Origin of the sequence: Massilia timonae CCUG 45783 (genome assembly GCF_000315425.1) — a bacterium.
GTDB classification, from domain to species: Bacteria; Pseudomonadota; Gammaproteobacteria; order Burkholderiales; family Burkholderiaceae_D; genus Telluria; species Telluria timonae.
In genome coordinates, this window is sequence record NZ_JH992922.1 from 2140731 (window position 1) to 2254979 (window position 114249).

Here is a 114249-nt window from a genome sequence, read left to right on the forward strand (position 1 = left end):
CGGTAGTTGTCAACAAAGATGTCGCGTCAAGTCATGCGGCTTTTCTTAATTGCTCTGGCGGTTTCCGTTCCGGATTCAGCCAGACTTCATCGTTCAATTCCCAGTCCCGAGTAGCCCCACTCCAGCGCTCCGGATGGCGTTGCTTCGCAGCCTCGTAGATCTGCTTGCGGTGGTTCAGGATCGCCGCGTCCCTGCCGTCATGGCGCTGCGCAGGCGTCACGAATTTCAGGCCGCTGTGCTTGTGCTGATGGTTGTACCACTGCACAAATGACAGCGTCCATTGCCGCGCCTTTTCGATACTTTCAAACGGCTTGCTCGGATAGTTCGGCCGGTATTTGCAGGTCCGGAACAGTGACTCGGCGTAGGCATTGTCGTTACTCACACGAGGCCTGCTGAACGACGGCATGATCCCCAGCTTTTCTAACGTCGCCAACATTGTGGAGCCTTTCATCGAACTGCCATTGTCCGAGTGGAGCACCACCTCACGCCCGGCCAGTCCCTCGGCCAAGCTGGCCTTGTGCATCAGCAGCGATGCCATTTCAGCCGACTCGGCGACATTCACTTCGTGCCCGACGATCTTGCGGCTGTAGACGTCAAGTACCATGTACCAGTAAAAATACAAGCCCCGCACTCCGGTCGGCAACCACGTGATGTCCCACGCCCACAAGCGGTTCGGCTCGGTTGCGCAGTGGCTCGTGACGACCCTTGTGCTTGGCTTCTTTGCGCGGCCGCGGTGATGCTGCTGCTTCTCGTCTTTCAAGATCCGGTAGACAGTCGATTCTGATGCCAAATACTCGCCTCGATCAGCCAAGGTCGGCACGATCTGACTAGGCGGACTGCTGGCAAATTCAGGGCTGTTGGCAACCTCCAGAATTCGCTGGCGCTCGTCTTCGCTCAGCTTGTTGGCCGGCGCCACGCGGCGGCTGCCTTTTCGTCCGTCAACCTGGCCGTTATCGCCGTCACCGTCGCGCATCCAGCGCTGATAGGTGCGAAGGCTGATCTCCAAGGCGCTACAGGCCTGTGCACGCCGACACCCGCCGTCGACGGCTTCTTCAACCAGTGCAATCACCTGCTGGCGATCTGGAGTGCCGATCAATCGTCCTCGGGCTCCCCCCAGATCGCCTGGGCTTTTTTTCTGAGAATGATCAGCGCCGCTGCCTCTGCCAGTGCCTTCTCTTTGCGCTGCAAATCCTTCTTCAACTGCTTGATTTCTTTGCGGTCGCTTTTGCTTTGCTCGCGCAGCTCCCGGTTGCGCTCGGCCGGTGCTTCATTGGCCTGCTGACAGGCCTCGCGCCATTCGGCAACCTGCTCGACGAACAAGCCTTTGCCACGACAGTATTGAGCCAGTTCCGCCTCGTTCATGTGTGCCGTTTCCAGCACCACGCCAAACTTGTCGGCCGACGACCACACGACCGCATTCTTTCCATTTCCCGGCACCGGCACTCCCTGAGACTGTAGATTTCGTCGCCAAGTATAAAGTGTCTGTTCCGAGATGCCGCTCTCCTTCGCCAGGGCCGATACCGGCCTGTTCTCCGGTGGCATCATTTGCCGAAGAATGGCTTCCTTGCGTTCTGCTGGGTACTGATTCACTGCGCGTCTTTGCTCCGCCCCCGGATGGATTAAAGTGATTCAAGTGACGCGACATCTATCCTGACAGAGGGGGTAAATGCAGGCCAAAGTGTTCAATTGACTAGCGGGGAGACTATCTCACTGATGAGCGCCGGTAACGCGCAGTTTATCGGCGGAGGCATGGTTCATATCCATTCTCATCAATCCATCGGACTTTTGGCAGGCGCGATCAAGGCTGTCGATGGTGGCCTGGGACTACACCTTATGGCGTCCAAGGACGCAATCGATGTTCAGGCGCAGTCGGATGAAGTAAAGATTCAGTCTCGTGACGAAATCAATGTTGTAAGTGCTAATTCGCACATCGATTGGGCTGCGGCAAAAACTATCAGCTTATCCACATCCGGTGGGGCAAATATTTCCATCGATGGCGGAAATATAACGGTCGTGTGCCCGGGCTCACTTAAAGTTCATGCAGGGAAGAAAAGTCTTTGCGGCAGTGAAAATACGAAGCTTGATTTTCCCGTTATGCCAAGCAGCTTGAGTCAATATGATGAGCGGTTTGAGTTGTTGAATGAGGCAGGTGAACCCGTTCCAAATATGAGATATCGAATTGAAAGAAGTGATGGGGGGTATGTTGAGGGCGTGACTGATCAGCAGGGGCAACTCATTGTTCAGCAAGGTTTTTCGCCAGATAAAATATTGATAAAGTTACTCGGAAGATCTAAAAATGGGTGATATGAAAAATGGTGCCGATAAATCTGAAATGCTCAGATTTTCCGAACTCAGGCCTGAAAAAAACGGGAGATTGCAAGCATCGTGGACGCTAACTGAGTCTAAGCAGTCAGATATAGTGAAGCTGGTTATTCCTCCGACGCACGCTCTTCCGATAATATTTGTTCCAGGGATTATGGGATCCAATCTTTGCAATAACCAGAGTGTTCCAGTCTGGTTACTCAATTCCATTGCCGGTGTGCCGAAGAGTCTCGTAACAACTTGGGCAGGAAAAGATGCAGGGGTTAGGCAAAAGATTTTGCATCCAGATCGGACGCGAGTTTATAGGTTTGGCGCAGTGCCTGATAAAAGTATAAAACTGGGAATTGATAAGAAGGAATATATTGCGCGCGGGTGGGGTGAAGTATCGCAGGCTAGTTACCATGATTTTCTTTTGTGGCTAGAGGAAAAGATGAACTCTCAGAGGAATCCACTAGGCTGGTCGGATTTTACGAACTCTAAAGTCCCTGAATCCTCTGGTCTTAATGGTCGACTAGATGCCAAACTCCCTCCTGGCCTTGTAATGGAGATGTATGGAATTCCAGAATTGGCAGAAAATGGTTTTCCGGTGAGCCCTGTATCGTCTGATGAGCTCTTGAAGAGAGCAAATTTTTCCTATCCTATTTATGCTTTTGGATATAATTGGTTGCGCTCAAATGATGATGCGGCGAAAGCTTTAAAAAAAAGAATCGAAGAAGTAATCTTGGAAAATAATACGAATCACGTTAAATGTAAGCAAGTTATTGTTGTCACGCATTCAATGGGCGGGTTGGTTGCTCGTGCATGTGCAAAATTGCATGGCATGGCCGAAAGTATCGTGGGGGTCGTTCATGGAGTCATGCCAACGGTCGGGGCCGCTGTGGCTTACCGGAGGTGTAAAGTTGGAATGGCGGATGAGAGTTATGTTGCGGGCTTAGTCATCGGATCTACCGGGAAAGAGGTGTCTGCAGTTTTTGCACAAGCACCGGGTGCGCTTCAGTTATTACCCACAGCGGAATATGGAAAGGAATGGGTTGAAATTGAGGACCCTTCGACGGGGAAGTGCCGGATGTTTCCTCAATCTGATCCCTACGAAGAAATTTATTTAGAGAGAACAAAATGGTGGGGATTGATTAAAGAGGAATGGCTGGCACCTGCTGGTGGAATACCAATTAGTTGGGATAAGTATGCCGAAAACATCAAACTCGCGAAGGATTTTCATTGCACTATATCTGGATATTTTCATCCTAATACATTTGTGTTTTATGGGGGCGGAGCGCAGAAAAAGAGCTTCAATAAAATCAGATGGGACGTCAGAAAGGGAGTGTCTATTAGTGGTGTTTATTCTTCGCCATCTATGTTGCCCGATTTGTCTCACGGTGCCATGCGGACCGATGGCTCAAATAATTTGTATGCTGGTGAGGAGAGACTTACGCATGTAGCTTTACGCGGCAATTCCTCAGTCCCTGGCATGCAGGCAATGGATCACTGGAATATCCGGTGTGCACTTTATGACAGCGCGGGAGATGGCACTGTGCCGTCGCGATCTGGTGGATTTCCTAGAGGGAGAGGAGATAAGAGCATACTGCAACAATTTGAACTGCCGGACATTGAGCACGAGCCAGCTTATCGAGACTCGCCCTCCGTGCGACAAGTGGCATATTATTCGGTAACTAAATTAGCGGCATTGGCTAAAGTCACATGAAGAATCTGATCATATCGCTGGTTTGTGCTATTTTGTGTTCCGGTTGTTTCAATAAAAGGGAGGGCGCAATGAATTTTGAAGGCGAATTGGAGGTTGTTAAATATTGCGTTGGCCGAACATTTATTGAGGTTCCTAGGAATTTAAATGCGAGTTCTTCTAATTTGGGAATATTTAGAGAGGAGGGTTTAGGAAGTCAAGCGCCTACGATTGACGTCAATGTGTCCACTTCAGAGGTGTCGATGTCGAGTTATTTGGCGCAGATCAGAAGAAGGGAAGTTGAGTTGCGGGAGATGGAGGGTGCGAATATTAATATACTACGGCAGGTGCGGAAGATATCGGATACTATAACAATTTTTAGGGTGCAATCGATCGATGATGCTTACGTAAGTGAAGCAATTGCATTGGTTGAAGGCGCTTTAGTCAGTGTGAGGCTAGATTCGTTCCGTCATCAATTTGATCACGCAGAACAACGGCTAATCGATATTATACATCGCTTGAAACATCATAATTATTCGACGGTTGAAAGTATGTCCGGATTTTGTCTAGGACGATTGGTCCTTGTGGGAGAGTTTGACGTCGAAATTGGAAGCTACGCATTTTTTAGTAAGAATGGGGTACATCTAAGCGTTAACGTCGATACGTATGCGCCTAATGAGCATGTTAACTTGCTATCAAGGGTGTCGGGTCCCAAATCGTTACTTTCGATATTTAAAGTCGATCATACAGTCTTACGCGCTCGTGAATTCAGCATGGCTGGAGTGAAGGCGCAGGAGTGGCTTTCATGGGCTATTCTTCAGGACGATAGCGACGTTCGAACTCACACGTTTGAGTTACAGACGATCCGACCCATACCAAGTAAGGAAAAACCACTGATTTCAGTCACACTAAGGACGGCTCAAGCGCAAGAAGACGGAATGTACCCAGCGACTTCGACGCCAGATGAAGAGGTGATCAGAATATGGGACAGCATCGTTGAATCGATACAGCCTGTGGAAGCTTAATTTCCGACTACAGATGGCGTGCGGTCAATGTTTCGAGCTGCGCCAAAACAAAAAAGGCGTCACGATCACTCGCAACGCCTTCTTTGCTACAACATATTCTGGTAGGCCGTGCGTGGCTCGAACACGCGACCAACGGATTAAAAGTCCGCTGCTCTACCAACTGAGCTAACGACCCGAAGAAGACGAGATTATAGCGGCACTTAGCCGATTTACCAAGTGCTTCGAATCACTTTTGTTAGCGCAAAGTAGTAATGTCCCCTCTCCGCTAAGTAGAAATGTCCCCTAGGATGCCCTGAAGGGGGACGGGACAGTGCTCAAGATGACAGCCAAAGACGTGTTGCGTAGCCAGGTGATGGCACAGGTAGTTGAGGGTAAGCTGGATCAGGAAAGTGCTGCCAGGAGGCTGGGCATCAGCACGCGCCAGGTGAAACGTCTGAAGCGGCGTATGCTCGACGAGGGCAATGCAGGGCTACTGAGCAAGAGCCGGGGCAAACCGTCGAATCGACGCACGCCACAAGAGAAGCTGTCCAAGGCATTGGACCTGATCAGGGCGCACTATGCGGATTTCGGTCCGACGTTGGCATGCGAGAAGCTCGACGAACTGCATGAGATCCGCCTATCAGTGGAAACGGTGCGCAAGGCGATGATTGCGGCGCAACTGTGGAAACCGCGTCGTGGCGCAACAGCGCGGACACACGCAATGCGCGAGCGCAGGGCGCGGCGCGGAGAGCTGATCCAGATCGATGGATCGCCGCACGACTGGTTCGAGGGCCGCGCGCCCCGCTGCAGCCTGTTGGTGTTTATCGACGATGCCACGAGCGAGCTGATGGCATTGCGTTTCGTCGATGCCGAGACGACGCTTGGATACATGAGTTTGCTGGAGGAGCACATCAGAAATCATGGCCTGCCAGCGGCCCTGTACAGCGATCGTCATAGCATCTTCCGGATCAGCACGGGCGACAAGAGTGGCGTCGGTGAAGGGCAAACGCAGTTTGCACGCGCATTGGAACAACTCGGTATCGAGGGCATCCAGGCTAACAGCCCGCAGGCCAAGGGACGAGTCGAGCGAGCCAATCAGACCTTGCAGGACCGCTTGGTAAAGGAGATGCGGTTACAGGGCATCAGTAGCCAGCAGGCTGCCAATGCCTGGCTACCGCAGTTCATTCGCGCCTTCAACCGGCGCTTTGCCGTCACGGCCGTGCTGCCTGAAGACGCTCATGTGCCGTATGGCGGAACCGAAGCTGCTCTACGCCGAATCCTCTCGGTGCATATACCTCGCCGCCTGTCTAGCAACCTGAGCTGTCAGTTCAATGGCTTGCTGTATCAGATCCAAATTGCCGACCAGGGGCGAGCATTGCGTGGCGCCAGCGTTACTATCGTCACCCATCCGGAAAGTGCGACCGAGGTCGTCTGGCAAGGCCGGGTTTTGCAGCACACATGCAGCAGCAAGCCAATCAAGCAGCATGAGGCGATCGACGGCAAGGACATCAATGGCAAGGTCGAGCAGGCACTCGCCCGACGCCAACCGCCACAGCCTATCGGACACCCCTGGAAAAAACGCATGGAAACGCAACCGGGCACCGTCCCTGTACGTGCTGAGTTCGCCCATACGAAATCGCATCTGGCCCCTGTCACCAACCCGTGATCAAATTGGCAAGAGGGACATTTCTACTTTGCGCAACAGGGGACATTTCTATTTAGCGTTGACAGGGCTGTCCAACATTTTCGACACGAGCGACTTTCACGACAGCGCCGACGTCACCTTCAGCACCTCATCCGCCGTCGTCACTCCCTCGATCACCTTCATCGCCCCGGCAATGCGCAGCGGCTTCATCCCATCCTTCACGCTCTGCTCGCGCAAGGTGCGCATCTCGCCCGATTCGCGAATCAACCGCCCGAACCCCTCGCTCACTGTCAGCAATTCATAAATCCCGGTCCGCCCCCGATACCCGGTCTGCCGGCACTCCGGACACCCCACCGCCCGATACACGGTCGCAGGCTTCGCGATTTTCCACGCCCCGCCAATGCTCTCCCACACCTCATCGCTCAATTCGCCGCCCGGCGCCTTGCATACGGGGCAGAGCGTGCGCACCAGGCGCTGCGCCATCACGCCAATCAGGGTTGCCTCGAGCAGATAATCCGGCACGCCCAGTTCCAGCAGGCGCACCACGGCCGACGGCGCATCATTGGTGTGCAGTGTCGAAAACACCAGGTGCCCCGTCAGCGCCGCCTGGATCGCCATCTCGGCCGTTTCCAGGTCGCGGATCTCGCCCACCATGATGATGTCGGGGTCTTGCCGCATCAGCGAACGCACGCCATCGGCAAACGACAGGTCGATCCCTGGCTGCACCTGCATCTGGTTGAATGCCGGTTCCACCATCTCGATCGGATCCTCGACCGTGCACACATTCACTTCGCTGGTCGCCAGCGCCTTGAGCGTCGTGTACAGCGTCGTGGTCTTGCCCGATCCCGTCGGCCCGGTCACGAGAATGATGCCGTGCGGACGGCGAGTCAGCCCATCCCAGCGCTGCGCATCGTCAGGCGGAAAACCCAGTTCCGGCAGGGTCTTGACCACCACATCCGGATCGAAGATACGCATCACCAGTTTTTCGCCGAACGCGGTCGGCATCGTCGACAGCCGCAATTCGACTTCCTGGCCGCCGGCGGTGCGCGTCTTGATGCGGCCGTCCTGTGGCCGGCGCTTTTCGATCACGTCCATCCGCCCCAGCAGCTTGATGCGCGCGGTCATCGCGATCATCACCGCCGCCGGCACCTGATAGACCTGGTGCAGCACGCCATCGATACGAAAACGCACGGTCGCGAATTCGCGCTTGGGTTCGAGGTGGATATCCGAGGCGCGCTGTTCGAAGGCGTAACCCCACAGCCAGTCGACGATATTGACGATGTGCTGGTCGTTGGCGTCGAACTGCTTGTTCGATTTTCCCAGTTCGACCAGCTGTTCGAAGTTGTTCCGCATCGCGACGTCTTGCCCGCTGCTGCGGTTGGCGTCGCGGATCGACTTGGCCAGCGCGAAGAACTGGGAGATGTACTGGGCAATGTCGAGCGGATTGGCCAGCACCAGCTCGATGCGGCGGCGCGAAACCTTGGCGATCTCGGCTTCCCATTCGGTCAGCGCCGGATCGGCCGTCGCCACCACCAGCGTGGTCGCCGTCATTTCCACCGGCAGGATATTGAAGCGCGCCGCGTAGCTGGCCGACATCACGTCCGCCACCTTAGTGAAATCGATCTTGAGCGGGTCGATGCGAATGAAGGGCAGGCCGACCTTGGCCGCGCACCATTCGGTCAGCACATCCAGCGTCAGCAGCCGGTGCGGCGGCAGGCTGGAGACCAGCTTGCACTGCGCCACCGCCGTCAGCGGATGCATGATGCCCGGCGCATTCTTCAATATCCCCTGGGCCTGGGCGAAATCGGCTTTGACTTTCTCCTTGGTGACGATCCCGTCGGCCAGCAGCCACGAGAAAATCGATTGCAAGTCGAGCTTGCGCAGGCTGGCGGGTTTTTGCGGGATGGCGTTCACGGTGGCCCTGGCTGAATGGTCAATCGGTGGCGAGCAATCCCTTGACCCAGGATTTGGCAGGCAGCTTGGTCTGCGCCACGATCTGCGCGGCGCGCGCGGCGAGCGCTTCCTTGTCGAGCGTGGGGCGGGTCTTGAAGCATAGCGCCACCACATTCCCGTCGTGCACCTCGGGCAGGCAGATCACGTGGCCGAAGGCGAACTTCATCGCTTTCAGGTTCTTGGCGAAGCTCGGGTGGTCGCCGAACAGGTTGACGGTCATGATGCCGTCCTGTGTCAGGCAGGCGGCGCAGGCCTCGTAGAACTCGGGCGTGTCGAGCACCGGGCCGCGCGCGGTGGCGTCGTACAGGTCGCATTGCAGCACGTCATAGGCCTCGTGGTTGGCCGGATCCTCGACGAAGTCGAGCGCATCCATCTCCAGCACGCGCAGGCGCTCGTCCTCGGGTGGCAGCTTGAACATCGAGTTGCAGATCGCGATCACGGACTCGTTGAGTTCGACGGCGGTCACGTGCGCCTGCGGGAATTGGCGATAGCAGAACTTGGTCAGGGCGGCCGTCCCCAGGCCCAGCTGGGCAATGGCTTGCGGCGTCTCGATGAACAGCATCCACGCCATCATCTGCTGCGCGTATTCCAGCTCGGGCCAGTCGGGCTTGCGGATGCGCATGGCGCCTTGCACCCACTCGGTGCCGAAGTGGAGGTAACGGACACCGTCCTGTTCGGACAGCGTGACGGGTGCGAATTTCGGTTTGCGCGCGGGACGGCGCGAGGATTCGACTTGTTCGATGGATTTGCGTTTGATGAGCATAGAGGAGCCTGGTGGAATCGCCCTATTATCGGGGGATGGGTTCCCCCAGCGCAAGCTCGGGTCCGAATGAACAACGCGGCCTCATGGGCCGCGTTGCTCGATTTCTAACGATGCAAGATCAGTACTGGCTGTACGCCTGCTGGCCGGTGTAGCTGTCCAGCGGCTCGACCGAGACGCGCAGGCGCACACGGTTGCCCGGGTCGCGGTTCATCAGCGAGGTGTAGGTCTGGCCGCGGTATTCATAAGTCACGTTGTAGCCGGCGGTGCGCGATTCGATCGCTTCCACGGTGCGGCATTGCTGCACGGCTTGTTCTTGCACGGTGCTGCCTTGCGGGCGGCCATTGTTCTGGACACGGTCACCGACCATGGCGCCGGCGATCGCACCCGCGGCCGAGGCGGCCACCTTGCCGTTGCCGCTGCCGACCTGGCTGCCCAGCAAGGCACCGGCGATGCCGCCGATGATCGTACCGCCGGCGCCGCGTTCCTGCTGCACCGGCACTTGCACGTATTCGGTACGGCATTCCTGGCGCGGGGTACGGACTTGCTCGAGACGCGGCTCGACGCGCACCACGCGGCCGAAGTCTTCGAAGTCGGCGGCCTGGGCCAGCGGCAGGGTGGCGATGCCGAGGGCCGAGATGATCAGTTTGGCTTGCAAGTTCATGAGAGTACCTCGTTGAGTGGTGCGACTTGATTCGTCGATTCGTTACAGACTTCATGGTACGCCTATCGCAAAAAACCATCGAATCCGCGTGGCAACAAAATGTAACAGCGAATAAAGCGTGGAACAACTCGCGCCAGAATGAAACCGGCCCCGAATGCGGCGTTTTCGTGTCACAGATGGACCTACCGATTCTTACAAATAGGCATCTGAAACTCACATTTGGGTTGCTTCCAATACCACAAAACGTTACCCTTACACAAATCATGGACTTATTGGCGTATAGCAACGACAGCGAGGTAAGAAGCAGCAGCGCTACCCAGCGCCGCGAGGGGTGGCGCCATGGCGCGTTATTGACAGGTCGATTTGAGGAAAAAATGAGTTTGTTGATGAGAGTGGCGCCAAATCTTGTTCAAGCCATTCGCGCGTTTCGCGTTGGCGATTTGCAACAGGAGGCCGGGCGACTCGGACATCATTTCCTGTACGCCCACTGCGCCAATACGCTCACCAAGCAGCAGGTCTGCGCCCGCATCGGCGAGAATTTTTATTTCCCCAAGCCGTGCAGCAAGAATTTCGATGCGCTGCGCACCTGCCTGACCGAGACCATCCACGAAGCCGGCCCCCAGCCGGGCTTTATCGTGGTGCTCGAGCAGTTGCCGAGCGCTCAGAAGTTTGACAAGGAAGCGCGCGAAAACCTGCTCGACGTGTTCCGCGACGCGGCCGAATTCTGGGCCGAGAAAAAGGTGCCGTTCCGCGTGTTCTACTCGTTCGCGACGGTCCCGCCGACCGCCTGAGTCCGGGGAAACCCGCCCCGTAAGGGACCCCAAGGGCTGCGGTTGCCAGCCGGCGTTACGGTACAATGCCGGCTATGAAAAACATCGTGATCCTCATTTCCGGCCGCGGAAGCAATATGGAAGCGGTCGTGCGCGCGGCCGAGGCGGAAAGCTGGCCGGCCCGTATCGCAGCGGTGATCAGCAACAAGCCGGACGCCGGCGGCCTGGCTTTTGCCCAGTCGCGCGGCATTCCGACCGCCGTGGTGTCGAACAAGGAGTTCGCCACCCGCGCCGAATTCGACGCCAGACTCCAGGAAGTCATCGACACCTACCAGCCCGACCTGGTCGTGCTGGCCGGTTTCATGCGCATCCTGACCGCGCCATTCGTGGAGCACTATGCGGGCCGGATGTTGAACATCCACCCGTCGCTGCTGCCCCTGTTCCCGGGGCTGCACACGCACCAGCAGGCGCTCGACGCCGGCATGAGCGAACACGGCGCGACCGTGCACTTCGTCACCGCCGAACTCGATCATGGCCCGTCGGTGCTGCAGGCCAGGATTCCAGTCCTGCCAGGCGACACACCCGACCTGCTGGCTGCGCGCCTGCTGGCCGAGGAACACAAGATCTACCCACGCGCCGTACGCCTGTTCATTGAAGACCGCCTGGTCGTCGAAGACGGCGCGGTGCGCATCGTCGAGTCCACGGATCACTCCCAGGCCGACGCCATCAGTATTTAATCAAGGATTTACATGAGATTGCCTCCAGCGATCGTCGCCAAGACCGAAGAAGTCTTGCGCGAGATTCTCCGTTTTACTTCGCCCGCCGACGTCACCCTGTCGCGCTTCTTCAAGGACAACCCGCGCTTCGGCGGGCGCGAGCGCGGCGTCGTCGCCGAAGCCGTGTATGCCGTGCTGCGCAATAAATCGTTTTTCACCGACTTCGCCGGCCATGGCAACACGCCATCGATGCGCAAGCTGGCCCTGCTGGGCCTGGCCGAGACCGTCGGCATCGACAGCATCGGCGGCCTGACCGAAGACGAAACCGACTTCCTTACCCGCATCAAGGAAGTCGATCGCAACCTGCTGCCGGGCCCGATCCGCGCCAACCTGCCGCAGTGGCTGTTCGACAAGCTGGTGGCCCAGTTCGGCGAGCAGGAAGCCCTGGAGCTGGCCGCGGTGCTGAACACCCCGGCGCCGCTGGACCTGCGCGTCAATTCCGTCAAGGCCGAGCGCGACGACGTGATCGCCCAGTTGGCGCAAGCGCCGATCGTGGCCGAGCCGATGCCGTTCGCGCCGCTGGGCCTGCGCGTGCAAAAGAAGCCGGCGTTGCAGAACCTGCCGCTGTTCAAGGAAGGCGCGATCGAAGTGCAGGACGAGGGCAGCCAGGTGCTGGCCCAGATCGTCGGCGCGCGCCGCGGCGAGATGGTGGTCGACTTCTGCGCCGGCGCCGGCGGCAAGACGCTGGCCCTGGGTGCGCTGATGCGCAACACCGGCCGCCTGTACGCGTTCGACGTCTCGGAAAAACGCCTGACCAAGCTGAAACCGCGCATGGCGCGCAGCGGCCTGTCGAACGTGCATCCGGTGGTGATCGCGCACGAGCGCGACGCCAAGGTCAAACGCCTGGCCGGCAAGATCGACCGCGTGCTGGTCGACGCCCCATGCTCGGGCCTGGGCACGCTGCGCCGCAACCCGGACGTCAAGTGGCGCCAGCAGCCGGGCGCCGTCGCCGAGATGCAAGAGAAGCAGGCCTCGATCCTGGACGCGGCTTCGCGACTGGTCAAGAATGGCGGCCGCCTGGTGTACGCCACCTGCAGCCTGCTGAACGAAGAGAACGACGTCATCGTCGAAGGCTTCCTGGCCAACCATGCCGACTTCGAGCTGGTGCCGATGAGCCAGGTGCTGGCCGAGCAAAAGATCCCGCTCGAGATGGACGACTACCTGAAGCTGCTGCCGCACAAGCACCAGACCGACGGCTTCTTCGCTGCGGTCCTGCAGCGCAAGGCGCTGGCGAAGCCGGCCAAGCCGGCCGCGAGCGAAGACAGCGCCGGCGCCGCCGCAGCCGCGGACGGAGAGTAAGGAGTCCCGATGCCGCTGTCCGACCTGCTGAACGTCCTGCTGGACGATGCCCGTCGTCCCGCCATCGCCTGGCAGATCGTGGCCCTCGTCCTGTGCGTGGCGGTGGGCTGGGGCCTGGCGCGGCTGATCCACCGTTCGCTGCTGAAAGACCGGGTCCAGACGGGCGGCCTGATCAGTGTCGGCCTGGGCAGTTTCAGCCGCGTGCTGTGGCCGCTCCTGACCGTCGGGCTGCTGGCGCTGGCCAAGACGGTGCTGGAGCAATACCAGGGCGTGTCGCTGCTGCGCGTGGCGCTGCCGCTGTTCATGTCGCTGGCGGTGATCCGCACCTTCTTCTACCTGTTGCGGCGCGCCTTCGCACGGCGCGGCCAGCTGGGGGCGGCCTTGCAGACCTTCGAGAAGGTGTTCGCCTTCGTGGTCTGGATCGTCGTCGCCATGCACCTGACCGGCATCCTGCCGGACGTGATGAGGGCGCTCGAGAATACCGTCCTGCCGGTCGGCAAGAACAAGATTTCGATCGCCGACCTGCTGCAGGGCGCGATCTCGATCGTCGTGCTCATGATGCTGGCGTTGTGGGCCGGCGCCGCGCTCGAAGAACGCCTGATGGGTTTCGAGCGCATGCACAGCTCGCTCAGGGTGGCGATGGCGCGCGTGGGCCGCGCGGCCCTGATCCTGGTCGCGGTGCTGTTCAGCCTGTCGCTGGCCGGACTCGACCTGACCGTGCTGTCGGTGTTCGGCGGCGCGCTGGGCGTCGGCCTTGGTCTCGGCATGCAGCGCATCGCCAGTAACTACGTGTCCGGCTTCATCATCCTGTTCGAGCGCAGCCTGTCGATCGGCGATCCGATCACGCTGGATAAATATTCCGGCAAGGTAGCGCGCATCAATACGCGCTACACCGTGTTGCGCGGATCCGACGGCACGCAAACGCTGCTGCCGAACGAGATGCTGATCACGGGCGTGGTGCTGAACCAGTCGGGCACCAACCGCAACGTGCGTGCGGTCACCAAGCTGGTCGTGTCCTACGACAGCGACCTGTCCGTGGTGATGCCGCTGCTGGAAGCGCAGCCGCTGGGCGTGGCCCGCGTGCTCGAGACGCCGGCGCCGAACGTGCTGCTCAATGCCTTCGTGGCCGACGGCTACGAGCTCGAAGTCGGCTTCTGGCTGGGCGACCCCGAGAACGGGCAGGGCGGTCCGATTTCCGAAGTGAACCGCAAGATCTACGCACTTGTGCAATCCGGCGCGATCAAACTCGGACATCCGTCGATGGACACGCGCTTGCTCGACGCCCATATCACGAAGGTGATGGGGCGGACTCCCCAGGAAGAAGGCCGGGACAAGACCGGGACTGGCGCAAATTTGGGCAAGTAAAACTGCCGTGCGGCAGTAGAACCACGTAAAATGCCCGGGTTGTAGGTGTGCGGTCACAGTGGTTGCACATTGGATAAGCCCTTTGGAGACTGAATGAATTTCTTTGACGACGCCCTGCACGCCGTGCTGTCGTTCCTGTCCACCGGCCTGCTCGATTTCTCGGCATGGCAAGTCGTGATCTATACGCTGGTGGTCACCCATATCACGATCGCCGCCGTGACGATCTACCTGCATCGTCACCAGGCGCACCGTGCGCTCGACCTGCATCCGATTCCAAGCCACTTCTTCCGCTTCTGGCTGTGGCTGACCACCGGCCAGGTCACCAAGGAATGGGCGTCGATCCACCGCAAGCACCACGCCAAGTGCGACACCGAAGAAGACCCGCACAGCCCGCAGACGCGCGGCATCCGCAAGGTGCTGTTCGAAGGCGCCGAACTGTATCGCGCCGAAAGCAAGGTCAAGGAAACCATGGACAAGTATGGCCATGGCACGCCGGACGACTGGATCGAGCGCCATGTGTACACCGGCCGCAGCACGCTGGGCGTGGCGTCGCTGCTGGTGATCAACGTCGCCCTGTTCGGCGTGCTCGGCCTGACCGTGTGGGCGATCCAGATGATGTGGATTCCGATCACGGCAGCCGGCATCATCAATGGCCTGGGCCACTGGTGGGGTTACCGCAACTACGATTGCAACGATGCGGCGACCAACATCTTCCCGTGGGGCATCCTGATCGGCGGCGAAGAGCTGCACAACAACCACCACACCTATGCCACCTCGGCCAAGCTGTCGAGCAAGTGGTATGAATTCGACCTGGGCTGGGGCTATATCCGCATGCTCGAGATGGTCGGCCTGGCCAAGGTGAAGAAGGTGGCGCCGAAGCCGAAGCTGGCCAAGAACAAGGCGCAAGCCGACTTCGACACCCTGCAGTCGGTGATCGCCAACCGCTACGACGTGATGGCGAAATATGCCAAGTCGGTGCGTCACGCTTTCCACGAAGAATTCGAGCACCTCAAGCACAAGGCGCAGCTGGAATCGCGCTTCCTGAAAAGCTCGCGCAAGCTGATGCAGCGCGAGCCGGCCAAGCTGGAATCGTCGCAAAAGCAGCAACTGGTCGAGCTGTTTCAGCACAGCAAGGCGCTGGAGACCATGCACACTATGCGCGTCGAACTGGGCGCGATCTGGGAACGCTCGCACTCGACCCGCGACCAGCTGTTGCACCAGCTGCAGGATTGGTGCAACCGCGCCGAAGCCTCGGGCATCAAGGCGCTGCAGGAGTTTTCGATGCGCCTGCGCACCTATGCCTGATCGGCGGCGTCGCTAAGAAATGACACAACGGCTTCTTCGGAAGCCGTTGTCGTTTGGGCGTTACGCGCCACGCCGCATCGGCGGCCACGTCAGGTAAGTCAGCGCCCGCCACACCCATTCGAGCGGCCCGTACTGGAAACGCGCCAGCCACCAGTGGCTGAACACGATCTGCAGCGCGCACAGCAGCAGGGCGATGCCGACCTGCTCGGTCCTGCCGATGCCCCACCATCCGAGCCCGTGGGCATGGAACAGCAGGGAAAACACGAGCGACTGCATCAGGTAATTGCTCAGCGCCATACGTCCAAATGGCGCCAGGACGCGCACCCGGGCCAGCACGCCGTGGCTGTACAGCGCCAGCAGCACCGCCGCGACGTAGCCGAGCGAGGCGGGCAGGCTGCCCACCGTCATCAAGGCGTTCGCCAGGTCATAGCCGCCGTCGTCGACGCCGGCAGGACGTCCGGTGCTGATCAGGCTGCTGAGCAGGCCCAGCCCGACCCCGAAGCCGATCCCGCCCACGGCCAGGCGCCGCAACAGCGGCAGATGACGTCCGGCGTTGGCGATCACGCCGGAGCGCACGAACCAGACCCCGACCAGGAACACGCTCACGCCGACCACCACGAAGCCGGTTTCGTCGCGCATCCGCGCCGCCAGGTGGCCCAGGCGCATCGCGACCGCGTCCGCATAGCTGCCGTTGGTGAGCACCTCCTTCTCTTCGATGCTGCGCGCCGTGCGCTCGCGGTATTGCAACAGGGTGGCGGACGCGTTATCGGTCTCTGCGCTGGTGACGCTGGAGACTGGTCCCGACTGGGGCGCATAGTGGCGCATGGCGCCGTCGAGCGCGGTGAGGCCATAGGTGAGCACGAAGATCGCGACGCCGGCGCGCAGCGGCCGTGCTCTTTCTGGCTGGACAAAGCCCCAGGCCAGGAGGCCGAGCAGCACGAGGGCGCCGCCGATCGCCAGCAGCGCCCCCATGTCGCCCTTGCCGCCGACGATATTCAGGATGGCCGCCAGCAGCATCAGGCTGCCCGGGACGATCGCCACCAGTGGAAACAACGCACGCCGTTCGGCGCGCAGGTAGACGCCCACCAGGCCGGCGAACACGAGCGGCGTGACCAGCCAGCCGGCGAAGCCGAAGCCCGGCAACTGGGCCAGCACGAAACAGGCGGCCAGGACGCCGATCATTGGGCGCGCCCTGGCGAACAGCATCAGCATCAGGGCCAGCGCGCCGATCGCATAGCTGATCAGGATGTCGCCGCTCCACAGCAGCAGGTAGTGCAGCAGGCCGAACAGGCCGAGGACGGCGATCCGGCGGCCATAGGCGGGCAGGAAGGGACGCTCGGCCGTGCGCGCCCGTTCCAGCATCAGGGCGAAACCCATGCCGAACAGCAGCGAGAAAATGGTCCAGAACTTGCCGCTGACAACATAAGCGACGACAAAGGCGACCAGCCAGTCCAGGCCGTGCAGCCCGGCCGGGATGCCGTTGCCGGATTCGGCCACGGGGCGGTTGAAGAATTCGACGTTGGCGATGCAGATGCCGATCAGCGCGAAGCCGCGCAATACGTCGAGGGCATCGAGGCGGTCCTGGCTGGGGATGGGAACGAAGGGGAAGGCGGAAGGCGGACTGGTCATTCCCCGATGGTAGCGCGGATCGGCGGGACGACAAAAAAGCCGCCGGGCTTGCGCGCCGGCGGCTTCGTCAAGAAGACAAGATCGATTACTTGATCTTGGTTTCCTTGTAGATCACGTGCTTACGTGCTTTCGGGTCGAATTTGGTGATTTCCATCTTCGCCGGCATCGTGCGCTTGTTCTTGGTGGTGGTGTAGAAGTGACCGGTACCTGCGGTCGATTCCAGCTTGATTTTGTCGCGGCCAGTTTTTGCCATGATAGCTCCCTAATTAAACTTTTTCGCCACGGGCGCGCATGTCGGCCAGCACGGCGTCGATGCCGAGCTTGTCGATCACGCGCAGGCCGGCGTTCGACAGACGCAGCGAAACCCAGCGGTTTTCGGATTCGACGTAGATACGGCGGTTCTGCAGGTTAGGCAGGAAACGACGCTTCGTTTTGTTGTTAGCGTGGGAGACGTTGTTACCAACCATCACACCCTTGCCGGTTACTTGGCAAACACGTGCCATAGTGCACTCCTTAAATATGTTCCAGAATTGGAAAAACGAGAGTATAGCGTGAAAAGCAAAGCGGAATCAATCACTTACGAAAAACAATGGTGTCTTTTCTTGATGAAAAAATTTAACAATTCCAGATGGGTGTCGTAACTCGCTGTTTACGCTGTGTAATTTCAAGCAAACATGACAGCCCACGTAAGGACGCGGGCGCGGCACTGCCGAGGTTTATCGGTCACAACTGCCCATTCTCGGCAAAGGAATGCACCTGATTGCCCGCCACCACGAAGTGGTCCAGCACCCGGATATCGACCAGCGCCAGCGCCTGCACCAGTGCGCCCGTGAGCCGCAGGTCGGCTTCGCTCGGCTCGGCCACGCCGGACGGGTGGTTGTGGGCCAGGATCACCGCCGCGGCATTCCTGCGCAGCGCCGCCTTGACCACCTCTCTTGGATAGACGCTCGTGTGCGTGAGCGTGCCCCTGAACATTTCCTCGCAATTGATCAGGCGATTTTTCACGTCCAGGAACAGCACCATGAACGATTCATGGGTCTGCAGCGCGAACTGGCTGCGCAGGTACTGGCGCACCGCCTCGGGCGAGCACAGCGCCTCGCGCCGGAACTGCTCGGCCACCGCGCGCCGCGCCAGCTCGAGCGCCGCCTGCAACTGCGCGTACTTGGCCGGCCCCAGGCCGTGCAGCCGCCCGAACTCGCTCGATTCGGCATGCAGCAGCCGGTGCAGCGAGCCGAAGTGCGCCAGCGTGTCGCCCGCCAGCGTCACCGCGCTTTTTCCCGCCACGCCCACACGCAGGAAGATCGCCAGCAATTCGGTATCCGACAGCGCATGCGGTCCATCGCGCAGCAGGCGCTCGCGCGGACGGTCTTGTTCGGGCCAATCGCAAATTCCCATGTTTGATTCCTCGCCAAAAAAAGAGGCAGCCAAGGCGCAAGCGGCGCGCGTGGCTTACAATAGCGGTTTGCCTGATCAGGTATGCCCGTCACCACAAAGAACATGTCCAACGCTGCTCCCGTCGTCAACGAATCCTCTTACCTGACCCTGCATTACCGTCTGGCAGTTGCCGGTGGTTCGGATGTGGTCACGACCTTCAATGGCACGCCCGCCACCTTGCTGCTGGGCCAGGGCCAGCTGGCGCCGTTCCTCGAGGCGCGCCTGATCGGCCTGCCGGAAGGCACGCACCAGACCTTCGAGCTCAGCGCTGCACAAGCGTTCGGCGAGCGTAACCCGGAGCTGATCCAGTCGGTATCGAAAGCCACGCTGGAAGAAAACTCGGTGCCGGGCACGGAATACAACGTGGGCGAGGTGGTCGAGTTCAACGCGCCGAAGGGCGGTCGCTTCGCCGGCGTGCTGCTGGAATTGCGCGACGATGCGGCTTTGTTCGACTTCAACCACCCGATGGCCGGCCGCGCCCTGCAATTCGAAGTGAAACTGATTTCGGTTCTGTAAGGACGACAGGAACAATGATGGAAAACGAAATTCTGCTGGCCCAGCCGCGCGGCTTCTGCGCCGGCGTGGACCGCGCGATCGAGATCGTCGAGCGCGCCCTGAAACAGTTCGGCGCGCCGATCTATGTGCGCCACGAGATCGTGCACAACGCCTACGTGGTCGAAGACCTGCGCGCCAAGGGCGCGATCTTCATCGAGGAACTCGAAGACGTCCCGCCCGGCAACACGCTGGTGTTTTCGGCCCACGGCGTCTCGAAGGCCGTGCGCGCCGACGCCGAGGCGCGCGGGCTCACCATTTTTGATGCCACCTGCCCGCTGGTGACCAAGGTCCACGTCGAAGTCGCCAAGATGCGCAAGCAAGGCGCCGAGATCATCATGATCGGCCACGACGGCCACCCAGAAGTGGAAGGCACCATGGGCCAGGCCGAAGAAGGCATGCACCTGGTCGAGACCGTCGAGGACGTGCAGAAACTGCAGGTGCGTAATCCCGAGCTGCTGGCCTACGTGTCGCAGACCACCCTGTCGGTCGACGACACCCTGGACATCATCGCGGCGCTCAAGGCGCGCTTCCCGAACATCATCGAGCCGAAGAAGGGCGACATCTGCTACGCCACCACCAACCGCCAGGAAGCCGTGAAGTTCATGGCGCCGCAGGTCGAGGTCGTGGTCGTCGTGGGCAGTCCAAACAGCTCGAACTCGAACCGCCTGCGCGAAGTGGCCGAAAAAATGGGCACGCCGGCGTATATGGTCGACAACGCGAGCAAGATCGACCCCAGCTGGATCGCGGGCAAGAAGCGGATCGGCGTGACCGCCGGCGCCTCGGCGCCCGAGGTGCTGGTGCAGGCCGTGATCGACCGCCTGAAAGAACTCGGCGCGGCCAGCGTGCGCGCGCTCGAAGGGGTTGAAGAACACGTGACCTTCCCGCTGCCGAAAGGCCTGGACGGCGTACGTCCTGAGCCATCTTCGCCAGCAGCCTGAACTTTATTTCTCGTACAGACAGAAAACAAAATTTGCTACTGCACGGATTTACCGTGATAAGTTTTCCAACAGCCAAGTTATGATGGCGGCGCTCGGAAAATTGTCATGGTAGCCAACCATGAGCGGCACTTCGGGAGGGATCCCGCGGTGCCGTTTTTTTGCAAGGCAAAAATACACAGGCAGAACGATGGAAACCTTTATTCAACAGCTGCTGAACGGCCTGGTGCTGGGCAGCATGTACGCGCTGGTCGCGCTCGGCTACACGATGGTGTACGGCGTGCTCAACCTGATCAACTTCGCCCATGGCGACGTGCTGATGATCGGCGCCATGATCGGCCTGACGATCCTGCAATTGCTCGAGGCTTATATTCCCGGCTTGCCGGGCTATGTCCAGCTGGCGGCCGCCATCCTCGGCGCGATTCCCCTCACCATGCTGGTCAGCATCCTGATCGAGCGCGTCGCCTACCGCCGCCTGCGCCATGCGCCGCGCCTGGCGCCGCTGATCACGGCGATCGGCGTCTCGATCCTGCTGCAGACCTTCGCCATGATGATCTGGGGCCGCAGCCCGCTGCCGTTCCCGCAACTGCTGTCGTCCGAACCGATCATGATTGGCGGCGCCATGATCTCGCAGACGCAAGTGCTGCTGCTGGTGCTGGCGGCCGTCGCCATGGGCGCCCTGGTGCTGCTGGTCGAGCGCACCAGGATGGGCCGCGCGATGCGCGCCGTGGCCGAAAACCCGCGCGTGGCCGGCCTGATGGGCGTGGACGCGAACCGCGTGATCGTCGCCACCTTCGCCATCGGCGCCGCGCTGGCGGCCGTCGCCGGCGTGATGTGGGGCGCCAACTATGCCTCGATCACCTTCACCATGGGCGTGCTGCCGGGCCTGAAGGCCTTCTGCGCCGCGGTGCTGGGCGGGATCGGCAACATCTATGGCGCCATGATCGGCGGCCTGCTGCTGGGGATCATCGAGGCGCTCGGCGCCGGCTACATCGGCGACCTGACCGGCGGCTTCCTCGGCAGCCACTACCAGGACATCTTCGCCTTCGTGGTGCTGATCCTGGTCCTGACCCTGCGTCCGTCCGGCATCATGGGCGAACGCGTGGCCGACCGCGCCTGAGCACGAGGAGCACACCATGGCACTCCTGACCTTCGACACCCAGCACAAGCCGCGCCAGGCCGCCATCAGCATGGCGGCCGTCCTGATCCTGATGCTGATCTTCCCCTTCGTCGCCTCGCAATTCGGCAACTCGTGGGTGCGCATCATCGACATCGCGCTGCTGTACATCATGCTGGCGCTGGGCCTGAACATCGTGGTCGGCTTCGCGGGCCTCCTCGACCTGGGCTATATCGCCTTCTTCGCGGTCGGCGCCTACCTGGTCGGCCTGTTCTCGTCGCCGCAGTTCGCGGCGCTGCTGGAGTCGCTCATCTATTATTCGCCGGCGCTCGGCGAAGCGCTGGTGGCCTTCTTCGGGCCCGAGATCGCCGCCAACGGCATCCATCTGTCGCTGTGGGCCATCGTGCCGCTGGCGGCGCTGTGCGCCGCGCTGTGCGGCGCGCTGCTGGGCGCCCCCACCCTCAAGCTGCGCGGCGACTACCTCGCCATCGTGACGCTCGGCTTCGGCGAGATCATCCGCATCTTCATGAACAACCTGAACGACCCGATCAACTTCACCAACGGGCCGCAGGGGATCAATATGATCGACCCGATCCGCGTGTTCGGGGTGTCGCTGGCCGGCGAGCCGGGCTCCGGCGCCAACGTCATGATCGGCGACTACGCGATGCCGTCGGTGAACGCCTATTACTTCCTGTTCCTGGCCATGGTGATCGCGACGATCTTCATCACCGGCCGCCTGCAGCATTCGCGCCTGGGCCGGGCCTGGGTGGCGATCCGCGAAGACGAGATCGCGGCCAAGGCGATGGGCATCAATACCCGCAACGTCAAGCTGCTGGCCTTCGCCATGGGCGCGTCGTTCGGCGGCGTGGCCGGCGCGATGTTCGGCGCCTTCCAGGGTTTCGTGTCGCCCGAGTCGTTCTCGCTGACCGAATCGATCGCGGTGCTGGCGATGGTGGTCCTGGGCGGCATCGGCCACATCCCGGGCGTGGTGCTGGGCGGCGTGCTGCTGGCGGCCTTGCCCGAGGTGTTGCGCCACGTGGTCGATCCGCTTCAACAGGCCGTGTTCGGCAAGGTGATCATCGAAGCCGAGGTGCTGCGCCAGCTGCTGTACGGCCTGGCCCTGGTATTGATCATGCTGGTCCGCCCGGCCGGCCTGTGGCCGTCGCCGAACAGGGAAGAGCGTCCCAACGCCGCCCTGGCGCGCGAGGAAGAAGAAGCGTCCACCGCGTGATGAGTGTACAGACACATGAGCAGACCATGAGCGAACAAATCCTCCTGAATATCCAGGGTGTCAATAAACGCTTCGGCGGCCTGCAGGCGCTGACCGACGTCGGCATCCGGATCATGCAGGGCCAGATCTATGGCCTGATCGGCCCCAATGGCGCCGGCAAGACCACGTTCTTCAACGTGATCACGGGCCTGTATCAACCGGACAGCGGCACCTTCGAGCTGGCCGGCAAACCCTATTCGCCATCGGCGCCGCATGACGTGGCCAGGGCGGGCATCGCCCGCACCTTCCAGAACATCCGCCTGTTCGGCGAGATGAGCGCGCTCGAGAACGTGATGGTCGGGCGCCACGTGCGCACGAAGCAGGGCGTGCTGGGCGCGATCCTGCGCCACAAGGCGGCGCGCGACGAGGAAGCCGCGATCCGCCTGCGCGCGCAGGAACTGCTCGACTTCGTCGGCATCGGCCAATTCGGCAACCGCACCGCGAAATTCCTGTCCTATGGCGACCAGCGCCGCCTGGAAATCGCGCGCGCGCTCGCCACCGATCCGCAGCTCCTGGCGCTGGACGAACCGGCGGCCGGCATGAACGCCACCGAAAAGCTGGCGCTGCGCGAGCTGCTCGTGAAAATCAAGGCCGAGGGCCGGACCGTGCTGCTGATCGAGCACGACGTCAAGCTCATGATGGGCCTGTGCGACCGCATCACGGTGCTCGAATACGGCAAGCAGATCGCCGAAGGCTTGCCAAGCGAGATACAAAAGAACCAGGCCGTGATCGACGCCTACCTTGGAGGCGCCCACTGATGGCTGACATTGTTCTGAAAATCGCCGGCCTGAAGGTCGCCTACGGCGGCATCAAGGCGGTCAAGGGCGTCGACCTGGAGGTGGCGAAAGGCGAGCTGGTGACGCTGATCGGCGCCAACGGCGCCGGCAAGACCACGACCCTGAAGGCCATCACCGGCACGCTCCCGCCGTGCAAGGTCGAGGGGACGATCGAGTATCTCGGCCAGCCGCTCGGCGGCACGCAGTCGTTCCGGATGGTGCGCCAGAAGCTGGCCATGGTGCCGGAAGGGCGGGGCGTGTTCACCCGCATGTCGATCCACGAAAACCTGTTGATGGGCGCTTACACGCGCGACGACAAGGCCGCGATCGATGCCGACATCGAGAAGTGGTACACCGTCTTCCCGCGGCTGAAAGAGCGGTCCAGCCAGCTGGCCGGCACCCTGTCGGGCGGCGAGCAGCAGATGCTGGCGATGGCGCGCGCATTGATGTGCCATCCGACCCTGCTGCTGCTGGACGAGCCGTCGATGGGCCTGGCGCCGATCATGGTCGAGAAGATCTTCGAGGTGATCCGCGACGTGTCGCGGCAGGGCATCACGATCCTGCTGGTGGAGCAGAACGCCAAGCTGGCGCTGCAGGCCGCGCACCGCGGCTACGTGATGGAGTCGGGCGCGATCACCATGACCGGCAATGCGCGCGACATGCTCGACGATCCGAGGGTGCAGGCGGCATACCTGGGCGAGTGACGCCACCGGTCACATGAGCGGCACGCGAACGACAAAAAGCCGACAGACGCGATTGCGTCTGTCGGCTTTTTGTCTTGGGCTTGTTACTTCACCAGCCGCAGCTTAGGCCGCAGCGGCAGCCGTGGCAGCGCTGGCAGCATTGCCAGCTTTAGCAGCAGTCGCAGAAAATTGCGACACGGCGGCGTTCATATTGCTTTCGAGCGCTTCGACCGCCTGCTTGGAGGTCTTGCTGAATTGCTCGTAGCCGGCGTTGGCGTTGCTGATCGCGGTCTTGACGGCGGCGACGAAGCTTTCCGAGCCGGCCGGGGCGTTCTTGCTCACTTCGTCGACCAGCGAGATGACCTTGCGGTTGGCTTCGACGATCTGGCTTTCGGCGGCTTTCGAGAACTCGGCGCCGGTGCCGGTGGCGATCGAGGCCAGCTGGCGGCTGTACGACAGGGCTTTCTCGGCGTTCGGCTGCGCCTGCGAGGCGGTCAGCGAGAAGAATTCTTGTGGGTCCTTGGCGCCCAGCAGCTGGCGAGCGGCGGCCGACGAATCTTCCAGGGTCGAGCGCGCGGTGCTGATGTTCAGTTCAACCAGCTTTTCCACGCCTTCGAAGGTCTTCGAGGTCAGTGCCGAAAACAGGGCGAATTGCGAATCGAGGCTGGCCTTGGTAGCGTTCGAAAATTGTTCAGGGATTGCAAACATGTGGCTCTCCAAATATGTCGTTTCAAGAATGGACTATTGCTCTGTGAGACAGGTTCTTCATTAAAACGCAACGAAACTCTTTTTGTGCACCGCAACAGGGCAGATTTTCTGTCAGTTCGTTTGAAGCGTCAAGCGTTTTTGATGCGACGCACCATCCAAGATACATAATTTTCTAGAATGCATTTAATGCAATAAAAGTCAATTGATCTCGCGCAAACCCTGTGCATCTTTCAGCCGGTCAAAACTCCATGGTAGAGACATGCTAGACTCGATGCTTGCGATTTATTCAATGCCGTGCAGCGCGCATTGCCAGCATCATGTCGACCCACGCCACTTCCATGCCCGGCAGCTCCTGGCTGTCGCCCGTGCCGCTGTTCTTCGTCTTCCTCTGGAGCACGGGTTTCATCGTCGCCAAGCTCGGCCTGCCGTATGCGCCGCCGCTGACCTTCCTCATCGTGCGCTGCCTGGGCGTGCTGGCGGTGCTGCTGCCGTTGATGCTGCTCTGGCGCGCGCCATGGCCGCGCGGCCAGGTCCTGCATCTCGCCGTGGCCGGCGTGCTGCTGCAGGCGGGCTACCTGGGCGGCGTGTGGGCCGCCATCAAGCTCGGCATGCCGGCGGGACTGACCGCCCTGATCGTCGGCATGCAGCCGATCCTCACCGCCGCCTGTGCCCCGCTGATCGGCGAGCGGGTGCGGCCGATCCAGTGGCTGGGCCTGCTGCTCGGCCTGTCCGGCGTGGCGCTGGTGGTCTACGCCAAGCTGGGCCTGGCCGGCCTGTCGCCCGCCGCCCTCGGCCTGTGCGTGTTCGCGCTGCTCTGCATCACGGCCGGCACCATGTACCAGCGCCGCTTCTGCCCGCGTTTCGACCTGCGCAGCGGCACCGCGATCCAGTTCGGGGCCACGGTGCTGGTGCTGGCGCCGATCGCGGTGTGGCTGGAAGACCTCGACCCGGCGTTCTCGACGGTTACCTGGAGCGCCGACTTCGTCATCGCCTGGCTGTGGTCGGTGTTCGCGCTGTCGATCGGCGCCATCTTCCTGCTGTTCAAACTCATCGGGCGCAGCCAGGCCACCGAGGTGACCAGCCTGATGTACCTGACCCCGCCGACCACCGCCATCATGGCCTGGCTGCTGTTCGGCGAAGCCTTCAACGCGCTCGGCCTGGCGGGCATGGCGGTGGCCGTCACCGGCGTCGCCTTCGTCGTGCGCAAACCACCGGAGACCACATGACCATCGAGAACCCTGGCCAGGCGGCCGTCGACGCCGCCATCACCTCGCGCCGTTCGATCCGCGCCTTCCTGGACAAGCCGGTCGCGCGCGAAGACATCGCCCGCATCCTGGACGTCGCGGCGCGCGCGCCGTCCGGCACCAACACCCAGCCGTGGAAAGTCCATGTGCTGACCGGCGCCGCGCGAGAGCGCCTGTCAAGCGCGATCCTGGCGGCGTATGCCGACCCCGAGCAGGCCGCCCAGCACCAGGAGGAATATCCCTACTATCCGCGCGAATGGGTGTCGCCGTACATCGACCGGCGCCGCAAGGTCGGCTGGGATTTATATGGCCTGCTGGGCCTGACGCGCGACGACAAGGCCGGCATGGCGGCCCAGCATGGGCGCAACTTCACTTTCTTCGATGCGCCGGTCGGGATGATTTTCACCATCGACCGCATCATGGAGCAGGGCTCCTGGCTCGATTACGGGATGTTCTTGCAGAACATCATGGTAGCGGCGCGGGCGAGGGGACTCGACACCTGTCCGCAAGCCGCCTTTACGCAGTATCATCGGATCATCGCGGCCGAACTCGGGCTGCCGGCGAACGAGATGGTCGTGTGCGGCATGGCGCTGGGCTGGGCCGATCAGGCGCGGATCGAGAACACCCTGGAGACCGAGCGCGAACCCAGCCACGTGTTCGCCCGCTTCATGGAGTAAAGTAATAACCAACAATATCTCATTGATATCAAACGAAAGTTTGAATGCAGGGGAGGTGTTGGTTTTCGCAGATTATTTCCGCACGGAATGTTCTTTTCTCTTGCGATCGAGCGTCGTTCCGCTACACTTTCATCTGTATCTCATCGGTTTGGTCCAGGGGCGTTTCGATGTTTAAACTTGCTTTGGCTGCAGTTGCCGCCACGTTGTTCGCTATTGCACCAATGCAGGCATCCGGTGCCGGGGCGGGCGCAGGGGCGGGCGCGACCGAACAAGCGCAGAAGTCCAAGCCTGCCAAGGCTGCCAAGAAAAAGCCCAAGCGCAAAGCGAAGGCGAAAAAGACCGCCAGGAAGCGCAAGGAAGTCGCCAGCGCCGGCGACAACGGCCAGCGCATGGTGCGCCGGGTCCGCACCGTCAACGGCAAGCGCGTCGTCACCTACCACCCGGCCCGCGCCGCGGCGGGCGCCGTCGCCGTGGCGGCGGTGGCGACGGCCGGCGACAGGGCCGGCCTGAACAAGACCGACGATCCGCTGTCCCTGCGTTCCAGCGTCGCCTATGTGGTCGACCAGAACAGCGCCGAAGTGCTGTTCGAAAAGAACGCCAACGTCGCCCTGCCGATCGCCTCGATCACCAAGCTGATGACCGGCATGGTCGTCATGGAAGCCAAGCAAGACCTCGACGAAGTCCTGCGCGTCACCGACGCCGACGTCGACCGCCTGAAGTACAGCAGCTCGCGGCTGCCGGTCGGCGCGCGCATGACGCGGCGCGAACTGCTGCACATCACCCTCATGAGTTCCGAGAACCGCGCCGCCTCGGCGCTGGGCCGCAACTACCCGGGCGGCATCGAGGCCTTCGTCGCCGCGATGAACGCCAAGGCGCGCCAGCTCGGCATGATGGACACCCATTACGTCGATTCCAGCGGCCTGTCGAGCCGCAACGTCTCGAGCGCGCGCGACCTCGTCAAGCTGGTGATGGCGGCCCACGAAGACCCGCTGCTGCGCGAATTCTCCACCACGCCGAAATCGACCGTGAAGGCCAGCGGCCGCACCATGCATTACGCGAACACCAACTACCTGGTGTCGCTGCCCGACTGGAACATCGGCCTGCAAAAGACCGGCTTCATCAACGAAGCGGGACGCTGCCTGGTGATGCAGGCCATGATCCATGGCCGCAATGTGGTGATGGTGTTCCTGGATTCGAAAGGCAAGATGTCGCGCACGGCCGACGCCGGCCGCATCCGCCGCTGGATCGAGTCGCTGCCGGACCGCATGGACGTCGATGCGGTGCGCACGCCGACCATCACGGCCAGCGCGCCGGCATTGCATTAATCCTTGATCACACCGGCGCGATCGGCCGGTAACCCAGCGTCGACGAAATCCGCGACGCCGTCTGCACCAGGTCTTCGAGCCAGTCTTCCTGCAAGCGGTCGGCCGGCGCCGAGATCGACAATCCCGCCACCAGCTTGCCGCTGTCGTCATGGATGCCGGCCGCCATGCAGCGCACGCCCAGTTCCAGTTCCTCGTTGTCGCGCGCATAGCCGCGCGCCCGCACCAGGCTCAGTTCGCGTTCCAGCCGCGCCAGTTCGGTGATCGAATTGCGCGTGTGGCCGGCCAGCCCCGTGCGGGTGGCATAGGCGCGGATCGCCTTGACGTCGTCCACGGATAAAAACAGCTTGCCGGTCGAGGTCAGGTGCAGCGGGCCGCGCCCGCCGATGGCGCGCACCACCTGCATGCCGGAGCGCTCCGAGAAGGCGCGGTCGATGTAGACGATTTCGTCGCCCTGGCGCACCGACAGGTTGACCGTCTGCTGGGTCTTGCGGTGCAGGGCGCGCATGGCGTCGAGCGCCGCTTCGCGCACCGACAGCCGGCTCTTGACCACATTGCCCAGTTCCAGCAGGCGCATGCCGAGGCGGTAGGTGCCCGGTTCGACCCGGTCGACGAAGCGCGTGACGACCATGTCGTTGAGGATGCGGTGCGCGGTCGAGGGATGCAGGCCCGACACCCGCGACAATTCCTTGAGGCTGACCGGGTCGGTATAGCTCGCCAACGCATCGAGCAGCGCCATCATGCGTTCGATGACCTGGATCGACGTCTTGGCTGGAGTAGGGGTTTCCATTTTCATGATGTGGTTGGTGCAGTGCAGTATTGTTCACTTTATACCATGATGTGAAAAGACCATGCAAACCGGCGGCTTGCGTCCTGGGTCAACTTGCCACATGCTTGTGCGCGGACGGGGCATAATGTCGTTCCTGCATGTTGGAATGCCAAGAACGATGGAAAACCCGATCAGCGAATTCAAGACCTTGCGCGGCCTGGAGCGCATCGGCGCCGCCTGCCGCAACACCTGGGACGGCCTGCGCTGGGCCTGGCGCAGCGAAGCGGCGTTTCGGCAAGAGGTCGTGGTGATCGTCATCGCCAGCGTGGTGGCGCTGCTGCTGCCGGTGTCCGGTTTTCAAAAGCTGGCCCTGGTCGGCGTGCTGGTCGTGGTGCTGGTGGTCGAGCTGATCAATTCGGCGATCGAAGCGGTGGTCGACCGCATCTCGCTGGAGCGTCATCCGCTGTCCAAGGCGGCCAAGGACCTGGGCAGCGCCGCGGTGGCGCTGACCCTGCTGCTGGCGGGGGCCACCTGGGCCGTCGTGCTGTACAACCGCTTTATGTAGGCTTTGCGTTGCGTCGTCCGCGGACGGCGCTGTATGAATCAACCATGGAGAAGACTATGACCTTACGCCTCGGCGACACCGCTCCCGATTTCGAGCAGGATTCCAGCATCGGCAAGATCCGCTTCCACGAGTGGGCGGGCGATTCCTGGGTAGTGCTGTTCTCGCACCCGGCCGACTTCACGCCGGTGTGCACGACCGAACTGGGCCTGACCGCCAAGCTCAAGCCGGAGTTCGACAAGCGCAACGTCAAGGCAATCGCGCTGTCGGTCGACCCGGCCGACAAGCACGTCGACTGGATCAAGGATATCGAAGAAACCCAGCAAACCGTGGTTGGTTTCCCGATCGTGGCCGACGCCGACAAGACCGTGTCCGGGCTGTACGACATGATCCACCCGAACGCCTCGGCCACCGCCACCGTGCGCTCGCTGTTCGTGATCGACCCGGCCAAGAAAGTGCGCCTGATCATCACCTACCCGATGAGCACCGGCCGCAACTTCGACGAAGTGCTGCGCGTGATCGACGCCCTGCAGCTGACCGACGGCTACACCGTCGCCACGCCGGGCAACTGGAAGGATGGCGACCCGGTCATTATCCCGCTGACCGTCACCGATCCCGACGTCATCAAGCAGAAGTACCCGAAAGGCTTCGAGGCGCCGCGTCCTTACCTGCGCCTGACGCCGCAGCCGAACAAGTAATCGGCAGCGCAGGGGCGAGGCTTGCCCCATGCCATGTCTACCGCAAGACGGCGAACCTGGGTTCGCCGTTTTTTTTCGTGGTATCCAGGCAACAAACTCGCGATGATCATCGTCGTGGGACGAATATCTCTGCATAAGCAAATGAGAAAGCTGTCGTTTGGAAAACGGCAGCCCGAGCCTTACCCTGTGCTCCACAGGAGAGCTCGGCATGTCGATGACGTATGTGATGGCAGGATTCGCGGTAGGTTTGTTGGTCGGCATGACCGGCGTCGGTGGCGGCTCGCTGATGACGCCCTTGCTGACCCTGCTGTTCGGCGTCTCGCCATCGGTCGCGGTCGGCACTGACCTCGCCTTCGCCGCGATCACCAAGAGCGCCGGCACCATCACCCACCGCTTCACCCGCACCGTGCAATGGCAGATCGTCGGCCGCCTGTGCCTGGGGGCGCTGCCGGCGGCCGTGCTGGCGGCGATCGCGCTCAACCATTTCGGCGCGCTCAGCGAACAGCTGGGGCAGGTGATCCGCTACACGATCGCCGTCTCGGTGATGCTGACCGTGGTGGCGCTGCTGCTGCGCAGCCGCCTGCTGGCCTGGATCCATGCCCACCCGGAACGCCAGCTGCAGGGCCGCGGCCTGGCGGCGGCCACCATCATCTCGGGCGCCGTGCTGGGCGTGCTGGTGACGGTGTCCTCGATCGGCGCCGGCGCCATCGGCGCGACCTTGCTGGTGTTCCTGTATCCAAAGCTGAGCCCGGCCGAAGTGGCCGGCACCGACATCGCCTACGCGGTCCCGCTGACCGCCATCGCCGCGCTCGGCCATTGGTGGCTCGGCTCGATCGACTGGATGCTGCTGCTGACCCTGCTCGTCGGTTCGCTGCCCGGCATTACCCTCGGCGCCATGGCGGCGCGCGCCGTGCCGGAGCGCTTCCTGCGCGCCTTGCTGGCCACCACCCTGACGGCGGTGGCGGCGAAGCTCGTCTTGTAAATTGCGCCCTACCAAATAGCAATTACTGTCTATGCAAATAAGTATTCTTTCGTTTGCTTTATGAACATCGCGTGAGAATATTCGAGTCCGATAGAAGAATTTGTAATAAGGACTCGCATGACTTCGCTTGCATTGCCGGGCAACGCGGCAGCAACCAAGCCCAAGCGGCCAGGCCGGGTCATTCCCGGCTTCGGCATTTCGCTGGGCTTCACGCTGTTCTACCTGGCGCTGATCGTCCTCATCCCGCTGTCGGCGGTATTCCTCAAGACCTCCAGCATGAGCTGGGCCGATTTCTGGGCGACCGTCACGTCCGAGCGCGTGGTGGCGTCCTACCGCCTGAGTTTCGGCGCGTCGCTGATCGCGGCCGCCATCAACGTCGTCTTCGGCGGCATCGTGGCCTGGGTGCTGGTGCGCTACCAGTTCCCCGGCAAGCGCCTGATCGACGCCCTGGTCGACCTGCCGTTCGCGCTGCCGACCGCGGTGGCCGGCATCACGCTCACTGCGCTGTACGCCCATAACGGCTGGATCGGCCAGTACCTGGCGGCGCTGGGCATCAAGGTGGCCTTCTCGCCGTTGGGTGTGGTGGTGGCGCTGACCTTCATCGGCCTGCCGTTCGTCGTGCGCACGGTGCAGCCGGTGCTCGAGGAAGCCGAGCGCGAACTCGAGGAAGCCGCCGCCAGCCTGGGCGCGCCGCCGCTGCAGACCTTCATCCGCGTGGTGCTGCCGACCATCGTGCCGGCGCTCCTGACCGGCTTCGCGCTGGCCTTCGCGCGCGCCACCGGCGAATACGGTTCCGTCATCTTCATCGCCGGCAACCTGCCGATGGTGTCCGAGATCACGCCGCTCCTGATCATCTCCAAGCTGGAACAGTACGACTATACCGGCGCGACCGCGATCGCGGTGGTGATGCTGGTGTTCTCCTTCATCCTGCTGCTGGCGATTAACCTTCTTCAGGCGTGGACGCGCAAACGGGCGGGCAAGGCATGAGCGCGGTCCTCGACAAGGTGGCGCCGCCGGCCAAGCGCGCCGCCAACAACAAGCGCCTCGACACCAGCGTGCTCGAGCCGCGCTGGGTGCGCGTGGCGCTGATCGCCGTCGCGCTGATCTTCCTGACGCTGTTCCTGTTCATCCCCCTGGCGGCGGTGTTTACCGAAGCGCTGAAAAAAGGGTGGGAGCTGTACGTCGAATCGATCCTGGACCCGGATGCGGTGTCGGCGATCAAGCTGACCCTGATCGCGGCCGTGATCTCGGTGCCGCTGAACCTGGTGTTCGGCGTGGCGGCGGCGTGGGCCATCGCCAAGTTCGAATTCCGCGGCAAGAGCATCCTCCTGACCCTGATCGACCTGCCGTTCTCGATCTCGCCGGTGATCGCGGGCCTGATGTACGTGCTGCTGTTCGGCGCCTCGGGCTGGTTCGGCCCATGGCTGGCGGAGCACGACATCAAGATCCTGTTCGCGGTGCCGGGCATCGTGCTGGCCACCGTGTTCATCACCTTCCCGTTCGTCGCGCGCGAGCTGATTCCGCTGATGCAGCAGCAGGGCACCGAAGAAGAAGAGGCCGCGCTGGTGCTGGGCGCCTCGGGCTGGTCGACCTTCTGGCGCGTGACGATGCCGAACATCAAATGGGGCCTGCTGTATGGCGTGATCCTGTGTAATGCCCGTGCGATGGGCGAGTTCGGCGCGGTGTCGGTGGTGTCGGGCCACATCCGCGGCGAGACCAACACCATGCCGCTGCACGTCGAGATCCTCTACAACGAATACAACTTCACGGCCGCCTTCGCCGTCGCATCGCTGCTGGCGCTGCTCGCCCTGGTGACCCTGGCCGTCAAGTCCTTTATCGAATGGCGCCTGCACGAAGCCCGTAAGGCTTCGACGGACGCCCCTCACTGAAACAACGCCGGAGCCACGCATGACGATCGAAGTACAACATATCCGCAAGCAGTTCGGCCAGTTCACGGCGCTCGACGACGTTTCGCTGCAGTTCCCCGACGGCGAGCTGACCGCCTTGCTGGGGCCTTCGGGCTGCGGCAAGACCACGCTGCTGCGCATCATCGCCGGCCTCGAATATCCGGACTCCGGTTCCGTGCTGCTCGACGGCCAGGATTCCTCGCACCGCCACGTGCGCGAGCGCCAGGTCGGCTTCGTGTTCCAGCACTATGCGCTGTTCAAGCACATGACCGTGTTCGAGAACGTCGCCTTCGGCCTGCGCGTCAAGCCGCGCAAGGAGCGCCCGAGCGAAGCCCAGATCCGCGAGAAGGTCAAGAAGCTGCTCGAACTGGTGCAGCTCGACTGGATCGCCGACCGCTATCCGCCGCAGCTCTCGGGCGGCCAGCGCCAGCGCATCGCCCTGGCGCGCGCGCTCGCGGTCGAACCGCGTGTGCTGCTGCTGGACGAACCGTTCGGCGCGCTCGACGCCAAGGTGCGCAAGGAGCTGCGGCGCTGGCTGCGCCGCCTGCACGACGACCTGCACGTGACCTCGATCTTCGTCACCCACGACCAGGAAGAGGCGCTCGAAGTGGCCGACCAGGTGGTCCTGATGAACAAGGGCCGCGTGGAGCAGCTGGGCAGCCCGGACCAGGTGTACAACAACCCGGCCTCGCCCTTCGTGTACGGCTTCCTGGGCAACGTCAACCTGTTCCACGGCCGCGTCAACGACGGCGTGCTGGCCAGCGGCGACGTGCGTTTCCAGGCGCCGCAGCACGCCGGCGTGGTGGATGGCGCCGGCATCGGCTACGTGCGTCCGCACGACCTGGACGTCGAGCGCTACACGCCCGGCGCCGCGGGCGTGGTGGCCAAGCTGCGCCGCGCGCATGCGATCGGCCCGCTGGCCCAGCTCGACCTGGAGCGCGCCGACAACCAGCAGCTGATCGAGGCGGTGATGCCGAACGAGCGCTTCGCCAGCCTGGGCCTCAAAGAGGGCGAGACGCTGGTCGTGCGTCCGCGCCGCATCGAAGTGTTCGTCGACGAAGGAAACGCGATATGAACTTCCAGCAGCTGCGCTCGGTCCGCGAAGCGGCCCGGCGCGATTTCAACCTGACCGAAGTCGCCAACGCCCTGTTCACCTCGCAGCCGGGCGTGTCGCGCCAGATCCGCGAGCTCGAGGAAGAGCTGGGCGTGGTCATCTTCGAGCGCAACGGCAAGCGCCTGACGGGCCTCACGCCGCCGGGCAAGGGCATCCTGCGCATCGTCGAAAAGCTGCTGGTCGAAGCCGAGAACCTGCAGCAGGCCAGCCGCGAATACGCCGCGCAGGACAGCGGCACGCTCACCGTCGCCGTCACCCACACCCAGGCGCGCTACGCGTTGCCGCAGGTGGTGCAGTCATTCCGCGCCGCCTTCCCCAACGTGCGCATCGCCCTGCAGCAAAGCGCGCCCGAGCACATCGCCGAATGGGTGGCCTCGGGCAAGGCCGACATCGGGATCGCGACCGAGGGCCTGTCGGCCTTCCCCGACCTGGTGTCCTTCCCGTGCTACCGCTGGAGCCACCTGGTGGTGGCGCCCGAGGGGCACCCGATCTTCTCGAGCGGCTCGCCGCTGCGCCTGGAAGATTTGGCCGAGCATCCCCTGATCACCTATGACGTCGGCTTCACCGGCCGCAGCCACATCGACGCCGCTTTCGTCGAAGCCGGGCTGGCGCCGGACATCGTGCTCACCGCGATGGATTCGGACGTCATCAAGCAGTATGTGTCGCTGGGGCTGGGCGTCGGCATCGTGGCCTCGATGGCCTTCGATCATGGCCGCGACAAGGGCCTGCGCGCGATCGAGGCCTCGCACCTGTTCGCGCAGAACGTGACGCGCCTGGCGGTGCGGCGTGGTTCGTACCTGCGGGCGTATGCCTTCCACTTCATCGAGCGTTTCGCGCAAGGGTATACGCGGGCGGATATCGAGAAGGCGATCGCGACGGCGGAATGAAGAAACGGGGCATCTGCCCCGTTTTGCATTGATCGGCTTATAGCCTTGGCTTATTGGCCAGCTTATTGACCAGCTTATTGACCAGGATTAGTGATCCGTCCGTGGATCTCATCGATCCGTTTGACCACCTCATCGCTGAGTACGATCTGCGCCGCATCGATGTTTTCCTCGAGCTGCGCCAGCGTGGTCGCCCCGACGATGGTCGATCCCACGAACCAGCGTGAATAGCACCAGGCCAGCGCCATCTGCGCCGGCGTCAAGCCGTGCTCGCGCGCCAGCGCCGCATATGCGCGGGTGGCCTCGAACACCGCCGGCCGCAGGTAGCGCGGGCTCCAGGTCGGCGGATAGATCGTCAGGCGGCCGCGCGCCTGCGGGTCGTCGACGTACTTGGCGCTCAGCTGGCCGAAGGCGAGGGGACTGTAGGCCAGCAGGCTGACGTCTTCGCGGTAGCAGACTTCGTCCAGCAAGGTGGTCTCGAACGCGCGCGCGGTCAGGTTGTATAGATTCTGGATGGTGGCGATGCGCGGCAGGCCGCGGAGTTCGGCCTGCTTGACGAATTCGCACACGCCCCACGGGCTTTCGTTCGACACGCCGATGTGGCGGATCTTGCCCTCTTTGACCAGGTCGGCCAGGGTACGCAAGGTATCCTCGATCGCCACGCCGTCGCGTTCCTTGCGCGGATCGAACTGATTGGCGCCGAAGATCGGCACGTTGCGGCTCGGCCAGTGCAGCTGGTAGAGGTCGATGTAGTCGGTCTGCAGGCGCCGCAGGCTGGCGTCGACGGCGGCGCGCAGGTTGGCGGCGTCGAGATTGTGTTTTGAACCGCGGATCCAGGCCTGGTTGCCGTTCGGGCCGGCGATCTTGGTCGCCAGCACCAGCTTGTCGCGCCCGCCGCGCGCCTTGAGCCAGGAGCCGATGAAGCGCTCGGTCGAACCCTGGGTGGCCGCGCTCGGCGGCACCGGATACAGCTCGGCGGTGTCGATGAAGTTGATGCCGCGCCCGATTGCATAGTCCAGCTGGGCGTGCGCTTCCTGCTCGGTATTCTGCTCGCCGAAGGTCATCGTGCCGAGGCAGACGGTGCTCACCTCGAGGTCGGTGCGGCCCAGTGTCTTGCGCCGCATGCTCATTGCTTTTTCTTCTTCGCGCCGTTGTCGCGCAGCGCGTCGGCGCATTCGCGCACCAGGGCCGGGCCGGCGTAGATCAGGCCACTGTACAGCTGCACCAGCTTGGCGCCGGACGCGATCTTGGCCTTCGCGTCCTGGCCGCGCATGATGCCGCCCACGCCGACGATCGGGATGTCGTCGCGCAGCTCCTTCTTGAGCGCGCGGATCACGATGTTCGACTGCTCGAACACCGGGGCGCCGGAGAGGCCGCCGGCCTGCTGTGCGTGCTTCATGCCTTCGACGTCGCGCCGGTTGAGCGTGGTGTTGGTGGCGATCACGCCGTCGATCTTGTGGCGCAGCAGGGCGCCGGCGATGTCGCGGATCTGGTCGCCGTCGACGTCGGGCGCGATCTTGAGCGTGATCGGCACGTAGTGGCCGTGGTGGTCGGCCAGCTTGGTCTGCTCGGCCTTCAGCTGGGACAGCAGGCCGTCCAGTTCGGACGCGCCCTGCAGCTGGCGCAGGTTCTTGGTGTTGGGCGACGAGATGTTGACCGTCACGTAGCTCGCATACGGATAGACCTTGCGCAGGCAGTGCAGGTAATCCTCGGCGGCTTGCTCGATCGGCGTGTCGGCGTTCTTGCCGATGTTCAGGCCCAGCACGCCCTGGCGTTCCTGGTAGAAGCGCGAGGCTTGCACGTTGGCCACGAAGGCGTCGACGCCGCCGTTGTTGAAGCCCATGCGGTTGATGATGCCGCGCGCGCGCGGCAGGCGGAACATGCGCGGCTTGGGGTTGCCGGCCTGGCCGCGCGGGGTCACGGTGCCGATCTCGATCGAGCCGAAGCCGAGCGCGGCCAGGCCGTCGATGTAGGCCCCATCCTTGTCCAGGCCGGCGGCCAGGCCGACCGGGTTGGGGAAGGTGATGCCCATGACGGTGCGCGGGTCGGGCAGCGGTTTCCTGAACGCGCCCGTCAGGCCGAGCGCGGCTGCCCGACACAGCATGGGCAGCGTGAAGTTGTGGGCCGTCTCGGGATCGAGCGAGAACAGTGCGGGGCGGACGAGGGTGTACAGGAATTTGTCGGGCATGGGGAACTCAAAAAGGATCTCCCCATCATTCTAACGTGATGCGCTGCGGCATACGTAGTTGAGTGTCAACGACTTTGTTAGCACTTGTATCACACGGCGACAACCCGGCCTAGCGCTGCAGCACGCCCCATTCGCCGTCGATGCGCGCTTCGAGCGGCCGGAAGTTGATCTTGTAGGCCATCTTGGGACTCTGTTCGATCCAGTACCCGAGATACACGTAGGACAGTCCGAGCTCGTGCGCCTGGTTCACCTGCCACAGGATGTTGTAGGTGCCGTAGGAGGCATTCTCGATGTCGGGATCGAAGAAGGTGTACACCGATGACAGGCCGTCGGACAGCACGTCGATGATCGACACCATGCGCAGGGTGCCGTCCGGCTCGCGGAATTCGACCAGGCGCGTGTTGACGCGGCTTTGCAGCAGGAACTGGGCGTACTGGTCGCGGCTGTCCTGGTCCATGCCGCCGCCCACGTGGCGCGTGGTCTGGTAGCGCAGGTAGAGTGCGTAGTGCTCGTCGGAAAAGGCCAGGTTGGCCACCATCGCGACCAGGTTGCCATGGCGCTTCCAGGCGCGGCGCTGGGTGCGGTTGGGCGTGAAGTCCTCGCACTTGACGCGCACCGGGATGCAGGCCTGGCAGCCGTCGCAGTAGGGGCGGTAGGTGAAGATGCCGCTGCGCCGGAAGCCGTTCTTGACCAGCTCGGAATACACGTCGGCATTGATCAGGTGCGATGGCGTGGCGACCTGCGAACGCGCCTGGCGCGCGTCGAGATAGCTGCAGGGATAGGGCGCCGTCGTGTAGAACTGCAGCGTCGCAAAGGGCAGGTCGTGTAGGTGCGTCATGCAAAAAACTCTCGAGACGACGTGTGATGAACCTATTCTAGCGAAAACCCGCCCGCGATACCGTTAGCCATCCAACGGTATCGCGGGCGAATTGCCGGATTTGTCGGCCGCTGCAGCGGACCCTGCGGACGCTGCGGATGCCGCCGGCGCCCCGGCGCCCGGCGCCGCCAGCGGCGCACCGACCGTCCAGTCGCGGATGGGTGGTTCGGCGATGGCGGCGCGCAGGTGCTCCAGGAAGCGGCTGCGCGGGATCGGCGCCGCGCCGAGCGAGGCCAGGTGGCCGGTCTCCTGCTGGCAGTCGATCATCCGCACGCCGTGGCCGCGCAGGAAGGCCACCAGGTAGGCCAGCGCGACCTTGGAAGCGTCGGACACGCGCGCGAACATCGACTCGCCATAGAACATGCGGCCTATGCAGACGCCATAGGCGCCGCCGACCAGTTCGCCGTCGAGCCAGACTTCGGACGAGTGGGCATAGCCCAGCGCATGCAGGCCGCTGTAGCCGTCGATGATCTCGCTGGAGATCCAGGTGCCGGGGCCGTCGCGGCGCGGCGCGGCGCAGGCGCGCATGACGTCGCTGAAGGCCGAGTCGAAGCGCACGTCCCAGCGGCCTCCCTCGTGGCGGCTGCGCTCGACCTTGCGCAGCGTCTTGGCCAGGCTGTCGCTCACCTTGAAGTCGCTCGTGTACAGCACCATGCGCGGGTCGGTGCTCCACCACAGGATGGGCTGGCCTTCGGAAAACCAGGGAAAGATGCCGTTGCGGTAAGCCTGCAGCAGGCGCGGCGGCGACAGGTCGGCGCCGGCCGCGAGCAGGCCCGGCGCTTCGACCGTCAGTGCCTTGGATACGTCGGGAAACGGCGTATCGGTCTCGAGCCAGGGAATCATCTCAATCCGGTTCGCGTGGGGCGATCATCGGGCGATGGATGTCGCGGCTGTGAAAGCCATAGCTGCCGCCCTCGCGCACTTTGATCCGGTCGGCGAAGAACAGTTCCAGCGTGGTGCGGATGGTGGGAAAGGCCAGGTCGTCCCAGGGGATCTCGTCTTCGGTAAACAGCTGCACGTCCAGGCTTTCGATGCCGGCCGCGAAGTCGAGGTCGAGCAGGCGCGCCCGGTAGAACAGGTGGACCTGGTGCACGTGGGCCACGTTGAGCAGGGTGAACAAGGGCCCGAGCTCGATGTTGGCGCCGGCTTCTTCCTCGGTCTCGCGCACCGCCGCCTGCCCGGTGGTCTCCTCGTTTTCCATGAAGCCGGCCGGCAGGGTCCAGTAGCCGTAGCGCGGCTCGATCGCGCGCTTGCACAGCAAGACCTGGAGCCGGCCGTCGGCCTCCCAGACGGGAATCGATCCGATGACGAGTTTCGGATTCTGGTAGTGGATCGTGTGGCAATGGGTGCAGACGTAGCGCGGCCGGTTGTCGCCTTCAGGGATGGTCAGCAGGACGGGGTGGGCGCACTCGGAGCAGAATTTCATGGTCGTGTGACGAATTGGCATTGCCCTTACTTTACACTGAATGCGGGGGCGATAGGGCAGCGCCCGACGGGTGGGGTCGACCTGTTTTCAGCGCAGACCATGCGTTATATCGTGTTGCAATCGCACATGGCCGCAGTATTGCATTTGCCTAATAAGGGGAATGGGCGTATAATTCATTTCATCAGACGCGGGGTGGAGCAGTCTGGCAGCTCGTCGGGCTCATAACCCGAAGGTCACAGGTTCAAATCCTGTCCCCGCAACCAGATTCGAAGCCGCTGATTCGCAAGAGTCAGCGGCTTTTCCGTTTTTCAAGCCGGCGTTGTTCAAGCAGGCACATCTTTTCTCGGTCTTAACGGCCTCGACGCAGGTCAAACCCGCTCGCCTCTGCTGCAATGCACACGGGCCCGGCCTGTCCAACCCTGCGAACCGCCGCGCGCATGCGCCATGGCGACATTCAGGGGCGATGACCATGATCGATGTAGACGACATCAACGAGGCCTGGGGCTGGGTCGGCATGAGCGCCGTCGAAGTTCTCGGGGCTAATGCCTTCGGCAACCTCATCATCCGCGACGAGGACGACCATTTCTGGTGCCTGCGTCCGCAAGAACTGGTCTGCGAGCCGCTGGCGCGCAGCCGCGCCGCGCTCGACGCGCTGGCCTACAACCAGGATTTCCTCAACGACTGGTACATGCCAGAGGCGGTGCGCCTGGCCGAAGCCGCGCTGGGGCCGCTGACCGAGGGGCGCAAATACTGCCTCAAGATTCCCAGCGCGCTGGGCGGCCACTATGGCTGCGACAACCTGGCCACCGTGCCGCTGGCCGAACTCATCCGGTTCTCGGGGGAGGGCGCGCAGCAGTTCGACGGTTTGCCGCGCTGGAACTGATGCCGCAGTCGGCCGCGCCGAGGCCCTCTCGGCGCCAGCCGCTCATTCCTTGCGCGGGGCGGCCTGGGTACGCAGGCGACCGGCAACGATCTGCCAGCCCACCGCCGGCACATACAATGGCAGTTTAGGGTCCATGGCCAGGTGCTTCCACAGCAGCGGGCCGTTGATGGGTTTGCGGTGCGTCAGCCGGTGGACGATGTCCTTGACCATGGTGTGGCGCAGGAAGCGCAGCTTGGCGCGGTTGCGTCCCTGTTGTTCGGCGTTGAGCTTGAACAGGCGCGGCAGTGCGAGTTCCAGCTTGGTTTCGTAGTGCAGGCGGTCCATCGATTTCTCAGTGCCCCAGCCCGAGCCGGCGTAGATATTCACGCCGCGACCATAGGTCACTTCCGGCGTGGTGCCGAAAACATACGCCTTCGTCAGTGTGCTCAGTGTCAGCCAGAACAGGAAGTCCTCGCCGGCATAGACGAATTCTTCGCGAAAACGCAGATTGGCGAACTTGCGGAAGCGGTACACGACGGTCGACGTGCCGATGACATTGGCGCCGAGGATCTGTTCCGTCATGTCGCCCTGGTACTGCGCGACCGGGTAGCCACCCGGCAGCAGCGGGTGCGCGTCCTTCTTGAACACTGCGCTCTGTTCGAACACGGTTGTCGAATGGCCAAGGCGGAAAAAATCCGAAAAATAAAAGTCGTTGCCCTGCGCCAGGGCGGCGCTCGCGTGCAGCAGGTGCGTATCGTGCCACTCGTCATCGGAATCCAGGAAAGCCACGTAGTCGCATTGCGGCGACACGCTGTCGAGCCCCTTGTTGCGCGCCCCGGCGGGTCCGCCGTTCGGCTGTTCGATCACGCGTACGTTCAGGTTCGGCCAGCGCGCCCTCACTGCCTGCACCTCGCCCCGTGCCGGCACCGGCGAGCTGTCGTCGACCACGATGACTTCGGCGGGGTACAGCTGCTGGCCGGCAATCGATGCCAGCGCCTTCTGCAGGACGCCTTCCTGGCGCTGGAAATAAGGAATCACGACGGCGATCGGTGCACTCGCCGGCGTCGCTGCAGCATGGTTCGCGCTGCTGGAAGTAGTGAAAATCGGGGTGCTCATGTTGCTGAATATATCACACGCTCGTGGTGTAACGCCCCTCGTCTTTCCAATTGAAAACAGTGCACGGCTTCGCCGTCTGCTATTCGGCGAGACTGGCCCACAGGTAGGCGGCCGCCATCGTGCGGTGCGGCGCATAGCGCGCCAGCAGGCGCTGGGCTTCGGCCAGGGTCGGCCGCTGGGCGCGGCCGGTCAGATTGTGCAGGGCGGTGCGCACGGCGACGTCCCCTTCGAGCGAGCAATCCGTGTAGCCATAGCCGCGCAGCAACACATAATTGACGGTCCAGGGGCCGATGCCCTTGATCGCCAGCAGTTCCTGGCTCACCTGGGCGGCGTCGCGCCGGCGCTCGAGCGCCAGGCTGCCGTCGACCGCCATGCGCGCCACGCGCAGCACGGTCTCGGCCTTGGCGGTCGAGAACTTGCGGCTGGTCAGATCTTCCAGCGGCAGGCGGGCGACGTCGGTCGCTTCCGGATAGCACCACAAGCCACGCGAATGCGGGCGACCGGCCAGCTTGATCAATGTGCGGCGCAGGGCGATCGCGAAGGTCAGGTTGATCTGCTGGCCGATGATGGCCCAGGTCAGGGCCTCGAACACGGTGGCCGATTGCACGATGCGCAGGCCCGGCTGGCGCGCGAGCACGGGGCCGAGCACGGGATCGTCGTGCGCGAAGGCGGCGAAGGCGGCCGGGTCGATGCGCAGGCCCAGCACGTTCAGCAGCGCGTCCTCGGCCAGCGCTGCGAGCGCGGGCGTGACGGGCGCGTCGAAGGCAAGGCGGCAGCGGGCCGCATTGCCGTCGAAGCGGATGTCGAGCAGGGTCGGCACGCCGTCCAGCAGCACGCCCTTGCGCAAGCCGTCCGGGCCGACCTGCTCGGCCAGGCCTTCGACGTCGCGGCCATGAAAGGCGATGACGTCGGCCACGCGGTAGCCTGGCGGCAGGGCAATCTCCTGCGTCGTCTCCATCACTTGCCGCCCGCCGGCGCGGCTGCGCGTCCAAAGCGCGGCCGGAATCCCGTCACCAGCGCGGTCCCGAGCAGCACGATGGCCGAGCCGGCGATCGTGTGCCAGCCGATGGCTTCGTGCAGGAACAGCGCGCCCCACAGGATGCCGAACAGGGGATTGAGGAAGGTGACGGTGAGCGCCGAGGTGGTGCCGACTTCCTCGATCAGCTTGAAGTAGAGGATGTAGGCGATGCCGCTGCAGACCACGCCCAGCGCCAGCACGGCGGCCATGACGCCCGGGGTCGGCTCGCCCGGCGCCGGGAAGAAGGCGACCAGCGGCAGCACCAGGATGGCGGCCGCCCACATCGAGCCGTGGGCGTTGGCGAACGGCGCCACCGCCGGAGCTGATTTGGCGTACTGGCTGGCGATGCTGTAGCTGAACGCCGCGACCAGGGCCGCGCCGACGGCGATGCCGGCGCCGGGCCGTTCGGCCACGTGGTCGAAGCCGACCAGCAGGGCCACGCCGCAGGTGCCGAGCAGCAGGCCGAGCGCGCTGTTCCTGGACACCTTCTGGCGCGCCCACACGGCGCCGACCAGCGCGCCCCACATCGGCGCGGTGGCGTTCAGCACCGACAGCACCGAGGCCGACAGGGTGCGCGCGGCGAAGGCGAACAGCAGGAAGGGCAGGGCCGAATTGAACAGGCCGAGGATCAGGTAGTGCTTCCAGTGGCGGCGCACGCCGAGCGGGGAGCCCTTGCCGCGCAGGTGGAACACCCAGGCCACCAGCGCCAGGAACAGGGCGGCGAAGCCGACCCGGTACTCGATCAGCACCGCCGGGCCGAGCACGGGCGCGGCGATGCGCATGAAGAGGAAGGAGCCGCCCCAGATGGCGGCCAGCGCCACCAGGCGCAGCATGTTCGCGGTGTTCATTGATAAAAAGATGGCCCGTCTGATAACGGGCCATTGTGGCAGGACCGGCGCTTTCCTGCCAGCCGATCCTTGCTTCTGAATTGACGCTACCGATTCAGGCCGCGCTGGCCAGCGTCAGCGCCGCGGCGTGCGGCACCAGCATCTGCTGCGGCACCGCGTTCTTCACGGCCGTCATCTCGGCCATGATCGAGATCGCGATCTCGGCCGGCGTCTTGCTGCCGATGTAGATGCCGATCGGGCCATGCAGGCGCGCCAGTTCGGCCTCGGTGAGGTCGAACAGCTTGAGGCGCTCGCGCCGCTTGGCGTTGTTGGCGCGCGAGCCGATGGCGCCGACATAGAAAGCGTCGGACTTGAGCGCTTCCATCAGCGCCAGGTCGTCCAGCTTGGGATCGTGGGTCAGGGCCACCACGGCGCTGCGCGCATCGAGCCTGGCCTCGATCACCAGGTCGTCGGGCATGGCGTGCACCAGGCTCACGCCGGGGATGGAAAAGCCGCTGCGGTATTCCTCGCGCGGATCGCACACGGTGACGCGGTAATCCATGCCGGCCGCGATCGTGGCCAGGAAGCGCGACAGCGGGCCGGCGCCGATGATGTACAGGCGCCAGCGCGGGCCGTGCAGGGTGTGCAGCACGCCATCCTCGATGCGCTGGATGGCGCTGGCCTGGGCCTGCTCGAGGCTGACCGCGCCGCTGGCCAGGTGCACGCGGCGCTCGACCAGCTCGCCGCCATCCAGGCGCGCCAGCAGTTCGGGAATGCGGCTCTCGATCGACAGCGGCTCGATGGCCAGCTCGATGGTGCCGCCGCAGGGCAGGCCGAAGCGGTGCGCCTCGTCGGCGCTGATGCCGTAGCTGATGATTTCGGGGAGGGTGATCTCGATGCCGTTGTCGCGCACGCGGGCGATCAGGTCGTCCTCGATGCAGCCGCCGGAGACCGAGCCGACCACCTGGCCGTCCTCGCAGATGGCGAGCGTGGCGCCGACCGGGCGCGGGCTCGAGCCCCAGGTCTTGATCACCGTGACCAGCTGGCAGCGCTGGCCGCCGGCAAGCCAGGCGGCGCAGGTTTTCAGTACGTCGAGGTCGATGCTGTCCATGGTGTGGTCGCCGCCGTATGCGGGATAGATACAAGATGGACAATCATACAAAAAAAGCGCGGAGGGCGCTGGCGCCGGCGTGCGCGGCATGGGAGCGCCGCGCACGCCGGCATGGCCGGGCTTTCAGGGCACCAGCGGTTTCTTGCCGCTCTGCTTGGCCTTCACCTCGGCCACCGTCTTGTCGATCGCCGCGATCCGCTGCGTGGTCGACGGGTGGTTGGCCGTGTAGCCGTTGAGGATACGGGCCGGGTAGGTGGCCGCCAGGCGCTTCCAGAAGGCGGACGCGCCGTCGATGCGGTAGCCGGCGCGCGCCACCAGGTAGATGGCCAGGCGGTCGGCCGCCACGTCGTCGGCCACCGGCATGGCCTTGATGCCGCCGCTGCCGATCAGCATCGAGGTGTCGGGCGTGATCGCGGTGAGGTTGTCGATGATGCTGCCGATGGTGGCGGCGTTGCGCTGCGTGGCCGCGTGGCCCAGCATATTGTGCGCCATCGTGCGCGCCACGACATAGGCCAGCTCGTCGTCGTTCTGGGCGAAGCCCAGCATGCCGCGGGTGACCATCACGCGCGAGCCGTCGGCGTAGGCGTTGATGTTGTCGGCGTTGCCCAGCTCGATCGCGAAGGCGCAGGCGCGGGTGACCGGGATGGTCAGGTCGCGCTGGTTGCCGTTGCGCTCGATCGACAGCGGCAGGCTGGCCTGCTTCGACATGATCGGGCCGAACACGGCGCCGGCCTGGGACAGGGCGTTCGGGCCTTCGGGCAGCGGCGTGCCGCCGGCCGCCACCAGGCGGTCGCCCTGGCGCAGGCCGGCGCGCGCCGCGCCGCTGCCGGCGAGGACGTTGGTGACCTGCAGGCGCTCGCCCATGCCCAGCACCACCCAGGCCGCCTCGTTGTACTGGCCCGGATAGGTGTAGCGGTTCTTGGCGGTGAAGCCGAGCAGGTTGCGCGCGTGCTTGGTGCACAGCTGGGCGTTGTCGATCAGGAGGGGGGCCGCGATCCGGTACAGGCGGTCGTGCTGGGTCGCCATGCGGGTGAGCGTGTCGGCCGCCGCCGCCATCTGCGGCGTCACTTCGGGTTTGCCCGACGCCTGGCTCGGGATCACGCCCGGCGTGCTCGACGATTGCATCTGGCCTGGCGTGCTGCAGGCGGCCAGCAAGGCCGCCGTGCCCGCGATCAGGGCCGCGGACTTGAAGCGTTGAAGACGGTGCATTGGGATCATGGTCCTCCTCACGTGTTGTTATTGTTTGCCGGTGCTGCCGAAGCCTCCGGCGCCACGGTCGCTCGATGCGAACTCCTCCACCACGTTGAAGCCGACCTGCAGCACCGGCACCACGATCAGCTGCGCCAGCCGGTCCATCGGCTGCAGAACGAAGGTGGCGGCGCTGCGGTTCCAGGTGGAGACCATCAGCTGGCCCTGGTAATCGGAGTCGATCAAGCCTACCAGATTGCCCAGAACGATGCCGCTCTTATGGCCGAGCCCACTGCGCGGCAGGATCATGGCGGCGTAGCCCGGATCGCCGATGTGGATGGCCAGGCCCGTCGGCACCAGCACCGTCTGGCCAGGCTCGATGGTGAGCGGCGCATCGAGGCAGGCGCGCAGGTCGAGGCCCGCGCTGCCAGGGGTGCCGTAGGCCGGCAGCAGTTCTTTCATGCGCGGGTCGAGGATCTTGAGGTCGATATTCTTCATGTGATGCTTGTCATGTGGTTTAGGTGAGCAGGGAGCGCTGTTCGATGCGCTTGGCGATTTCGGACACCAGCTGGCGCGCCAGGGTGAGCTTGTCGGCCCGCTCGAGCACCGTGTGGCCGTTCTCGTCGAACAGGATCACGGTATTGTCATCCTGCCCGAAAGTCTGGTGGCCGATATTGCCCACCAACAGAGGGATGCCTTTCTTTTCGCGCTTGGCGGCGCCGTACTGTTCCAGCTGCTCGGATTCGGCCGCGAAGCCCACGCAGTAGGGCCAGCCCGACAGCGACACCGTGCCCGCCACCGCGGCCAGGATGTCGGCGTTCTGCGCGAATTCCAGTTGCGGCGGCGCGCCGTCCGCCGTCTTCTTGATCTTCTGGTCGCTGGCATTGGCGACGCGCCAGTCGGCCACCGCCGCCACGCCGATGAACACGTGCTGGCCTTCCACGCCCGCCATCACGGCGTCGTGCATCTGCTGCGCGGTCAGCACGTCGATGCGGCGCACGCCATGCGGCGTGGGTAGCGACACCGGGCCCGAGACCAGGGTCACCTCGGCGCCCGCTTCGCGCGCCGCGCGCGCCAGCGCATAGCCCATCTTGCCCGAGGACAGATTGGTGATGCCGCGCACCGGATCGATCGGCTCGAAAGTCGGGCCGGCCGTGATCAGGACGCGCCGCCCGGCCAGCACCTTGTGCTGGAACGAGGCGATCAGCTCTTCGACCAGTTCCTCGGCTTCGAGCATGCGGCCCAGGCCCGTCTCGCCGCAGGCCTGCGAGCCGCAGCCGGGGCCGAACAGCTTGACGCCGTCTTCAAGCAGCTGGGCGACGTTGCGCTGGGTGGCCGGGTTTTCCCACATCTCGACGTTCATCGCCGGCGCCACGTGCAGCGGCACGTGACGCGGCCGCGCCACGCACAGCAGCGACAGCAGGTCGTCGGCCGCGCCGTGCGCGAGCTTGCGCATGAAGTCGGCCGAGCAGGGCGCGATCAGGATGGCGTCGGCGTTGCGGGTCAGGTCGATGTGGGCCATATTGTTGGCCATGCGCGCATCCCACTGGTCCAGGTAGACCGGCTGGCCAGAGAGGGCCTGCATGGTGACCGCGCCGATGAAATGGGTCGCCGCTTCGGTCATGACCACCTGCACGCTGGCGCCCTGCTTGCCCAGGGCGCGACACAGCTCGGCCGCCTTGTAGCAGGCCACGCCGCCGGTCAGGCCGAGGACGATGCGCTTGCCTTTCAGCTCCATGTTGAATCTCCTTGCGACTAGGACTTGTTCACCCGGCGCAGCTCGTCGAGGACGAACAGGACCGCGCCCACCGAGATGCCGATGTCGGCGATGTTAAAGGCCGGGAAGTGGCCGATGCCGGTCCAGTAGAAATCGAGGAAGTCGATCACGTGGCCATGCACCACGCGGTCGATGCCGTTGCCGATCGCGCCGGCCATGACCAGGGCCAGGGCAAAGCAGAACAGGCGCTGGCTCGCGTTCTTCGACATCATGTAGATGCAGAACACCACGGCGGCGATCGCGATCCCGAGGAACAGCCAGCGCTGCCAGCCGCTGGCGTCGCCCAGGAAGCTGAACGCCGCACCCGGGTTGTACACCTTGATCAGGTTGAAGAAGCCCGTGATCGGCAGCGTCTCGGCATAGGCGAAGGTGCGTTCGACGGTGATCTTGGTGACCTGGTCGAGCAGGACGATGATCAGGGACAGGCCGATCCAGGGGAACAGGCTGGCGCTGGTGCTGCGGGTGACAAGTTTGGGACCGGATGCGGATGCGGCTGGTTTCTTTTTGGTTGCCATGGTGTGTGGTGTCGGTGCGCGCCATGCCGCCCGGGGACGGCGGCATGGCGGAAAACCCGCGGGTCGATCGACCCGCAGGAGCTTAGGCGTAGCGGCGCTTCTCGCCGGCGCCGAACAGGTTGCTGGTGCAGCGGCCGCACAAGGTCGGATGCGCGTGGTCGTGGCCGACGTCGCGGCGGTAGTGCCAGCAGCGCTCGCACTTTTCAAAGGTCGACGGCGCCACTTCCACGGCTTCGTCGGCTTCGGCCGCCACTTCGCTGACGGTCGCCTGCGAGGTGATGAAGACGAACTTCAGGTCGTCATCCAGGCTGGCCAGCGCGCGGTACTTCTCGCCCGCGGCCTTGATCGCCAGCTCGGCCTGCAGCGAGGAACCGATGGCGCCCGAGGCGCGCACTTCTTCGAGCTGCTTGGTGACGTCGGTGCGGACCTGGCGCAGCAGCGCATATTTCGCCAGCAGAGCCTCGGCATCCGGCAGTGCAGGGAAGGTCCACAGCGTCTGGGTGAAGATGGTCTCGTCGCTGGCGGCGAACGCCTCGGCGCCTGCGAACTTTTCCCACGCTTCTTCGGCGGTGAACGACAGGATCGGCGCCATCACGCGCAGCAGCGAGTGGGCGATGTGCCACAGCGCGGTCTGGGCCGAGCGGCGCGCCGTAGACGCCACACCCGTGGTGTACAGGCGGTCCTTCAGGATGTCGAGGTAGAAGCCGCCCAGGTCTTCCGAGCAGTAGTTCTGCAGGCGCGACACGACCGGGTGGAACTCGTAGCGCTCGAAGTGGGCGGCGACGTCGTTCTGCAACTGCGCCATCGAGGCGATCGCATAGCGGTCGATCTCGAGCAATTCAGGCATCGGCACTGCGTGCAGGGCAGGGTCGAAGTCCGAGGTGTTCGCCAGCAGGAAGCGCAGCGTGTTGCGGATGCGGCGGTACGACTCGGTCACGCGCTTGAGAATCTCTTCGCCGATCGACAATTCGCCCGTGTAGTCGGTCGAGGCCACCCACAGGCGCAGGATGTCGGCGCCGAGGGTGTCCGAGATCTTTTGCGGCGCCATCGTGTTGCCGAGCGACTTGGACATCTTCTTGCCGTTCTCGTCGACGGTGAAGCCGTGGGTCAGCAGCGCCTTGTAGGGCGGGGTCCCGTTGAGCATCGACGAGGTCAGCAGCGACGAGTGGAACCAGCCGCGGTGCTGGTCCGAACCTTCCAGGTACAGGTCGGCCGGGAAGCTCGACTGCGCCTTGTGCGAGCCGCGCAGCACGGTCTGGTGGGTGCTGCCCGAATCGAACCAGACGTCCAGCGTGTCCTTGTTCTTTTCATAGGTCGCGGCGTCCTCGCCCAGCAGGGTGGCCGGGTCGAGATTGTGCCAGGCGTCGATGCCGCCGGCTTCGATCAGCTTGGCCACCTGCTCCAGCAGTTCTGGGGTGCGCGGGTGCAGGGCGCCGGTTTCCTTGTGCACGAAGAAGGCCATCGGCACGCCCCACTGGCGCTGGCGCGACAGGGTCCAGTCCGGACGGTTCTCGATCATGCCGTGCAGGCGCGCCTGGCCCCAGTCCGGGAAGAACTGCGTCTTCTCGATGCCGGCCAGCGCGGTCTCGCGCAGGGTCGGGCCGCCGTCCTTCGGCGTGATGTCCATGCCGGCGAACCACTGGTTGGTGGCGCGATAGACGATCGGGGTTTTATGGCGCCAGCAGTGCATGTAGCTGTGGTCGAACATCTTGAGTTCGAACAGGGCGCCGGCTTCGGTCAGCGCGCCGCAGATCGGCTTGCTGGCTTCCCAGATGGTCATGCCGCCGAACAGCGGCAGGCTCGAGGCGAAGCGGCCATCGCCCATCACGGGCTTGAGCATCTCGTCGTCCTTCATGCCGTGCGCCTTGCACGACTGGAAGTCTTCCAGGCCGTAGGACGGGGCCGAGTGGACCACGCCGGTGCCGCTGTCGACGGTCACGTAGTCGGCCAGGTAGACCGGCGACAGGCGGTCGTAGAACGGATCCTGGGCGTGCAGCGGGTGCTTGAAGCGGATGCCTTCGAGCTTGGCGCCGACGGTGGTGGCGATGATCGTGCCTTCCAGCTTGTAGCGGGCCAGCACCGACTCCACCAGTTCCGAACCCAGGATCAGCAGTTGCGGCTGACCGTCACGCTCGACCCGCACCAGCGAGTAGCCGACTTCCGGACCGACGTTCAGGGCCTGGTTCGACGGGATGGTCCACGGGGTGGTGGTCCAGATCACGATGAAGCCCTGATCGACCGGGAGTGTATCCAGGCCGAAGGCGGCGGCGATCTTGTCGTGTTCGTGGAAGGGGAAGCCGACGTCGATCGCCGGGTCGCGCTTGTCCTGGTATTCGACTTCGGCCTCGGCCAGCGCCGAACCGCAGTCGAAGCACCAGTTCACCGGCTTGAGGCCGCGGTACACATAACCTTTTTCCAGCAGGGTGCCGAGCGCGCGCAGCTCGTCGGCCTCGTTGCTGTAGGCCATGGTCATGTACGGATTGTCCCACTCGCCCAGCACGCCCAGGCGGATGAAGCCGGCGCGCTGGCGGTCGATCTGCTCGAGCGCATAGGCGCGCGCCTTTTGCAGCACTTCGGCGGTTGGCAGGTTCTTGCCGTACAGTTTTTCGATCTGGATCTCGATCGGCATGCCGTGGCAATCCCAGCCCGGCACATACGGCGCGTCGAAGCCGGCGATGGTGCGCGACTTGATGACCATGTCTTTCAGGATCTTGTTGACGGCGTGGCCCAGGTGGATGTCGCCGTTGGCGTACGGCGGACCGTCGTGCAGGATGAACGTCGGACGGCCGGCGGCGGCCTTGCGCACGCGCTCGTAGATTTTTTTATCTTGCCATTGCTTGACCCAGCCCGGCTCGCGCTTGGCGAGGTCGCCGCGCATCGGGAATGGGGTATCGGTCATATTGACCGGGTATTTGCTTTCAGGCTTTTTCTGGCCCTTAGGTGCCTGGGACTGGCCGTTGTTTTGTTTGGTATCGGACATAAGCTTCTTCTGGTAAGTGTTCGGTGTGCACGGCGCAGCGCGCCGCGGCAGAGTCGGGTGAGGCGCTTCCGGCAAGCCATCGCGGCTCGGGAAGCGCGCTCAAATTCGGTCGGTCGCCGTCAGCGCGCTGTTGCGGTGGGCGAAGAAGGCGCGCGCCTGGGCCGCGTCGTTGTCGATCGCGGCAGTGAGCGTGGCCAGGTCGTCGTATTTCTCTTCGTCGCGCAGCTTGGCCAGGAACTCCACGCGCACCAGCTTGCCGTAGCATTGTTGGGCGTAGTCGAACACATGTACTTCAAGCAGCATACGGCCGGCATCCTCGACGGTCGGACGCACGCCCAGGCTGGCCACGGCCGGCAGCGGCGCGTCCGCCAGGCCGTGCACCTGCACGACGAAGATGCCCGAGAGAGCAGGGCGGTGCGCCACCCGCAGGTTCATGGTCGGAAAGCCCAGCGTGCGGCCCAGCTTCTGGCCATGGATCACATGGCCCGACATCGCATACGGATGGCCGAGCAATTCCTTGGTACGGACGAAATCGCCTTCCAGCAGGGCGGCGCGCACGGCCGAGGACGAGATGCGCTGGTCGCCGTGCATGACGGCGTCGAGGGTGTGGACGTCGAAGCCGAATTCGCGGCCGGCCTCGACCAGCATCGCGATATCGCCCTGGCGCCTGGCGCCGAAGCGGAAATCGTCGCCGACCATCAGCCACTTGACGTGCAGGCCGTCGACCAGCACGCGCTCGATGAAGTCGCGCGGCGACATGGCGGCGAACTGTTCGTTGAAATGCTCGACGATGACGCGGTCGATGCCGGCCTGGTCGAGATCCTCGAGCTTGTCGCGCAGGTTGGCGATGCGGGCCGGGGCGCGCGACAGGTCGCCGGATTTGCGGGCGAAGTATTCGCGCGGATGGGGTTCGAACGTCATCACGGCCGCTTCCAGGCCGAGCCCCGCGGCGGCGCTGCGCACATGGGCCAGCAGGGCCTGGTGGCCGCGATGGACGCCGTCGAAATTGCCGATCGTGAGCGCGCAGGGCGCGCGCGCCCTGTCGTTGGGAAGTCCGCGAAATACCTTCATCAAATCTGGGTCCGGTTGCAAGCCGCGCGACAATGGAGCGGCGCCAAAACCCTGATTATACGGTAAAGCGATTGTTGCACCGAGGCGATGGCCATGGATCTGCCCATTCATGTTATCGAATGGCGCAATAAAAAACGCCGCCCGAAGGCGGCGTTTTCGCAGCTTGGATCCCCGCCTGCGCGGGGACAGGCTCGATCAGGACAGCGGATTGTTGATCGCCAGGATCCAGTAGCGGGCCAGTTCGGCGGTGCCGTCCTTGCCGCCCACGGTCTTGAGCGTGGCGATGGCTTGCTGCTTCTTGCCGGCAGCGGCGTAGGCTTCGCCCAGGCGCAGCTTGGCGTCTTCAGGGTTCTTCAGGCCGCCGGCCTTGATGGCCGCTTCCATCATCTTGAGGCCCTTGTCGGCCTGGCCAGCCTGCACCAGTGCGTAACCCAGGCCCACCAGCGAGTCCTGGTCCTTGACCGCGGTGTGCTCGGCTTCCAGCGCAGCGAAGTTCTTGTTCTGCTCTGCCAGGTTCTTCTCGGCCAGGTCCTTCAGGCGCTGGTGACGCGCGGCGTCGGTGCCGGTGCCCAGGGCGCCGGCCTTGTAGCCCTTGTCGATGATCTTGATCGCTTCGGCCGGGGCTTTCGCCTGCAGCACCAGCTGGGCCATTTCCATGTACTCGCTCGGCTTCTTGAGCAGGTTGTTGGCCAGCTTCAGGCGATAGACGTCGACGTTCAGGCGCTGCGAGTAGCCCGGCTGGCGCTGCACGCGGTTCAGCAGGTCGGTCCAGTACTGCGCCTTTGGATAGCTGGCGGCCAGCTTCTCGATGGTGCGCACGTAGCCGGCGGTATCGTTCTTCTTGAGCTGGATATTGGCCAGCATGCCGAGCTGGTCTTCGCTCAGGCGGCCGCTTTTCTCGATGGTGCGCAGTTCTTGCTCGAGGGCGGCGGTGTTGCCTTGCTTGTAATAGTTCTGCAGCAGGTAAGCGCGCAGCTTCGGATCATCCTTCTGCTTGAGCAAGTTCTGGATGGTGGCGTTGGCCTTGTTCAGGTCGCCTGCACGCATATAGATGCCCACCAGGCCTTCGGCGAATTGCGAACGCTCGTTGGCGCTCAGCTTGCCCGACGCGAGCAGGGCTTCGAAGGATTTGGCGGCGGTATCGTAATCGCCGGCCGACGAAGCAGCCCCGGCGCGCACGCGCTCGATCAGGTAGCTTTCATTGGCGGTCTTGTTGCCCACCTTGTCCAGTCCGCGCAGGGTAGCCAGTGCCTCCTTGTGCTTGCCCTGTTTCATCTGGGCCTGGGCTTGCTGCAGCGGTTTGCCAATCTCCGGGCGCATTGCTTCCTGCGCGACGGCGGAAGACAGGCCGATTACCGGGGTGAGCGCGGTAAAGCCCAGAGCGGCCATTGCAAGGCTGAGGTGAGCGAGACGGAACTTGATCATCTGAAAAATCCTTATTTCAAAATGGACACGGCAGGGATAGCCCTGCCGTGTTGGTTCAAACATGGAACGATTACTGGAACTGCTCGTTACCGACCATGCCGATTTTGGTGACGCCGATACGCTGGGCGGATGCCATGACACCGGCAACTACCTTGTACTCTACCAGCTTATTCGGACGCAGGTGCACTTCAGGCTGGTCGGCCATGGCTGCAACGGCGTTCATCTTGGCTTCGAGCGTCGCGCGATCCGGGATGACTTCGCCATCCCAGAGGATGGTACCGTCGAAGTCGACGTCGATCGTGATCACCACCGGTTTGATATCGCTTTGCGGCGGGTTACCAACTGGCATGTTCAGATTGACGGAGTGGTTTTGCTTCGGAATCGTGATAATCAGCATGATGATCAGAACGAGCAGGACGTCGATCAACGGCGTCATGTTCATTTCCATCATCGGTTCCGGATCGGCTGCTGCTGCGGAGCCGCCTCCACCTACGTTCATACTCATGGGTGTGTCCTTATCTAATGTTGGGGAGAAGGTTACGGCGCCCGGCTCGAAAGCCAGGCGCCGCATGCTGGGCTATCAGCCCGGTGGCTCGATAACGAAGCCAACCTTCTGCACACCAGCACGTTGTGCCGTGTAGATCACGCGGCCGATCGCTTCGTAGCGGGTTTCCTGGTCGCCACGAACTTTCACCGCCGGTTGCGGCACTTTCACCGACTGCTCCGCGAGGAACTTGAACAGCTCGTCCGTGTTCGCGAGGTGAGTCTGGTTGTAGTACATCTCGCCGTCTTTATTGACGGTGATATTCACATCTTCCGGCTTGGTCAGGGTGACCTGGTTCTCTTCTGAAGGAAGGGTCACTTTCTGCAGATTCAGCACCACCGGGCTCGTGATCAGGAAGATGATCAGAAGAACCAACATGATGTCAACGAGTGGCGTCGTGTTGATCTCTGAATTCAGTGCATCTTCGCCGGAATCGGAACCGACACTCATCGACATAGTTTATCCAATCTTTTTAGCTGCGGCAGCTGCGTTCGAGGTCGACATTGCGCCCGAGATCAGGACCGAGTGAACGTCAGCCGAGAACGAACGGATGTCTTCCAGGACGGTCTTGTTACGACGCACCAGCCAGTTGTAACCCAGAACGGCAGGAACTGCAACGAACAGACCGAAAGCGGTCATGATCAGTGCTTCACCGACTGGACCTGCGACCTTGTCGATCGATGCGTTACCCGACATGCCGATGGCGGTCAGTGCGTTGTAGATGCCCCAGACGGTACCGAACAGACCGATGAACGGCGAGGTCGAACCGACGGTTGCCAGGAACGACAGGCCGTCTTGCAGACGCGACTGGACGCGGTCCACTGCGCGCTGGATCTGCATGGTGACCCAGGTCGACAGGTCGATCTGCTCGAGCAGGGCGCCGTCGTGGTGCTGGGTTGCCTTGGTGCCGGTTTCAGCGATGAAGCGGAATGGCGAACCTTCTTTCAGCTGAGCCGAACCAGCAGCGATCGACGGTGCTTTCCAGAACTTGGCTTGCATGTCTTTCGACTGCTTCATGATCTTCTGCTGATCGATCAGCTTGGTGATGATGATGTACCACGAACCGATCGACATCAGCGACAGGATGATCAGGGTGCCCTTGTTGACGAAGTCGCCGTGTTCCCACATCGCTTGCAGGCCGTACGGGTTGTAGACTTCTTCGGTTTGCTCGCCACCTGGAGCAGCGGCTGGCGCGCCAGCGTCTGCAGGAGCGGCGGCAGCGTCTGCAGGAGCAGCAGCTGGGTCAACAGCTGGTGCAGCTGCGTCGGTCGCCGCTGGCGCAGCTGCGTCGGTTGCCGGGGTTTCTTGAGCGAAGGCCGGAGCGGACACCAGAGCCGATGCTGCGGTTACCGACAACAGGACAGCCGCCAGGAAAGCGGACAAACGGGTATTCTTAAACATGCTTCCTCCAAAGATATTAAATAGACAGTTCGCTGAACTTAACGACAACGACAATCAAAGTTTGAGACGGTGACCTGTCTCGGTTTTATTCCAGCGTCCAGACGTACTGCACCGCTGTCCACGCCTGTTCCGGCTTGCCATCGATCATGGCGGGCTTGAATCGGCATTTGCTCAGAGCCGATTGCGCGGCTCGGTCCAAGTCACGGAAGCCACTCGACTTCGCCAGCTTGGCTTCCATCACCCGACCATCGACACCGATCAGGAACTGCAGGGTCGTGGTACCGGTTTCTTCATTGCGCTGCGACGAACGTGGATATTCCGGACGTGCGCAAGTATTAAAGTCAGCCACTGCCTCGGTACGGCTAGGACCACGTGCCGGCGGTGCCGGCGGAGCCGGAGGAGCTGGCGGTGCCGGCGGAGCCAGCTGGGTGGTTGGCGGCGGCGTGTTGGTCGCGGTAGCGATCGTGTTTTGCGGTGGTGGCGGTTGCTGCACCTGCACTTCGACCGGCGGGATGAACGGCGGCGGCGGCGCTTTCATTTCTGGCGGCGGCGGCGGCGGCGGAGTTTCCGGCGGCGGCGGCGGCGCGGTCTCTTCAATCAGCTTGGTTTCCACAGCTTCGGTCACCGTGCTGACGATCCGGGTACCCAGGCCAGCGACGAGCGCCCATCCCACGATGATGTGAAGGATGACGACTACGATGAAGCCTGTGAAATTTTTCCCGGGTTGCTTCTCATTCGAAAAATTCATGCCATATTTCTCCAATACCAACTCTTTTTTGTTGCTACCAAACCCACTAAACACGACAAAAGCCTAGAGCCGCATCCGGGACATCGAAGAATTATACCTACGAATTCTTTTTTGCACATACATTTTTACAGCAGCGAAAGGTGCGCTAACTACCTGTAAATGCAGGCAAACAAGCTCATCTATACAAGCCCGGCGAGGTCGGTTTGAGGGGTCCGGAAGGCCGGAAAATGTGTAGTTTTATGTATCGATTCTCCTCATCGCGTGGAAGATCAGTGTAGATGTCATGTTTGCCAAATTTCTGATGCCAAATCAGTCGCTTGGCAAATTTAATATGACTCGACAATGGTCTTTCTGCAAACAATAGCCAATTCTTATTACCCTCCGGCCTCCTCGGATTTCCCTGGAAGCCGTCCCGCGCGTACATAGGTATAGATAAAAGTGATACGCCTTAGACTGCTTGCGATGGCTCAACCGTGCGCCATTTGATGCTTCGTCTCGACAGGAATGAAAGCTGCGCGCTCCCACACCTTCTGCGACAAACTATATTACTTAGTTAGTGCTAGGTCCTTCACCGTCAAATTACCATGACTTGGTTGTGACAGCGCTAACATGTGATGTCGGGAACATACCATGAAATCTGTATGTTGGCGATAGCAGATGAGCCTAATTGAACATGCATAGGCAAGGCAAGGTGCTGGCGCCGCGCAGTGGGGCGTTAATGCGGAATAAAAGGTAGGGCAAAACCGCCGGCAGGAACGGTTAGCCGCGAAATCATGGGGGGGAGGCGGCTCTACTGCCCACGTAGTCAAGCAAGGCGTGAGTCGCCGTGCGAGCCTGGATTGGACGCGTGGACGGCGTAGCCGTCCACGCCACGGTCGCGGTAGTCAACAATAAGCCAGGCCGTGCGCGCCGCTCAGCGCCCGCGTTTCTCGCGCCGGCACTCGAGGAAGCTGACCACGTGCCCGGCCGGATCGGCCGTTTCGAGCCGCACGTCGAAGCCCCACAGCCGGGCCACGTGCTTGAGCACCTCTTGCGCCTGTCCATTGAGCGGGCGGCGGTTGTATTGCGTGTGGCGCAGGGTCAGGGCGCGGTCGTCGCGCGTATTGACTTGCCAGACCTGGATGTTCGGCTCGCGGCTGCCCAGGTTGTACTGCTCGGCCAGCTTGTGGCGCACGTAGCGGTAGCCGGCCTCGTCGTGGATGGCCGAGATGGTCAGCTTGTCGCTGCGGTCGTCGTCGAGCACGGCGAAGAAATGGAAGTCGCGAATCAGCTTGGGCGACAGGTATTGGGCGATGAAGCTCTCGTCCTTGAAGTTGCGCATCGCGAAGTCGAGCGTCTTGAGCCAGTCGCTGCCGGCGATGTCGGGGAACCAGGTTTTGTCTTCATCGGTCGGGTTTTCGCAGATGCGCCGGATATCGGTCATCATCGCGAAACCGAGGGCATAGGGATTGATCCCGCTGTAATACGGGCTGTTGGCCGGCGGTTGATAAACCACGTTCGTATGGCTTTGCAGGAACTCGAGCATGAAGCCGTCGCCGACGATCCCCTCTTTATACAGGTCTTGCAGGATCGTGTAGTGCCAGAAAGTGGCCCAGCCCTCGTTCATCACCTGGGTCTGGCGCTGCGGATAGAAATACTGCGAAATCTTGCGCGTGATCCGCACCAGCTCACGTTGCCAGGGTTCGAGCAGCGGCGCATATTTCTCGATGAAATACAGCAGGTTTTCCTCGGGCTCGGGCGGGAAGCGGTGGGTCGGCGCATCCGCCGCCACCTGTTCTTCGCGCTGGGGCAGGGTGCGCCAGATCGAATTGACCTGGGATTGGGCGTATTCCTCGCGCTCCTTGGTGCGCGCCGCCTCTTGCGCCACCGACAGCTTGGCCGGCCGCTTGTAGCGGTCGACGCCATAGTTTTGCAGCGCATGGCAGGAATCGAGCAACTCCTCGACCGCATCGATCCCATAGCGCTGCTCGCATTCGGCGATATAGTTCTTGGCAAACACCATATAGTCGACGATGGCGTCGGCATCGGTCCAGCTGCGGAACAGGTAGTTTCCTTTGAAGAAAGAATTGTGGCCGTAGGCGGCATGGGCGATCACCAGCGCCTGCATCGTCAGGCTGTTTTCTTCCATCAGGTAGGCGATGCAGGGATTCGAGTTGATGACGATCTCGTAGGCCAGGCCCATCTGGCCACGGCGGTAGCTTTTCTCGGTACTCAGGAAATGCTTGCCGAACGACCAGTGGTTATAGGAGACCGGCATGCCTACCGACGTGTAGGCATCCATCATTTGCTCGGCGGTAATGATCTCGAGCTGGTTCGGATAGGTGTCCAGGCCGTAACGCTTGGCCACCCGCTTGATTTCTTCGTGCGCCTGCTCGATCAGGTCGAAGGTCCACTCCGACTGTTCGGGCAGGGCGCGCGGATTGCTTGGATCTCTTGGCATGGGGCGCCTCGCTGTTGACTGCAGGTATGTCTTTTGACCCGTCCGCAGGCTATTTGGCCTGCTTCTTGAACAGTTCCCGGAATACCGGATAGATGTCGGCCGGGGTCACGATCTTTTGCATCGCGAAATTGCGGTGCTGGGCGGCGACGTCGCAATATTGCTCCCACAGGTTCTGCGGCGGGCCATCGGTGATCTCGACATAGGTGTAATACTGCACGCGCGGCATGATCGCGCTGGTGAGAATCTGCTTGCACAGCACCGAGTCGTTGTCCCAGTTGTCGCCGTCCGACGCTTGCGCCACGTAGGCGTTCCAGTCGGCGCTGCCGTAGCGCTCGGTGATCACTTTTTGCAGCAGATGCAGCGCCGAGGAGACGACGGTGCCGCCCGACTCGCGCGAATGGAAGAACTCGTTCTCGTCGACCTCGGCCGCCGCCGTGTGGTGGCGGATGAAGACGACGTCGATCTTTTCATAGACCCGCTTGAGGAAGAGATACAGCAGGATGAAGAAGCGCTTGGCCGTATCCTTGCGCGTCTCGTCCATCGAGCCCGACACGTCCATGATGCAGAACATCACGGCCTGGGTGCTGGGCTTGGGGACCTTGATCCGGTTTGCGTAACGCAGGTCGAACGGATCGATGAACGGAATGGCGTTCAGACGAATGTGCAGGTGATGGATGCGGTCCTTCAGCGCGACCACCTGTTCATCGTCGGACGGCGCTCCCTGGTCGAGCAGCGCCTGCAGCGCTTCTTCGGCATCCGCCAGTTCGCGCCGCGCGGGGCCGCCGATGGCAATGCGGCGCCCCAATGCGCCGCGCAGCGAGCGCAGCACGTGGATGTTCGAGGGCGTGCCGGACACGTTGTAGCCGGCGCGCTGGTTCTTGTATTCGATGGTCTGGGTCAGCTGCGTCTTGACCATGTTCGGCAGCTCGAGATCCTCGAAGAAGTAATTCATGAATTCTTCGCGCGACAGCTCGAAGATGAAATCGTCTTCGACGGTCTGTTCGCTGTTGCCGGCGCGGCCGCGCCCGGCGCCGCCACCGCCGCCGCGGGGCCGGTTGAACTGGTCGCCCTTTTGATACTCGGTATTGCCGGGGTTGACGGTTTCATACACGCCGCCATGGGCGTGGCCGAAATGCGGTTCGTTCACGTCCTTGACGGGAATGGTGACTTTTTCACCGTTCTCGATGTCGGTGATCGAGCGGCCCTTGATGGCGCGGCCGACAGCATCCTTGATCTGCGCCTTGTAGCGGCGCAGGAAACGTTCGCGGTTGACCGCAGACTTGTTCTTGCCCTGCAAGCGACGGTCGATGAGGTAAGTCAAAACAGGCCTCCTGCTTAGTATAAGCGCGGAACTGTCGGCACAAGATCTACCGCTCGCGCTCTGGCGCCGTCGCATGCGACGGCACCCCTATCTTAATACGCTGCGCGAACGAGCGTGCGGCGCACGCGCAGCGTCGCGTCTTGCCGGTGGCGGCCTGCAGCCATTCGGCAACACGCCTTGTCACGACGACTTGCGCACACGCAGATACCATTCGCACAACAGACGCACCTGCTTTGGTGTATAGCCTTTCTCTACCATACGGGCGACGAAGTCGGCGTGCTTGTTCGCATCCTCGGCGCTCGCTTTTGCATTGAAGGAAATCACCGGCAAAAGTTCCTCGGTATTCGAGAACATCTTCTTCTCGATCACGCTGCGGAACTTCTCATAGCTGGTCCAGGCCGGATTCTTTCCAGCATTGGTGGCGCGCGCCCTGAGGCTGAAGTTGACGATCTCGTTGCGGAAATCCTTCGGATTCGAAATCCCGGCCGGCTTTTCGATCTTTTCCAGCTCGGCGTTCAGCGATTCGCGGTCGAAGCTTTCACCGGTGTCCGGATCGCGGAACTCCTGGTCCTGGATCCAGAAGTCGGCAAAGGTCACATAGCGGTCGAAGATGTTCTGGCCATACTCGGAATAGCTTTCCAGGTAGGCGGTTTGAATTTCCTTGCCGATGAAATCGACATAGCGCTGCGCCAGGTGTTCCTTGATATACGAGAGATAGCGCTGCTCGGTCTCGGGCGGGAATTGCTCGCGCTCGATCTGCTGTTCGAGCACGTACAGCAGGTGCACCGGATTGGCCGCCACTTCGGTATTGTCGAAGTTGAAGACCTTGGACAGGATCTTGAACGCGAAGCGGGTCGACAGGCCGTTCATGCCTTCGTCCACGCCGGCATAGTCGACGTATTCGTGCAGCGACTTGGCCTTGGGGTCGGTGTCCTTCAGGTTTTCGCCATCGTAGACCAGCATCTTGGAGAAGATGCTCGAATTCTCCGGATCCTTCAGGCGCGACAGCACGGCGAACTGCGACATCATGCGCAGGGTGCCGGGCGCGCATGGCGCCTTGTCGAGCGAGGAATTACGCAGCAGCTTGTCGTAGATCTGGATTTCATCGGACACGCGCAGGCAATACGGCACCTTCACGATATAGATACGGTCGAGGAAAGCCTCGTTGTTGCGGTTGTTGCGGAAGGTCTTCCATTCGGATTCGTTCGAGTGCGCCAGCACGATACCGTCGAAGGGAATCGCGCCGAAGCCTTCGGTGCCCTTGTAATTGCCCTCCTGCGTGGCGGTCAGGAGCGGGTGCAGCACCTTGATCGGCGCCTTGAACATCTCGACGAATTCCATCAGGCCCTGGTTCGCCAGGCACAAGCCGCCGGAATAGCTGTAGGCGTCCGGATCGTCCTGGGGGAAATCCTCGAGCTTGCGGATATCGACCTTGCCGACCAGCGAAGAAATATCCTGGTTGTTTTCGTCGCCCGGTTCGGTCTTGGAAATCGCGATCTGTTTCAGGATCGACGGATAGCGCTTCACCACGCGGAACTTGTTGATGTCGCCGCCGTATTCGTGCAGGCGCTTGACCGCCCACGGGCTCGGAATGGCGCGCAGGTAGCGGCGCGGAATGCCGTAGTCTTCTTCGAGGATGGTGCCGTCTTCTTCTTCGCTGAACAGGCCCAGCGGCGATTCATTCACCGGCGAGCCCTTGATCGCATAAAAGGGCACGAGTTCCATCAGGCTTTTGAGTTTTTCGGCGATCGACGATTTGCCGCCACCGACCGGACCGAGCAAATACAGGATCTGCTTGCGCTCTTCGAGTCCCTGCGCCGCATGGCGGAAATAAGACACCACCTGCTCGATCACTTCTTCCATGCCGTAGAACTCGCGGAAGGCCGGATAGATCTTGATCACCTTGTTGGCGAAGATGCGCGACAGGCGCGGATCGAGGCGGGTATCGACCAGGGTCGGCTCGCCGATCGCGGCCAGCATGCGTTCCGGCGCGCTGGCATAGGTCAGCGGGTCTTTCTTGCACAGTTGGAGATATTCCGCCAGGGAGTATTCCTCTTCCCGGGTACGCTCATAGCGGGCCGCGTAGTTTTCAAAGATGCTCATTGAAGTTCCTTTAATGTGCCAACAACGAATCACTGTCACAGCAGCCACTGTCGAAGCTGCCCGGGGCCCCGGTATCGCGGTCTCCTTGTTCGGTCGTCACGTGCCGCGCCGGGATGGCCGGCGCCGTTAAAGGAATTCACGTGCGATTGCGTCTTGTCGATTCGGCGGATAGCCAAATCCTTGCGTGGTGGAGAACGCCTTTTTTGCGTTTATGAAATTTATTATGTGCCTATTAGTTTCCGAAGTCAAAGCAGTGTCGTGCGAGCTGTTGAAGCGGTACCAAGTGCTTGATTCAACTATTGAAAGTCGGTTTTTGCAGGCGTCGCGGCGGCCCTGGGAAGGTGAGGCCGGAACACGGCGTCGAGGCCGGTTTGAACGAAAGATCGGCATGCCGGCGGCATCTCCATTTTCTTCCGTTGTGCGCCGATAGTGCACGAACTGCTCAACACGCGGCGCACGCGAATCGTGCATGTCATAAAGCCGAACGCAGCCATTTTCGCCTTGGCGCAGGCGGAAAGCCGGCATGCGTTACACTTGTCGGTCGGGTCAACCTGACCCGCACTATTGAATATTTACCGATGTACCTGTTGGAGAAAACCATGCTCGACGAACGCCTGCGCAACCTGCTGCAGAACATGCCCAAGGCAGAACTGCACATCCACATCGAGGGCTCGCTCGAACCGGAACTGATTTTTGAGCTTGCGCAAAGAAACGGCGTTGACCTCGCTTATAGCTCGGTCGAAGCGTTGCGTGAGGCCTACGCTTTCACCGATCTCCAGTCTTTCCTCGACATTTATTATGCCGGCGCCAGCGTGCTGCTGAAGGAACAAGACTTTTACGACATGACCGCGGCTTATCTGGCGCGCGCTCATGCCGACAATGTCCGCCACGCCGAGATCTTCTTCGATCCGCAAACCCATACCGCGCGCGGCGTGCCGTTCGAGACCGTCATCAACGGCATCTGGCGCGCCTGCCAGGATGCGCCGCTCAGCGCCAGCCTGATCATGTGCTTCCTGCGCCACCTGTCCGAAGACGAAGCCATCGCCACGCTCGAGCAGTCGCTCCCTTACCGCGACAAGTTCATCGGCGTTGGCCTCGATTCGTCCGAGGTCGGCCACCCTCCCGAGAAATTCGCGCGCGTGTTCGAGCGCGCCCGTTCGCTCGGCCTGCGCCTGGTCGCGCATGCGGGCGAGGAGGGCCCGCCGGCGTATATCGAAAGCGCGCTCGACGTGCTCAAGGTCGAGCGCATCGACCACGGCGTGCGCAGCCTGGAAAGCCCGGCCCTGGTCGAGCGCCTGGCGCGCGAGCAGATGGCATTGACCGTGTGCCCGCTGTCGAACATCAAGCTGCGCGTGTTCGACGTGATGGGTTCGCACAATCTGCGCACCCTGCTCGACGCCAATCTCGCGGTGACCGTCAACTCGGACGATCCGGCCTATTTCGGCGGCTACGTCAACGAGAACTACTTCGCCGCCTTCGAGGCGCTGCCGCTGGACGAAAGTCATGCGCGCCAGCTGGCGCGCAACAGCTTCCAGGCCGCCTTCGTCGACCCGGAGCGCAAGCGCGCCTTCCTGGCCGAAGTCGACGGCTTCTTCGCCAACGCCTGACCTTCAAGAACGGAGCGGATCCATGTTCGTCCAGGCTCTTCGCATGACGGCGCGCGACTGGCGCGCCGGTGAGCTGCGCTTCCTGCTGGTGGCGCTGATCGTCGCGGTCGCGGCACTGAGTTCGGTCGGCTTCTTCATCGACCGCATGCGCTCCGGCATGGACCGCGACGCCCACCAGCTGCTCGGCGCCGACCTGCTGGTCAATACCGACGACCCGGTGCGCCAGGAGTGGCGCGCCGAAGCGTTGAAGCGTGGCCTGCTGCTGGCCGACACTGTCACCTTCCCGAGCATGGCGCAAGCCGGCGAGGGCGACGACTCGCTGGCCCAGCTGTCGTCGATCAAGGCGGTGTCAAAAGGCTATCCGCTGCGCGGCCAGATGAGCATCACGACGGACCCTGTCGCCGCCGGCGGCGCGCAGGGCACGCCCACGCGCGAGGTGCCGGCGCGCGGCACGGTCTGGGTCGATCCCGGCCTGCTGCCGCAGCTGCGCACCGAGGTCGGCGCCATGCTCACCCTGGGCAACAGCCAGTTCCGCATCGCCCAGCTGATCGCCACCGAACCGGACAAGGGCGCTTCGTTCGCCAACTTCGCGCCGCGCGTGATGCTGGCGCTGGAAGACCTGCAGGCCACCGGCCTGGTCGACGACTTCGCGCGCGTGAGCTTCCGCCTGATGGTCGCCTCGAAGGACGTGAACGACATGGCCGCGGTGCGCGACTACGAACAGTGGATACGCGCCCAGATCCGCGACAACAACATCAAGGGCGTGCGCATCGAGACGCTGGAAAACGGCCGCCCCGAGATGCGCGCGACGCTCGATCGCGCGGGATTGTTCCTGTCGCTGGTGGGCCTGTTGTCGGCGATGCTGGCGGCGGTCGCGGTGGCGATGGCGGCGCGCCGCTTCATGGGCCGCCACCTGGACGCCTGCGCCATGCTGCGCTGCCTGGGCCTGACCCAGAACCAGGTCACCGTGCTGTACCTGCTCGAATTCGGATTCATCGGCCTCCTGGGCAGCGTGATCGGGGTGCTGGTCGGCTTCGGCGCCCACTTCGTGCTGCTCGAGATGATCGCCTCGCTGATCAAGACCGAGCTGCCGCCGGTGTCGATGCTGCCCGCGCTGCAGGGCGTGGCGACCGGTTTGATGCTGCTGGTCGGCTTCGCGCTGCCGCCGATTCTCCAGTTGCGCAACGTGCCGCACAACCGGGTGATCCGGCGCGAGCAGGGCGCGCCGCAGCCGGCCGCGCTGGCGACCTATGGCCTCGGCGTCGGCGTGTTCTTCCTGCTGCTTTTGTGGCAGGCGGGCGACCCGACCCTGGCCCTGATCACCGCCGGCGGCTTCCTGGGCGGCTTCGCCTTCTTCGCCCTGGTGGCCTGGCTCGGCCTGCAAGGGCTGCGCCGGATGCGCGGCGCGTTCAAGAGCCAGGGCTGGCGCTTCGCCGTCACCTCGCTGCAGCGCCGTCCCGGCGCCACCGTGGTGCAGGTGGTGTCGCTGGCGCTGGGCCTGATGGCGCTGCTGCTGCTGACCGTGGTGCGCGGCGACCTGATGGCGGCCTGGCAGCTGGCCACGCCCGCCGATGCGCCGAACCGCTTCGTGATCAACATCCTGCCCGAGCAGAAGCAGGCGGTCGAAGGCCAGCTGCTGGCGGCCGGCGTCAAGGAACCCGTGCTGTACCCGATGATCCGTGGCCGCCTGACGGCCATCAATGGCAACGCGATCACGCGCGACACCTTCCAGGACGGCGAGGCGCGGCGCCTGGCCAACCGCGAATTCAACCTGTCGACGACCAATGTGCTGCCGCAGGCGAACGAGGTGGTGCAGGGCGAATGGTTCAGGGACGCGCCGGGCGTGGCCGAGGCCTCGGTCGAGCAGAGCATCATGGAGCGCCTCGGCCTGAAGCTGGGCGACACCATGCGCTTCGACATGGCGGGCTTGCTCGTCGACGCGAAGATCACCAGCGTGCGCAAGCTCGAATGGGGCTCGATGCGCGCCAACTTCTTCGTCATCATTAATCCGGCGGCGATGGCCGATGCGCCGACCACCTACATGACCGCCTTCCATGTGCCGCCCGAGGGGGCGAACCTGGGCAATGCGCTGACCCGCAACCATCCGAACCTGACGGTGATCGATGTCTCGGGCATCATCCGCCAGCTGCAGGACGTGCTGGACCAGGTGGTGACGGCGGTCGAATTTTTGTTCCTGTTCACGCTCGCTTCCGGCGTGCTGGTGCTGTATGCGGCGCTGATGGGATCGCAATCCGAGCGCACGCGCGAAGCGGGCCTGCTGCGCGCGCTGGGCGCCACGCGCCAGCAGCTGGCGCAGGCGCAGCGCATCGAGTTCGTGCTGGTGGGCGGCCTGGCGGGCCTGCTGGCGGCGAGCGGCGCGGCGGCGCTGGGTTGGGCGCTGGCCACCTACCAGTTCAAGTTCCCGTGGGTGTTCGAGCCGGGCGTATGGATCGCGGGCCTGTTCGTCGGCGCGCTGTGCGCGATCGTCGGCGGCTGGCTGGGCCTGCGCGGGGTGTTGCGGCAGCCGCCGTTGCAAACGCTGCGCGAAGCGTAAGCGCGATAATGCAGGCGCCGAGGACACGGTCCGCGGCGCCTGCGCTATCATGGCGGGATGTCCGAACATCACACCGAAACCCCCGCCGAATCCCAGACCCTGTACGAGATGATGGGCGGCGGCGAGCGCCTGCGGGCGCTGGTCGACCGCTTCTATGACCTGATGCAGCTGGAGCCCGATTTCGCCGGCATCCACGCCATGCACCCGGTGCCCAACGACAGCTCGCGCGAAAAGACCTTCATGTTCCTGTCCGGCTGGATGGGCGGCCCCGACCTGTACATCGAACGCTACGGCCACCCGCGCCTGCGCGCGCGCCACCTGCCGTTCGCGATCGGCAGCGCGGAGCGCGACCAGTGGCTGCGCTGCATGGCCTGGGCCATGGAAGACCTGGGCTACGACGACACGCTGCGTGTGCGCATGATGAATTCCTTCTTCCAGACCGCGGACTGGATGCGCAACAAACCTGATTGAGCGCCACCATGACCGTCGCCGAAATCCTCATCCTGGTCGGCCTCGTCGTCGTGGCCGGCCTGCTGGTTGTCGTCCTGCTGCGCATGCGCGGCAATGGCGACGGCGCCCACGTCGAACGCCTGGAACGCGAGCTGCGCCAGGAGCTGCAATCGAGCGCCCAGGCGACGCGCCAGGAACTGGCCGCTCACCTCGCTCAATATCACAATGCCACGGTCCAGCAACTGGACAGCATGCGCCAGCAGATGCAGCTGCACTCCAGTAGCGGGCGCGAGGAACAGGCGCGCGCGCTGAAGCGCTTCGCCGACACCCTGCAGCAGACGCTGGGCAATCTGACCGAATCGAACGCCCAGCGCATGCTCGAGGTGCGCAACACGCTCGAAACCAAGATCCGCGACCTGCAAAGCGATAATGCCAAACGCCTCGAAGAGATGCGCCAGACGGTCGACGAGAAACTGCATGCGACGCTGGAGACGCGCCTGTCCGAATCGTTCCGCCAGGTGTCGGAGCGCTTGGAAAAAGTGCACCAGGGCCTGGGCGAGATGCAGCAGCTGGCGATCGGCGTGGGTGACCTGAAGCGGGTGCTCACCAACGTCAAGACCCGCGGCACATGGGGCGAGGTGCAACTGGAGATGCTGCTGGAGCAGGTGCTCACCGTCGACCAGTACGCCAAGAACGTCGAGACGGTGGCCGGTTCGAACGCGCGGGTCGAGTTCGCGATCAAGCTGCCCGGCGTGGTCGACGGCGGCGCGCCGCTGTGGCTGCCGATCGACGCCAAGTTCCCCAAGGAGCAGTACGAACGCCTGCTGCTGGCCAGCGATGAAGCCGATGCCGATGGCGTGGCGCGCGCCGGCGCCGAGCTGGAACGGGCGGTGCGGGGCGAAGCGCGCACCATTTGCGATAAATACGTGTCGCCGCCGCAGACGACCGACTTCGCCATCCTGTTCCTGCCGACCGAGGGCCTGTACGCCGAGGTGATGCGCCGTCCCGGCCTGGCCGACGAGCTGCAGCGCACCCTGCGGGTGACGATCGCGGGGCCGTCGACGCTGGCGGCGCTGCTCAACAGCCTGCAGATGGGTTTCCGCACCCTGGCGCTGGAAAAACGCTCGTCCGAGGTGTGGCAGGTGCTGGGGGCGGTCAAGACCGAGTTCACCAAGTTCGGCGACGTGCTGGCCACCACCAAGCTGACGCTGGAAAAGGCGGCCAAGAACATCGAAAGCGCCGAGGTGCGCAGCCGCCAGATGGCGCGCAAATTGAAATCGGTGGAGGCGTTGCCGAGCGAGGCGGCGCAGTTGATGCTTGGGCCGGATGGCCTGGAGCGGGACGATTGATTGTTGAATAATGTGAAGCATGTGGCATGGGCGGCTCCGCCGCCCATGCCACGAGTTCAGTGCCTATCAAGCTGTCAGAACAACCCCTCGAACGGCAAGATATCCACCATCTCCCCCGCCGCGACACTGCCCTGCCCATCATGCAGCACGACCATGCAATTCGCCTCCGACATCGAGCGCAGGATGCCCGAGCCCTGCGACCCGGTGATGCGCACCTCCGGCTCGCCATCGGCCCCGCGCGCGACGATGCCGCGCTGGTATTCGGTGCGCCCCGGCTTCTTGCGGATCGCCTCGATCGAGCGCGCACGCAGCAGCGGCAGCGGCGCCTCGGCGCCCATCATGCGCAGCAGCGCCTCGCGCGCGAAGAAGTAGAACGACACCATCACCGCCACCGGATTGCCCGGCAGGCCGAATAAAAATGCGCTGCGGCCGTTGGACGACACCCGGCCGAAGGCCAGCGGCCGGCCCGGACGCATGCCGATCTTCCAGAACGTCACGTCGCCCAGTTCGGCCATCACCTGCTTCGTGTAGTCGGCCGCGCCGACCGAGACGCCGCCCGAAGTAATAATGGCGTCGGCGTTCTCGCAGGCGGTGCGCAGCGCCTCTTCCAAAGCCTCGGGGCTGTCGCGCACCACGCCCATGTCGATGATCTCGCAGCCCAGGCGGGCCAGCATGCCGTAGATCGTGTAGCGGTTGCTGTCATACACACAACCCTCGTCGAGCGTTTCGCCGATCGAGCGCAGCTCGTCGCCGGTCGAGAAGAAGGCCACGCGCAGGCGGCGCTGCACGGGAATCTCGGCGAAGCCGAGCGAGGCGCACAGCCCCAGGTCGGCCGGGCGGATGACGCGGCCGGCCTTCAGGGCGGCGCTGCCGGCCTTCAGGTCTTCGCCGGCCAGGCGGCGGTTGTCCCCTGGACGGATCGCGCCGGCGCGCAGGGTGACGGTATCAATGGTCGTGCTCTCGGCGAATTCCTGCGGCAGCACGCTGTCGCAGCCGGCCGGCATCACGCCGCCGGTCATGATGCGCACGCATTCGCCAGGTCCTGGCGTGATGTCGAGCGGCTTGCCGGCGTAGGCGACGCCGACCACCTTCAGCGTGACCGTGCCTTCGGCCGGCAGGTCGCCGCCGCGCAGCGCGTAGCCGTCCATGGCCGAGTTGTCGTGCGCCGGCACATTGATCGGCGAGACCAGGTCGCGCGCCAGCACGCGGCCGAGGGATGAACGCAAAGCCACCATTTCCACCGCGCGCACGGGTTGCACGAAGTCGCGGATGATGCGCTGGGCGTCCTGCACGCGCAGCGCGTCCGGATCGTAGCCGTTGATGCAGCTCGCCACCTGGGCCAGGCTGGCAGGGAAGGGCGGGGAAGGGTCGTCCAGCCCGCGCAGCTCGTCCAGGGTATTGATGTTGCGGAAGGCGTCGGCGTCGTCGAAGACCACCTCGACCGCCTTCAGGTCGCGGTGCCAGCCGTCGACGCGGCGGCCGCCCTCGAGCAGGTAGGCCGACAGCTGCGGCAGCCGGTCCGCGCGCACCAGGCAGAACACGGGATGCGGCTGCGCGCGCTTGCCGGCTTCCTGCGTCGCGGCGTAGGCGACGTCGGCATCGGCTTCCTGCAGCGCGGCGAACAGGCGAGATGCCAGGTCGGCCGGCAGGAAGGGCGAGTCGCAAGGGACGGCCAGCAGGTAGGGCGTGGCGCAATGGCGCAGGCCGGCTTCGAGACCGGCGAGCGGCCCGGGATAGGGTTCCACTCCGTCCGCGACTTCGTCGGGCAGCACCATCGCGTCGAAAGCGCGGTAGGCATCCAGGTTGCGGTTGGCGCTGATCGCCACCGGCCCGACCTGCGGCCGCAGGCGCGCCAGCACGTGCTCGACCATGGTGCTCGAGCGGAAGGGCTGCAAGCCCTTGTCGACATTGCCCATCCGCGAGCCGCGACCGCCCGCCAATACCAGTCCGCTGATCATCCCTTGTTCCATTATCCGCCTATATAGGACATTTCAACCTTGCGCGCGCCGTCGCGCTGCCCGATGCCGGTCTCCGCCGTGCGTGTCTCGGAATAACGATCGGCCCGTCCGCGCCACAGCTGGGCGATGGCGCCAGACAGCTCGAGGTCGCTGCGATCCGCGCGCAGCAACGCGCGCAGGTCGTGGCCGCGGGTGGCGAACAGGCAGGTATACAGCTTGCCCTCGGTCGACAGGCGCAGGCGCGAACAGTCGCCGCAGAAGGCCTGGGTGACGCTCGAAATGACGCCGATCTCGCCACCGCCATCCACGTAGCGCCAGCGCGAGGCGGTCTCGCCGCTGTAGTTGGCCGCGACGGGTTCGAGCGGCAGCTCGGCCGAGATGCGCCGCACGACCTCCTGCGACGGTACCACCTCGCGCATATTCCAGCCGTTCGAGGCGCCGACGTCCATGAATTCGATGAAGCGCAGGATGGTCGGCGAGCCCTTGAAGTGGCGCGCCATGGGCAGGAGCTGGTCGTCGTTGGTGCCGCCCTTGACCACCATATTGACCTTGACCGGCCCCAGGCCGGCCGCGTGGGCGGCGTCGATGCCGTGCAGCACGTCGGCGACGGCGAAGTCGACGTCGTTCATGCTGCGGAACACCTTGTCGTCCATCGCGTCGAGCGAGACCGTGACGCGGTCCAGGCCCGCATCCTTCAGCGCCTGGGCCTTGCGCGCCAGGATCGAGCCGTTGGTGGTGAGCGTGAGGTCGAGCGGACGGCCGCTCGGCGTCGGCAGCGCGCGCAGCATCGCGACCAGGCGCTCGAGGTTCTTGCGCAGCAGCGGCTCGCCGCCGGTCAGGCGCAGCTTTTCGACGCCGTGCGCGATGAACAGCCGCGCCACGCGCGTGATTTCCTCGAACGACAGCAGGTCGCCGTGCGGCAGGTACTGGTAATCCTTGTCGAAGACTTCCTTCGGCATGCAGTACACGCAACGGAAGTTGCAGCGGTCGGTGACCGAGATGCGCAGGTCGTGCAGGGGCCGGCCCAGCGCGTCGCTGAGCAGGCCAGTCGGTGCTTCGGGCACGGCCGGGACCTGCAGCGCGGAAGAGCGCAGGTCATTGATCAGAATGATTTTTTCAGCCATTTCAGTACGATAGCACGGGGCTGATGAAGCTGCCCGTACCAGATCCAGATGGAAATGCTACTGCTTGCTGCTCCAATAAAAAACGTCGTTCCTGCAAGCGCAGGAACGACGTGATGGCGCAGCCGATGATTGCTTACTGGCGCGTATCGACCTGCACCAGCGGCTCGTCTACCGGCGCGACCACCGGCTTGCGGGCGCGACCCAGGCGGACCGGCGGCGCCACGGCCGCTTCCTGGGCGGCGCGCAGTTTTTCAGGGTCGGTCGATGCCAGTTGCAGGCCGGCCTGGGCCAGCACTTCGTCCAGCTTGGCCGGGGCTTCGACCGGCGCAGCCGCCAGGGCGGCGCCCGGCGCAGGTGCGCTGGCCACAGGCGCGGCGGCTGGCGTCGGGGCGACGCTGACCGCCGGTGCGGCTGCAGGCGCCGGCTCGACCGCCGACGCGGCGACCGGTTCGGCTGCCGGCGCGGTGTCGACGACGGGCGCCGGCGCCGGAGCAGCCGCAGGTGCATCAGCTTGAGCGGCCTCGGCGCGTGCTTCGGCAACCGACGCCGCGGTCGGGAACGGGTTCTGCTGCGCAGCAACCGAGGCTGCGGTCGGGAACGGGTTCTGTTGAGCGGCAACCGAGGCTGCGGTCGGGAACGGGTTCTGTTGAGCGGCAACCGAAGCTGCAGTCGGGAACGGGATCTGCTCGGCAGCAACCGGCGCCGGTGCGACAGGAGCAGGAGCGGGAGCAGGCGTAGGAGCGGCAGCCTGCTCGGCCTCAGCCTTCGCAGCCGCCACCGACGCCGCGGTCGGGAACGGCCATGCATCGTGCGTGGCGGCACGTGCCGGCTTGGCCTTCGCGGCCTTGGCGGCGGCGGCGACCTTGGCCGCTTCTTCATCGGCTACCGGGGCGAATGCCGGCGCTTCGTCCGCACCTTCCAGCGCCTCGCCCTCGACCTGGTCACGGTCGCGACGATTGCGGTTACGGCCGCCACGGCGACGACGGCGGCGCGGCTCGTCGCCTTCGCCTTCGATTTCCTCGCCATCCGGGCCGATCGTCGTCACCGACTTCACGACCTGCTGCACGATTTCCTGGGTGCCTTCCGGACCGCTGGTGCTCACTGCAACAGTGGCGCTCGACACGACCTGGCTCACGCTGACTTCGTCGAGCTTGGCTTCGATGGCCTGGGTGGTGCGCTCGACACGTTCGGTACGCTCGCGCGGCTGGCGTGGCTGGCGCTCCTTGCGCTCGCCGCCGCGTTCTGCACGCTCGGGACGCTCGGCGCCCTCGACGCGCGCCGCGCCTTCGACCTGCTCGCGCGGTTCACGCGGCTCGCGTGGCTTGCGCTCGCGCGGCTGGCGCGGCTGGCGGCCTTCGCGGGCCTCTTCGCCTGGTGCGCCCTTGGCGATTTCCTCGCCCGGCGCGCCCTTGGCGACCGTGGCCACCGCGTCGCGCTCTTCGCGCTCACGGCCCGGCTTGGCGCCGCGTTCGCCACGCTCGCCGTTGCGGCCACCGTTGCGGCCATTCTTGTTGCGGTTGTTGCGCTCGCCACGCTCGGCCGGCGCAGGCGCGGCCGGCTTCTCGGCCACCACTGGCGCCGGGGCCGGTTCTTCCGGCTTGCCGAAGAAGAAGTCGCGCAGGCGGGCGAAGAAACCTTTCTCGGCCGGGGCCGGGGCTGGGGCGGGGGCCGGCGCGGCGGCGGCTTTCGCCGGCTTGGCCGCTTCGCTGCGGTCGACCACCGGGGCCGGCTGGGCCGGGGTGATGGTCTTGACGACGGCTTCCTGGCGCGGCTTCGCTTCTTCCTTCTGGCGCTTGGCGTAAGCCATGTCGGTGTCGGCGGTCTCGGCCATCGCATAGCTGGCGTGCGCGTCTTCCAGGCGCGGATCGTCGTGCTTGATGCGCTCGAGCTTGTAGTGCGGGGTGTCCAGATGCTTGTTCGGGATCAGGATTACGGTGATGCGGTGGCGGTTCTCGATCTTGAGCACTTCGCCGCGCTTTTCGTTCAGCAGGAACGCGGCGACGTCGACCGGCACCTGCACGTGGATCGCGGCCGAATTCTCTTTCATGGCCTCTTCCTGGATGATACGCAGGACTTGCAGGGCCGACGATTCGGTATCACGGATGTGGCCGGTGCCCGAGCAGCGCGGGCAGGTCACGTGCGAGCCTTCCGACAGCGAAGGACGCAGGCGCTGGCGCGACAGCTCCATCAGGCCGAAGCGCGAGATCTTGCCCATCTGGACGCGGGCGCGGTCGTGATGCAGGGCGTCCTTGAGGCGCTGTTCGACTTCGCGCTGGTTCTTGGCCACTTCCATGTCGATGAAGTCGATCACGATCAGGCCGCCCAGGTCGCGCAGGCGCAGCTGGCGGGCGACTTCGTCGGCCGCTTCGCAGTTGGTGTTGAAGGCGGTGGTTTCGATGTCCGAGCCGCGGGTGGCCCGCGCCGAGTTGACGTCGATGGAAACCAGGGCTTCGGTGTGGTCGATCACGATCGCGCCGCCCGATGGCAGCGGCACGGTGCGCGCGTAGGCGGTCTCGATCTGGTGTTCGATCTGGAAACGCGAGAACAGCGGCACGTCGTCGCTGTAGCGCTTCACGCGGTGCGCCATGTCGGGCATCACGTGGCTCATGAACTGCTGGGCCTGTTCGTAGATCTCGTCGGTGTCGATCAGCACTTCGCCGATGTCGGGCTGGAAGTAATCGCGGATGGCGCGGATGACCAGCGACGACTCCTGATAGATCAGGAAGGCGCCCGGGGCCGACTTGCCGGCGCCTTCGATCGCGCGCCACAGCTGCATCAGGTAGTTCAAGTCCCACTGCAGCTCTTCGACGGTGCGGCCGATGCCGGCGGTGCGGGCGATCACCGACATGCCTTGCGGCAGGTCGAGCTTGTCCATGGTTTCGCGCAGTTCCTGGCGCTCTTCGCCTTCGACGCGGCGCGACACGCCGCCGCCGCGCGGGTTGTTCGGCATCAGGACCAGGTAGCGGCCGGCCAGCGAGATGAACGAGGTCAGGGCGGCGCCCTTGTTACCGCGTTCTTCCTTCTCGACCTGGACCATGATTTCCTGGCCTTCCTTCAGCGCTTCCTTGATGGTGCAGTTGCGCACGTCGACGCCCTCGCGGAAATACGAGCGGGCGACTTCTTTGAAGGGGAGGAATCCGTGGCGGTCTTCGCCGTAGGATACGAAGCAGGCTTCGAGGGAGGGTTCGATGCGGGTGATGACACCCTTGTAGATGTTGGACTTGCGTTGCTCGCGACCGGCGGTCTCGATATCGATGTCGATCAGTTTTTGACCGTCGACAATCGCTACGCGCAGCTCCTCTTGCTGCGTAGCGTTAAACAACATACGTTTCATTTTTATAAACTCCGCGACCCGGGGGCCGTGTGATGGCCGCCCTCGCGGGCGGCGCAGCTACAGGGATGTATGCGGGGATGGGAGTCCAGGAGGGGAAATGCCCGTGGCGTGCGATACAGCGGAAAACAGTGACCACCGCGAAAAACTGCGAGTGAACACCGCGTCGCTGCCGCAACAGGGCGCTGTGGGGCCGAACGTCATTGTCCACGCACGCCGCGACCTGCGCTGGCCGCCTGCCACCACGTTGGGGTGGCACAGCGGAGCGAGGGGGTGTGCTAAAACCAGCCCGGCTCGAAGCCGACGACCGTCCAGGACCTGGAGGCGAAAAGACAGCCTAACTCACAAGTCTCGAGGACGGCCTTGCATCGGGCCCGGCGAAAACGACAAGCGTTATCGACACCATCACCCGACAAGCAAGATTTGCTTGCCGGTACTTATCCTTAAGAATCCTGACAATCCAATCCTGCATCTTTGCGCGCAACCCGATTACAACTGCAGGTGCAACCCTGATCGGCGCAAGGATGTGCGTACACGTTACTTTCCATCGAATTTGCAATGAGCGGGGCCGATGGAGCGCGCCCCTGTGTAAAATATCGTTTTAATTCTTACACCAGCAGAGGTTTGACCGCCGCCTGTCGATTATATATTCAAAATGAAGGACTTAGAGAGAATTTCTGGGAAGACAGAGCGAATGGCGACCCAAAACGATGTTGTTCCCCCTTCATCACAACAGGCTCTGCAGGCGCAATTTGTCACGATCGGCGAAGAAGACGCCGGACAGCGTATCGATAACTACCTGTTGCGTGTCTGCAAAGGTGTACCGAAGAGTCATATCTACCGCATCCTCCGTTCGGGTGAAGTGCGTGTCAACAAGGGCAGGATCGACCAGTTGTACCGCCTGGCCGAGGGCGATATGGTGCGTATCCCGCCGATCCGCATCGCCGAAAAAGCCAGCAACGACACCGTGCCGGGGACCGAATTCCCGGTGGTGTTTGAAGACGCGCACTTGCTCGTCATTAACAAGCCTGCCGGCGTGGCCGTGCATGGCGGTTCCGGCGTGTCCTACGGCGTGATCGAGCAATTGCGCGCAGCGCGGCCACAAGCCAAGTTCCTGGAACTGGTGCACCGGCTCGACCGCGAAACCTCGGGCCTGCTCCTGATCGGCAAGAAGCGCAGCGCACTGACCCACCTGCACGACCAGATGCGCGACGGGACCACCGACAAGCGTTATTTTGCGGCGGTGAAGGGCAACTGGCAGAACAAGCGCCAGCACGTCAAATTGCCGCTGCATAAATACACGACGGCGGATGGCGAAAAGCGGGTCGTGGTCCAGGCCGGCGGCCAGGAAGCGCACACCATTTTCAATCTCTTGAAAAAATGGCATGATTTCGCCCTGCTCGAAGCCGAACTCAAGACGGGCCGTACGCACCAGATCCGGGTGCATCTCGCCTCGAGCGGGTTCCCGATCCTGGGCGACGAAAAGTATGGCGACTTCGCTTTCAACAAACAGTTGCACAAGGCGGGCGGGGGACGCGGGGCGCTCAAGCGCATGTTCCTGCACGCGCACCAGATCACGTTCACCCACCCGGACAGCGGCGAGCGGATGACCTTGCGCGCGCCGATGCCCGAAGAATGCGAACGGTTCCTGGTAAGCCTGGGAGAGCCAAGTGCGTGATATGACACCTGCGCACGATCGAACAACTAAGGAGACAGGCGCCCTGGGCCGCCGCTAAATAATGGCAAGAAAACAATTTGACCTGATCGTGTTCGACTGGGACGGCACGCTGATGGACAGCACGGCGGCCATCGTCAAGTGCATCCAGGCGGCGGCGCGCGACCTCGGCCTGCCGGTCCCGAGCGACGCCTCGGCCGCCCACGTCATCGGTCTCGGCCTGGCCGAGGCGATGCAGGCGGTGATGCCCGACATCCAGCCGGCCATGTACCCGCGCATGGTCGAGCGCTACCGCTATCACTTCCTCACCAAGGACCATGAACTGGTGCTGTTCAAGGGCGTTCGGGAGATGTTGGCCGATCTTGATAACGAGGGCTACTTTTTGGCGGTGGCCACCGGCAAGAGCCGGGTAGGCCTCAACCGGGCCCTGAACGCCACCGGCCTGTTGTCGATCTTCGACGCGACCCGTTGTGCGGATGAGACATTCTCGAAGCCCCATCCCGCCATGCTGCAAGAACTGACCCGTGAACTGGGCCAGGACCTGCGCCGCACCGTGATGATCGGCGACACCACCCACGATCTCATGATGGCGAACAATGCCGGCGCGTCCGGCATCGCCGTCGAGTTCGGCGCACACCCGGTGGCCCAGCTGCAAGCCTGCCACCCGCTGTTCTCGGCGCGCTCGATTCCCGAGCTGCATGCCTGGCTGATCGAGCATGCCTGAATCCGCGAGCGCGCAGATGGTGGACGATGAGCGCCTGTTCGTGTGCGATGCCGAGGGTTTATTGGACGGCGGCCGCGGCGTCCGCTTCGCGCTGCTGGCCTGGGGACAGCCGGCCACCGGTTTCGTGATCCGCCACCGCGGCCAGGTGCATGGCTACCTGAACCGCTGCGCCCATGTGCCGATCGAGCTCGATTGGCGGGAAGGAGAGTTCTTCGAGTCCGGCGGCCAGTACCTGATGTGCGCCACCCACGGCGCGGTCTACGAGCCCGACAGCGGCAAATGCGCCGGCGGTCCGTGCCGCGGCGGGCGCCTGCATCCGATCGCCGTACACGAAGGCGCGGGCAAGATATACTGGCTGCCCGACGAGCGGTTCCGCGCGCCTGCGCAGGGATAGCGCTCGCCTTCGACCCCATCCGACTTTATGAGTGACCAAACGAACCACCCCGGCGACAGCCGGCTCGCATCGAATCCGACGATCGGCAACTGGGAGCGCGAAACGCTCGAGAAACTGGTGTTCGCCACCGTCCAGGAGCGGCGCCGCGCCCGGCGCTGGAGCATTTTCTTCAAACTGAGCTTCCTCACTGTCGCCCTGCTGGCGCTGTGGGCGTATTACGACTTCAATTTCGGCAGCGGCGACGTCGAAAACCTGGGCCGCCACACGGCCCTGATCGAAATCAACGGCGAGATCGAAGCCGAGGGCAGCGGCGCGGCCGATACCGTGATCCCCTCGCTGAACAAAGCGTTTTCCGACCCCGGCTCGGCGGCGGTGGTGCTGCGCATCGACAGCCCCGGCGGCAGCCCGGTCCAGGCCGGCATCATCGTGGACGAGATCCAGCGCCTCAAGCGCGGCTACCCCGACAAGCCCCTGTACGTGGTGGTGGACGAGATCTGCGCCTCGGGCGGCTACTACATTGCCTCGGCGGCCGACCGCATCTACGTCAACAAGGCCTCGATCGTCGGCTCGGTCGGCGTGCTGATGGACAGCTTCGGCTTCACCGGCACCATGGACAAGCTCGGCATCGAGCGGCGCCTGCTGACGGCCGGCGAAAACAAGGGTTTCCTCGATCCGTTCAGTCCGCAATCCGAAAAACACCGCGAACACGCCCAGGAGATGCTCAACGAGATCCACCAGCAATTCATCGCGGTGGTGCGGGCAGGCCGCGGCAAGCGCCTGAAGGAAACCCCGGAAACCTTCTCCGGTCTGTACTGGACCGGCGCCAGGGCGGTGGACATGGGCCTGGCCGACGCCTTCGGCACCGTCGACACGGTGGCGCGCGACATCGTCAAGGCCGAGGACATCGTCGACTACACGGCGCACGAAGGCTTGCCAGAACGGGTGCTCAAGAAATTTGGCGCCGCGGTCGGCGAAAGCGCGGTCAAGGCGGCCTACCACGGAGCCGTGCCGAAATTGCGCTGAACATTTTGTCCTTGAATACCGACGGCTAACGGCTATAGTGGAACGGTAGCGCGAGCAGCAAGGGTAGAGGGGCAAACGCTTCGACCGGCCCGGACGGCGACACGCTATCCACCGCACGCGATGCGGTTTTCGAGAGAATTCAATTCCTCACGGTAGTACGTCCCTGGGAGGCTTGCCGCATGGCGTGCCTGCCGCAGGAACGGAAACGACGGCCTTGGCCGTCGTTTCCATTTATACCTCATCGGTTTGTACCTCATCGGTACGGCTACTGCGCTCCTCCAGTTTTTCCGTCGCCCTGTTTTCCGGTCTCATCGAGGTGCCTCCGGCGTCCTGCCGGAAGGCATGCCGGTTCAGGTACAAGTGCCGCACTGACGGGCATCGCCATCGCGATCCGAACGGCAGGGGGGCTGCGAATTCTGCTGCGTAGGGTATTGGCTGTTTTGTCGGGAGACCTGCAATCCACCTTGTGACAAGCCGACCTGTGGTGGATGCCACATCGACGGCTTTCGGAAAGGTATCTGCTCTTCATGCTGGGCAAAGCCGCCACGGTCGAGCCAAGCCTGGTGGTCGCGCACGGTGCGGGCATACCAGGCGGCGCGCAGCGGTGGGTGGCCGCCGTGCAGGTGGGGAAGTCCGCCGCCGCGCCAGCGCGCCATGGCGAGTCGGGTCGGGAAAAGCGCCGCATGGTCCTTGGCGAGCCGTTGGCGCGCACAATGGGCCTCATGAGCGGAAAGCTTTCCATTTGCTGTGTCGAGATCGTCGTTCACGTTCATTCCTATCCTTTGGCTATGGCCGCCCCCTTTCAAGGACGTCGTAGGTGCCGTTAGGCGGATTCCTAACGTGTTGAAGTCTATCAATGCGAATTTCGAAAGGCTTGACGCTGCTCAAATGAACGGGTGCATGCAAAATGGGGTGGAGGTAACGGTAACAGATTGACCCGATAACGCTAACAGTCTTGCCTGGCAATGCTTTCCCAAGGGGCGTGCGCATCTGGTAAAGTCTCGGCCCATGAGTAAATTGTCCCTAGACCGTATTCTGCAATCGCAGGGATTCGGCACCCGCAAATATTGCCGCGCGCTGATCGAGGACGGCGACGTCGCCGTCAACGGCGAGACCGTCGACAGCTATAAAGCCACGTTCGACACCGATGGCCTGGTCCTGACCGTGTTCGACGAAGAATGGCCGTATCGCGAGCACGTCTATATCGCGCTGTACAAGCCGGCCAACTTCGAATGCTCGCGTAAACCAAGCCACCATCCGGGTGTGCTGACCCTGCTGCCGGAACAGTTTACCTGGCGCGAGGTGCAGCCGGTCGGCCGCCTCGACCACGACACCACGGGCATGCTCCTGATGTCGGACGACGGTCCGTTCATCCACGCCCAGTCCTCGCCCAAGCGCCACGTGCCCAAGGTTTACCAGGCCACGACCGCCGAGCCGGTCACCGCCGAACTGGTCGCCCACATGCTGGCCGGCGTGCAGCTGAACGACGAGCCGGCGCCCCTGAAGGCGGTGTCCTGTGTCCAGCGCGGCGAGCACACCCTCGAGATCGTCCTGGAGCAGGGCAAATACCACCAGGTCAAGCGGATGCTGGCCGCCGCCGGCAACCATTGCAGCGCGCTGCACCGCTCGCAGATCGGCGGCCTGACGCTGGAATCGCTCGGTCTCGAAGAGGGCGAATGGTGCTTCCTCGACCAGGCCCAGCTCGACTTGCTGGTGCCTGCCTGATCGATCCCGCAAACAGGCGGGCTTAACTGCATGCCTGGATGCAATACGTGCGACACCCAGAAGAAATATCCGCGACACTTACGCGCGATGGCAACTGAATACCAGTTGCTGCGCGAACGTTTTGATATAAAACAATAAATATGCACGCCTATCGCCCGAGAATTTCTCATACCATCGCCCTGGTTCCTCTCTTGCTGGCACTGCCGGCATTGGCCCAGACCGCACCGCACACCCTGGCCGAATGCGCCGCCATCGCCGACGGCAGCCAGCGCCTGGCCTGCTTCGACGGCGTTGCCGCCAGCCAGGCGGCCGCCGCTGCCGGCGCCGGTCCGGCCACCGCCGCCGTCGCCACGCCTGCCACCCCGGCCGCCGTGCCGCCGGTGCCGACCACGGCGCCAGTGGCCGAGGGCGCTTTCGATGCTCCGCGCACCAGCGCGGTGGACCGCACCGCCTCGGTCGATCCGGTAGTGCAGGCCGCGTCCCAGTACACCTTGAGCAGCCACTGGGAGCTCGACCCGCGCGACAAGCGTGGCGTGTTCAAGTTCCGTCCGCACCGCCCGAGCTACCTGATGGCGACCCGCACCCACCGCCCGAACGAAGAGCCGTACCGCGACTTCCTGGCCGCGGATCCGGATGCCGAGGGCCTGTCGAAGGCCGAGCTGGAGTTCCAGCTCAGCTTCAAGATGAAGATGGTCGAGACGCTGTTCGAACTGCCGGTCGACGTCTGGTTCGGCTATACCCAGAACAGCTTCTGGCAGGCGGCCAACCATGAGGCGTCCAGCCCGTTCCGCGAAACCAATTACCAGCCCGAGGTCATGTTCGTCACGCCGCTCGACTACGCGCTGGCGGGCGTCAACGTGCGCTTCCTGAACCTGGGCTTCGTGCACCAGTCGAATGGCCAGTCGTCGACGCTGTCGCGCAGCTGGAACCGGTTCTATGCCCAGGTCGGCCTGGAGCGCGGCCCGCTGACCATGACGGCCAAGGTCTGGAAGCGCGTCAACGAATCGTTCGACGACGACAACAACCCGGACATCATCGACTACATGGGCCGCTTCGAGCTCGAAGGCAATTACCGCTTGAATGGTGGCCACGAGCTGTCGGCCATGGTGCGCCGTAACTTCAGCACCGACAAGGGTGCGGTCCAGGTCGGATGGGCCTTCCCGCTGGCGGGCCCGGTCAAGGGCTATGTCAATGCCTTCGCCGGTTATGGCCAGAGCATGATCGACTATAACTACTTCCAGCGTGCGCTCGGCGCCGGCATCATCGTCAAGTACTGAGCCCGAAGTACTGAGCCGTACCGTAGAATGGCGGCCTCGCACCAGGAGGCCTCCCATGAAACTCGCCACGCTCGACGACGGCACCCGCGACGGCCAGCTGGCCGTGGTGTCGCGTGACCTGAAAACCGCCCACGTCGCCGACGGCATCGCGCCCAGCCTGCGCGCCGCCCTCGACGACTGGGCCTTCATCGCGCCCCAGCTCGACGTTCTTTATCGTCAACTGAATGAGGGCAAGGCGCGCCGTCCCTTCGACTTCGACCCGGCCCGCTGCATGGCCCCGCTGCCGCGCGCGAGCGGGCGCGTGTGCGGCGCCGCCTACCTGTATCACCACGAACTGGAACGCCGCGCCGCTGGCGCCGAATTGCCGGCAGCCTGGCGCGACGAGCCGCAACTGGCGCGGGCGGCCGGCGACGGCTTCCTGGGGCCGCGGCAAGACCTGGTGCTGGCGCGCGAGGAGTGGGGCATCGACTTCGGCGCCGAACTGGCGGTCGTGAGCGGCGACCTGGCGCAGGGCGCGACGCCGGACGCGGCGCATGGACAGATCCGCCTGCTGTTGCTGGCCAATGACGTCACCTTGCAGAACCTGGTGGCGGATGAGCGCGCCGCCGGCCTGGGCCTGTTGCATGCCAAGCCGGCGACCGCTTTCGCGCCGGTGGCGGTGACGCCGGACGAGCTGGGCGAGGCCTGGCGCGGCGGCAGGGCCGCGCTGCCGTTGCGGGTGGTGTGGAACGGCAATCCGGTCGGGACCCTGGAGGCGGGGGAGGACATGGCCTTCAGCTTCCCGCAACTGCTGGCGGCGCTGGCCGCCGGCCGCAAGGTCACGGCGGGCACCATTCTCGGCGCGGGCGTGGTCGCGAACCGCGCGACGCGCCGCCACACGCCGGGTTACGCCAGCATCGCCACGCAGCGCTGGCAGGAAACGATCGATGGCGGCGAAGCCGTCACCCAGTACCTGCGGTTCGGCGACACGGTGCGCATCGAGATGCTCGATGAGAACGGCAAATCGTTGTTCGGGGCGATCGAGCAGACGGTACGGCCGGCGGTGTAGCCGGCTGCGGCCCCGGCCGACCCTACCGCCAAAATCCACTATCGTCGCGCTCGCCCCGCATGTCCACTTCGACCGGCCGGCTGACCCGGCGCAGCGCATCGGCACGCAGCAGCCGGCCGTCCGGCTCGTGCAGCCGGTACCAGAGAAAGGCCACGCCGGACAGGGACAGGCGTTCGCCGCCGAACAGGTTGCCGCGCACCTGGGTCAGGCCTTCCAGCCGCAGGTCGACGTCCAACACCAGGGCGCCGGCGCTGCGTTCGGCCTGGCCAAGGTAGCGCGCCGCGGTAAACAAGGGGCTTTTGTCACTGGCTTCGCCTGCCCGTAAGCCCTCGGTGAAGGCGTCGACCGCCTTCAGTTGCGCCCTGGCGGCGGCCTCGACGGCCTGCAGTTCTTTCTTGAGTTCGCCTTTGGCGGCGTCGGCCAGCACTTCCAGCCGCGCCGCGTGCTGGGCCAGCACCGACCGTTCCGCCGCCACCAGCCTGACCTGGTCGAGCAGGCGCGCATGCCGCGCAATGTCGAGTTCGCCCATATAGCCGCCGCTCAGTCCGGCCAGGCGGGCGGGGCAGGAACGCGCCAGCGCGCTGGCGAACAGGGCGCGCGCGCCGTCGCCGTAGGCGCTGCCGGCCAGCGTCGCGTCGCTCTTGAACAGGCTGGCGAGGTCGGCCCCGGCGCGGAGTAATACCGTGGGCGCGGTGAGCCAGATCAACGGTATCGCCGTGCGGCGGTCAGCCGATTCCGGGGTGTGCGCGTTAATGTAGCGTTGCAGCTCGAGATTGCGCGCGGCCAATTCCTGCGCGGTGCGCGCGAGGGCGCCGTCGACGGTGCGCGCCGCCACCACGCCCTGGCTGACGATCGGGTCGTACAGGATGACCTGGCGGTCCTGGGGCAGGCCGGCGCAGACTTCAATGGCGAGTTCCAGCGCCAGGTCGAAGGCGCGCGCCAGCCCGGCGGCGCCGAGTTTGGCGGCGTCGACGTTGCCGCTCAATGCCTTGGCCTGGGCCGGCGGCAGGCGCGCCAGCAGTTCGGCGCGCTCGGCTTCGGCCAGCGCCTGCCGGGTTTCGGCTTCCAGCAGGCGGGCCTGGGCTTCCAGCAATTCGGGGGAAGGGGCGGCCTGCGACCGGGCCAGACCCGGGTGCAGCGCGCTCAGGCATAACACAATATAAAAAATGAAACTAAATGGCTTGCGATTATGTTTCGCCATGGTTCACCTTGTTTGTGAGCGAGAAATAAATCTATCTAAATATCACTGAAGAAAAGTGTAACAATTTGTCGAGAAATATTAGGAGAAGTTTCAGGGCGATTGATTGGCAGATCGCAACGTCCCTAGAATCGTCGAATTGTTCTTGCACAATCAATAGCTTGCATGACGTAACAGTGCGTTTGTGACATTGGGATAGAATCCGTGGCCGAGCACGTTTGCCGGAAGATCAACAAGAAATGCGCTAGAATTGACGAGTTAACAAAGTGGTTCTATGAGTATTAATAACCTGCCCATGGCTGGCCTGGAAATCGGCTTTGCCACATCGCTGATCTGCTCCCTCCTGCTCGTGTTCACCACACGCTGGCACGGGCGCTATTCGCTCGACGCGACGCGCGGTGTACAGAAATTCCACATCACCCCGACCCCGCGCATCGGCGGCGCCGCGATCATGATCGGCCTGTGGATGGCGCTGGGCGTGCTGCCGCAGGCGCAGCAGGAACTATTGCTGCCGGTGCTGATCGCCTCGCTGCCGGCCTTCGTGTTCGGCCTGGCCGAAGACCTGACCCGCACCGTGTCGGTGCGCGCGCGCCTGCTGGCGACCATGGCCAGCGGCGCGGTCTGCTGGTTCCTGACCGGCGTCACCCTCCAATACACCGGCCTGGCGCCGCTCGACGGCTTGCTGGGCTGGCTGCCGTTCTCGGTGCTGTTCACCGCCTTCGCGGTGGGCGGCGTGGCCAATGCGGTCAACATCATCGACGGTTTCAACGGCCTGGCCAGCGGCACGGTCGTGATCGGCCTGGCCACCCTGGGCCTGATCGCCCTGGGCGCCGGCGACGTCCACCTGGCCCAGCTGTGCTTCGTGATCTGCGCCGTGACGGCCGGTTTCTTCGTCGTCAATTTCCCGTTTGGCAAACTGTTCCTCGGCGACGGCGGCGCCTACCTGCTGGGCTTCCTGCTGGCCTGGCTGTCGGTGATGCTGGTCTACCGCAATCCCTCGGTCTCGGCCTGGGCCCCGCTGCTGGCCTGCGCCTATCCGGTCTTCGAAACCCTGTTCACCATCTGCCGCCGCCTGTGGTGCCGCCGCCATCCGGGCCATCCGGACAGCTGGCACCTGCACAGCCTGGTCAAGACGGCGATCACCGCGCGCTACCTGCGCATGCTGCCGGCGCCGCTGCGCAATGCCTGCGTGTCGCCGGTGTCGTGGAGCATCGCCCTGGTGCCGGCCGCGCTGGCAGTCAACCATGCGAATACCCCTGCCGTGCTGATGCAGGGCGTGGTCGCCAGTTTCGCGCTGTACCTGGTCGTGTACGGCCTGGTGGTCGCCGCCTGGCGCGCCCGCCGCCGCCAGCCGGCGCACGTGGCCGCCGCCCCGCTGGCGCCGGCCACCACGTCCACCGTCAAGGTGGTCAAGCCCGTGGTCGCCCCGATCGCGCCGGTGATCGTGTCCGCCCGCATCGCCAAGCCGACCGCGGCCAACCAGCCGGCCCCGCTGTCCGACCTCGGCCGCGAGCAGCCGGCCCCGGCCTTCGTCCGCCGCCGCATGTAATGCCAGGCATCCGGCCGCGAACAGCGGCCGGTTTCCCATCCTGTTTTATATCTAGCCGCACGGCAATTCCGGCGATAATTTCATTTGCGCGGTACAAAGGCGCATGTGACATAGTTTGGCGGAGTAGGCATGTCGGAAGATAGCGACGCAGAAAAGACAGAAGACGCATCGCCCCGGAAGATCGAGAAGGCGCGCGAGGAAGGCGACGTTCCCAGATCGCGGGAGCTGGCCACCTTTACCGTCCTGATGACTGCCGGGGCTTGCCTGTGGGCCTTTGGCGGCATGCTCGTCGGCAAATTGAGCCTGGCGCTCAAGTCCGGCCTGTCGCTCGACCGCGAACAGGTCTTTAATCCCGCCATCCTGATCGAGCGCATCCTCAATGACCTGGTCGCCGTGCTGCTGGCGTGCCTGCCGATCGCCGGCGCCATCATGGCCATCGCCCTGGTCTCGCCGCTCCTGATCGGCGGCTGGCTGTTCTCGTCCAAGGCTTTCATGCCCAACTTCATGAAGCTGAACCCGATCAAGGGTATTGGCAATATGTTCTCGAAAAACGCCCTGGTCGAGCTGCTCAAGGCGGTCGCCAAGACCATCGTCGTGGGCGTGGTGGCGTATATCGTCGTCAGCGGCCAGAAGGAGGCGATGCTGGGCCTGGCGGTCGAGCCCCTCAATGAAAGCAGCGCCCACGTGGGCGCCATGATCGGCAAATCCTTCCTGTTCATCGTCGGCGCGCTGGGCTTCATCGCCCTGATCGACGGTCCTTACCAGTTATGGCACTGGAAAGACAAACTGAAAATGACGCGCCAGGAAATGATCCAGGAATCCAAGGAGTCGGACGGCAATCCTCAGATTAAGGGGAAGATTCGCCAGTTGCAGCGCGAAATGGCCCGCGGACGGATGATGCAAAATGTACCTACTGCAGATGTGATCGTCACTAACCCGACCCACTATGCGGTGGCGCTGAAGTATACGGACGGCAAGGGCGCGCCGCGGGTCGTGGCCAAGGGCATCGACGACGTGGCCGCCAAGATCCGCGAGCTGGGCCAGGAACACAAGGTCACGCTGATGGAAGCCCCGGCCCTGGCCCGCGCCCTGTACAAGCATACCGATATCGACGAAGAGATCCCGGAAAAGCTGTACTCGGCGGTGGCGGAAGTGCTGGCCTATGTCTACCAGCTGCGCGCCTACAAGAAGGGAGAAGGGGACTACCCGGATCGCCCGACGAAGTTGAAAGTGCCCGACGAGATGGACCCGCTGAACCCGGCGTCGCAACAGCCAGCGCCACCCAAGCCAGGGGGGCCGAATTGAACTGAACACGGAGTGAACTGAATGACCAACAGCATGAAACTGCCAGCCTGGATGAGCGGCCTCGGTGCACGAGGCGGCAAGGCGGCAGCCGCGCCGATCCTGATCATCATGCTGCTGGCAATGATGATCCTGCCGTTGCCGGCCTTCGTGCTCGACGTGTTCTTCAGCTTCAATATCGCGCTGTCGATCATCGTGCTGCTGACCGCACTGTATACGGTCAAGCCGCTTGACTTCCTGGCCTTCCCGGCCATCCTGCTGGTCTCGACCATGTTGCGCCTGGCGCTCAATGTGGCTTCTACTCGAATTGTCCTGACCGAAGGCCACACCGGCTCGGCGGCGGCCGGCAAGGTGGTCGAGGCCTTCGGCCATTTCCTGATTGGCGGTAACTACACCGTCGGTATCGTCGTCTTCATCATTCTGACCATCATCAACTTCTCGGTCGTGACCAAGGGCGCCGGCCGTATCGCCGAAGTCGGCGCACGCTTCGCCCTGGACGCGATGCCTGGCAAGCAGATGGCGATCGACGCCGACCTGAACGCCGGCCTGATCGGCGAAGCCGAAGCCCGCAAGCGCCGCCAGGAAGTCGCGCAGGAAGCCGAGTTCTACGGCGCCATGGACGGCGCCTCGAAATACGTGAAGGGTGACGCCGTCGCCGGCATCATGATTACCGTGATCAATGTGGTTGCCGGCCTGATCGTCGGCGTGGTGATGCACGACCTGGCGGTCGGTGAAGCGACCAAGATCTACACCCTGCTGGCTATCGGTGACGGCCTGGTGGCGCAGATTCCATCGCTGATCATCTCGATCGCGGCCGGTATGGTCGTGTCGCGCGTCGCCAACGACGAAGACGTGAGCTCGCAGCTGACCAACCAGCTGATGGCGCGTCCGGAATCGATGTACATCACCGCCGCCATCATCGGCGGCCTGGGGATGATCCCGGGCATGCCGAACCTGGTGTTCCTGCTGCTGGCGGGCTCGCTGGCCGGCGCCGGCTACCTGATCTCGAAGCGCCGCAAGGAAGCGCCGGCCAAGGAAGAAGCGGCCGCCGCGGCCGCCGCCGAGGCCACCGCCGCCAAGCAGGCCCCGGCCGAGAGCGAAGAAGCGACCTGGCAGGACGTCATGCCGGTCGACACCCTGGGCCTCGAAGTCGGCTATCGCCTGATCCCGCTGGTCGACAAGAACCAGGGCGGCGAGCTGCTCAAGCGTATCAAGGGCATCCGCAAGAAGTTCGCGCAAGAAGTGGGCTTCCTGGCGCCGCCGGTGCACATCCGCGACAACCTGGAACTCAAGCCATCGGCCTACCGCATCACCCTGAAGGGCGTGGAAGTGGGCAGCGGCGAAGCGCTGAACGGCCAGTTCCTGGCGATCAACCCGGGCATGGCCAGCGGCACCTTGCCTGGCCTGGTGACCACCGATCCGGCCTTCGGCCTGCCGGCCACCTGGATCGAAGCCGGCCTGCGCGACGAAGCGCAGAGCATGGGCTACACCGTGGTCGACGCCGGCACCGTGGTGGCGACCCACCTGAACCACCTGATCACGATGCACGCCTCGGAACTGCTGGGCCGTATGGAAGTGCAGGCGCTGCTGGACCACCTGGGCAAGGAAACGCCGAAGCTGGTCGAAGACCTGGTGCCGAAGGTCGTGTCGCTGTCGACCCTGCAGAAAGTGCTGCAGAACCTGCTGGTCGAAGGCGTGCACATCCGCGACATGCGCTCGATCATCGAGGCGCTGTCGGAGCACGCGAACATGACGCAGGACCCGTCGGAACTGACCGCCGTGGTGCGTGTGGCCCTGGGCCGCGCCATCGTCCAGCAGCTGTTCCCGGGCGAGAACGAGTTGTCGGTGATGACCCTGGACAACCGCCTCGAGCGTCTGCTGATGCAGGCGATGGGCGCCGGCGGCGACGGCACCGGCATCGAGCCGGGCCTGGCCGACACCATCGCCCAGCAGGCGGCCCATTCGGCCAACCAGCAGGAGCAGATGGGCCACACCCCGGTGCTGCTGGTGCCGGCCCCGCTGCGCGTGCTGCTGTCGCGCTTCCTGCGCCGCGCCGTGCCGCAGCTGAAGGTGCTGTCGCATGCAGAAGTGCCGGAGACCAAGACGATTCGGGTGACCAGCCTGGTGGGTGTGCCGATGTAAGCGGGCAGGGCGGCGTGCGAATGCTGCCCTGGTCAGTCACCTTCATGTAATGCGACCGTCAATGCCGCGCTGGGAGCGTCGACTATCGATCGACTGTGCGGTTGCGGATACGTTGCCAAATAAGGATGCCCGAATATGTGAGTCCCAGGACGAGAGGAAACGCGACGGCGAGTCCGAGCAGTACCTCGAGATCCCGAATTTCTTCCGCATTGTTTGCGCCATACAGATCAACAAGCCATATCGCGAATGGCTGGGGGATCGTCGGGAGCCGGCTTGAATTGACGATCCATAGATGTGTAAGGGCGAAGCTGGCAAAAACGACCCATAGCGCGAGAATGAGTCGTTGGTTTGTCTTTTTCATCGGACGGTCACTCTTCCATAGACTTTTAGTGTGCTGCCAGGAATACTCTTCTGGCCCACGGCTTTCAAGATGGCGCGCAATGAGTTGAAGTCGGCTTGGGTTGCGACGGTTATACAGCCCTTGCTGACGCCTATGCCTGCCTTCGGATGCAGCCGGAAATTTCCTCGCTTGACGCTGTCACAGAAGACTTCATCGTCAATTTTCGTGTCTATGGCATACAGAGCGAACCAGTCAGATTTGTCACTGTAGAGATCGCGTAGTGGTCCCAGAAGTCCTCCGGATTGCCGATCTAAAATGTAGTAGGCCCCTGGTGGAATAGGGCCAAGGTTCGGGTTGCAAGCAAATGCACGTCGGTTTATCTGATCGCCCTTCCCTGAGAAGGCAGGAAATTGCATTGAGCCCATCTTAAACAGGCTCATAGGTTTGTCGTTCAGTTCAAACGTACACTCGATCATCGGCCATCTCCATGAACGCTGTGCTCTCAAGCTTTCGATCATAGGTAAATGGCGTATGCCGTCGATGAGCGTGCGCAAAACTGGCCTGTTTGGCGGCAGTCACTTGACGACCACCATGCGCTCAACCAGTCCAAGGTCGGTAATGGTCACCAGCACGTCGAGCGGAACGTCCGAGTCGGCGTGCAGATAGAACTCGACGCCGCCTGGCCCGCCCTCGGAATCGTGCGGTGCGATATTGGTCACGTACACGTTCGCCCGGCCCAGGTGGGGGCGTCCGGGAGAGGAATCGTGGGGATAGGCCGGGGCGCCCGGCTCGGTCTCGGCGTTCCACTCGACGGCGGTGATCATGACGGCGGAGCGCTCGCACATCTTTTGCCAGTCCCAGTTGTAATTGCATCGCACGCGGTTCTGGATGTTGCGATACAACAGTCGAATCGATTTGACCATGGTGTCCTCCCGGCGCCAGCGACAGGCGGCCTGTCTTGCATACTTGGACCTCTCTTCAGGGGCAAAGATCGCCCGGCCCCGGACGCCTGTTGACGACAACCCTCCGCTTGTCATCCGGTCAAAAGGTATCGCTTTTGCCGATTCCGATGAAATAGGCCCTTTTCCCCATCCTTTTCCCCTGATGGTTTCCTGAGGGCATCGTCAATAATGCTTCCTATCGATGGGCATCGTGCCCGTCATGCAGAACCAGATTGAAGCGCGGAGAACCAGATGAAGGTTAAGAAATTTACGGCAGCAACGTCCCGAGATGCATTGCGCAAGGTGCGCGAAGCCCTTGGTCCGGATGCCGTCATCCTCTCCAACCGTCCAGTCGACGGCCAGGTCGAGATCCTGGCGCTGGACAACGATGACGTGGCCTCGCTGGCCGCGCCGGCCGCCGATTCGGAAATGGCCCAGCCGGCGCCGCAACTGCAGCACTTCGACTACCTGGCCCCAATGCCGGCTGCGGCCCCCGCCGCCGCCCCGGCCTTCCTGTCGCGCCGCCTGCAGGACGCCGCCCCGGCCGCGCCCGCCGCGCCGATCGCGCCAGCCTACGCGGAAGTGGCCCCGACCTACGCCGAGCGCCGCGCCCCGGCCCCGGAGCCGACCATCGACATGAGCGCCATGACCTCGATGATGAGCGCCGCCATCGCCCAGGCCAAGGAATCGGCCGCCGCCGAGATGAACGGCATGATGAGCGAGATCCGCGGCCTGATGGAAACCCAGCTGGCCGAACTGTCGTGGAACGCCACCGCCCAGCGCGAGCCGCACAAGGCGACCGTGCTGCGCGAGATGCTGGCCGCCGGTTTCTCGGCCACCCTGGCGCGCTTCCTGATCGAAAAAATGCCGGCGACCAAGGATGCCGCGGAAGCCATGCGCTGGGTGAAGACGGTGCTGGCGCGTAACCTGACCACCATCGGCAACGAAGACGCGCTGCTGGAGCAGGGCGGCGTGTACGCCCTGGTCGGCCCGACCGGCGTCGGCAAGACCACCACCACCGCCAAGCTGGCCGCGCGCTGCGTGATGCGCCACGGCCCGGACAAGCTGGCCCTGATCACCACCGACGCCTACCGTATCGGCGGCCACGAGCAGCTGCGCATCTACGGCAAGATCCTGGGCGTGATGGTGCACTCGGTGAAGGATGAGGCCGACCTGCGCATCGCCCTGAAGGAATTGCGCAACAAGCACACCGTGCTGATCGACACCATCGGCATGTCGCAGCGCGACCACATGGTGGCCGAGCAGGTCGCCATGCTGTCCGGCTCGGGCGCCGACGTGAAGCGCCTGCTGTGCCTGAACTCGACCTCGACCAACGAAACGCTGAACGAAGTGGTGCGCGCCTACCAGGGCAGCGGCCTGCACGGCGCCATCATGACCAAGATGGACGAAGCCGCATCGATCGGCGGCGTGCTCGACGTCGTGATCCGCCAGAAGCTGAACCTGCACTACATCTCGAACGGCCAGCGCGTGCCGGAAGACCTGCACGTGGCCGACCGCAACCTGCTGGTCGACCGCGCTTTCCGCAACCGCGGCAACGGCGCAAACGAAGCCGACATGCCGCTGATGATGGCTGCGGCACAAGCCGCGCGCGAGGTGAACCGTGGCTAGTTTCGATTTCGACCAGGCCGAAGGCCTGCGCCGCATGCTGCAGGGCCCGCGTCCGCGCGTGGTCACCTTCCTGTCGGCCACGCCTGAAGACGACAAGGGCGCCATGCTGGTCAACCTGGGCGCCTCGCTGGCCCAGGCCGGCAACGACGTGCTGATCGTCGACGCCTGCGAAGTGGAATACGGCGTCGCGCGCCGGCTCGGCATGAACCGGCGCGCCTCGCTGCTGCAGGTGGCGCGCCAGGAAAGCGCATTGAACCAGGTGATCCGCCCGGCGCCGCAAGGTTTTTCGGTGGTGCCGATGGGTGCGCCCGAAACCGCAGCCGAGGCACGCCGCCTGGGCAATACCTTCGACGTGCTGGCGCTGCAAACCGGCATCGTGATCGTCGACGCCGAGCTCGGCCCGGACGGCGATTTCCCGGTGGCCTCGATGCTCGATTCCGAGATCGTGGTGCAGGTGTCCACCAGCGCGGCGTCGATCACGAACGCCTATGCGCTGATCAAGCGGCTGTCGCAGCAACTGGGCCGGCGCCCATTCGGTATCCTTGTTACCGGTGCGACAGAGGCAGAGGCCAAGGTGGTATACGATAATATGTCAGCAGCAGCAACACGTTACCTTGCCGTCAAGCTCAGTTTCATGGGCTCGGTGCCAGCCGACGAGTGCCTAGCAAGGGCCGCACGCCTGGGCCGGGCCGTGGTCGACGCCTTCCCGCTGGCCGGCGCGTCGGTGGCGTTTCGCCAGCTGGCAGGCAAGTTCGCGCTGCACGCCATGCCGCAGTTCGGCAAGCAGGGGAGCGCGGCCCACTTTGGTTCGTAATCGACATCGGCAATAGAAGACACGTAGAGAGAAGACTGACACCAGCATGTACACGGTCAAAGGGAAAGCGGACAAGAATTCTTTGCTGACGGAGCATATGCCGTTGGTAAAGCGTCTTGCCCACCACATGAAGGCCAAGCTGCCGCCTTCGGTGGAGGTGGATGACCTGGTGCAAGCTGGCATGATCGGCCTGCTGGACGCCATCAACCGCTACGAAGACAACCACGGCGCGCAGTTCGAGACCTATGCGGTGCTGCGCATCCGCGGCGCCATGCTCGACGAATTGCGCAGCAGCGACTGGATGCCGCGCAGCACGCGCCAGAACATGCGCAAGGTCGAGACCGCGATGCACGAGCTGCAGCAGCGCCTGGGCCGGCCGCCGAGCGAATCCGAAGTGGCCAAGTCGCTCAAGCTCTCGCTCGAGGATTACCAGGAGATGCTGGCCGACTCGGGCGGCCACCAGCTGGTCTATTACGAAGATTTCCACGACGACGACGGCGACGGCAACTTCCTCGACCGCTACGCGGTGGACGACAGCGACCCCTTGCGCGGCCTGATGGAGACCGACTTCCGCCACGCGGTGATCGAGGCCATCGACAACCTGCCGCCGCGCGAGAAACTGTTGATGGGCTTGTACTACGAAGAGGAATTGAACCTGAAGGAAATCGGCGCCGTCATGGGCGTGAGTGAATCGCGGGTGTCGCAGCTGCACACCCAGGCCGTCGCGCGCCTGCGCACCACCTTGCGAGAGCATATATGGACTGGGCCAGCGTAGGCGGCCTGGTGCTGGCGATCGCCGGCATTTTCCTCGGCTACACGCTCGACGGCGGCAAGTTTGCATCGCTGATGCAGCCGGCCGCCTTCGCCATTGTCGTGGTCGGCACTTTCGGTGCGGTGCTGCTGCAGAGCGAGACGCGCACCTTCCTGCGCGGCCTCGGCATGCTGCGCTGGGTGTTCGTGCCGCCCAAGAACGGCCGCCAGAAACTGTCGCGCGACATCACGCTGTGGAGCCAGTCGGCGCGCCGCGACGGCCTGCTGTCGCTGGAACAGTACATGAACAAGGCCGACCCCTTCGTGGCCAAGGGCCTGCGCCTGGTGGTGGACGGCATCGCGCCGGACAAGCTGCGCAGCCTGCTGGAACACGAGATCAACGGCTATGAATTCGCCCAGCGGCAAGCGGCGCGCATCTGGGAATCGGCGGCCGGCTATGCGCCGACGATCGGCATCCTGGGCGCCGTGCTGGGCCTGATCCACGTGATGGAAAACCTGTCCGACCCGGCGCGCCTGGGCTCGGGCATCGCGGTCGCCTTCGTCTCGACCGTGTACGGCGTGGGCCTGGCCAACCTGTTCTTCTACCCGGTCGGCAACAAGCTCAAGGCGATCGTCAACGACCGGGTCTCGCAGTACGAGATCCTGGCCGAGGTGTTCGCCGATCTCGCCAGCGGCGACCACGGCCGCGTGGTCGACGAGCGCGTCGCCAGCCTGCTGGCGCGCCACTGACGGCAAGCGACATCATGGCCCGCAAGCGCTACGACGACGACGTCCCGCAAGAGCACCACGAGCGCTGGCTGATCTCCTACGCCGACCTGATCACCTTGCTGTTCGCCTTCTTCGTGGTGATGTACGCGATCTCCATCGTCAACGAAGGCAAGTACCAGGTGCTGTCCGACGCCCTGGGCGACGCCTTTGGCGGACGCGGCGCGGCGACCCAGGTGAATACCAACGTCGAGCCGGTGCTGCCGCTGTCGCACATCATCAACCGCAAGCGCAACGAGGCCGCGCGCCGCGAGCAGGAGCGCATGGGCGTGATGGCGCGCGAGCTGTCGGCGACCCTGCTGCCGCTGGTGAAATCGGGCCAGGTGCGGGTGACCCAGAACGCGCGCGGCGTCAGCGTCGAGATCAATGCCAGCGTGCTGTTCGAGCAGGGCGAAGCGGCGCTCGACCCGGAGGCGCGCGAAGTGCTGGGCGCGGTGGCCGGCCTGCTCAGGGACGATACCCACCGCATCGAGGTCGAGGGCCATACCGACGACGTGCCGATCGCCAGCCCGGTGTATCCGTCGAACTGGGAACTGTCGACCGCGCGCGCATCGAGCGTGGTGCGCCTGTTCATCGACAACGGCCTGCCGCCGACGCGCCTGTCGGCGATCGGCTTTGCCGACACGCGGCCGGTGGCGCCGAACACGGACGTGGCCGGACAGACCCGCAACCGGCGGGTGGCGGTGACCATCCTGGCGGCCTTGCCTGAAACAGGCGGTAACATTCTTCCCTGAACTGCAGCGATAACTCATGTCATAATCGAAAGGCGGTTGCCGCGCTCGCGGCAGCCCTTTTTTGAAAACCATGGTGGCCCCGTGTCGGAAGGAGGCGAGATGCATGTCAAACGAAGCATGCCGGCAGCTGTGCTGGCGACGTTGCTGGCGCTGGGCGGCCTGGTCGGCGCGGTCAAGGCCGTGGAGGCCAAGGTGAACGTGCATCACCGGCTCGAGGTCGAGACCGGCGCCAAGTCGGTCAAGGTGCGGGTGCTGATCGAGAACCGCGGCGACCAGTCGGTGTGGATCCCGCGCGAGATCGCCCTGGGCGACGACCTGACCGCCCCGCGCTTCAACCTGCGCACGCCCGAGGAAGAAGTGGCCTACACCGGCCGCATGGTCAAGCGCGCCGCGCCGGGCCCGGCCGACTACCTCGAGGTCAAGCCGCAGACCACCCACCTGAACACGATCGACATCACCCAGGCCTATGCCTTCAAGCCGGGGCAGCACAGCTACGAGATCCGCTATGCCGGGCCGTGGCTGAGTAGCCTGGGCAAACTCGATGCGGCCAGCATCAAGAGCAGTCCGGCGATTCCGGTGAAGTTTTCGTTTACGCAGCGGTAGAGCCTACTACCTGACCGGTTGGGTGGATGGCTCCGCCGCCACCCAACCGGTCCGGCCATCATTGTTGCGCCGGCGTATTCTCCCCAAAATACTCATGTGAATCGGCGTTGTTGATCGCCCGCTCCGGCGCCGTGCGCGCCAGTTCGGCCGCGCCGGCCTGGCCGTACACGTGGTCGTCGGTCGCCGCCACCACGTCGAAATGGCTGAGCTCGTGCAGCAGGGTGCCGCCGCGCGAATCGGTGCCGGTCACGGCCGCGGCCCAGAACGCCCTGCACACCCACACGGTGTAGGGCCGCGCCGGGTACACATAGGCGAAATACGGTTCGTCGCAATCGCAGTCGATCTTGACGGGCTTGTTCTCGAACGCGTCCTTGATGGCCGTGAAATTGCTGGTGACCTTGGCGCCGCGCGCGGCGTCGAGGGCGCCGAACCAGGTCGTGTAGCGCTCGCCATATTGCTTGCCGGACGTCAGATAGGCGTGGCTGTCGGCCGTCATCGCGCGGCCCGCGTCCATCGCCGTCACCAATTGCTCCTGCTGGGCGTTCGAGCAGTTGGCGTAGCTCAGGCCGGCCCCGCCCGGTTCCGGCGCCATGGCGGCCGGCTTGGCGCCGCGCGGCAGGCGGCCGTCGACCCAGATGCTGACCGGCTTCGAGACCAGCTCGCCGACCACCGCCTGGACGCCGGCGCCCGGCGCCGGCATGGCCGCGCTGTGGTAGCGGATCGTGTAGCTGCCGGTCACGCTCATCTCGTACAGCCGCGACAGCTCGACCGTCTTGCTGAGCGAAGCGCCGGGATCCAGGCGCACGTAGTCCGCCGGACCGGGCGCCGCGCGCTTGATGCGCCGGCCGAGATAGCGCACCGGCTGGCCGTCGCGCCGCACCTCGAACAAGGGCGCCTCCACCCCATCCAGCGGCGTGCGCCAGCGCAGCAGGTGCTGGGCGGCGCCCGACGAATTGGTGAGCGTGACGCGCACCATCACGTCGTCGCCACGCTCGACGGTGGGCTTCACCGGCGTGACGGTGACGTCGACGGCGGCCGCGGGGCTGCTGGACAACGCCAGCACCAGGGCTGTGGCGGCGGCCGAAGGCAAGAGAGGGTGGGGGGACATGGCGGGCTCCTGAAATGATGACGATTCCCCACTGTCACCCCATCTATGCGCTGCATCTTGTGCTGGTGCAACGTCCATCGCTTCTCGACTTAAACCAAGTTAATTGGCCGGCGAACACTAAGACAAATAAACAACAGATCGCCAGTAAGTGACAGACCGCCATGAAGCTATTTGCTATCATGCAACTAAGATATCCAGCAGGTTATTAATTCTTGGTCAAGACAGTTGACCAGAGGCGTTTCCCATGATTACCCAGATGAGAAGTGGTACGGCCAGGTCGATGCGGTTCTTGCAGGCGCGGAGGATTGCATGAGGGAAACCCGGGAAATGATCGACGCCCTCGCACGAGAGATCGGCCTGGACGACGAAGAAATCGCGGCGCGCCGCAGTTTTCTGCAATTCGACGAGCGCGACGCCGCCGTCCTGCGCGAGGTGCACGCCTTGCTGGACCAGGAACGCGACACCTTCTCGGACAGTTTTTATGCGCACCTGCTGGCCTTCCCGCGCCTGCGCGAGCTGCTGGCCGACAGCGAAACCACCTCGCGCCTGCGGCGCGCACAGGCCGGCTACTTCAGCAGCCTGACGGCCGGCGACTACGGCCCGGCCTACATCCACGAGCGCCTGCGCGTGGGCGCCACCCACCAGCGCATCGGGCTCGACCCGAAATGGTATATCGGCGCCTACCGCAAATACCTCTCTGAACTGTCCAGCCTGCTGTGGCAAAAGCTGGACCATGATCCGGCGCGCTTCATCGAGGCCTGGGATGCGGTGCTGAAGGTGGTCTGCTTCGACATCGGGCTGGCGCTGGACACCTACGCCCACGCCGACCAGCGCAATGTGCGCCAGAACCGCGACTACCTGGAACAGGTGATCGACGGCATGCCGGCCGGCCTGGTGGTGGTGGATGCCGACCGCAAGGTGCGCTCGATGAACCGCACGATGGCCGACCTGGTCGGCGCGCCGGAAGAAGCCGCCGCGGCCGGGCACCCGCTCGAGCAATGGCTGCCCGCCCCCGAGCTGGCGGCGCGCGTCGACGAGGCGCTGCGCACCGGCGCGCCGCAGGACAACGTGCTGGTGACGCTGGACGGCCGCGCCGACGGCGTGCGCTACGTCGAGTTCAACATCCGCCGCACCCAGCAGGCGGGCGGCCACATGCTGCTCCTGATCGGCCAGGACATCACTTTCCGCCGCAAGGCGCGCCTGCGCCTGCAGGAGAGCGAGGAGTTCTTCCGGCTCACCTTCAGCCAGGCCGCGGTGGGCATCGTGCTGCTGGGCCCGGACGGCCGCCTGCTGCGCGTGAACCGCAAGATGGCGCAGATCCTGGGCTACAGCGAAGTGGAGCTGCTGCAGCGCTTCTTCCAGCAACTGACCCATGAAGCCGACCTGCCCGACGAGCTGGCGCTGGTAAAACGCCTGCGCGCCGGAGAAATCGGCGACTACCAGCGCGAGCGGCGCCTGCTGCGGCGCGACGGCACGCCGATCTGGGTGAACATCAGCGTCTCGATGATGCGCGACGCCAACGGCAACCAGCGCTTCATCTCGGTGGTCGAGGACATCTCGCGCCGCAAGAGCGCCGAAGAAGCGCTGCTGCGCATGGCCAACCACGACGCTCTGACCGGCCTGCCGAACCGGGTGCTGCTGCAGGACCGCCTGGCACAAGCCATCGTGCACGCGCACCGCGCCGGCACGCAGGTGGCGGTGATGTTCATCGACCTGGACCGCTTCAAGCACGTCAACGACAGCCTGGGCCACGACGCCGGCGACCAGATGATCGTCGAGATCGCGCGCCGCCTGGCGAGCAGCCTGCGCGAGAGCGACACGGTGGCGCGCCAGGGCGGCGACGAATTCGTGGTGGTGCTGCCCGAGCTGGCCGGCGAAACCGATGCGGCCAAGGTGGCGCAGAAGCTGCTGGATAACCTGTTCCAGCCGCTGATGTTGTGCGGGCAGGAGGTCTTCCCGACCGGTTCGATCGGCATCGCGATGTATCCGCGCGACGGCCTGGACGCCGCGACCCTGCTCAAGTGCGCCGACAGCGCCATGTACCAGTCAAAAGGCACGGGCGGCAACCACTACAGTTTCTACATGGCCGACATGGGCGCCCAGTCGGTGGAGCACCTGCGCATGGAAGGCGCGCTGCAACGCGCGCTGCAGCGCCAGGAATTCCTGCTGCACTACCAGCCGGTGGTGGACATCGCAAGCGGCAACGTGAGCGGCGTGGAAGCGCTGCTGCGCTGGAAGCCGCACGGCCGGCCGATGGTGGCGCCATCGGACTTCATCCCGCTGGCCGAGGAAACCGGCCTGATCGTGCCGATCGGCGAATGGGTGCTGGAAACCGCGATGGCGCAGCAGGTGGCCTGGCTGCGCCGCGGCCTGCCGCCGGTGCGCGTGAGCGTGAACCTGTCGGCGCGCCAGTTCCTGGGCCAGGACGTGGCCCAGCGCGTGGCCGAGTTGCTGAACAAGACCGGCTGCGATCCGCGCTGGCTGACGCTGGAGATCACCGAGAGCGTGCTGATGCAGAACCCGGCCGCCGCCGCCGAGACCATGGCCAGGCTGGCGAACATGGGCGTGCAGCTGGCGATCGACGATTTCGGGACCGGGTATTCGAGCCTGGCGAGCCTGAAGCGCTTCCCGATCCACAGCCTGAAGATCGACCGCTCTTTCGTGAGCGACCTGACCCAGGACGCGGACGACGCCGCGATCGTCAACGCGGTGATCGCGCTGGCGCATTCGATGAAGCTGAACGTGATCGCGGAAGGGGTGGAGACGTCGGAGCAGCTGGCCTTTTTGCACGAGCATGGGTGCGACCAGATGCAGGGGTATTGTTTCAGCAGGCCGGTGGAGCCGCAGGGGATCGAGGCGTTGTTGAAGGCGGCGGAGGCGGCGTGAAAGCATGCGGCTTGCCGCGGTCATTATGCGCAGCGCGTGAGAAAGCACGCATTTTGCATGAAACCATTTTGGTATCCTGTCACGCTGATTGAACCTGCCAGCCTTTCATGCCATTCTGGATCCTGATCCCCGTTCTCGCGCTTGCACTGCTACCAGCGTACAGCGCGGCCCAGCCACAGCCTCAGGACACGGCAAGCGCCGCATGCTCTCACGACCGCGCGCGCCTGCTGGCCCTGGACGAGCACAGCTTCGACCAGGACTTGAGCGGCGGCTGGCGCGCGATTGCCGACAAGGGCGGCGAATGCGAACTTGTGGCGGCCGATCTGCTGCGCGATTACCGTCAGCTGCACAAGAACGATTCCACCATGCTGCTCTGGCACGAAGGACAGATGCGCGCCTTTGCCGGACAGTATGCGCAAGCGATCGAACTGATGCGGCGTTCGCGCGGGCCTGGAGAAGAAGACAAGGGCGGCTGGAAGGCGTACGTCGATGCCACGGTCGCTTTCCTGGGCCGGGACGAGGCCGCTCTCGAAAAGGCGCGCCAGCGGCTTGCCGCGCTCGCACCTCCCCCCGGGGAAAAGCTGGTCATCAAGGATGGCTACTTCGAGGTGAAAACGGCGGACGGCCAGACCCTGAACATGCGCTGGCCGCCGAATATCGATGTGGTCGAAGGATTGCAGAACTGTTTCGACCAGCCTTACAAGATTGCTTATGCGATGGAGTGCCGCACTAGAAAGACTCGGCCGGCGAACGAAACCTAGACGGGCTGCAGGGCATGGCAGAGTGGGGTGCGCGGTGCTTCCACATTGACAAAGTCTCTCGATCGCTCGGACAATGGTGCTGGATATTATGTTTGCAATCTCCAGCACGACCAAACGGATGCATGTACGCACGTGAAGCATGATCGCAGCAGGCTCCCTGTTGCGCCTGCGGTCTCAAGACCGAATGGTTCTCGTCAATGACAACTTTCAGACGCGAGCCGACGCCCCGGCCCGGCTCGACGTCCAACCAACTACCCAGGAATCGCGGGAATGACCATCCTCGTGACGGGCGGAGCGGGCTTCATCGGCTCGAACTTCGTCATCGACTGGCTGGCCCAACACGATGAGCCAGTCGTCAATCTCGACAAACTGACCTACGCCGGCAATCTCCAGAATCTCGCCAGCCTCGAAGGCAACCGACGCCACCACTTCGTGCGCGGCGACATCGGCGACGGCGCCCTGGTGGCGCGTCTGCTGGCCGAACATCAGGTACGGGCGGTGCTCAACTTCGCCGCCGAAAGCCATGTCGACCGTTCCATCGAAGGCCCGGGCGCCTTTATCCAGACCAATATCGTGGGCACGTTCAACCTGCTCGAAGCGGTGCGGGCCTACTGGAACGGGTTGGACGACAAGGCGCGCGGCGCATTCCGCTTCCTGCACGTGTCGACCGACGAAGTGTACGGTTCGCTCTCGGGCGACGCGCCGGCCTTCAACGAGCAGAATCGCTATGAGCCGAACAGCCCATATTCGGCCAGCAAGGCGGCGTCGGATCACCTGGTGCGCGCCTACCACCACACGTATGGCCTGCCGGTCCTGACGACCAACTGCTCCAATAACTACGGCCCGTTCCACTTCCCGGAAAAGCTGATCCCGCTGGTGATCCACAATGCGCTGGCGGGCAAGCCACTGCCGATCTATGGCGATGGCCAGCAGATCCGCGATTGGCTGTACGTCACGGATCACTGCAGCGCCATCCGCCGCGTGCTGGCCGAAGGCCGGCTGGGCGAGACTTATAACGTGGGCGGCTGCAACGAGAAGGCGAATATCGACGTGGTGCGCACCTTGTGCGCGATCCTCGACGAGCTGCGTCCGCGCGCCGACGGCGCATCGTATGCGGCGCAGATGACGTTCGTGAAGGACCGCCCGGGCCACGACCGCCGCTACGCGATCGATGCGGGCAAGCTGGAACGCGAGCTGGGCTGGCGTCCGGCGGAGACCTTCGACACCGGCATCCGCAAGACGGTCGAGTGGTATCTGGCCAATGAGGAGTGGGTGCGCAACGTCACCAGCGGCGCCTACCTCGAGTGGGTCGACCGGCAATATGCGGACGGACGGCCGACCGCATGAAGATCCTGTTGCTCGGCAAGGATGGCCAGGTCGGCTGGGAGCTGCAGCGTGCGCTGGCGCCGCTGGGCGAGCTGCGTGCGTGTGGCCGTGGCGAAGCCGATTTCGCCGTCCCCGAGTCGCTGCGTGCGCTGGTGCGCGATGTCGCGCCCGACGTGATCGTCAACGCCGCGGCCTACACGGCGGTGGACCGGGCCGAAAGCGACCGGGACGCCGCGCACGATTGCAATGCGGTCGCGCCCGGCGTCCTGGCAGAAGAAGCCGCTGCCCTTGGCGCCTGGCTGGTGCATTATTCGACCGACTATGTGTTCGACGGATCGAAAGAGGGCGCGTGGGTCGAGACCGACGCCGTCAATCCGCTGTCGGTGTATGGCCAGACCAAGGTCGACGGCGAGGAACGGATCCGCGCGAGCGGCGCCATGCACCTGATCTTGCGCACCAGCTGGGTATTCGCTCCGCGCGGCGGCAACTTTGCCAAGACCATGCTGCGCCTGGCAAAGGAGCGCGACTCCCTGAGCGTGGTCGCCGACCAGCATGGCGCGCCAACCGGCGCCGAACTGCTGGCCGATGCCACGGCGCTGGCGCTGCATCGCATCGCGGCCCTGGGGGCTGACGCGCGCCGCCTGTCCGGCACCTATCACGTCGCCGCAAGCGGCAGCACCACCTGGCATGCGTATGCCACACATGTGCTGGCGCAGGCGCAGGAGCATGGCGCGGTGTTGAAAGTGGCGCCGGATGCCGTGCAGCCGATCGCTACCAGCGCATTTCCGACGCCGGCCATGCGACCGGCGAACTCGCGCCTGGATTGCAGCAAATTTTGCGCGAGTTTCGGATTGGTGCTGCCCGACTGGCGCCACCACGTGAACCGCATGATCGCCGAGTTGTCGGCGCAAGGAAACCTATGAGCGAACCCGTGAAACGCAAGGGCATCATCCTGGCCGGCGGCAGCGGCACCCGGCTGCATCCGGCGACGCTGGCGATTTCGAAGCAGCTCCTGCCGGTATTCGACAAGCCGATGATCTACTATCCGCTGAGCACGCTGATGCTGGGCGGGATCCGCGACATCCTGATCATCTCGACGCCGCAGGACACGCCGCGCTTCCAGCAACTGCTGGGCGACGGCGCGCGCTGGGGCCTGAACCTGTCGTACGCCGAGCAGGCATCGCCGGACGGCCTGGCGCAGGCTTTCCTGATCGGCGAACGCTTTCTTGGCGATGCGCCGTCGGCCCTGGTCCTGGGCGATAACCTGTTTTATGGGCATAACCTCCATACCTTGCTCGACCGCGCGAACGCCCGTACCGATTGCGCCAGCGTCTTCGCCTATCATGTCCAGGATCCCGAACGGTATGGCGTGATCGAATTCGATCGCGAAGGAAAGGCCGTGAGCCTGGAAGAGAAGCCAGCCGTGCCGCGCTCGAACTACGCGGTCACGGGGCTGTACTTCTACGACGAGAACGTGGCGCGGCTGGCGCGCACGCTCAAGCCGTCCGCGCGCGGCGAGCTCGAGATCACGGACCTGAACCGCCTGTACATGGAAATGGGCAAGCTGCACGTCGAGATCATGGGCCGCGGTTATGCCTGGCTCGATACCGGCACCCACGAATCGCTGCTCGATGCGAGCCAGTTCATCGCGACGATCGAGCACCGGCAAGGCCTGAAAGTGGCATGTCCGGAAGAGATCGCCTACCGCAAGGGCTGGATCGACGCCGCCCAGCTCGAGACGCTGGCGGACCCCATGAAGAAAAACGGCTACGGCCAATACCTGTTGCGTGTTTTGAAAGAAACGGTGTTTTGATGCAGATTACCCGCTTGGCCATTCCCGACGTCCTGCGTATCGAACCTCGCGTGTTCGGTGACGAACGCGGATTCTTCTACGAGAGCTTCCACCAGGCCCGGTTCGAGGAAGCGATCGGCCGGCAAGTCACCTTCGTGCAGGACAACCATTCGAAATCGGCGCACAACGTGCTGCGCGGCCTGCATTACCAGATCCGGCAGCCGCAGGGCAAGCTGGTGCGCGTCGTCGCCGGCAGCGTGTTCGACGTGGCGGTGGACTTGCGCCGCTCGTCGTCGACGTTCGGGCAGTGGGTTGGAGAAGTGCTGAGCGCCGAGAACAAGGCGCAGATGTGGGTGCCGGAAGGGTTTGCGCACGGCTTCGTGGTGCTGTCGGAGTCGGCTGAGTTCGTGTACAAGACGACCGATTATTATGCGCCGGAGCACGAGCGGTGCATTTTGTGGGATGATTCGACCTTGGCAATTGAGTGGCCAAATTCCATAGTTCCAATCGTTTCAGCAAAAGATAAAGAAGGAAAAGCATTTTCGATGGCTGATATTTTTCCCTAAATAAGATGATAGCTACGTCAATACGTATCTTCAAAATTCAATCTGCTAATCGATAGGGAATTCTAATTGGGGTGTCATGCATTAATTTTTCATCGTCCTTCAGTCGACTTATATTTATAAATTTCGTATCAACAAATGCCGCCGCTATACTGTGTCGGCAATAAAATGCGCAGTACTCTACAGTATTTACTCGCCTATATCCAAGCGATAGCTTAAATTTTTCCCTCTTCTAATGGTTCAAGAATCCATTGAGCGTTATTTGGGTCTGTAATTCTAGCGCGAGTAAATAATTTCGTTAGATGAAGGGGGATTTTTGTCTGACTTGGGTTCCGCATGACTTCATAGATGAGTGCGGCGAATTTTGTTAAGCTCAAAATTGTAAATTTCACCCACAGTGCGGAAGTTATAACTACTTTGGATTTTTTGTTGTGCTCTACGTACGATAGATTTAAACTCGTCGGGCCTCTCAACCACTGCGCGCATGCAAAGTGCTGCGTGAGAAATATTTGGGTTAGCCCAAAATTTCCCATCTCCGTAAGTGTAGTCACCATCTTCGAGAGGAATCGGCTCGAAATCGACCAAATAGGAATTTAGATGATTTGTATAGTCTAGATTTCCTGAGTAGGCTGTCGTGATAACTGGTGTTCCTAGTAACATTGACTCGGCTATATTTCGTCCAAAACCTTCCGCTCTATGTAGGGAAATAAAACAATCACAAACGTTATAGAGAGCGACCAAGTCCTCTCTGCTTAAAGTGCGTTCGATAATGTGAATTCGAGGATCAATTCCACTTAGCGAACGCAGTCTTTCCCACTCAGAATTATAACTTCGAGGTGGATGAACTTTGATGACTAATCCAACTTTTGACGCGTCCGGATATTTCGTTAGCGGAAAGGCGGATAAAAACGCATCTACACAAGCAGATGGATTTTTTCGCTTCGCGCTTGAGTTCAAATCAAAGCTAAAAAGAAAAAGAGTCGCGTACTCAGGTAGACCAAAGTTTGTTCGTGTGAGCGCACTTTGTTCTGGGACCGCCACTGCCATTGGAAGGAGCTTTACTGGAATCGGGCTGCGGGAGAAGATTGATTTGTAACTGTGCATGCTTGAAGCCCACACTTCATCAACCAAAGAATAAAGGTGCTGCCATTCATGGGGCCATTCTTCGAGCTCCCAAGGCCAATATCCGATATTAAAGGTCGAAGAGAAGTGACGTGCTCCATTCTCCGCAAAATATCTGCCAGTTTCCAAAGCTGTTAAGCTGAAAATGTTTATGTCATGTTTGATCTCCTCGCAGACATATTCCAACATGGAAATGTCATTCTGAGGTACATCATTGCCAGGGCGAAAATTAATTAAGGCTGTGGGAATTCCTGCCGAGGTTAGGGATTTTGTAGCCATGCGAGCGTCCTCTCCAATTCCCAATTGTCCAAAGGCATATCCTATTACGTTTACGCCTTGTGACAAATTAAGTAGAGCGGGGGGCAGATCACTGCTTTTCGATAATTGAAGTAGTAGCCTCAGAGCAGGTGTAGTAAAAATCTCTTCATACCAGTTAAGATATTCCGATTTCATACCTGGCAATGGAAATGTATCTTGTAAATCTTGTCTCGCTTCATATACAAGTTTTTGGATACAGTTAAGCCCTGCCACTTCGCTCGGTGAGTAAAAATACTCTTTCTGCCAGTCCGGCATAGGTATATCGCTCAGTCCAGTCTCGTCGCGACCATGCGTCAAATACCATAGTACAAATTGTGCGCGGCCCATACGATGTGCCAAATCGAATGGCAGATCCTTTCTACCTTGTTTCACCAGTAGCATGAGCTTGGAAATTGCGTGTATCGGGTCGGTTCTAGTAAAAGAAGTCGCAATATCCGCCTTGTTTGAAAGACGCGTCCAATATGTGTTCGCTTCCGCAAGAGCTACGTATTCATGCCGTCCATGACATACGCACCACATTAAAAAGTCCAGCCTACTAGTGACGGTATCTAGTGGGAAACTCTTCTGAAGATCGGCCTCACGAAACTGCCAGATCAGGAGCATCACACCTAATATAGGCGCAGGCAATCCGTCAGATAAGGTATCGACAGGTTCGTAATATCGGTGCCATCGTTGTGGCTGGTTGCCGTCAATGAAGTCCATATGTAAGTTAAGATGTTCAATCGGATTCATGGTAAACTTCTAGGCAATTCAAAAATGGCAGATTGAAATATCTCGACTGGCTAAGGGTAGATCGCCTGTACAGAAAGCGGAACTTAATGCTATAAACAAAGTCAGGTATCAAACGAAAGTGATAAAGAAATGACGTGGCATCGTCGCGAAGCATTACATCAGAATACTTTTACTCCGTATAGACCACCTAAGGGAGCGATTCGAATTTCGCTCACACTTTAAGATTGTCAATAGTTGATGGAATGGTGGTATAGTCCTGATACCCATTAATTGAAAAGGGTAAAGCGTTTAGTAGGTTATTGCTTATAGAATTCCATTTTGAATAGGGTTCCCAGCTACGCTCCAAGAACCTTTGGGCTTCTTCTACGTTAACGCCGTCAGGCGGACACACATAAACCGGGGCCGTTGTCCTGCCTAATCCTGAATAATAGTCACGGATTCGGTGGTCTATATCTACCGTCGCATCAAATATGTTGTAAACGCCTGATCTAAATGTTCCGCTTGTAAGATATGCGCACGGAATGTCAAAGATATCGGCAATAATAAGTCCATGCAAGCTCCGAGAGAGAATATATTTGTAAGATGCGATTTCTTTCACCTTCGCTAGAACGTCCTTAGCTGTCGGAAGCGTTATTGGCGAAATGATCGATAGATCTTCCGAACCGAGCTTGTAGTGATGAAGGTCATCTCGCGTACTCGCGGTATTGTCATAACGTGTTAGCTCGGAAAGATGGCACACCAACCCAATCTTTCCTTGCTTTTCTCCTTTGATATATGTGTTCAGCATTCGTCTTAAAAGTATTGCTGGATCGCCATAAGTCGCGGGAACATCAATGCCGAATGCTCTTAAAGTATGTGCCGTAATCTGGCCACGGACAGCATGTATCCGGTAGAAGACATTTGTAAGCAATGGGTCAAAATAGTGGCGCTCATTGGGCATGGCGGATACACGTACATCTAATCCCGTACCCCATACATCGGCAGTGCCATTGCGAAAATCTTGAAGAATTGTGCCAATAGCTACAAGTTTGTGCTCGTCACTATCGAAATTGGAGTGTGAAATTTGCTCGCCCGTCAACAAATGCAAGATGATTGGATTCAAAGCATCGCCGAAATTTGCGTACGGTACGCGAGCAGTACTGGCTGCATAAGCAAGTTTTATTGGCATTATGTACGATCCTTCTTATATTAATAAACCCGCTTCACGTAGTGCATTGGTATATCGCTGCGATAGTTGTTCGTAGCAATAAAAATCTCGGAAGGCGTTATTTTTCTCTTTAGAAGCCACATCATCTCTTCCTTTGTAATGACAGTCAGTCATCAGTTGACTAAGCTTCTTGATATTTATTTCTGCCCATTGCGCGCCTGGAACTGGATAAACAAATTTTCCACATGGCACATCAATCAGCGAGTATTCAGCCATGATCATGTTCGACAATGGCGCAAAGTCTGTAACTCCGCTGTAACCAGTAGCAATAACTGTCTTGTCATAAAATAGCCCATATGCTGGCAAATAACCGAATCCTTCTGCTCGGTGGGTGGATACGATCACATCGACAGTTGCGACTAATTCGAACATCTCCTCATCAGTAATGTAAGAGTCGATCACAACGATGCGTTCGTCACCCGAAATTGCCTTTAATATTTGCGCCCACTGGTTAAAAGGATCACCCCAATGTCCTGGCTTGTGCGGCGTCGTCTTTATGATAAGTTGTACATTTTCCGTCCCTTGGAATGCTGTTTGGAATGCTCGCACCGCCGCAAGTGGATTTTTCCGCTCTAACCCAGAGTTTATGTCATAGGTGATAAGGAAAGACGTGCTCTCTTCTGATATCCCAAACTTTTTCGGGTTGGGCTTATCAAATTTTGGCACGGAGATGGCTTTGCCAACGTAACGAATTTTTTTTGAGCTATATGGGGAGTAGATCTGCTTGACAAATGACGTAGGAGCCCAGATTTCATCAACCAGTTCAAGACCAAGCAAGTGACATTCTGGGATTGTTTCTAATTCCCAAAGATAAAAGCCTACAACATATGCTTGATCGAGATCAATGTGCTTCGACAGAGCAGCTAGAGCTTCTGGAGCCTTATCTGCATTAATGTGTAGAATTACTATGTCACGCACCAGCGGTGATGCCGCGGATTGAGCCATATTGCCAGTGACATTTAACATGCTCCCATCAGGTAGCACCTTATGCGTGGGAATTCCCGCCATGTTAAGTGCTTTAACCGACATATGTGCGTTTTTAGTCAGGCCGCTCTCGTAATCCCAATGAGAAATGACGTAACATTTTCCGTCTTTTACGTTATTCTCATTGCTTTGAATCGTGGGCGTAGGATCAAAATATAGATTGTGAGCAGGATATAAAGGGAGCCATTTCGATTTGAACCATCGATTAATTATTTCTGCATCATCAACTGGCTTACTCTCGCCAGGCTTGATGTGAGATTTTATATAGTAAGTCCAAATCAACAACGCAAATCGGCTGACGCTTCCATTAATTACGTCAACTTTATGCTTGAGGAATGAAATTACTTCTTCACCCATCAAATGTGCTTCATCTTCCTGCGCATGCAGAGCGACATCGAACAAAAAGGCGAGGTAGTGAATTGGCTTGTCGATCTCATAATGATTCGAGTAAGATCGTCTATATTTTATTTCCCCATATTTGCTCATTCGAGGCAGGCGTATGCCATTTAAGAGGGAAAATTTATTGATATTAGATGTTAGCCAAACAGGTAGGATGGATTTCTCTAGCGGGACATTGGTCGCGAGCAGTGTGCTAATGAATCCAAAGAAATTTTCTTTACTGTCCAGTTCTATGCAATTCAGCTTAATTGCGTTTCGATGTAACCATAGTGAATACGCCATCGAATAATGTGACATATCCGGAATTGCTGGGAATGCAGGTGCAAAAATCGAGCCTAACGCCGTTGTTGGCAAGTGCTTCTTTACAGGTGAGTGATAATCGAATAAATACCACGCGATGTTATCCATTACGTGATGTGATTGATTGTCAAAAAAACCTGCACCTCCTTGACGCTCCATTCCAAATGACCATTCTAGAATTGACGGAAGGTTCGTTGGAGACAGTGATCTTTTAGAAAATGATTTTCTCAGGCGGTTGGATGGTTTAAGATTTGACGTAGCATTGGCCTGATTTTTTAAATTTATTTCTTTGAATTGGCGGTATTTTTCGAAACGGAAGGTGTTTGTTAACTGAGTTATGCAACGGTCCCATTCCTGCGGGCTGTATTTGCTGCCTTCTAGAACATGGTCAGTATGTAATACACGCACCTCAAGCGGGCCTTGCTCCGCTTCTGGTGTCAATGGAATTCTGAACGCACAGGAGCCATTGCCGACCTTGTGTGCGACCAAGTCTTCTCTGCCTATATTTGCGCTCCCACTTGCTATTAGATCATCATCTGCGTAGACACCTAGCGCAACCGGCTGATTAGGCTGGGCTTTAAAAAAAATCCACCCGCATGCCGCGCCGTCGAGGTACCCATCAAAATGATATTGAAACTGTGTAGAAGTGTCTGGAGTATTTGAGGTCGTTGTCATTTTCAGGATATTGGTAGCGCGAGAGACAAGTGGCGGCTATTAGTTGCAGAATTTTGATGATTCTCGCATTTATTTATTCGTCGGCATTAACCATTGAATTATGATTATTAATCTTATAATTTATTGTTCAAATTGGTTAATCGATGTGCAATTATTTTTATATATGAGAGATGGTATTTCTCCTGGGGCGTCGGCTACGTGCTGGGATCGCAAGTCCTCCAAAAGCACTGCTATTCGGATCTAGATTCAAACTTGGGTGGTATGCGGGGTCATCAGAAAGAACTGCAGACCACTTTTTACGTAACTGATCAATTTCACGTTGCGAACGCGCCTTTTTCTGTGGCGTGTCCTCATTGCCTCGGCTGGCCGACTCTGCATGCAATAATTTTGCATACGGTGTCCAGACAATCGCCATCCCAGCTGCTCGTACCTTCAAGCATAGGTCGACGTCATTGAATGCCACCGGGAATGCAATCATATCCATTCCGCCAAGATCAAAAAAATCCTGCCGGCGCAAGAACAAGCAAGCTGCTGTACAACCGCTGACCTGCTGCACAAGCTGATTTCGTCCATGATTGCCCCAATCTGCGTCAGCTAAGCGATTGCCGAAATGCCCTGCCACATCTCCTACACCAAGTAGCACTCCGCCATGCTGCACCATGCCGTTAGGCCAAAGCAGCTTGGCGCCTACTGCACCGATTTCCGGTCGAAGCAGTTGGGCTACGATCTCGTCTAGCCAGCCTTCATGCAGCGCTTCAATGTCATTATTGATCAAGCCAACAATGTCGCCACTGGCCTGTGCGATCGCCCGATTGTTGAGGTCCGCATAGTTGAACGGCCCTGGCATCGACAGAACGCGTATTCCTTGTTGCGAGACCTCCGCAAAGTAGTTGTGCGTTGCGTCATCTGCGGAGCCGTTGTCGATCACAATGATCTCAAGTTTTGGCCATGCGGTGAACTGCTGGATAGTGCTGATGCAACGCTGCAGCAGGTCGACGCGGTCGCGGGTGGGAATTACAAGGCTAACAGTCATGTCTCGCGCACTTTCCGGCAGCAAATACCGCACGCGGCGGGCTGCATGTGTAACGTCAGTTGGCAGCTTTTCCAGCTCTTCGATTCGTGCCATCGGTTCCACGTCGCGCAGTGCGCGTGAAACCGCGGTGAAACGCGTGCTACGCTCATCCGCGCTGAGTGGCGTCAGCATGCGATACAACACGCGCGGTACATGTACTACGCTGGTCGAGCCCACCGCCCATACTGACGCAAGTGCGGACCATGCGAAATCCGCAGGCGTACGTATTTCCTGCAGGCCTTGCGCCACACCGCGGCGTATCAGCAGCAGTTCCAGCGGATAGTCGCTAGCCACCGCATAGTCGGGATTCCACGCCGGCTTGAGCCAAGGCGTGCCGTCAGTTTCGCTGTCGGTATAAACCACCTGCGCCTGTGGCAGCGCGAATCCCTCTAACGCCCAAGCCAGCGCATGCGGCGCCAAGGTGTCTCCGGCACGCACGCAGCAGACAACGTCGCAGTTCGATTCCAGCGCCTGTGCCAGCAGGGCCGCGAATGGCTGGCCGGAGAAGGCTTTCACAGTCATGCCGTGTTGCAACTGCAGGCTGGCCAGCGTGCGCTCCAGCGCCGCCGCATCCGTATCGCCCGTCACGATCACGGCGGTAGTCAGTGTCGGCAGGATGGCCGGGCCTTCGCGATCGAAGCGCGCCGACCATTCCGGCCAGGCCGACATCGGCAGACTGCGCGGCAGGTGACGTTGATAGATATCGGCCACCTTCAGCAGCAGTTCGTCGGCATCGTCCGGCAGCAAGCCGACGAGGCCATCCATCGAGCAGCAGACCGTCAACGGGCTGCCGTTCAACGGCCGTCCCTCGTCATCCACCACGCGCACACTGTGCATGGCGCCGTCCGCCAGTGACGCCGGCAGGGCGAGGTCAAAGCCATGCGCGCCGTCGACATAGCCGCGCATCGACGGATGAATGATGTTGGCAGCGGCTTGCGCCACCATCTCTTGGCCGACGAACGCGCGCACCGTCACGGTTCGTTTCTGGTCTGCCGGATCGAGCGCCCACCCATGCAGGCGCAGGCCGCCGTCGCCGACGACGGTATTGATGGCGGCCGCTGGCGCCTTCGGTTCTTCGAGTCGGAAACTACCTGTCAACGTGACCTCGGTGTTGGCCACGCGTGCCGAGATCACGCCGCCAGACGACGCCGGGAGCGCACCAAGATCGGCCACGAAGCCATGGCACAGGTCCGGAGCGCCCAGCGCTTCCAGCTCCGCAGCCAGATCGGTGCGCGCCACGTCAGCCAGGATGCAGGCGACCGGCACATCGTCACGACAGATTTCCACGATCACGCGCATGTCGGGACGCGTGCGATCGAAGGCCCACCCGTACACCAGCTGTTTGTACATGCCATCGAGCGCACCATGCCAGCGCGCGGCGCCGATAGTCGCCTCATCAAGAATTTCGGTTTCGTTTTTCATTCAGGGAAAGCAGGTATCAGGCGGCCTTGGCGCCTGCGTTGCGGGTAAGCCAATCGTTCAGCCAGGCGGCGGCATCGAAGCCGTCGTCGAGGAGCACGGGACGCAGCTTGGGAGGCAGGCCCGCAGGGTCGTCGGTCAGCACGGCGCGGCAGCCGGCAACCTGGAGCAGGCGTACGTCGTCCAGCAGCGGCAGGGCATCGCCCTGCAGTTGCGGCACGTGGTCGACCACGCCGGTATGAAGGAGTGCGTCGCTCGCGCGACCGATCACCAGCAGCCGCATACGCAGCTGCGGTCGGCTGGCAATCATGCGCGCCAGCGCCAGCACTTGTCGCGCCGCCGGCGCCGGCGGGTCGTGCCGCCAGACCGCGATGCGCTGCATGGAGGAAGGCAGCGCCGGCAGCGTCGCCGGCAAAGGCTTCTTCGCCACGGTCTGCGGCAAGGCGGCGGTGTGCTGCGCCGCATCGGCCTTGCGCAGCCAGCCGGATGCGCGCGACTGTGCGAGCGCATCGCGCAACTGAAGGCGTGCGGCGGCCAGCGGATCGCCGTGCTGGAAGGCGGTAAATTCGGAGTAATAGTCGGGATAGCGCGCCACCACCACGCCCCGGTTCTGCGCCACGCGCAGCGTCTTCTCGGCACGGAACGACACCGTACCTTCGTGCGCGACGAACACGCCGGTGGCCTGCAGGTGGCGCCAGCCGGCCGCGCGGGCGCGCATGCACCAGTCGACTTCTTCGCCGTAGCCGCGGATCAGCGCGGTGCCGTCGAGCATGCCGATCGCGTCGAGCACCGTGCGCCGGATCAGCATCGTGAAACCGCAGCAGGACGGCAGTTCGATGTCGGCGCCGCCCGGGGCGGCGCGCACTTCGGCCGCCACCTGGTCGAGCAGCGCGAGTTCGCGCGTGTCCGGGGCGGGCGCGGCCTGGCTCATCACCGGGAAGCTGCTGATCTCGCCGTTATTGGTCCAGGGCGTGACCGAGGCGACGTCCGGTGTCGCGTACAGGGCGCGCGCCAGGCGGTCGATCCAGTCGCCGTGCACCTGGGTGTCGGCATTGAGCAGCAGCACGTCGTGGTCCGGATGGGCGCGCATGCCGCGATTGACCGTCTCGATGAAACCGAGGTTGCAGGCATTGCGCAGCAGCGTGATGGCGCCGGCCGCCGCCTGCTTGTCGAGCCAGGCGGAAAGCGCGGGCTCGGGACTGCAGTCGTCCACCACCACGATCCGCGCCGGCGTGCCGTTGAGCGGCAGGCTGGTCTTCACGCTCTCGATGCAGGCGCGCACCAGCGCCAGCTCGCGGTAGACGGGAATCACGACCGATACCGGCCGAACGTCGGTATCGGCAGGGTTCGTCGCGGCCGGCTCCGAGCCGGCGCGAACGGTCGGCGTCTCGTAGAACGCCAGCGGCGAGCCGGGCAGCAGTTGCCGGCGTCCGTCGGGTTGCAGCAGGGTGACCGACCACACGGTGCCGGGGCGCGGCGGCGTCAAGCGTACGCGGGCGCCGTCGCCGGGCACCTCGAACTGGTACTGGGTGGTCTCGTCGGACAGCAGCAGGGTCGCGCGTGGCGCGCCATTGCCGAGGAAAACCATCGCCTCGATCGCGTCGTCGTTCTTCCAGCAAGCGCCGGTATGGGTGACGCCGGCCGCGCGCAGGATGGGCATCAGGCTTTCGTGGCGCCCCGCGCGGCAGCGCGCGGGCAGGAATGCCGGGCCCAGGCTGGCGACGTCGGCGCGGCCGCCGTCCTTCAGCCAGGCCTGCAGCATGACGTCCTGCAGCAGGGGATTCTCCGCTTCGCTCAGCCATGCGGCGTGCCAGGCGCGAGAGGCCATGAACGGATAGGCCGTTTGCAGGATCTTGGCGCGCAGGATGGCGGGAATGCGGTTCATGGGCAAGCGGCGGCATACGTATTCGGCGGCCAACAGCGCATCGGCGTGCTGGCCAGCCGTGAACAATTCCACAGCTCGCGTCAGAAGTGCATCGTCCCGCAGGCGAGACGTGCACGTAGAGAGGAAAAAGGGGGCAGGGCCCCCTTTTGGGTGTTGCATCGTGCTACTTAATTACACGGTTGGGTCGATGATGGTGACCGTACCGACGATCTCCACTTCGGCGCCGTCGACCGACGCTTCCGCGAACGCGGTTGCCACGTCAGCGCGCGAAGCACCGTCTTCCAGGCGATCCAGCCAGTAATCGGCGCCGGCTGCATCGGCTGGACGGCCGAACAGGCCTGCGTACAGGGCGTCGACGAACTCGGCGTCGTCCTGGTCCTTGGCGGTGTACTCGGCCGACTCCAGGAAGCCCGAAGCGATCGTGTGCAGGGTGGTGGTGCCATCGGCGTGGTCGTACCAGAACTCCAGACCGCCGGCGTCCGCGTTACGGCCCAGCAGTGCGTGGTACAGGTTGGCCACGGCTGCCTGCTTCTCGTTGGCAGCGAAGATCAGCACGTCGTCGCCATCCAGCTGGACGAAGTCGACGTCGCTCATGGTCACCGACACGCCGGTCGCGGCGTTGACGATGGTGGCTTTGCCGCCTTCGGTGGTGATGACGAAGTCTTCTTCGGCGCCCGCTGCCTGGACGACGGTCTTGTCGTTGCCCACGACGGTGCTGCTGCCTTCGGCTGCGATCACCAGGGTGCGGCCCGAACCTGCGACGACGGTGTCTTCGTCACCGGCGACCACTTGGGTGTTCACGCCATCGGCGATGGTGATGGTGTCGGCGCCTGCGGTGCCCACCACGACGCGCGCGATCTCTTCGCCGGCCACGGTCGCTGCCGACGAGTTGCCGGTTGCATCTGGTGCTGGAGCGGTGCCGATGGTT

General features: G+C 62.7%; 100 protein-coding genes and 2 tRNA genes (1 of these 102 cut by a window edge). 53 read left to right on the forward strand and 49 right to left on the reverse strand.

Annotated elements, in window-relative coordinates; genetic code table 11:
* Nucleotides 1–31 precede the first annotated feature (31 nt).
* Nucleotides 32–1590 (reverse strand): IS3 family transposase gene (locus HMPREF9710_RS09010; protein WP_229409704.1). Its coding sequence is split into 2 segments (ribosomal slippage): nt 32–1128 and nt 1128–1590, totalling 1560 coding nucleotides; the frame shifts between segments, so codons are not numbered across the junction.
* Nucleotides 1591–1650: 60 nt separating this feature from the next.
* On the opposite strand from HMPREF9710_RS09010, the gene HMPREF9710_RS27050 reads away from it, so the two are divergent.
* From HMPREF9710_RS27050 to HMPREF9710_RS27800, 3 genes are read left to right on the forward strand one after another with little or no spacing between them, the layout of a single operon-like run.
* Nucleotides 1651–2304 (forward strand): DUF2345 domain-containing protein, encoded by a 654-nt coding sequence (locus HMPREF9710_RS27050; protein WP_267871915.1) that lies wholly within the window; start codon nt 1651–1653, stop codon nt 2302–2304.
* On the forward strand, nt 2297–4024 hold the full coding sequence (locus tag HMPREF9710_RS27795; protein ID WP_005665722.1) for an esterase/lipase family protein: 1728 nt from the start codon (nt 2297–2299) through the stop codon (nt 4022–4024). The genes HMPREF9710_RS27050 and HMPREF9710_RS27795 overlap by 8 nt, the downstream gene beginning before the upstream one ends.
* Nucleotides 4021–5025: a T6SS immunity protein Tli4 family protein gene (locus HMPREF9710_RS27800; protein ID WP_157225461.1), complete on the forward strand. Its 1005-nt coding sequence runs from the start codon at nt 4021–4023 to the stop codon at nt 5023–5025. Before HMPREF9710_RS27795 ends, HMPREF9710_RS27800 begins: the two co-directional genes overlap by 4 nt.
* 99 nt (nt 5026–5124) lie before the next feature.
* Here HMPREF9710_RS27800 and HMPREF9710_RS09020 read toward each other — a convergent pair.
* Nucleotides 5125–5200 (reverse strand) — tRNA-Lys (locus HMPREF9710_RS09020).
* Between the two features lie 144 nt (nt 5201–5344).
* Between HMPREF9710_RS09020 and HMPREF9710_RS09025 the strand changes: the two genes are divergently transcribed.
* On the forward strand, nt 5345–6670 hold the full coding sequence (locus tag HMPREF9710_RS09025; protein ID WP_005665724.1) for an ISNCY family transposase: 1326 nt from the start codon (nt 5345–5347) through the stop codon (nt 6668–6670).
* A gap of 96 nt (nt 6671–6766) precedes the next feature.
* On the opposite strand, the gene tfpB is transcribed toward HMPREF9710_RS09025, so the two are convergent.
* From tfpB to HMPREF9710_RS09040, 3 genes are all read right to left on the reverse strand, one after another.
* A complete protein-coding gene (gene tfpB, locus HMPREF9710_RS09030; RefSeq protein WP_005665725.1) occupies nt 6767–8563 on the reverse strand; it encodes a type IV pilus assembly ATPase TfpB in 1797 nt (598 codons plus the stop codon).
* 19 nt (nt 8564–8582) lie between these two features.
* Nucleotides 8583–9365: a spermine/spermidine synthase domain-containing protein gene (locus HMPREF9710_RS09035; protein ID WP_005665726.1), complete on the reverse strand. Its 783-nt coding sequence runs from the start codon at nt 9363–9365 to the stop codon at nt 8583–8585.
* Between the two features lie 118 nt (nt 9366–9483).
* On the reverse strand, nt 9484–10026 hold the full coding sequence (locus HMPREF9710_RS09040) for a glycine zipper 2TM domain-containing protein (protein ID WP_005665727.1): 543 nt from the start codon (nt 10024–10026) through the stop codon (nt 9484–9486).
* Between the two features lie 263 nt (nt 10027–10289).
* On the opposite strand from HMPREF9710_RS09040, the gene HMPREF9710_RS28500 reads away from it, so the two are divergent.
* The 5 genes from HMPREF9710_RS28500 (at nt 10290) to HMPREF9710_RS09065 (ending at nt 15541) form a co-directional block, all read left to right on the forward strand.
* Entirely contained in the window at nt 10290–10817 is a 528-nt protein-coding gene (locus HMPREF9710_RS28500; RefSeq protein WP_229446310.1) for a barstar family protein, read from the forward strand.
* Nucleotides 10818–10891: 74 nt separating this feature from the next.
* A complete protein-coding gene (gene purN / locus HMPREF9710_RS09050; RefSeq protein WP_005665729.1) occupies nt 10892–11533 on the forward strand; it encodes a phosphoribosylglycinamide formyltransferase in 642 nt (213 codons plus the stop codon).
* 12 nt (nt 11534–11545) lie between these two features.
* Nucleotides 11546–12871 carry an RsmB/NOP family class I SAM-dependent RNA methyltransferase gene (locus tag HMPREF9710_RS09055; protein ID WP_005665730.1) on the forward strand — a complete coding sequence of 442 codons (1326 nt, stop codon included), beginning with the start codon at nt 11546–11548 and terminating at the stop codon, nt 12869–12871.
* A 9-nt stretch (nt 12872–12880) separates the two neighbouring features.
* The gene (locus tag HMPREF9710_RS09060; RefSeq protein WP_005665731.1) at nt 12881–14236 is read left to right on the forward strand and encodes a mechanosensitive ion channel family protein; all 1356 of its coding nucleotides are present in this window, start codon (nt 12881–12883) and stop codon (nt 14234–14236) included.
* Nucleotides 14237–14329: 93 nt separating this feature from the next.
* On the forward strand, nt 14330–15541 hold the full coding sequence (locus HMPREF9710_RS09065; protein WP_005665732.1) for a DesA family fatty acid desaturase: 1212 nt from the start codon (nt 14330–14332) through the stop codon (nt 15539–15541).
* A gap of 60 nt (nt 15542–15601) precedes the next feature.
* On the opposite strand, the gene HMPREF9710_RS09070 is transcribed toward HMPREF9710_RS09065, so the two are convergent.
* From HMPREF9710_RS09070 to radC, 4 genes are all read right to left on the reverse strand, one after another.
* Nucleotides 15602–17170 carry a DUF418 domain-containing protein gene (locus tag HMPREF9710_RS09070; RefSeq protein ID WP_005665734.1) on the reverse strand — a complete coding sequence of 523 codons (1569 nt, stop codon included), beginning with the start codon at nt 17168–17170 and terminating at the stop codon, nt 15602–15604.
* An 85-nt stretch (nt 17171–17255) separates the two neighbouring features.
* Entirely contained in the window at nt 17256–17423 is a 168-nt protein-coding gene (gene rpmG, locus HMPREF9710_RS09075; RefSeq protein WP_005665735.1) for a 50S ribosomal protein L33, read from the reverse strand.
* A gap of 13 nt (nt 17424–17436) precedes the next feature.
* Nucleotides 17437–17673: a 50S ribosomal protein L28 gene (rpmB, locus tag HMPREF9710_RS09080; protein ID WP_005665737.1), complete on the reverse strand. Its 237-nt coding sequence runs from the start codon at nt 17671–17673 to the stop codon at nt 17437–17439.
* A gap of 220 nt (nt 17674–17893) precedes the next feature.
* Complete coding sequence (gene radC, locus HMPREF9710_RS09085) at nt 17894–18565, reverse strand: RadC family protein (protein WP_005665739.1); 672 nt, start codon at nt 18563–18565, stop codon at nt 17894–17896.
* Between the two features lie 102 nt (nt 18566–18667).
* On the opposite strand from radC, the gene HMPREF9710_RS09090 reads away from it, so the two are divergent.
* The 6 genes from HMPREF9710_RS09090 to HMPREF9710_RS09115 all read left to right on the forward strand — a co-directional run bounded on the left by HMPREF9710_RS09090 (nt 18668) and on the right by HMPREF9710_RS09115 (nt 23961).
* A complete protein-coding gene (locus HMPREF9710_RS09090; RefSeq protein WP_005665740.1) occupies nt 18668–19120 on the forward strand; it encodes an FKBP-type peptidyl-prolyl cis-trans isomerase in 453 nt (150 codons plus the stop codon).
* Between the two features lie 17 nt (nt 19121–19137).
* Complete coding sequence (ispH, locus tag HMPREF9710_RS09095; RefSeq protein ID WP_005665742.1) at nt 19138–20097, forward strand: 4-hydroxy-3-methylbut-2-enyl diphosphate reductase; 960 nt, start codon at nt 19138–19140, stop codon at nt 20095–20097.
* 187 nt (nt 20098–20284) lie between these two features.
* Nucleotides 20285–21214: a branched-chain amino acid ABC transporter permease gene (locus tag HMPREF9710_RS09100; protein WP_005665743.1), complete on the forward strand. Its 930-nt coding sequence runs from the start codon at nt 20285–20287 to the stop codon at nt 21212–21214.
* Between the two features lie 16 nt (nt 21215–21230).
* Nucleotides 21231–22442: an ABC transporter permease subunit gene (locus HMPREF9710_RS09105; RefSeq protein ID WP_005665745.1), complete on the forward strand. Its 1212-nt coding sequence runs from the start codon at nt 21231–21233 to the stop codon at nt 22440–22442.
* 26 nt (nt 22443–22468) lie between these two features.
* On the forward strand, nt 22469–23239 hold the full coding sequence (locus HMPREF9710_RS09110) for an ABC transporter ATP-binding protein (RefSeq protein WP_040775260.1): 771 nt from the start codon (nt 22469–22471) through the stop codon (nt 23237–23239).
* The gene (locus HMPREF9710_RS09115) at nt 23239–23961 is read left to right on the forward strand and encodes an ABC transporter ATP-binding protein (RefSeq protein WP_005665747.1); all 723 of its coding nucleotides are present in this window, start codon (nt 23239–23241) and stop codon (nt 23959–23961) included. The genes HMPREF9710_RS09110 and HMPREF9710_RS09115 overlap by 1 nt, the downstream gene beginning before the upstream one ends.
* A gap of 102 nt (nt 23962–24063) precedes the next feature.
* Here the strand turns inward: HMPREF9710_RS09115 and HMPREF9710_RS09120 are convergent, their stop codons facing one another.
* Entirely contained in the window at nt 24064–24648 is a 585-nt protein-coding gene (locus HMPREF9710_RS09120) for a phasin family protein (RefSeq protein WP_005665748.1), read from the reverse strand.
* A gap of 317 nt (nt 24649–24965) precedes the next feature.
* Here HMPREF9710_RS09120 and HMPREF9710_RS09125 point away from each other — a divergent pair, with 317 nt between their 5' ends.
* The 3 genes from HMPREF9710_RS09125 (at nt 24966) to pbpG (ending at nt 27894) form a co-directional block, all read left to right on the forward strand.
* Nucleotides 24966–25874, forward strand: a complete 909-nt coding sequence (locus HMPREF9710_RS09125; RefSeq protein WP_051205040.1) for a DMT family transporter — start codon at nt 24966–24968, stop codon at nt 25872–25874.
* The gene (locus tag HMPREF9710_RS09130) at nt 25871–26569 is read left to right on the forward strand and encodes a nitroreductase (RefSeq protein WP_005665751.1); all 699 of its coding nucleotides are present in this window, start codon (nt 25871–25873) and stop codon (nt 26567–26569) included. The genes HMPREF9710_RS09125 and HMPREF9710_RS09130 overlap by 4 nt, the downstream gene beginning before the upstream one ends.
* Before the next feature lie 167 nt (nt 26570–26736).
* Nucleotides 26737–27894, forward strand: coding sequence for a D-alanyl-D-alanine endopeptidase (gene pbpG, locus HMPREF9710_RS09135; protein WP_157225462.1), 1158 nt, complete (start codon nt 26737–26739; stop codon nt 27892–27894).
* A gap of 7 nt (nt 27895–27901) precedes the next feature.
* On the opposite strand, the gene HMPREF9710_RS09140 is transcribed toward pbpG, so the two are convergent.
* Nucleotides 27902–28687: an IclR family transcriptional regulator gene (locus tag HMPREF9710_RS09140; RefSeq protein WP_005665754.1), complete on the reverse strand. Its 786-nt coding sequence runs from the start codon at nt 28685–28687 to the stop codon at nt 27902–27904.
* A gap of 151 nt (nt 28688–28838) precedes the next feature.
* Here HMPREF9710_RS09140 and HMPREF9710_RS09145 point away from each other — a divergent pair, with 151 nt between their 5' ends.
* The 7 genes from HMPREF9710_RS09145 to HMPREF9710_RS09175 all read left to right on the forward strand — a co-directional run bounded on the left by HMPREF9710_RS09145 (nt 28839) and on the right by HMPREF9710_RS09175 (nt 34810).
* A complete protein-coding gene (locus HMPREF9710_RS09145) occupies nt 28839–29225 on the forward strand; it encodes a diacylglycerol kinase (RefSeq protein WP_040775263.1) in 387 nt (128 codons plus the stop codon).
* Between the two features lie 56 nt (nt 29226–29281).
* Nucleotides 29282–29920: a peroxiredoxin gene (locus tag HMPREF9710_RS09150; RefSeq protein WP_005665756.1), complete on the forward strand. Its 639-nt coding sequence runs from the start codon at nt 29282–29284 to the stop codon at nt 29918–29920.
* A 208-nt stretch (nt 29921–30128) separates the two neighbouring features.
* Entirely contained in the window at nt 30129–30902 is a 774-nt protein-coding gene (locus HMPREF9710_RS09155; protein ID WP_005665757.1) for a sulfite exporter TauE/SafE family protein, read from the forward strand.
* A 117-nt stretch (nt 30903–31019) separates the two neighbouring features.
* Entirely contained in the window at nt 31020–31889 is an 870-nt protein-coding gene (cysT, locus tag HMPREF9710_RS09160; RefSeq protein WP_005665758.1) for a sulfate ABC transporter permease subunit CysT, read from the forward strand.
* Complete coding sequence (cysW, locus tag HMPREF9710_RS09165; protein ID WP_005665759.1) at nt 31886–32791, forward strand: sulfate ABC transporter permease subunit CysW; 906 nt, start codon at nt 31886–31888, stop codon at nt 32789–32791. Before cysT ends, cysW begins: the two co-directional genes overlap by 4 nt.
* A gap of 19 nt (nt 32792–32810) precedes the next feature.
* Nucleotides 32811–33884 carry a sulfate/molybdate ABC transporter ATP-binding protein gene (locus HMPREF9710_RS09170; protein WP_005665761.1) on the forward strand — a complete coding sequence of 358 codons (1074 nt, stop codon included), beginning with the start codon at nt 32811–32813 and terminating at the stop codon, nt 33882–33884.
* A complete protein-coding gene (locus HMPREF9710_RS09175) occupies nt 33881–34810 on the forward strand; it encodes a CysB family HTH-type transcriptional regulator (RefSeq protein ID WP_005665763.1) in 930 nt (309 codons plus the stop codon). Before HMPREF9710_RS09170 ends, HMPREF9710_RS09175 begins: the two co-directional genes overlap by 4 nt.
* A 74-nt stretch (nt 34811–34884) precedes the next feature.
* Here HMPREF9710_RS09175 and HMPREF9710_RS09180 read toward each other — a convergent pair whose 3' ends face one another.
* From HMPREF9710_RS09180 to HMPREF9710_RS09200, 5 genes are all read right to left on the reverse strand, one after another.
* Entirely contained in the window at nt 34885–35931 is a 1047-nt protein-coding gene (locus HMPREF9710_RS09180; RefSeq protein ID WP_040775266.1) for an aldo/keto reductase, read from the reverse strand.
* A gap of 2 nt (nt 35932–35933) precedes the next feature.
* Entirely contained in the window at nt 35934–36995 is a 1062-nt protein-coding gene (locus HMPREF9710_RS09185) for a quinone-dependent dihydroorotate dehydrogenase (protein ID WP_005665765.1), read from the reverse strand.
* A 109-nt stretch (nt 36996–37104) separates the two neighbouring features.
* A complete protein-coding gene (locus tag HMPREF9710_RS09190) occupies nt 37105–37833 on the reverse strand; it encodes an arginyltransferase (RefSeq protein ID WP_005665766.1) in 729 nt (242 codons plus the stop codon).
* Nucleotides 37834–37896: 63 nt separating this feature from the next.
* The gene (aat, locus tag HMPREF9710_RS09195; RefSeq protein WP_005665767.1) at nt 37897–38715 is read right to left on the reverse strand and encodes a leucyl/phenylalanyl-tRNA--protein transferase; all 819 of its coding nucleotides are present in this window, start codon (nt 38713–38715) and stop codon (nt 37897–37899) included.
* A gap of 1 nt (nt 38716) precedes the next feature.
* The gene (locus HMPREF9710_RS09200) at nt 38717–39298 is read right to left on the reverse strand and encodes an NUDIX hydrolase (RefSeq protein WP_005665769.1); all 582 of its coding nucleotides are present in this window, start codon (nt 39296–39298) and stop codon (nt 38717–38719) included.
* A gap of 186 nt (nt 39299–39484) precedes the next feature.
* On the opposite strand from HMPREF9710_RS09200, the gene HMPREF9710_RS09205 reads away from it, so the two are divergent.
* A tRNA-Met gene (locus HMPREF9710_RS09205) sits at nt 39485–39561 on the forward strand.
* A 206-nt stretch (nt 39562–39767) separates the two neighbouring features.
* Nucleotides 39768–40181, forward strand: a complete 414-nt coding sequence (locus tag HMPREF9710_RS09210) for a T6SS immunity protein Tdi1 domain-containing protein (RefSeq protein ID WP_005665771.1) — start codon at nt 39768–39770, stop codon at nt 40179–40181.
* 42 nt (nt 40182–40223) lie between these two features.
* Here the strand turns inward: HMPREF9710_RS09210 and HMPREF9710_RS09215 are convergent, their stop codons facing one another.
* The 19 genes from HMPREF9710_RS09215 to HMPREF9710_RS27805 form a co-directional block, all read right to left on the reverse strand.
* Entirely contained in the window at nt 40224–41276 is a 1053-nt protein-coding gene (locus HMPREF9710_RS09215; RefSeq protein ID WP_005665772.1) for a glycosyltransferase family A protein, read from the reverse strand.
* A 79-nt stretch (nt 41277–41355) separates the two neighbouring features.
* Nucleotides 41356–42234: a DNA-3-methyladenine glycosylase family protein gene (locus HMPREF9710_RS09220; RefSeq protein ID WP_005665774.1), complete on the reverse strand. Its 879-nt coding sequence runs from the start codon at nt 42232–42234 to the stop codon at nt 41356–41358.
* Nucleotides 42234–43142, reverse strand: a complete 909-nt coding sequence (locus HMPREF9710_RS09225) for a DMT family transporter (protein ID WP_040775270.1) — start codon at nt 43140–43142, stop codon at nt 42234–42236. Before HMPREF9710_RS09225 ends, HMPREF9710_RS09220 begins: the two co-directional genes overlap by 1 nt.
* 94 nt (nt 43143–43236) lie before the next feature.
* A complete protein-coding gene (locus HMPREF9710_RS09230) occupies nt 43237–44232 on the reverse strand; it encodes an XdhC family protein (RefSeq protein ID WP_005665777.1) in 996 nt (331 codons plus the stop codon).
* A 123-nt stretch (nt 44233–44355) separates the two neighbouring features.
* Complete coding sequence (locus tag HMPREF9710_RS09235) at nt 44356–45450, reverse strand: M48 family metallopeptidase (RefSeq protein ID WP_005665779.1); 1095 nt, start codon at nt 45448–45450, stop codon at nt 44356–44358.
* A gap of 18 nt (nt 45451–45468) precedes the next feature.
* Nucleotides 45469–45918, reverse strand: a complete 450-nt coding sequence (dut, locus tag HMPREF9710_RS09240) for a dUTP diphosphatase (RefSeq protein ID WP_005665781.1) — start codon at nt 45916–45918, stop codon at nt 45469–45471.
* 19 nt (nt 45919–45937) lie between these two features.
* Entirely contained in the window at nt 45938–47158 is a 1221-nt protein-coding gene (gene coaBC, locus HMPREF9710_RS09245) for a bifunctional phosphopantothenoylcysteine decarboxylase/phosphopantothenate--cysteine ligase CoaBC (protein WP_005665782.1), read from the reverse strand.
* A gap of 17 nt (nt 47159–47175) precedes the next feature.
* Complete coding sequence (gene lspA / locus HMPREF9710_RS09250; protein ID WP_005665784.1) at nt 47176–47712, reverse strand: signal peptidase II; 537 nt, start codon at nt 47710–47712, stop codon at nt 47176–47178.
* 82 nt (nt 47713–47794) lie between these two features.
* The gene (gene ileS, locus HMPREF9710_RS09255) at nt 47795–50692 is read right to left on the reverse strand and encodes an isoleucine--tRNA ligase (protein ID WP_005665786.1); all 2898 of its coding nucleotides are present in this window, start codon (nt 50690–50692) and stop codon (nt 47795–47797) included.
* A 99-nt stretch (nt 50693–50791) separates the two neighbouring features.
* Nucleotides 50792–51763, reverse strand: coding sequence for a bifunctional riboflavin kinase/FAD synthetase (locus HMPREF9710_RS09260; RefSeq protein WP_005665787.1), 972 nt, complete (start codon nt 51761–51763; stop codon nt 50792–50794).
* A 195-nt stretch (nt 51764–51958) separates the two neighbouring features.
* Nucleotides 51959–53188: a tetratricopeptide repeat protein gene (locus HMPREF9710_RS09265; RefSeq protein ID WP_005665788.1), complete on the reverse strand. Its 1230-nt coding sequence runs from the start codon at nt 53186–53188 to the stop codon at nt 51959–51961.
* 70 nt (nt 53189–53258) lie between these two features.
* The gene (locus HMPREF9710_RS09270) at nt 53259–53693 is read right to left on the reverse strand and encodes an ExbD/TolR family protein (RefSeq protein WP_005665790.1); all 435 of its coding nucleotides are present in this window, start codon (nt 53691–53693) and stop codon (nt 53259–53261) included.
* 75 nt (nt 53694–53768) lie between these two features.
* Complete coding sequence (locus HMPREF9710_RS09275) at nt 53769–54188, reverse strand: ExbD/TolR family protein (protein WP_005665791.1); 420 nt, start codon at nt 54186–54188, stop codon at nt 53769–53771.
* A gap of 3 nt (nt 54189–54191) precedes the next feature.
* Nucleotides 54192–55133, reverse strand: coding sequence for a MotA/TolQ/ExbB proton channel family protein (locus tag HMPREF9710_RS09280; RefSeq protein WP_205289006.1), 942 nt, complete (start codon nt 55131–55133; stop codon nt 54192–54194).
* 85 nt (nt 55134–55218) lie between these two features.
* Nucleotides 55219–55881 carry an energy transducer TonB gene (locus HMPREF9710_RS09285; protein WP_005665793.1) on the reverse strand — a complete coding sequence of 221 codons (663 nt, stop codon included), beginning with the start codon at nt 55879–55881 and terminating at the stop codon, nt 55219–55221.
* Nucleotides 55882–56794: 913 nt separating this feature from the next.
* Nucleotides 56795–58321 carry a SpoVR family protein gene (locus HMPREF9710_RS09290; protein WP_005665794.1) on the reverse strand — a complete coding sequence of 509 codons (1527 nt, stop codon included), beginning with the start codon at nt 58319–58321 and terminating at the stop codon, nt 56795–56797.
* A gap of 49 nt (nt 58322–58370) precedes the next feature.
* Nucleotides 58371–59642, reverse strand: coding sequence for a YeaH/YhbH family protein (locus HMPREF9710_RS09295; protein ID WP_005665795.1), 1272 nt, complete (start codon nt 59640–59642; stop codon nt 58371–58373).
* Between the two features lie 180 nt (nt 59643–59822).
* Nucleotides 59823–61745, reverse strand: a complete 1923-nt coding sequence (locus tag HMPREF9710_RS09300; RefSeq protein WP_005665796.1) for a PrkA family serine protein kinase — start codon at nt 61743–61745, stop codon at nt 59823–59825.
* Nucleotides 61746–61871: 126 nt separating this feature from the next.
* A complete protein-coding gene (locus HMPREF9710_RS27805; protein WP_157225464.1) occupies nt 61872–62270 on the reverse strand; it encodes a hypothetical protein in 399 nt (132 codons plus the stop codon).
* A 74-nt stretch (nt 62271–62344) separates the two neighbouring features.
* Between HMPREF9710_RS27805 and HMPREF9710_RS09305 the strand changes: the two genes are divergently transcribed.
* From HMPREF9710_RS09305 to HMPREF9710_RS09320, 4 genes are read left to right on the forward strand one after another with little or no spacing between them, the layout of a single operon-like run.
* Entirely contained in the window at nt 62345–63352 is a 1008-nt protein-coding gene (locus tag HMPREF9710_RS09305) for an adenosine deaminase (RefSeq protein WP_005665798.1), read from the forward strand.
* Between the two features lie 22 nt (nt 63353–63374).
* Nucleotides 63375–65906 carry an ABC transporter permease gene (locus tag HMPREF9710_RS09310; RefSeq protein WP_005665799.1) on the forward strand — a complete coding sequence of 844 codons (2532 nt, stop codon included), beginning with the start codon at nt 63375–63377 and terminating at the stop codon, nt 65904–65906.
* Nucleotides 65907–65963: 57 nt separating this feature from the next.
* Nucleotides 65964–66377, forward strand: a complete 414-nt coding sequence (locus HMPREF9710_RS09315; RefSeq protein ID WP_005665800.1) for a group II truncated hemoglobin — start codon at nt 65964–65966, stop codon at nt 66375–66377.
* Nucleotides 66378–66385: 8 nt separating this feature from the next.
* Nucleotides 66386–67705: a DNA recombination protein RmuC gene (locus HMPREF9710_RS09320; protein ID WP_005665801.1), complete on the forward strand. Its 1320-nt coding sequence runs from the start codon at nt 66386–66388 to the stop codon at nt 67703–67705.
* A gap of 74 nt (nt 67706–67779) precedes the next feature.
* Here the strand turns inward: HMPREF9710_RS09320 and moeA are convergent, their stop codons facing one another.
* From moeA to HMPREF9710_RS09335, 3 genes are all read right to left on the reverse strand, one after another.
* Nucleotides 67780–69663, reverse strand: coding sequence for a molybdopterin molybdotransferase MoeA (gene moeA / locus HMPREF9710_RS09325; RefSeq protein WP_005665802.1), 1884 nt, complete (start codon nt 69661–69663; stop codon nt 67780–67782).
* Between the two features lie 11 nt (nt 69664–69674).
* On the reverse strand, nt 69675–70787 hold the full coding sequence (moaA, locus tag HMPREF9710_RS09330) for a GTP 3',8-cyclase MoaA (protein ID WP_005665803.1): 1113 nt from the start codon (nt 70785–70787) through the stop codon (nt 69675–69677).
* A gap of 133 nt (nt 70788–70920) precedes the next feature.
* A complete protein-coding gene (locus HMPREF9710_RS09335; RefSeq protein WP_005665805.1) occupies nt 70921–74121 on the reverse strand; it encodes an Rne/Rng family ribonuclease in 3201 nt (1066 codons plus the stop codon).
* Nucleotides 74122–74812: 691 nt separating this feature from the next.
* Here HMPREF9710_RS09335 and HMPREF9710_RS09340 point away from each other — a divergent pair.
* From HMPREF9710_RS09340 to HMPREF9710_RS09355, 4 genes are all read left to right on the forward strand, one after another.
* On the forward strand, nt 74813–75796 hold the full coding sequence (locus HMPREF9710_RS09340; RefSeq protein ID WP_005665806.1) for an RluA family pseudouridine synthase: 984 nt from the start codon (nt 74813–74815) through the stop codon (nt 75794–75796).
* Between the two features lie 61 nt (nt 75797–75857).
* Entirely contained in the window at nt 75858–76517 is a 660-nt protein-coding gene (locus HMPREF9710_RS09345) for an HAD-IIIA family hydrolase (RefSeq protein ID WP_005665807.1), read from the forward strand.
* A gap of 16 nt (nt 76518–76533) precedes the next feature.
* A complete protein-coding gene (locus tag HMPREF9710_RS09350) occupies nt 76534–76911 on the forward strand; it encodes a Rieske (2Fe-2S) protein (RefSeq protein ID WP_005665808.1) in 378 nt (125 codons plus the stop codon).
* A gap of 27 nt (nt 76912–76938) precedes the next feature.
* On the forward strand, nt 76939–77934 hold the full coding sequence (locus HMPREF9710_RS09355) for a S49 family peptidase (RefSeq protein WP_005665809.1): 996 nt from the start codon (nt 76939–76941) through the stop codon (nt 77932–77934).
* A gap of 350 nt (nt 77935–78284) precedes the next feature.
* On the opposite strand, the gene HMPREF9710_RS27810 is transcribed toward HMPREF9710_RS09355, so the two are convergent.
* Nucleotides 78285–78707 (reverse strand): hypothetical protein, encoded by a 423-nt coding sequence (locus HMPREF9710_RS27810; RefSeq protein ID WP_157225465.1) that lies wholly within the window; start codon nt 78705–78707, stop codon nt 78285–78287.
* 235 nt (nt 78708–78942) lie between these two features.
* On the opposite strand from HMPREF9710_RS27810, the gene HMPREF9710_RS09365 reads away from it, so the two are divergent.
* From HMPREF9710_RS09365 to HMPREF9710_RS09375, 3 genes are all read left to right on the forward strand, one after another.
* On the forward strand, nt 78943–79659 hold the full coding sequence (locus HMPREF9710_RS09365; protein WP_005665810.1) for a pseudouridine synthase: 717 nt from the start codon (nt 78943–78945) through the stop codon (nt 79657–79659).
* A gap of 191 nt (nt 79660–79850) precedes the next feature.
* On the forward strand, nt 79851–80936 hold the full coding sequence (locus tag HMPREF9710_RS09370) for a phospholipase A (RefSeq protein WP_229409757.1): 1086 nt from the start codon (nt 79851–79853) through the stop codon (nt 80934–80936).
* A 55-nt stretch (nt 80937–80991) separates the two neighbouring features.
* A complete protein-coding gene (locus HMPREF9710_RS09375; protein WP_005665813.1) occupies nt 80992–81984 on the forward strand; it encodes a fumarylacetoacetate hydrolase family protein in 993 nt (330 codons plus the stop codon).
* A 22-nt stretch (nt 81985–82006) separates the two neighbouring features.
* Here HMPREF9710_RS09375 and HMPREF9710_RS09380 read toward each other — a convergent pair whose 3' ends face one another.
* On the reverse strand, nt 82007–83185 hold the full coding sequence (locus HMPREF9710_RS09380; RefSeq protein WP_005665814.1) for a coiled-coil domain-containing protein: 1179 nt from the start codon (nt 83183–83185) through the stop codon (nt 82007–82009).
* Nucleotides 83186–83456: 271 nt separating this feature from the next.
* Here HMPREF9710_RS09380 and HMPREF9710_RS09385 point away from each other — a divergent pair, with 271 nt between their 5' ends.
* The 3 genes from HMPREF9710_RS09385 to flhA all read left to right on the forward strand — a co-directional run bounded on the left by HMPREF9710_RS09385 (nt 83457) and on the right by flhA (nt 88175).
* Nucleotides 83457–84731 carry an MraY family glycosyltransferase gene (locus tag HMPREF9710_RS09385; RefSeq protein ID WP_005665815.1) on the forward strand — a complete coding sequence of 425 codons (1275 nt, stop codon included), beginning with the start codon at nt 83457–83459 and terminating at the stop codon, nt 84729–84731.
* Between the two features lie 129 nt (nt 84732–84860).
* Nucleotides 84861–86036: a flagellar biosynthesis protein FlhB gene (flhB, locus tag HMPREF9710_RS09390; protein WP_005665816.1), complete on the forward strand. Its 1176-nt coding sequence runs from the start codon at nt 84861–84863 to the stop codon at nt 86034–86036.
* A gap of 21 nt (nt 86037–86057) precedes the next feature.
* Nucleotides 86058–88175: a flagellar biosynthesis protein FlhA gene (gene flhA, locus HMPREF9710_RS09395; RefSeq protein WP_005665817.1), complete on the forward strand. Its 2118-nt coding sequence runs from the start codon at nt 86058–86060 to the stop codon at nt 88173–88175.
* A 357-nt stretch (nt 88176–88532) separates the two neighbouring features.
* Here the strand turns inward: flhA and HMPREF9710_RS27055 are convergent, their stop codons facing one another.
* Both HMPREF9710_RS27055 and HMPREF9710_RS09405 read right to left on the reverse strand, forming a co-directional pair.
* A complete protein-coding gene (locus HMPREF9710_RS27055) occupies nt 88533–88991 on the reverse strand; it encodes a DUF2778 domain-containing protein (protein ID WP_081589877.1) in 459 nt (152 codons plus the stop codon).
* Nucleotides 88992–89090: 99 nt separating this feature from the next.
* On the reverse strand, nt 89091–89438 hold the full coding sequence (locus tag HMPREF9710_RS09405; protein ID WP_005665818.1) for a hypothetical protein: 348 nt from the start codon (nt 89436–89438) through the stop codon (nt 89091–89093).
* A gap of 270 nt (nt 89439–89708) precedes the next feature.
* On the opposite strand from HMPREF9710_RS09405, the gene flhF reads away from it, so the two are divergent.
* The 6 genes from flhF to HMPREF9710_RS09435 all read left to right on the forward strand — a co-directional run bounded on the left by flhF (nt 89709) and on the right by HMPREF9710_RS09435 (nt 94772).
* Nucleotides 89709–91085: a flagellar biosynthesis GTPase FlhF gene (gene flhF / locus HMPREF9710_RS09410; protein WP_005665819.1), complete on the forward strand. Its 1377-nt coding sequence runs from the start codon at nt 89709–89711 to the stop codon at nt 91083–91085.
* Nucleotides 91078–91899 carry a MinD/ParA family ATP-binding protein gene (locus HMPREF9710_RS09415; RefSeq protein ID WP_005665821.1) on the forward strand — a complete coding sequence of 274 codons (822 nt, stop codon included), beginning with the start codon at nt 91078–91080 and terminating at the stop codon, nt 91897–91899. The genes flhF and HMPREF9710_RS09415 overlap by 8 nt, the downstream gene beginning before the upstream one ends.
* 46 nt (nt 91900–91945) lie before the next feature.
* A complete protein-coding gene (locus HMPREF9710_RS09420; protein WP_005665822.1) occupies nt 91946–92674 on the forward strand; it encodes an RNA polymerase sigma factor FliA in 729 nt (242 codons plus the stop codon).
* On the forward strand, nt 92656–93399 hold the full coding sequence (locus HMPREF9710_RS09425) for a flagellar motor protein (protein WP_005665823.1): 744 nt from the start codon (nt 92656–92658) through the stop codon (nt 93397–93399). The genes HMPREF9710_RS09420 and HMPREF9710_RS09425 overlap by 19 nt, the downstream gene beginning before the upstream one ends.
* Before the next feature lie 14 nt (nt 93400–93413).
* A complete protein-coding gene (motD, locus tag HMPREF9710_RS09430) occupies nt 93414–94169 on the forward strand; it encodes a flagellar motor protein MotD (protein WP_005665824.1) in 756 nt (251 codons plus the stop codon).
* 99 nt (nt 94170–94268) lie between these two features.
* Nucleotides 94269–94772 (forward strand): hypothetical protein, encoded by a 504-nt coding sequence (locus HMPREF9710_RS09435; protein ID WP_005665826.1) that lies wholly within the window; start codon nt 94269–94271, stop codon nt 94770–94772.
* A 58-nt stretch (nt 94773–94830) separates the two neighbouring features.
* On the opposite strand, the gene HMPREF9710_RS09440 is transcribed toward HMPREF9710_RS09435, so the two are convergent.
* Nucleotides 94831–95880, reverse strand: a complete 1050-nt coding sequence (locus HMPREF9710_RS09440; protein WP_005665827.1) for a M35 family metalloendopeptidase — start codon at nt 95878–95880, stop codon at nt 94831–94833.
* 309 nt (nt 95881–96189) lie between these two features.
* On the opposite strand from HMPREF9710_RS09440, the gene HMPREF9710_RS09445 reads away from it, so the two are divergent.
* The 6 genes from HMPREF9710_RS09445 to rfbC all read left to right on the forward strand — a co-directional run bounded on the left by HMPREF9710_RS09445 (nt 96190) and on the right by rfbC (nt 103211).
* Nucleotides 96190–98766 (forward strand): EAL domain-containing protein, encoded by a 2577-nt coding sequence (locus HMPREF9710_RS09445; RefSeq protein ID WP_005665828.1) that lies wholly within the window; start codon nt 96190–96192, stop codon nt 98764–98766.
* Nucleotides 98767–98873: 107 nt separating this feature from the next.
* Nucleotides 98874–99527 (forward strand): hypothetical protein, encoded by a 654-nt coding sequence (locus HMPREF9710_RS09450; protein WP_005665830.1) that lies wholly within the window; start codon nt 98874–98876, stop codon nt 99525–99527.
* Between the two features lie 270 nt (nt 99528–99797).
* A complete protein-coding gene (rfbB, locus tag HMPREF9710_RS09455; RefSeq protein ID WP_005665831.1) occupies nt 99798–100874 on the forward strand; it encodes a dTDP-glucose 4,6-dehydratase in 1077 nt (358 codons plus the stop codon).
* Nucleotides 100871–101776, forward strand: coding sequence for a dTDP-4-dehydrorhamnose reductase (gene rfbD, locus HMPREF9710_RS09460; RefSeq protein ID WP_005665834.1), 906 nt, complete (start codon nt 100871–100873; stop codon nt 101774–101776). The genes rfbB and rfbD overlap by 4 nt, the downstream gene beginning before the upstream one ends.
* Complete coding sequence (gene rfbA, locus HMPREF9710_RS09465; RefSeq protein ID WP_005665835.1) at nt 101773–102666, forward strand: glucose-1-phosphate thymidylyltransferase RfbA; 894 nt, start codon at nt 101773–101775, stop codon at nt 102664–102666. Before rfbD ends, rfbA begins: the two co-directional genes overlap by 4 nt.
* Complete coding sequence (rfbC, locus tag HMPREF9710_RS09470; RefSeq protein WP_005665836.1) at nt 102666–103211, forward strand: dTDP-4-dehydrorhamnose 3,5-epimerase; 546 nt, start codon at nt 102666–102668, stop codon at nt 103209–103211. The genes rfbA and rfbC overlap by 1 nt, the downstream gene beginning before the upstream one ends.
* A 339-nt stretch (nt 103212–103550) precedes the next feature.
* Here the strand turns inward: rfbC and HMPREF9710_RS27060 are convergent, their stop codons facing one another.
* The 6 genes from HMPREF9710_RS27060 to HMPREF9710_RS09490 form a co-directional block, all read right to left on the reverse strand.
* The gene (locus tag HMPREF9710_RS27060; protein WP_005665837.1) at nt 103551–105380 is read right to left on the reverse strand and encodes a glycosyltransferase; all 1830 of its coding nucleotides are present in this window, start codon (nt 105378–105380) and stop codon (nt 103551–103553) included.
* Nucleotides 105381–105591: 211 nt separating this feature from the next.
* Entirely contained in the window at nt 105592–106548 is a 957-nt protein-coding gene (locus tag HMPREF9710_RS27065) for a polysaccharide pyruvyl transferase family protein (protein ID WP_005665838.1), read from the reverse strand.
* 15 nt (nt 106549–106563) lie between these two features.
* Nucleotides 106564–108945, reverse strand: coding sequence for a glycosyltransferase (locus tag HMPREF9710_RS27815; protein ID WP_005665840.1), 2382 nt, complete (start codon nt 108943–108945; stop codon nt 106564–106566).
* 157 nt (nt 108946–109102) lie between these two features.
* On the reverse strand, nt 109103–111439 hold the full coding sequence (locus HMPREF9710_RS09480; RefSeq protein ID WP_005665841.1) for a glycosyltransferase: 2337 nt from the start codon (nt 111437–111439) through the stop codon (nt 109103–109105).
* Nucleotides 111440–111455: 16 nt separating this feature from the next.
* Nucleotides 111456–113321 carry a glycosyltransferase family 2 protein gene (locus tag HMPREF9710_RS26525; RefSeq protein ID WP_005665842.1) on the reverse strand — a complete coding sequence of 622 codons (1866 nt, stop codon included), beginning with the start codon at nt 113319–113321 and terminating at the stop codon, nt 111456–111458.
* A gap of 171 nt (nt 113322–113492) precedes the next feature.
* Nucleotides 113493–114249, reverse strand: the 3' portion of a protein-coding gene (locus HMPREF9710_RS09490) for a DUF4214 domain-containing protein (protein WP_005665843.1). Its footprint extends 275 nt past the window's final position; 757 of the gene's 1032 nt are visible here — the last part of the coding sequence; its start codon lies beyond the right edge, outside the window; the stop codon is at nt 113493–113495.

Coding starts and splice junctions, on each gene's coding strand:
- HMPREF9710_RS09070 (WP_005665734.1), bottom strand. CDS start 17,170: ATGACCAGTCCGCCTTCCGCCTTCCCCTTCGTTCCCATCCCCAGCCAG.
- motD (WP_005665824.1), top strand. CDS start 93,414: ATGGCCCGCAAGCGCTACGACGACGACGTCCCGCAAGAGCACCACGAG.
- HMPREF9710_RS09100 (WP_005665743.1), top strand. CDS start 20,285: ATGGAAACCTTTATTCAACAGCTGCTGAACGGCCTGGTGCTGGGCAGC.
- HMPREF9710_RS09035 (WP_005665726.1), bottom strand. CDS start 9,365: ATGCTCATCAAACGCAAATCCATCGAACAAGTCGAATCCTCGCGCCGT.
- HMPREF9710_RS09065 (WP_005665732.1), top strand. CDS start 14,330: ATGAATTTCTTTGACGACGCCCTGCACGCCGTGCTGTCGTTCCTGTCC.
- HMPREF9710_RS09375 (WP_005665813.1), top strand. CDS start 80,992: ATGAAACTCGCCACGCTCGACGACGGCACCCGCGACGGCCAGCTGGCC.
- HMPREF9710_RS09445 (WP_005665828.1), top strand. CDS start 96,190: ATGAGGGAAACCCGGGAAATGATCGACGCCCTCGCACGAGAGATCGGC.
- HMPREF9710_RS09270 (WP_005665790.1), bottom strand. CDS start 53,693: ATGAGTATGAACGTAGGTGGAGGCGGCTCCGCAGCAGCAGCCGATCCG.
- HMPREF9710_RS09145 (WP_040775263.1), top strand. CDS start 28,839: ATGGAAAACCCGATCAGCGAATTCAAGACCTTGCGCGGCCTGGAGCGC.
- HMPREF9710_RS09215 (WP_005665772.1), bottom strand. CDS start 41,276: ATGAGCACCCCGATTTTCACTACTTCCAGCAGCGCGAACCATGCTGCA.
- HMPREF9710_RS09060 (WP_005665731.1), top strand. CDS start 12,881: ATGCCGCTGTCCGACCTGCTGAACGTCCTGCTGGACGATGCCCGTCGT.
- HMPREF9710_RS09235 (WP_005665779.1), bottom strand. CDS start 45,450: ATGATCCCAATGCACCGTCTTCAACGCTTCAAGTCCGCGGCCCTGATC.
- HMPREF9710_RS09300 (WP_005665796.1), bottom strand. CDS start 61,745: ATGAGCATCTTTGAAAACTACGCGGCCCGCTATGAGCGTACCCGGGAA.
- HMPREF9710_RS09265 (WP_005665788.1), bottom strand. CDS start 53,188: ATGATCAAGTTCCGTCTCGCTCACCTCAGCCTTGCAATGGCCGCTCTG.
- HMPREF9710_RS09305 (WP_005665798.1), top strand. CDS start 62,345: ATGCTCGACGAACGCCTGCGCAACCTGCTGCAGAACATGCCCAAGGCA.
- radC (WP_005665739.1), bottom strand. CDS start 18,565: ATGGGAATTTGCGATTGGCCCGAACAAGACCGTCCGCGCGAGCGCCTG.
- rfbB (WP_005665831.1), top strand. CDS start 99,798: ATGACCATCCTCGTGACGGGCGGAGCGGGCTTCATCGGCTCGAACTTC.
- rpmB (WP_005665737.1), bottom strand. CDS start 17,673: ATGGCACGTGTTTGCCAAGTAACCGGCAAGGGTGTGATGGTTGGTAAC.
- HMPREF9710_RS09155 (WP_005665757.1), top strand. CDS start 30,129: ATGTCGATGACGTATGTGATGGCAGGATTCGCGGTAGGTTTGTTGGTC.
- HMPREF9710_RS09105 (WP_005665745.1), top strand. CDS start 21,231: ATGGCACTCCTGACCTTCGACACCCAGCACAAGCCGCGCCAGGCCGCC.
- HMPREF9710_RS27065 (WP_005665838.1), bottom strand. CDS start 106,548: ATGCCAATAAAACTTGCTTATGCAGCCAGTACTGCTCGCGTACCGTAC.
- purN (WP_005665729.1), top strand. CDS start 10,892: ATGAAAAACATCGTGATCCTCATTTCCGGCCGCGGAAGCAATATGGAA.
- HMPREF9710_RS09425 (WP_005665823.1), top strand. CDS start 92,656: ATGGACTGGGCCAGCGTAGGCGGCCTGGTGCTGGCGATCGCCGGCATT.
- HMPREF9710_RS09260 (WP_005665787.1), bottom strand. CDS start 51,763: ATGAAGGTATTTCGCGGACTTCCCAACGACAGGGCGCGCGCGCCCTGC.
- aat (WP_005665767.1), bottom strand. CDS start 38,715: ATGATTCCCTGGCTCGAGACCGATACGCCGTTTCCCGACGTATCCAAG.
- HMPREF9710_RS09310 (WP_005665799.1), top strand. CDS start 63,375: ATGTTCGTCCAGGCTCTTCGCATGACGGCGCGCGACTGGCGCGCCGGT.
- HMPREF9710_RS09405 (WP_005665818.1), bottom strand. CDS start 89,438: ATGGTCAAATCGATTCGACTGTTGTATCGCAACATCCAGAACCGCGTG.
- HMPREF9710_RS27060 (WP_005665837.1), bottom strand. CDS start 105,380: ATGAATCCGATTGAACATCTTAACTTACATATGGACTTCATTGACGGC.
- HMPREF9710_RS09120 (WP_005665748.1), bottom strand. CDS start 24,648: ATGTTTGCAATCCCTGAACAATTTTCGAACGCTACCAAGGCCAGCCTC.
- HMPREF9710_RS09345 (WP_005665807.1), top strand. CDS start 75,858: ATGGCAAGAAAACAATTTGACCTGATCGTGTTCGACTGGGACGGCACG.
- HMPREF9710_RS09130 (WP_005665751.1), top strand. CDS start 25,871: ATGACCATCGAGAACCCTGGCCAGGCGGCCGTCGACGCCGCCATCACC.
- HMPREF9710_RS09340 (WP_005665806.1), top strand. CDS start 74,813: ATGGCGACCCAAAACGATGTTGTTCCCCCTTCATCACAACAGGCTCTG.
- rfbA (WP_005665835.1), top strand. CDS start 101,773: ATGAGCGAACCCGTGAAACGCAAGGGCATCATCCTGGCCGGCGGCAGC.
- HMPREF9710_RS09230 (WP_005665777.1), bottom strand. CDS start 44,232: ATGGACAGCATCGACCTCGACGTACTGAAAACCTGCGCCGCCTGGCTT.
- HMPREF9710_RS09285 (WP_005665793.1), bottom strand. CDS start 55,881: ATGAATTTTTCGAATGAGAAGCAACCCGGGAAAAATTTCACAGGCTTC.
- HMPREF9710_RS09180 (WP_040775266.1), bottom strand. CDS start 35,931: ATGCGGCGCAAGACACTGGGCCGCACCGACCTCGAGGTGAGCACCGTC.
- HMPREF9710_RS09355 (WP_005665809.1), top strand. CDS start 76,939: ATGAGTGACCAAACGAACCACCCCGGCGACAGCCGGCTCGCATCGAAT.
- HMPREF9710_RS09385 (WP_005665815.1), top strand. CDS start 83,457: ATGAGTATTAATAACCTGCCCATGGCTGGCCTGGAAATCGGCTTTGCC.
- HMPREF9710_RS27805 (WP_157225464.1), bottom strand. CDS start 62,270: ATGCCGGCTTTCCGCCTGCGCCAAGGCGAAAATGGCTGCGTTCGGCTT.
- HMPREF9710_RS09480 (WP_005665841.1), bottom strand. CDS start 111,439: ATGAAAAACGAAACCGAAATTCTTGATGAGGCGACTATCGGCGCCGCG.
- HMPREF9710_RS09450 (WP_005665830.1), top strand. CDS start 98,874: ATGCCATTCTGGATCCTGATCCCCGTTCTCGCGCTTGCACTGCTACCA.
- HMPREF9710_RS09025 (WP_005665724.1), top strand. CDS start 5,345: ATGACAGCCAAAGACGTGTTGCGTAGCCAGGTGATGGCACAGGTAGTT.
- HMPREF9710_RS27795 (WP_005665722.1), top strand. CDS start 2,297: ATGGGTGATATGAAAAATGGTGCCGATAAATCTGAAATGCTCAGATTT.
- lspA (WP_005665784.1), bottom strand. CDS start 47,712: ATGGCAACCAAAAAGAAACCAGCCGCATCCGCATCCGGTCCCAAACTT.
- HMPREF9710_RS09040 (WP_005665727.1), bottom strand. CDS start 10,026: ATGAACTTGCAAGCCAAACTGATCATCTCGGCCCTCGGCATCGCCACC.
- HMPREF9710_RS09190 (WP_005665766.1), bottom strand. CDS start 37,833: ATGACGCACCTACACGACCTGCCCTTTGCGACGCTGCAGTTCTACACG.
- flhB (WP_005665816.1), top strand. CDS start 84,861: ATGTCGGAAGATAGCGACGCAGAAAAGACAGAAGACGCATCGCCCCGG.
- cysW (WP_005665759.1), top strand. CDS start 31,886: ATGAGCGCGGTCCTCGACAAGGTGGCGCCGCCGGCCAAGCGCGCCGCC.
- HMPREF9710_RS09220 (WP_005665774.1), bottom strand. CDS start 42,234: ATGGAGACGACGCAGGAGATTGCCCTGCCGCCAGGCTACCGCGTGGCC.
- HMPREF9710_RS09315 (WP_005665800.1), top strand. CDS start 65,964: ATGTCCGAACATCACACCGAAACCCCCGCCGAATCCCAGACCCTGTAC.
- HMPREF9710_RS09440 (WP_005665827.1), bottom strand. CDS start 95,880: ATGTCCCCCCACCCTCTCTTGCCTTCGGCCGCCGCCACAGCCCTGGTG.
- cysT (WP_005665758.1), top strand. CDS start 31,020: ATGACTTCGCTTGCATTGCCGGGCAACGCGGCAGCAACCAAGCCCAAG.
- HMPREF9710_RS09185 (WP_005665765.1), bottom strand. CDS start 36,995: ATGCCCGACAAATTCCTGTACACCCTCGTCCGCCCCGCACTGTTCTCG.
- HMPREF9710_RS09140 (WP_005665754.1), bottom strand. CDS start 28,687: ATGAAAATGGAAACCCCTACTCCAGCCAAGACGTCGATCCAGGTCATC.
- ispH (WP_005665742.1), top strand. CDS start 19,138: ATGGAAAACGAAATTCTGCTGGCCCAGCCGCGCGGCTTCTGCGCCGGC.
- HMPREF9710_RS09320 (WP_005665801.1), top strand. CDS start 66,386: ATGACCGTCGCCGAAATCCTCATCCTGGTCGGCCTCGTCGTCGTGGCC.
- HMPREF9710_RS09350 (WP_005665808.1), top strand. CDS start 76,534: ATGGTGGACGATGAGCGCCTGTTCGTGTGCGATGCCGAGGGTTTATTG.
- rfbC (WP_005665836.1), top strand. CDS start 102,666: ATGCAGATTACCCGCTTGGCCATTCCCGACGTCCTGCGTATCGAACCT.
- moeA (WP_005665802.1), bottom strand. CDS start 69,663: ATGATCAGCGGACTGGTATTGGCGGGCGGTCGCGGCTCGCGGATGGGC.
- dut (WP_005665781.1), bottom strand. CDS start 45,918: ATGAAGAATATCGACCTCAAGATCCTCGACCCGCGCATGAAAGAACTG.
- HMPREF9710_RS09125 (WP_051205040.1), top strand. CDS start 24,966: ATGTCGACCCACGCCACTTCCATGCCCGGCAGCTCCTGGCTGTCGCCC.
- HMPREF9710_RS09110 (WP_040775260.1), top strand. CDS start 22,469: ATGAGCGAACAAATCCTCCTGAATATCCAGGGTGTCAATAAACGCTTC.
- HMPREF9710_RS09435 (WP_005665826.1), top strand. CDS start 94,269: ATGCATGTCAAACGAAGCATGCCGGCAGCTGTGCTGGCGACGTTGCTG.
- HMPREF9710_RS09210 (WP_005665771.1), top strand. CDS start 39,768: ATGATCGATGTAGACGACATCAACGAGGCCTGGGGCTGGGTCGGCATG.
- HMPREF9710_RS09200 (WP_005665769.1), bottom strand. CDS start 39,298: ATGAAATTCTGCTCCGAGTGCGCCCACCCCGTCCTGCTGACCATCCCT.
- flhF (WP_005665819.1), top strand. CDS start 89,709: ATGAAGGTTAAGAAATTTACGGCAGCAACGTCCCGAGATGCATTGCGC.
- HMPREF9710_RS09225 (WP_040775270.1), bottom strand. CDS start 43,142: ATGAACACCGCGAACATGCTGCGCCTGGTGGCGCTGGCCGCCATCTGG.
- HMPREF9710_RS09175 (WP_005665763.1), top strand. CDS start 33,881: ATGAACTTCCAGCAGCTGCGCTCGGTCCGCGAAGCGGCCCGGCGCGAT.
- HMPREF9710_RS26525 (WP_005665842.1), bottom strand. CDS start 113,321: ATGAACCGCATTCCCGCCATCCTGCGCGCCAAGATCCTGCAAACGGCC.
- rpmG (WP_005665735.1), bottom strand. CDS start 17,423: ATGGCAAAAACTGGCCGCGACAAAATCAAGCTGGAATCGACCGCAGGT.
- HMPREF9710_RS09055 (WP_005665730.1), top strand. CDS start 11,546: ATGAGATTGCCTCCAGCGATCGTCGCCAAGACCGAAGAAGTCTTGCGC.
- HMPREF9710_RS09090 (WP_005665740.1), top strand. CDS start 18,668: ATGTCCAACGCTGCTCCCGTCGTCAACGAATCCTCTTACCTGACCCTG.
- HMPREF9710_RS09335 (WP_005665805.1), bottom strand. CDS start 74,121: ATGAAACGTATGTTGTTTAACGCTACGCAGCAAGAGGAGCTGCGCGTA.
- ileS (WP_005665786.1), bottom strand. CDS start 50,692: ATGTCCGATACCAAACAAAACAACGGCCAGTCCCAGGCACCTAAGGGC.
- HMPREF9710_RS09150 (WP_005665756.1), top strand. CDS start 29,282: ATGACCTTACGCCTCGGCGACACCGCTCCCGATTTCGAGCAGGATTCC.
- HMPREF9710_RS27800 (WP_157225461.1), top strand. CDS start 4,021: ATGAAGAATCTGATCATATCGCTGGTTTGTGCTATTTTGTGTTCCGGT.
- HMPREF9710_RS09280 (WP_205289006.1), bottom strand. CDS start 55,133: ATGTTTAAGAATACCCGTTTGTCCGCTTTCCTGGCGGCTGTCCTGTTG.
- HMPREF9710_RS27815 (WP_005665840.1), bottom strand. CDS start 108,945: ATGACAACGACCTCAAATACTCCAGACACTTCTACACAGTTTCAATAT.
- HMPREF9710_RS09170 (WP_005665761.1), top strand. CDS start 32,811: ATGACGATCGAAGTACAACATATCCGCAAGCAGTTCGGCCAGTTCACG.
- coaBC (WP_005665782.1), bottom strand. CDS start 47,158: ATGGAGCTGAAAGGCAAGCGCATCGTCCTCGGCCTGACCGGCGGCGTG.
- HMPREF9710_RS09420 (WP_005665822.1), top strand. CDS start 91,946: ATGTACACGGTCAAAGGGAAAGCGGACAAGAATTCTTTGCTGACGGAG.
- HMPREF9710_RS09365 (WP_005665810.1), top strand. CDS start 78,943: ATGAGTAAATTGTCCCTAGACCGTATTCTGCAATCGCAGGGATTCGGC.
- pbpG (WP_157225462.1), top strand. CDS start 26,737: ATGTTTAAACTTGCTTTGGCTGCAGTTGCCGCCACGTTGTTCGCTATT.
- flhA (WP_005665817.1), top strand. CDS start 86,058: ATGACCAACAGCATGAAACTGCCAGCCTGGATGAGCGGCCTCGGTGCA.
- HMPREF9710_RS09275 (WP_005665791.1), bottom strand. CDS start 54,188: ATGTCGATGAGTGTCGGTTCCGATTCCGGCGAAGATGCACTGAATTCA.
- moaA (WP_005665803.1), bottom strand. CDS start 70,787: ATGGCTGAAAAAATCATTCTGATCAATGACCTGCGCTCTTCCGCGCTG.
- HMPREF9710_RS09290 (WP_005665794.1), bottom strand. CDS start 58,321: ATGCCAAGAGATCCAAGCAATCCGCGCGCCCTGCCCGAACAGTCGGAG.
- HMPREF9710_RS09380 (WP_005665814.1), bottom strand. CDS start 83,185: ATGGCGAAACATAATCGCAAGCCATTTAGTTTCATTTTTTATATTGTG.
- rfbD (WP_005665834.1), top strand. CDS start 100,871: ATGAAGATCCTGTTGCTCGGCAAGGATGGCCAGGTCGGCTGGGAGCTG.
- HMPREF9710_RS28500 (WP_229446310.1), top strand. CDS start 10,290: ATGGACTTATTGGCGTATAGCAACGACAGCGAGGTAAGAAGCAGCAGC.
- HMPREF9710_RS27055 (WP_081589877.1), bottom strand. CDS start 88,991: ATGATCGAGTGTACGTTTGAACTGAACGACAAACCTATGAGCCTGTTT.
- HMPREF9710_RS27810 (WP_157225465.1), bottom strand. CDS start 78,707: ATGAACGTGAACGACGATCTCGACACAGCAAATGGAAAGCTTTCCGCT.
- HMPREF9710_RS09115 (WP_005665747.1), top strand. CDS start 23,239: ATGGCTGACATTGTTCTGAAAATCGCCGGCCTGAAGGTCGCCTACGGC.